Source organism: Terribacillus aidingensis (assembly GCF_040703035.1).
Lineage (GTDB): Bacteria > Bacillota > Bacilli > Bacillales > Amphibacillaceae > Terribacillus.
The window spans coordinates 917,856-1,033,198 of record NZ_CP159996.1; the positions used below are offsets into that span (position 1 = coordinate 917,856).

The window sequence follows — 115,343 nt, forward strand, 5'->3', positions numbered from 1 at the left end:
CCATGGGTTGTATTTGGATATATGAAAACAGAGGATGCGGTCAGTGCTGGTGTCACAGCTGGAGAAGTTCTTTTCTCCCTCATCACTTTCTCGGCCATGTACTTGATTCTGTTCGCGGTCATGATTACTTTGTTCGTCCGTGAAATCAAAAAAGGGCCGGAGCATGATGTAGAAGAAACAGAACCAATCGCAGACCCATTCACGAAGGAGGGTCAACATGCTTTCTCTTAATGAATTTTGGTTTATCCTTGTCGCTGTTTTGTTCGTTGGCTTCTTCTTCCTGGAAGGCTTCGACTTCGGCGTCGGGATTGCAAGTAAATTTGTAGCTAAAGATGATTTGGAAAAACGCGCTTTCATCAATTCGATCGGCCCATATTGGGATGCGAATGAAGTATGGCTTATCACAGCTATCGGAGCGATGTTCGCAGCTTTTCCGAACTGGTATGCCTCTATGCTAAGCGGTTTTTATCTTTGTTTCGCTTTCATTTTGTTCGGTCTGATCGGCCGCGGGGTGGCATTCGAGTTCCGAGGCAAAGCTGAGCACCCGACGTGGCGCAAGACATGGGATTGGGTGATTCTCTTCGGCAGTATCATTCCGCCGCTTGTTTTCGGTATCATGTTCACTGCGTTGATCCAAGGTGTACCGATTGACGAGAACATGCACATGCTTGCAGGTGTGTCCGATGTTATCAATGTCTATACAGTTCTTGGCGGTGTCACGTTGACAATGCTTTGCGTATGGCACGGTCTTATCTTCGGAACACTACGTTTAATGGATACGTTACGTGAACGCTGCCGCAGTGCAGCGAAAAAATTGCTGCCAATCAACGCAATTTTATTGGTTGCATTCCTTGGAATGACATTCTTTAAAACAGATATGTTCAGTGTACATGGAAATATTTTAGAGTATCTATTCATGGTCGGTATTCTTGTGTATATCGCATCTGGCTACTTCATCACAAGAAAACGTGATGGCTGGGCATTCCTGATGTCTGGTTTAATCATGATCCTGTTGATTGCTTCTGTGTTCATTGGTCTATTCCCGCGGGTAATGATCAGTTCTATCAGTGAAGCTTACAGCTTGACTGTACAGTCAGCATCATCAGGAGATTATTCATTGAAAGTCATGACCTATATCAGTTTGGCATTGCTGCCATTCGTGTTAGGCTATCAAATCTGGAGCTACTACGTTTTTCGTAAACGTGTAGATCATAAGGAGCATATGGAATACTAATGGGCAGAAATTTAATGGCTTATAAAGGAATAAAAACGGTGCTGCTAGGGCTATCCGCATTGACGCTGCTGCAAGCTGTGGCCATTATCTTTCAAGCGAAATGGCTGGCGGAGGCCATCACGCACCTATTCCATGGGGAAATCTTCACTTCCCAAATCCCACTTATAGGCTGCTTTATAGCAGCCTTTCTTGCTAGGCAGCTTTTGCAGCTGATCATCAAAAAAATATGTTTCCGCTTCGCAGAAGCAACTGTTGAAGATATGCGGAAAGCATTTTTGGAAAGTGTATTCAAGCTTGGACCACGCTACACGAAACAGGAAGGAACCGGGAATCTGGTTACCTTTTTGCTGGAGGGAGCAGGCAAGCTCCGCGACTATCTGGAGCTGTTTTTGCCAAAGCTCGTTTCCAATATGATTACACCATGGCTTGTACTAGTTTATATCTGGCTGCATGATGGTATTTCGGCTGTCATTTTATTGGTTACCATTCCTATCTTGGTAGCTTTTATGATTTTGCTTGGCTTAGCCGCACAGAAGAAAATGGACAGTCAGTGGAAAGCTTATCGAATGCTTTCCAATCACTTTGTGGATTCGTTAAGAGGATTGGAAACGTTGAAATTCCTTGGTCGCAGCAAGGAACACGGTGAGACGATCGAGAAAGTAAGCGGACAGTATCGCAAATCCACGTTAGGTACATTGCGGATTGCGTTTCTTTCCTCTTTTGCGCTGGATTTGTTTACGCAGCTTGCGATCGCTTTCGTCGCCGTGACACTTGGTCTGCGGTTGATTGATGGAACACTATTGCTGGAGCCAGCATTGATGATCCTCCTGCTTGCGCCAGAATACTTCCTTCCGATTCGTGAGGTTGGGAATGATTATCATGCTACGTTGGATGGTAAGGATGCAGGTGACCAGATGCTTGCTGTTATCAAGCTTGCCAAAGAGAAGCATAAAGGAAATCAAGCAGGTGTTTGGGGAGAAGACAGTGAGCTTGTTTTAAATGATGTGACTGTTATGTACGACAATGATCGTCCTGCTTTGTCAGACTTAAAGCTAAGCATCAAAGGGAATCAGAAGGTCGGTTTAATTGGGGCAAGTGGTGCCGGTAAGTCAACTTTCATTGATTTGCTGAGCGGGTTTATTGATCCCGTTTCCGGTCAAATGGAGCTGGATGGAAAGCCTGTGGACTTCTCATCAGAAGCTTGGCAGGAACAGACAGCTTACATTCCGCAGCACCCATTCATATTCCAAGGCAGCATCAAGGACAACGTAAGATTTTATGCGCCGGAAGCTTCGGATGAACGAGTGGAAGAAGCGATTGGTCATGCTGGTCTCAGGGAGGTTGTTGATAGGCTGCCTGAAGGATCCGACACCTTGATTGGGGAAGGAGCCCGCAACTTAAGCGGCGGTCAGGCACAGCGTGTTGTCTTGGCAAGGGCATTTTTGAGTGACCGTTCGATTGTCCTTTTGGATGAACCTACAGCGCAGCTTGATATTGAAACGGAATATGAATTAAAAGAAGTCATCGAGGAGCTTGCGGCAGACAAACTATTGTTCTTTGCATCGCATCGACTTCATTGGATGCAGGAAATGGATCTAATTGTTGTCATGGATAACGGAAGAATAGCGGAGTGTGGCACGCATGAACAATTAATGGCAAACCGTGGCTTATATGTCCGCTTGCTGAAAGCACAAATGGGGGATAATCATGAAGCATCGTGACTGGATTATGCCATATGTTAAACAATATAAATATCGCATGCTGACCATTCTGCTGCTGAGTATGCTGACAGTAGGTTCAGCTGCGGCATTGATGTTCACATCTGGCTTTTTGATTTCTAAATCAGCACTTCGGCCGGAAAATATCCTGCTCGTATACGTGCCGATTGTACTCGTTCGGGCATTTGGTCTTGGTCGCTCTGTATTTCGCTATTCCGAACGACTGGTGAGTCATGATTTCATTCTCCGCGTGCTGGCAAAGATGCGGACTAGGCTTTATCATCTGGTCGAGCCGAAGGCAGCTACGAGCAAGTCGATGAAAACGGGAGAAGTGCTCGGTATATTGGCCGAGGATATCGAAAGCTTGCAGGATTTGTATCTGCGTACGATTCTGCCGACTGCATCCGCGGTCCTTCTATATGTGATCAGTATTTGTGCACTCGGTTACTTTAGTATTGGATTCGCTTTACTTATGGCGATTTATTTCTTCGTGCTGGTTGTTGTGATGCCGATTTTCTCTCTTTTGCATATGCGTGCGGCCAATCAGGCATACAAAAAGGATAAGGACCAGCTGTATCAATATGTAACAGATGGTTTCCTTGGTATACATGACTGGCTTTTGAGCGGGCAAAAACAGCATTTCTTCAGCCGCTTCTTCAAACGTCAGGAAACACAGGACAAAGCTGATAAACGGTCGAAGAACTGGTCATATTATCGTGAATTCATCGGACAGATCGTTGTTGCTGCCATGCTGATCACGATGCTTGCTTTCGGTGCCAGTCTGTTTACGGATGGACGAATAGCAGATGTATTCATTGCTGCATTTGTACTTGTCATCATTCCGCTGTCCGAGGCGATTTTACCTGTTTCGAATGCTGTGGAAAAGTACCCTCGGTATGAGGAATCATTGAATCGTGTCACCAAGCTGGAATCAGATCAGGACACAACCGTTGAGGCTGTAGCCTATGAAGGTTCATTCGAAAATGTACAGCTGACTATGAATAGTGTGGATTTTGGATATGAAGAGCAGGGGAGTGTTATCAAAAACCTATCTCTCGAACTGACACAAGGTAAGAAGATTGCCATTATCGGTAAGAGTGGAGCGGGTAAATCAACATTGCTCAAGCTTTTTCAAGGGATGCTGGTACCAGATTCCGGAACTGTACAAATCAATGGATATGAAGCATCATCCATTCGTCCTGATATGATAAAACTTGTTTCTGTATTGAATCAAAATCCATATCTTTTCTATACAAGTGTGGCGAATAACTTGCTTTTGGCAAATGAAACAGCAACAGAAGCAGAAGTGAAGGCTGTTATGAAACAAGTCAAATTGCATGATTTAGTAGCCAGTCAGCCAGAAGGCTATCAGACATCCATGCAGGAAACCGGGCAGCGCTTTTCAGGCGGAGAACGTCAGCGTATTGCGCTGGCACGGGTACTGCTGCAGGATACACCGATTGTCATGCTGGATGAGCCGACTGTGGGACTTGATCCGATCACTGAACGAGACCTGCTTGATACGATTTTCAATAGCTTGACGGGTAAGTCCTTGCTGTGGGTAACACATCATCTGGTCGGAATGGAACAGATGGATGAGATCATATTTATGGAAGAAGGAAAAATCAAAATGCGCGGAACACATGCACAATTGCTGCAGGAATCAGCGCATTATCGCAAATTATACGAGCTGGACCGGCCGACGGCACTCCAGCATGTGTGATCCAAAGCTTTATAGCTTTGGATTTTTTTTATGCATAAATCGATAGAAAGCTCATCATACTACCGGTAAAGCAAAATCGAAATGGAGTGACGTGATGGATATCCTTCTTGCCGTCCTGCCTGCATTGTTCTGGGGCAGTATCGTGTTATTCAATGTCAAGCTTGGCGGGACCCCTTATCACCAAATCCTCGGTACGACTATCGGTGCATTGTTGCTCTCGATTGTACTGTATTTCTTCGTAAGGCCGGAATTGACCGGATTCATCTTCTTAATTGGGTTTTTATCTGGGGTGTTCTGGTCACTTGGTCAAACCTTCCAGTTAAAAAGCGTACATGCAATCGGTGTTTCTAGAACGATGCCGATTTCGACTGGTGCGCAGCTTGTTTCCACTTCCCTATTTGGAGTGATTGTTTTCGGTGAATGGAATACGGCAAGATCTGTCATTCTCGGAATTCTGGCATTATTGCTCATTATCATTGGTGCAATGCTCACTTCCAAACGTGCTAAAGGAGAACAGACGGACGAGGCAAGCCGGGGCGCGTTCCGAAAAGGTCTGATTTTCATCGCTATCTCAACAGTTGGCTACCTCGTATACGTTGTCATAGCCAGACTCTTCGGTGTCGATGGGTGGACAGCTTTATTCCCGCAGGCTGTCGGCATGGTAGCAGGCGGAATCATCCTGACGGTGAAATACAGACCGTATGATTTTTACACCATAAAGAACATCATTCCAGGTTTGATATGGGCGACAGGAAATATGTTTTTGTTTATTTCACAGCCGCGCGTAGGCGTAGCGACTAGCTTTTCTTTATCTCAAATGGGAATCGTCATATCCACGCTTGGCGGTATTTTTATATTAGGAGAGAAAAAAACGAGGGGCCAGCTGATCAGTATCAGCATCGGAATCATCCTGATCGTTATTGCCGGTTTCCTATTAGGCTATACAAAATCATAATGAAGGAGAGTTTCATATGTATCCAAGTTTGCAAGGGAAAGTAGTCGTCATCACAGGTTCATCTACTGGTCTCGGGAGAGCTATGGCTTTGCGCTTTGGCCAAGAAGGTGCCAAAGTAGTCGTGAATTATTACAATAATGGCGAGAAAGCTGATGAGGTAGTCCAAGAAATCAAAAACAGCGGCAGTGATGCAGTAGCCATACAAGGAAATGTAATGGTGGAAGAGGACGTTAAAAAACTTGTTCAGACAGCCATCGATTCATTTGGTAAATTGGATATCATGATTAATAATGCTGGTGTCGAAAACCCGGTTCCTTCCCATGAATTGCCGCTGAAGGATTGGGACCGAGTTATCGGAACGAATTTGACAGGTGCCTTCTTAGGTTCGCGTGAAGCATTGAAGTATTTTGTTGAAAATGATGTAAAAGGAAATATCATCAATATGTCCAGTGTACATGAAATGATTCCTTGGCCATTGTTTGCACATTATGCTGCTAGTAAAGGCGGGGTAAAGCTCTTGACCGAAACGTTGGCACTGGAATATGCTCCGAAACAAATTCGTGTTAACAATATCGGGCCAGGCGCAATCAATACGCCAATCAATGCTGAGAAATTCGCAGATCCAAAGCAAAAAGCAGATGTAGAGAGCATGATTCCGATGGGTTATATCGGAAGGCCAGAGGAAATTGCAGCTGTTGCAGTGTGGCTTGCTTCTGATGAATCCAGCTACGTGACAGGTATTACATTATTTGCAGATGGCGGTATGACCAAATATCCAAGCTTCCAGGCAGGAAGAGGCTGAACATTAAAAAGACAATGCCCTCGTGGGCATTGTCTTTTTAATGTTCATAAATCATTTTGCGTGTCATGCCGCCGTCTACAACAATATTTTCACCGTTGATGAAGTTATTTTCAGCTGATGTCAGGAATATGCATGCTCTGGCGATATCTGATGGTGTTCCGACACGTTTTGATGGGTGCTGATCATGATCGACAGGACGCAGACTATCATATTCCTTCGTTTCGATCCAGCCTGGGCTGATGCTGTTTATCGTAATGTAGTCATCCTGCAATGACATAGAAAGTGCATGCGTAAGAGCGACGATGCCGCCTTTAGTAGCAGCGTATGCTTCCGTATCAGGTTCCGACATGGTTGCGCGAGTCGATGCAATGTTCACGATCGAGCCGCCTTTTCCGCTTTGTTTCATATATCCTGCAGCTTCTCTGCTGGCTAGGAAAGTGCCGCGCAAATTTGTGTTGATGATGCTATCCCATTCTTCGACCTCTAGATCAAACATATTCTTGAACGCACTGATACCAGCGTTGTTAATCAAAATATCAATTTGCCCAAAATGGTCAAAGACTTGCTTCATAAAGTCAGTCACGTCCTGGTGATTCCGCATGTCGGCCTGAAGGGCGAGTCCTTCTCCTGCCATTTCCTGTACAGTTTGTTCAGCAGCTGCATGATCCAGATCAACTGCAGCTACTTTTGCTCCTTTAGCGGCATACTGAAGAGCAACCGCCTTTCCGATTCCATTTCCTGCTCCAGTAACGACAACTACTTTGCCTGTAAAATCCATTACATTCATCCTTTCTTATCTTTGTAAAAAATATGTTTTAAAGACCATGTGCCATCTTCTTGAACAATCAATTCGCCGAATGAGAATAGCTCCTGCCGCCGTTTATCTGTTGGTGAGCCGGGATTGAAAAGAACAAGATCCGCTTCTTCCTTATGAATGGGAATATGTGAGTGGCCGAAGATAAGCAGATCAATATGTTCGTCTTCAAATGCTGCCATCGCGCGCTGTTCAGTCGTTTTTCCTTTCCCGTGTCCGTGTATTACCCCAACCGTCACTCCATGAAAGGTAAGGAGCTGTTTTTTTGGTAATGTATCAATAAGCTCGGGACTGTCTATGTTTCCGGAAACAGCTGTAACTGGAGCGAAAGATGCAAGGGAATCAAGAACCCGGCTATCCTGAAGATCACCAGCATGGATGATATGGTCAGCCTGCTCCAGATGGGGGAGCAGTGCAGCTGGCCAAACCTTTGCCATACGCGGCATATGTGTGTCAGCTAAGATAGTGATTCGCATCAGCTTCCCTCCAATCAATCTCATAATACCCTAAAGCACGTTACAGCAATCATAAAAAAACCGCTCACCCCATCAAGGGGGGAGCGGTCGATGTTACATTTGAGTCTGATGCTCAGGCTGATGCAGCGTGATATCTGCACCAAGCTGTGTGAACAGCCCTACTATATCCTCATAACCACGCTGAATATGTTTGACATCCGTGATTTTGGTTACGCCATCAGCTGCTAGACCAGCCAAAATCAAGGAAGTACCAGCGCGAACGTCATGTGCTTTTACTGTTGCGCCCGTCAGCTTAGAAACACCATGAATCAAGATCTGATGATCAACCACTTCAATGTCAGCGCCAAGTTTCTTCAACTCCGCAACATGCCCATTACGGTTTGGATATACTTTGTCCAAAATCGTACTAGAGCCAGCTGCTAGAGTGAGCAGCGTAGTAAGCGGCTGCTGCAAATCAGTTGCGAGCTCCGGATACATGCCTGTCTGGATACGCGCACCTTGCAGGGCAGTTCCTGAAGCTGTCATCGAGTCATCGTCTTCTGTAATAGTCATACCTAGCTCGATCAGTTTGTTCGTACAGCTAGCCAAGTGCTCTGGAATGACATTTTTAACTGTAATCCGGCCATTCGTCACACCTGCAGCCATCAAAAATGCGCCAGCAATCAAACGATCCGGAATCACCGTGTGTTCAATTCCGCCATGAAGGGACTCAACGCCGTCAATCGTGATCTTCTCTGTGCCGGCTCCTTTGATTTTTGCTCCCATCAAGTTCAGGAGATTCGCTAAATCAACCACTTCCGGATCTTTTGCAGCGTTGTGCAGCGTAGTGCGTCCTTCTGCTTTAGCTGCTGCCAGCATAGCGTTGATGGTAGCACCTGATGTAATGACATCAAATGTAATCTCCGCACCGGTCAATTTCTCGCTAGTTACTTCATAATACTGCTGCTTGAAATCGAATGTCGCTCCAAGTGCAGAAAGAGCCTTCACATGCTGATCTATCGGGCGTGATCCAAAATCATCTCCGCCTGGATATCCGATTTGCACGGTCTTTACCTTGTGCAGCAAAGCTCCGACAAAATAATATGATGCACGGAAATCTGATGTTTTTGCTAAATCAAGTTTACCAGATGTTATATGTTTACCGGTAAGCTCATACGTGTTCTTCTCTTTTTCTTTCATATGCAAACCAATATCTTCGGCAAGCTCTTTTATCAATAAAATATCCCGGATAGCGGGAATATCATGAATTGTAATTGTCTCATCTGTCAAACAGCCTGCTACAACTAGTGCAAGCGCACTGTTTTTGGCACCCGGGATGGTAACTTCTCCGGTTAGCGGGCCGCTTTTTCTGACTTCAAACCATGCATTGTCCACTCTATTACGCTCCTTGTCTAATTACAGCTCTGAAAGTCAGAATCAAAGGAATAAAGAATAAAGGAATTACCCTAGCTTCTTTGTATTATCCAGTATTTCTGATAAGCCTTCAGCGCTTTTTATCTGCTCTCATATGCACATAAATTTCATTTTACCATTAATCAGCCAAGAAGTAGATAGGGAATAAGTATTCCTGTATGCAGTTTTTACCTTTATCTTCGAACCCCTAGGGTAAGAGCTTCATATACTAGCGGTAACAGACTTTTGTGCTACAATAAAAAGGACTGGACTATACCAAAGGAAAGGCAGGCTCATCATGAAAGGAAAAAAGGTTGTCAAGAGCACGGCTATCGCGCTGCTTGTACTTTTTCTGTTTTGGTTCGTCCGGGAACATATTAAACTGTCACCTGAGGATATCCAAGGGTGGATTGTCTCATTTGGGATCGTTTCTCCATTAATCTACATGGGAATCTATGCGGTCAAACCCGTCATTTTTTTCCCTTCCTCTGTATTATCGATTGCAGGCGGTTTAGCGTTCGGCTTTGTTAAGGGTACCATCTTCATTTTAATTGGTTCCGCGGGTGCTGCTATCGTCGCATATTTTCTAGCTCACTTTTTCTCCGCGCGGTTCGGGGATAAGGATTTAGGCGAAAGAGTGGAGAAAATCAAGCAGAAATTGCATGACGAAGGTTTCTTTTATGTATTGGTCATGCGGGTGCTGCCGGTTTTCAATTATGATTTGGTCAGTTATGTTGCCGGTCTGACACGTGTTAAATTCAAGCAATATATGGCCGCCAGTATATTAGGCGTGCTTCCGGGGACGATGACCTATGCACTTGTCGGGTCAAGTATCGTATCCTTAAACTATACGTATCTAGCTATTATTCTATTGATTATATTGATTTGTGCTCTCATAGGCTTCTGGAAAAGAGACAAGATAAAGGAAATACTGACATAAGACAGCTGAGGCTGTCTTTTTTATTTTAGGTGGAAAAAGTTTAGCTGTTATAGTTGAAAGAATATTCCGAATCGGGGCGGTGTGTGCAAGGAAGATCAAAAACAGTCACTACGACGCAGCATCCAGTACGTGAAGCAGGAAATTATATCGGCCATGATGATGGTGCAAAGCAGCAGATGGCAGCTGACTTTTGCACCACTTAACCCGAATTGGAACGCCAGTACAGCTTGTAGCTATTGAGCGCGATATCCGAGAGACAAAAACAGAGAAAGAGGCTGGGACAAATTTTAGCCATATAAAAAACCGAACTATATTGTAAATCTTCCTAAGAAAAATTTGCATAAGTTCGGTCATTTTGATTAGTTATCCATACTAGCGGAGTGTTCTGCCGAAGCGGCGCTCAAGAATAACATTCGGTTTTAAACAGTGGGAATTTAGTTATGTCCCAGTCTCTTTCTTCATGCAAATGCTGTAGCTTGGATTCCGCTTTCTTTTTCATAGGCACGCTGCAGAGCGCGCGTATTATCGCCCGGCGTCCCATCACCGATTTGTTTTCCCTCAATTTCAATAACAGGCATGATTTCACTTGTTGTACTGGTGATGAATACTTCATCTGCTTGAAGCAGCTGATCAGTTGTAAAGGCTGTTTCCTCCACCTGCAATCCTGTGTTCGGTGCAAGAGCCAATACTCTGCTCCGAACGCAGCCATGCAGGATGTTTTTCGCGGCTGGGTGCGTGAAAAGAATGTGATCCTTAATGATGAATACATTAGAAGATGAGCCCTCGGTAACTATGCCATCCTTGTGGAGAATAGCTTCAAAAGCTCCTTTATCCTTGGCAGTTTGCTTGGCTAATATATTCGGCAGTAGATTCAGGCTTTTGATATAGCATAGATCCCATCTGATATCGTCTGCCAAAATAGTGCGAACGCCTTTCTGAAGTAGAGAAACAGGTCTTTCACTAGGTTCGATATAAGCATAGAAATTACTTGGTACATCTGGGAAGCTATGCTCACGGGGGGCAGAACCGCGAGTGACTTGCAGATAAAGCTTTGCGTCCGTTTGAACGTCATTTTTCTCTGTCAGCTGGCCAAGAGAAGCAATCAAAGTATCTTTTGCAAATGGAACTTCCAGTCGAATCGCCTCTGCTGAACGATAAAGCCGTTCGATATGTTCCTCCAGCAAATCAAATGATCCTTGATATATACGGATGACCTCATAAACACCATCCCCGAATTGCAGTCCACGTTCTTCAAAAGGATACAAAAGTGATTCTTTCGTGATTATCCCATCTTGCGTCAACAAATAATCGTACAAGCTCATATCCATACCTCCCTCTTGTTAAAATCCAGTATAACAGAGGCGTAAACGGAAGCGAGAAAAAAATTTGTCGAATTATGTTTAGAATGTTGCGTGCGTGTAAAAACCTTGTTATACTACTTAACATACTATTTATAAACCGGGGTAATCATTTCGCTTTTCATGCACTTGTTAACTACCCCTGAGCCAACGCAGTGTCTCGTTTTAAACGTAACGAGGCATTGCGTTTTTACTATGTATATTAGGAAATAATGATAAAAAGAAAGGAGGCCGTATGATGGATACAGAACAGCTGAAGCAGGAGCTGATCGCCTACAGCAGGAAGATTGGTGTAGATAAAATCAGGTTTACGACAGCTGATGTCTTTCAGGAGCTGAAGGAAAGACTGAAACAGCAGCAGGAGAAAAATTATCAGTCAGGTTTTGAGAAGGGTACAATCGAGGAACGGACTGAACCGAAGAAGCTTATGCCTTCTGCTCAATCCATTATCGCAATTGCGCTCGCGTATCCTTCCAGACTGCCGAATGCACCAAAAAGTACGAAGGAAGAACCGCGCGGATTGTTCTGTAGGGCCTCCTGGGGAATGGATTACCATGAAGTGCTGCGCGACCGGATGAATAAGCTGACTGCGTTTCTTGCGGAAAGGGTGGAAGGATTCACCTATCGTTCAATGGTTGATACAGGAGAGTTATCCGACCGAGCTGTAGCGGAGCGGGCAGGTATCGGTTTCAGTGCCAAAAACAGCTTTGTCATTACACCTGAATTCGGATCGTATGTGTATCTTGGAGAAGTAATTACCAACATTCCATTTTTACCGGATGAAGCTGTAGAAGATAGCTGCGGAACATGCACAAAATGTATTGATTCCTGTCCAACAGGCGCGCTTGTCCAAGGCGGCCAGCTGAACGCACAGCGCTGTATCGCCTATCTTACTCAGACGAAAGATTTCCTGCCAGATGAGTTTCGTTCTAAAATTGGAAACCGTATCTATGGCTGTGATACATGCCAGCTTGTTTGTCCAAAGAACAAAGGCATGGATTTCCATCTTCACGAAGAGATGGAGCCAGATCCGGAAGTCGTGAAACCGCTGCTGAAACCCTTACTCAAGATGTCGAATAAAGAGTTTAAAGCGAAATTTGGTCTGATTTCTGGTTCTTGGCGCGGCAAGAAACCGATTCAGCGAAATGCAATACTGGCCATTGCGCATTATAAAACCACATCTGCTGTGCCGGATTTGATAGAGCTGATGGAACAAGATCCACGACCTGTCATTCGCGGAACAGCAGCTTGGGCAATTGGTAAGATTGGGTTGCCGGAAGGTTTTGATGCAGTTAGAAAAGCAATGGACAAGGAGCAGGACGAACAAGTACTTGAAGAAATGCGTAAAGGACTGCAGTTTGAAAAGGAATATGCAGAGGCACACTGAAAAAGGGGCATAAATATATGCTCCTTTTTTGTTTTCAAGGTTTAGCTATTTAAAAGACTGGGTATTTAATACCGAGATGGAATACAAGGATATTTTTTTGTGTTTTAAGTGGTATAAAATACCTAAAACTATTATCCTGATACTGTCAAATAAGTGTATAAGAAATGAAGGGATCAGAATGGAATTATTACATAGTTTAGTTGAGTCAGCAGAGGATCTGCAAAAAATGATCGGTACCGATACGATGATCGGAATTACAGATAGAGAAAAATTCTTAAGCTATCTGCCTACTGGAAAGGTGGATTTTGGAATACATGTAGGAAGTCCGATACCAGCCGGGGATAAAAACCTAGAAGCTGCATTAGCGGGTCGATATGGTTCGGTTTTATTACCTAAGGGAGTGTATGGTATTCCCCTGCATGCGAAGTCCTTTCCGATTCGGAGCGACAATAAAGAGGTTGTTGGCGCATTTGCAATTGCTATTCCACTGGATGCTCAAGAAAAAATGGAAGGTTACATTGGCAATCTGCGTCAAATAATTGATGGACTCCAGGATAAACTGCATACCGTTTCGGCTCATTCAGAAGAGCTAGCGGCCTCAAGCGAAGAGATTGCAGCACAATCTCAGGAATCCATGCTGCTGACAGAAACGACAGTTGGGTCAATAAGTGAGATTTCCCAAATCCAGCAGCAAACCAATATCCTGGGTTTGAATGCGTCGATTGAAGCAGCCCGAGCAGGGGAAGCTGGTGCAGGTTTTGCTGTAGTTGCAAGTGAAGTGAGGAAGCTGTCTTCCCAAACGACAGATGTTACGAAAAGTATGAGCATCTCACTGGAGAATATTAAAAATAATATTACAGCGCTATCAGGAAGTGTAGAGCAAATACGGAACGCATCTGGTGAGCAAGCAGATCTAGTCAACAACTTCAGCTTGCTTATCGACCAGCTCCATCACTTAGGTGAAGATATGGAGTCATTTTTTAAAACAATTACATCCTCATAAAATAAGGCCGCTGCAGCGGCCTTATTTTAATGCTTTGCCCAACCCTTCTGCGTAATGAAGTCCTTCATATATACACGTTTCGGGATACGAAGATTATCTGTCGTCTGCTCGGTCCAGGTTGTCTTCCGGCTATTTACAGTCCGATCCACATAATATGATTGAATAGTACGGTCATATTCCTCCAGCTGGGCATTCAGCATGCCTTTATCCACATTATATCTATTTTCATGATATACACTTCCGAACGGCAGCCGTGGTTTCTTTTCATTTACTTTCTCCGGATAACCGACGGCAATCCCGAACAGCGGCAATACATGTGCAGGTACGCCGAGGCTTGCAGAAACGCCTGCCAGATTATTTCGGAGCCCGCCTATGTAACAAATGCCCAATCCCATCGATTCTGCTGCAATGGCTAGATTTTGGGCGGCCAGTGAGGCGTCGATAGTACCGATCAGCAAAGCTTCCGTGCCTTGAATCGTTTCGGAAATATCGGCTCGCAAATTTTTAGCCATTTCCTTATGGCGGTAGAAATCAGCACAAAAAACAAAGAAGTGGCCATTATTAACGACGTACTCCTGGCTGCCAGCATATGTGCTAAGCTCCTTTTTCACTAAAGGATCGCTCACACCAATGATCGAATAGGCCTGGAGGAAGCTCGACGTGGATGCTGCTTGAGCAGCGGAGACAAGTTCCTTTATCTGTTCCTCTGTAAGGCGCTCGGTCGTAAATGATCTTACTGATTTGTGGCTAAGGATGGTTTGCAAAACATCAGACATCGTATTCTCCCCCTTTTTTATAAGGATACACAAATTTGTCACATTTGTAACTAAAAATGTTTGCGCTTTCATAAATAGAATCAGTCAAGCTGATGAAGCATATACTGTCATGATTCTACATACATACAAGTGAGGTGGGAGCATGGAGACATTCATGACTATTTTATCCGTATTCGTAGTAGGAGGCTTGCTCCTCCTGCGGGGATATGCCATGTCATATCGAAGGAAGAACAGGAGGGATAGAGATGGGGAAGAGTGAACAGCTGGCGGATTATTGGATGCAGGAAGTCGACGGGAAGAAAGCTGGGAATTGGCTCGTAAACCGAATTGCTTCCCATGAAAAGGATGGAGCGAAGGTTGCCCAGATTCGAGGAGAAGGAATAATCCTGAGCGAAGAGCATGATGGGGAAGAAGATATCATTACCTACCGCTTATGTGCAACTTTTCTCGTGCATAAGCAGCATGCTACGTATCATGAAGAAGAAGTGCATACACATATAGCACGTATGCGTGATGGGCAGATTATTCATGATGAGCGAGTAGAGGATGCTGTTCAGCCTCATGTCCAGGGACTTGTCGTCTATGAAAGCAATGATCAGGATTTTGACCGGCAATTCACCTACGACAGACGAGCGGCGGTTCAGTATGCCGAGCGATGGTGGAATGATTATAACCCTGCCTATAAGAAATTTGAAGTAGACTGTACAAATTACGTTTCCCAGTGCCTGCGGGCGGGCGGAGCACCAATGCGGGGAGAACCGGATCGGAATTCAGGATGGTGGTTTAATGGAGAAAATTGGAGCTATAGTTTTACAGTGGCGAATGCTTTGCGGTGGTATTTGAGCGGATCAAAACAAGGGTTACGAGGCAAGGAAGTAGCCGATGCAAGACTGCTGCGGCCTGGGGATGTGATTTGCTATGATTTTGAGGGTGATGGGAACTACAATCACAATACGATAGTGGTAGCCCGGAACGCGCAGGGTGAGCCATTGGTGAATGCTCATACTGCCAACAGCAGAATGCGTCATTGGGCTTACGTTGATTCCCCGGCATATACAAAGAACGTTGTATATAAATTTTTCCAGATTGGGCTATGATCTCTGCTATGCTATACTGGTAAGGTTGAAAGTAGAAAAGCAGAGGTGAAAGTATATGCCAAGACATATCGTACTATTCCAGCCAGAAATTCCAGCTAATACAGGGAACATTGCTCGTACCTGCCTTGCGACAGATACGGCTTTGCATCTGATTCGTCCGCTTGGTTTCTCGACGGATGACAAAATGCTGAGAAGATCAGGATTGGATTATTGGCATGACGTGGATATCCATTACTACGATAGTATAGAAGAGTTATATGAAAAATTTCCGGAAGGTGTCTTTTATTATATAGAAAACTTCGGTACCAAGCATTATTCAGATTATGATTTCAGTAACACAGATCAAGATCTGCTATTCGTTTTCGGACGGGAGTCGACTGGCATTCCAAAGGATTTGCTAGTAGGAAAAGAGGAGCAATGCCTTCGTATTCATATGACAGATAAAGTTCGATCTTTGAATCTGTCTAATACTGCTGCAATTATCATTTATGAAGCTCTTCGTCAGCAGGGCTTCGATGGGTTATCCTAAACTGCACCTTGTGTGCAGTTTATTTTTTATAGTTGTTTAGACATGGATGAAAGGGAGTAAATATAGTACTTTAACCTGTTTTATTTGGTAGCATTATACTAATGTCACTTATATCCGGTGGATTTACTGAGGTAACGAGGTATAATGGAGTGCATGAATAATATGAGAGATTACACGCTATTGCTTCGGGCATTTGGGGATAAGCTTCGATATCTGAGAAAAAAACAGATGCTGACACAGGAGGAATTGGCTGGCATGGCGGGTTTTAATCGATCGTACTACTCCGATATTGAAAACGGTAAGCGAAATATTTCTTTTGTGGGCATCAGTAAGTTGGCGATAGCACTGAATGTGGAAATGGTGGACCTTCTGCCAACAAAAGAGGACTATTATAAGCTGCTTGATTTGTCAGCAGAACACAACCAGGAAACAATTACATACATATACGGCAGCACTGTTGAAAGGCAGTTACGCAAAACTTGAGGGGCTAAGGAATGAGATTCTATGCCAGCCAGTTGCGAAAATGGATTCTCAGGCTGCCAGATGTGGCAGCTTTTTTTGAAAAAGGAGAATGAAATTGATCTTAAAACGTAAACGCATCCAAGATATACTACTAGGTGATTTTTTGGGCAGTGACATTGTTCTGGCAGACAAGACAAAACTGGATAAAGGAACAGTCATTACTGCAGCTTTACTGGAACGGCTGAAGCACAACAGAGTGCCGTCCGTCATCGTGGAAACGGCGGAAGAGGAAACTGCTGATCTATTCAGTAAGGCTGATCGTCTCCAGCAGATGATCCTGCAGCTGCAAGAGAAAGAAATGGATCATCAAGCAACATATAAGCGGAGTATGGAAAAGCATTTTTACACAAATCTATCTTATATCGCTTTTGAGTACCGCTATGGAAAACTGCTTTATGAGGAAGAAAGCATCCGTTTCTTGAAGGATTTGTATATCAAAAGCCTGAAGACGATGGGAAGAAGCAGTCTTTGGCATATGCTTGAGCAAAGAGATCCGTACGCTTTCATCCATTCCTTGGACGTTTTTGTGATCGGCACGATGCTCGCTTATCATATGAATGTCGTTCAGCTGGATCTTTGTGCAACAGGATATTTATTTCACGATATCGGCAAGCTTGATATACCTCGGGAAATTCTTGATAAAACAACGTCACTGACAAAAGAGGAATATGAGATTGTACAAACACATACGGTCAAAGGAGAGACACTCCTGCATCAGGCAGGTGAGCCTTTACTCGGCCGCTATGCGCGAAGTCATCACGAACGGCTGAATCGACAAGGCTATCCGGATGGTGCTTATTTGCCGGAACTAGGAGTGGATTTGCAAATATTAGCTGTCGTCGACACGTTTTCTGCTTTGACCCTTTCCCGCACTTATCGGGAAGTCCTTCCTGCAGCAGAAGCTATTCAGCTGATGCTGGAAATGTCGGAAGCATATCCAAAGAAAATAGTGAAGAAACTGGCACAGCTTATGCATATTTTCCCTAATGATAAGAAAACAATTCAGCTTGATGATGTCATGCTGGATAAATATACGAATGAATCGTATATGGAAATAGGATGGAAGCAGAAGCCGTAAGCGTCGTTTATGGATTTGCTGGCATGATAGCCAAACCCTGGGCATACATTAAGGTAATCGCCTTTTGTTTAACAATGCCTGGGAGGTTAATGAATGATGAATATATTGGATAAGGTACAGCAGTATCGCCAGGAACAAGAGAAGCTCCACTGGGAAGGAACGCTCGCTGATTATCTGCGTTTGTTGAAAGACCGGCCTTATCTTGCTCAATCTGCACATTCCCGTGTATATAATATGATCAAGCATAAAGGCATTGAAGAAGAAGATGGTGTGAAAAAATATAGCTTCTTCAAGGATGCATTATTCGGTTTGGAAGAACCGCTTGAAAAGCTGGTAGAAGAATACTTCCATCCGGCAGCTCGGAGACTGGATGTACGCAAACGGATTCTTCTGCTCATGGGACCGGTAAGCGGAGGGAAATCCACGCTCGTCAGCCTGCTCAAACGTGGGCTGGAGGAATATACACTGACAGATGAGGGTGCAGTTTATGCCATAAAAGGCTGCCCGATGCATGAGGATCCGCTCCATCTTATTCCTGCTCATCTTCGCAAGGAATTCGAGGACGAATATGGAATCCGGATTGAGGGGAATCTTTCCCCATTAAATCTAATGCGTCTGGAAGAAGAGTATGATGGAAGAATAGAAGATGTCATTGTTGAACGGATTTTCTTTTCCGAAGATAAACGATCAGGAATCGGTACATTTAGTCCTTCCGATCCAAAATCACAGGATATTGCCGACTTGACTGGTTCCATTGATTTCTCCACAATCGCGGAATATGGATCAGAATCGGATCCCAGGGCTTATCGCTTTGACGGAGAGCTCAACAAAGCCAATCGCGGCTTGATGGAATTTCAGGAAATGCTGAAATGCGACGAGAAGTTTCTTTGGCATTTGCTTTCATTGACGCAGGAAGGCAACTTCAAAGCCGGCCGCTTTGCGTTAATCAGTGCGGATGAATTAATCGTGGCGCACACGAACGAATCAGAGTATCGTTCATTTATTTCCAATAAGAAGAATGAAGCATTGCATTCCCGGATGATCGTCATGCCGGTTCCTTATAATCTTAAGGTGGATGAAGAAGAGAAAATCTATCAGAAGATGATCTCGGAAAGTGATATTAAGGATGTCCATATCGCACCGCACACACTGAAGATTGCTGCGATGTTCACAATTCTTACGAGATTGAAAGAATCGAACCAAGGCGGTATCAGCCTGCTGAAGAAAATGCATCTTTATAATGGGAAGCAGCTGGAAGGATTCAGCGACGCAGATATCCAGGAACTGAAAAAAGAACACAGCGATGAAGGGATGAGCGGCATTGATCCGCGCTATGTGATCAACCGAATTTCCAGTACGATCATTAAAAAGGAAATGCGTTCGATCAGTGCATTGGATGTACTTCGTTCCTTGAAGGATGGCCTTAGCAGTCATGCATCCATATCGAAAGAAGACCGCGAACGTTACTTGAACTACATCGCAGTAGCACGTAAGGAATATGATGAAATTGCGAAGAAAGAAGTACAGAAAGCATTCGTCTATTCTTATGAAGAATCAGCTAAAACATTGATGGATAACTATCTGGATAATGTAGAAGCTTATTGTAATAAGACAAAACTGCATGATCCGCTGACAGGGGAGGAAATGCCTTCTGATGAAAAGCTGATGCGTTCCATCGAGGAGCAAATTGGGATTTCGGAGAATGCGAAGAAAGCTTTCCGTGAAGAAATCCTTATCCGAATCTCGGCGTATGCACGTAAAGGGAAAAAGTTCGACTATCAATCCCATGAACGGCTTAGGGAAGCAATCCAGAAAAAGCTGTTTGCTGATCTGAAGGATGTAGTAAAGATCACAACGTCCACAAAAACGCCAGATGAGCAGCAGTTGAAGAAAATGAATGAAGTAGTCGCAACATTGATCGATGAATATGATTATAATTCCACATCGGCAAACGACCTGCTCCGCTATGTAGGAAGTTTGTTGAACAGATAATAGATAAGCCGCCGGGATCCCGGCGGCTTATTTATGTGATTTATGCAGATAATAGTAAGAAACCTGCAAATATCGGAAGCAATACCATCGCTGTCTTCAAGTAGACTGGACGAACACGTTTTGTGAATTTGGCTCCGACATAGGAACCGATCATCGTTCCTGCAACTACTTCCAATAGTAATTTGATATCAAGGAAACCGAGCTGTGCATAGCCGACTCCGCCAGCCAAGGCGATTGGAATAATGATCATCATCGTTGTGCCTGCTGATTGCTGCGCGGACAGTCCGAGCAGGATAAGCAGTCCAATTTGGATGAATGGAGCAGAACCTATACCGAACAATCCGGATAGTGCACCTGTAATAATACCGAGCAATGCAGCGGAAATGAAATAAACAAGTTTGTTCTGGTAGATGAATGCACTTACTGTATTTTCTTTGTTGGAAGGTTTGCCCATCAGCAAAAGACGAATACATAGAACTACACCCGATAATACGAGCATTCCGGCTGTAAGGTAATTCAGGATATCTTCCGGGATGATTCCGGAAAAATGAGAACTGATGAAGGCGCCAACTGCACCGAAAATACCAATGATCAAACCAGCCCGCAAAGTGACATTTCCTTCCCGGTAGTGACTGACTGCACCCGAGAATGATGAAAACAGCATTGATGTAAGAGCAGTGCCTAACGCTACGTGAATCGGGAAACCGAACAGCACTGTCAGGATGCTGATGATGAACCCAGATCCCCCGGCACCGACAAAGCCGACGATAAGACCCGCGGCAATCATGATAAGGATAATTTCAATAGCCATACTACTTCCCTCATTTCTTGTTGTACTTTTAGTTAACCATACTGAAATGGTATTGTATAATGCATAAATAACATATAAAACATGCAGGAAAGGTATGGTTTAGCTTATGGAATGGCAGCAGTTAGTTTATTTCAAGGAAGTAGCGGAGCGGGAGCACTATCTTCAGGCAGCAAAGGCTTTAGCCATCTCTCAGCCTGCCTTGAGCCGGTCGATTCAGAAGCTGGAGGAGCAACTGGGAGTCCAGCTTTTTGAGAAAAGGGGTCGAGGAATTGTTCGCAGCCTGTACGGGGAAGCTTTTTATATACATGCAGTCAAAATATTAGAAGAAATGGACAAGGCTGAAAAACACATACGGAAAATGAAGGATCCGCAGTATGGGGAAATTACGCTTGGATTTATGAGATCGCAGGGACTCCAGCATATCCCCCGACTGTTGAAGCAATATAAAGAGATATATCCTTCCGTCGAGTTCTCTCTGAACCAAGGCTCAACGGAAGAGCTGATCAACCAGTTAAGGGAAGGGAAGCTTGATTTATGTATCTGTAATATGGATCAAGGGGTAGAAGGGCTATCCTGGCGAAAGCTGTGGACAGATCAGCTTTATGTATATGTATCTGATACACACCCGCTCGCAAATGAAGAGCAGCTGGGATTAAAGCAGATAGAAGACGAGCCCTTTCTGCTTATTCGCCCAGGCTACAGTGCCCGGATGATGTTTGAACAGATAGTCGAAAAATATGGATTGGAACCGAAAGTGGCGTTCGAAAGTGAGGATATGATGACAATTCTGGGTTTTGTCGCGGCAGGACAGGGCATTGCCCTGCTTCCATCCTTGGAGGCACTTCATATGCATCATGTCAGAAGCATCCCGCTCATCGAACCGACAGAAAGGCAAATTGGTGTGGCTTGGCGCGAGGGAAGTGTACGATCTCCTGCAAGTGAGCATTTTATTGAACAGATTATCACGTACTCAACAAAATTTGGAGAATAAAGCGGCTTGATGTCGCTTTATTTTTTTCTGATTAACACTTTAGCATATTTTGTCGAAGTGTTATGACAACAATTTACAATCTCTTCATTGATCCTTAATACATAAACTCTAGAATGAATGCGGGGAGACAATCCCGATAAAAGATAGGGGGAGCTATATGAAGCGTTCATATCGAATGGCTGCTGGTCTCAGCGCATGTTTGCTGCTCATGCAGACAGTTGTACCCGCATCCATTCCAGCCGTAAATGCAGAGGAAAAGATTAGGGAAGAAAAGGTTTCTATCACAGAAGTCTACGGCAGCGAGAAACAAGGTGCTAATGGTTTATCTTTTATCGAAGTACATAATGGAACAAAAGAGGCGAAATCCTGGAAGGATCTTAACATCATATACACAACCGACCAGGAGCAAAAACTTACAGTTCAAGAACAAGAGGAGCAAATTCCGGCAGACGGCTATGCAGTACTTGCTCTGGACAAAGAGGCAACCGTCGAAGTTTTCAACAGTCATTTCGGTACGGAATTAACAGACGCAGCATTCACCACCGTGACAGACCCCTACATATTCACAGACGATGAACAGCAGCTTTCCATAACTGATACAACAACCGAGCAGACCTCCGTTTCTGTTTTCCATTTCCAAGACGTGGAGCAGGCAGAAAGTATCCACTTTGCTAATAATCAAGAGACACCCACCATCCTGGCAGCACCATCGCCAGGATCTGAAAAGATAGAGCAAGCTGAACAGGAAGAAACAGTGGAAGACTCGGAGCAGGAATCTCCTGAGGAAGATGTGAAGGAAGCACCTGCTGCAGAAGGACAAGAGTCTGTTCCAGCATCTGAGTCAGAGACGAAGGCCCAGGAACAAGAAGAACAAGCTGATGCTGAAGGTAAGGAACAGCCAGCTGAAGAGACCGAAGAGCAGACTGAAAAAGGTGAACAAGAGAAAGCAGCAGAAACGGATGAACCAGCCCAGGAGGAGCAACCTGAGCAGCCTGCACTCGTTCATGAAGCGATTACCAATGCCGATAGCAGCGAGGATCTTACTATCACTGCATCTATTGAAAACGGAAATGCAAATTCCGCAGTACTTACATATGTTACTGCTCCTGGAATGATCGAACGAAAGGTCGACATGACAGACAAAGGTGATGGCAATTGGGAAGCTGTCGTTCCGAAAGAGGTGCTATGGAGCCCGACGTTCCAATACAGCATTGATGTGGTTAGTGGAGATGCACCGCTCCGCTTTCCTGAAAGTGGATTTCAGAGCATACAAGTAGCAATTGCCGAGCCTGATCCGCAGACACAGCCGCCGGTCCTTATCACGGAAATCGTTCCAGACAGTGATAATATCAGCGGTGCTGATGCGTATGAATTCATCGAGGTTTATAACAACTCCGATCAATCGATGGATTTGAAGGATTATAAACTTTCCTATCAATATCCTGATGGAAGGCAGACAGATTGGGATATCGATCGATCTGTCACATTGGAGCCAAAGGGTAAGGTTGTCATCTGGATCAAGAATGGTGCGAACCAGTCACTTGGGCTAGCTGATTTTAACAGCCATTATCAGACTGATTTGACAGAAGACCAAATAATCGAAATTAACAATGATGGAATGGCAAATGGATCAGCTCGTACCATTGCATTCCAAACTGACAGCGGAGCACAGCTTGCAGCAGCAAGCTACAATGACTCAGAAGGAATCGATGATACGTTTCCAAATCAAGGAATCACGTACAAAGCTTCCGGTACCGCGCAAATGAAGAAGGTGGGATTGCAGCTGAACGCTTCACCTGGCGCTTTGATTGATGGACAAGTTCCAGCAGAAACCGTCAAGGTCGAAAAAGATGAAACAGCTCCGGAAATTAGTCATGAACCGGTGAAAACAGTTACCATTCCTGCACCGCTTCAAATTGAAGCTGCCATAAAGGAAGAGAATTTCATTCAGCATGTGACGCTTTATATCAAAAAAGAGGGAACGGATGAATTCGAGCAATATAGCATGCAGCACACAGGAGAACTATATAAAGCTGAAATTCCTACTGCTGAACTGGAAGCAGGAACGCTGGAATATTATATTGAAACATCCGATGGTTTCAACAGTTCCAAAACAGATACTTTTAAAGTGGAAGTGAAAAAGCCGGATACTGATTTTTCTGTGCTCCCTTCTTTATTAGTAACAGAATTGGTGCCCGATTCTTCTAATGTAAATGGAGCGGACGGATTTGAATTCATCGAAGTTTACAACAATACGACAGCTCCGGTCGATATGCAGGATTATGATTTGACGTATGTATATCCGGATACGAGAGTGACCGCTTGGAAGCCGGACGAAAGCCCAGTCATCCAGCCTGGGGAGACTGCTGTATTCTGGATTATCAACGGTTCCAATAATGATTTGACTGCTGATGATTTTAATAATAATTACAGCACGAATTTAACCCTCGGCGAAAACTTGTTCAAAGTACAGTCAGGCGGGATGGCAAATGGCGACCAGCGAGGAATCGGTGTAGCAACAAAGACTGGAAGTACAATTGCAATGGCAACGTATAACGAGGTGTCAGGCGTCAAAGACACTGTTGCCAATATGGGAATCAACTTCAAGTATCCGCTTGATGGCTCGACAAATATGTTGAAGCTGAATGCTGGTACCATACTGGGTACTCCTGGAACTGTCACTTCTGATCAAGTTCCCGGCGAACCTATTCAAGTGGAAGAAGATAGCGTAGCACCAGAAGTGAAGGATCTGACGGACAAAGATACCATCAATCAAACAGAAGATCTGCAGATCTTTGCTGAAGCTTCTGATGATAAAGCTGTCAAACGTGTATCCGTATTCTATCGTACTGATGACACCACAGATTATAAGAGAGTTGATTTAACCAAAAACGAACAGACAGGCTACTACCATCATACGGTTTACACACCAGAGCTGATTGCAAAGGACTATGTGGAATATTACGTGGCTGCAACAGATGGTTTCAATGAAACAAAAACAGAACCAAAGCGTGTCAGTATTGAACGCGATCAAAAAGAATCCAGCCCGCGTTTGAATGTGGAGGAAGGACAGCTCATTTCTGGAACATATAAGCTAAAAGCGACTTCTGATAACGCAGATCAAGAAACAGCATTGCTGATTGACGGAAAAGAAGTTGAGCAGACAAACAAAGCATTGGAAACAGAAGCTTATTTCGCATTTGATGTGAATGGAATCAATACGTATTTCCAAAATGCAGTTGTACAAGATGGGGAAGTGCTGCGTATATTCGATGACTGGATCGATACGTACACGACAATTACTGTTCCCGTTGACCCGGATACGCTGAAGGAAGGAAAGAATACAATCAGTATCCATGCCGGAAACAAAGCCTCTCCGTTCCAGCTTGAATCTCCGGAAAACCGGGATGACTTTGATGCGAAGAATGTCCGTCTTGTTTTAGGAGATGGAACTGTCTTGTATGATCCGGCGTTTGCAGATCCAAATCAAGTAATTGATATTGGAGATAACGGTAATTATCGTCCGGTTCAAGACTTTACTTTCACCATCCAGCCCGATAAATTCCAGGCAAATGCATATGAATGGGATACGACGAAAACAGAAGATGGTACACACACGATTGAAGCTAAGGATGGAGAAGCATCTGACAAAGTTTCCGTGACTGTTGACAATACTGTGCCAGTCATTGAAACAGCAATGGAAGATGGGAAATCGTACAAAGGACCATTCACGATTGATGCCAGTGCAGAAGATGCTTTGAGCGGTCTTGATAGGCTTACTGCAGAACTTGATGGAGAAGAAATTCAGCTTCCTTATGAGACTTCTTCTGCAGCCTTAGCTGCTGGCGATCATCAGCTTCTGCTGCGTGCAGTTGATAAAGCTGGAAATGAAGAGGTTCGTACAATTAATTTCTCTACTCCTGAAGAGCAGCCTGCAGCTCCAGAATTGATCAAACCGGAAGATGAAGCGGGTAATGTCGGGAAAAATCCGGAGCTTGAAGTCAAAGTGACAGATCCTACCGGAGATGATATGGACGTTACTTTCTATCAAGGACATAAATATAAAGTCAGCCAAGATAGTGAAATCAAAGCGTACAAGAATGCAGCCGATTACGAGCCGCCATCTGACTACGCGCCAGACGGGGAAGAAGCATTCAGCAGCGAGGATATCGATAAGGTTGCGGATGTAGATGACAAGTATTTAATTAACGACAGTGAGACGCAGTTCCCTTACCATCGATTTGAGGTTCCTGTTTCCAAGGATGTTGACGAAAAGAATGTCGTCGAAGTCAATTGGAGCGGTAATTCCCTGCCAGGACGCAAGGTTTCCATGTATGCGTGGAATCATCAGGAAGAAGATTGGCAGCTGATTGATTATAAAGTAGCAGGAGATGAGGACTTCGATTTGCAAGGATCCGTAAATGTCGATGCCTTTGTAAAAGACTACAAGATCAATGTCCTGATTCAAGATGAAATTGCAATTGAAGATGAAGATTATGATTATAGTTTCGTCTGGATGTCTGATACGCAGTATTATTCCGAGAGTTATCCGCATATTTACAACGAACAAGTGAATTGGATAGCGGAAAACAAAGACAAACTTAATATTGATTATGTAATGCATACTGGTGATTTGGTGAACTTCTCAGATCAGGAATATCAATGGGAAGTCGCAGATAAGGCGATGCAAGTATTGGATGACGCAGGGGTTCCTTACGGCGTCTTGGCCGGGAACCATGATGTGGAGCAGAAGAGTAATGACTATACAGATTACTACCGTTATTTCGGAGAGGATCGTTTCAAAGATAAACCTTGGTACGGCGGTTCTTATAAGAATAACAGAGGACATTATGATCTGATCTCCTCTAATGGCAATGACTATATTATGGTCTATCTTGGCTGGGGCATAGATGATGAAGGTATTGCATGGGCGGATGAGGTTCTTAAAGCACATCCGGATCGGAAGGCGATTCTGAACTTCCATGAATATTTGCTGTCATCTGGTAACCGTCATCCAGTGGGTGAAAAGCTCTATCAGGAGCTTGTTCTGGATAATGAAAATGTGTTCGCTGTCCTATGTGGCCACTATCATGCTGCAGACATGCTCGTGGATGAAATTGATGACGATGGCGATGGTGTAACCGATCGCAAAGTCTATCAAATGCTTGCCGATTACCAGGCAGGTCCTGAAGGCGGTCAAGGTTACATGCGCATCTTGCTCTTTGATGCAGAAACAGATCAAATCAAAGTAAAAACATACTCTCCATATATGGATGATTACAACTATTATGATGAGGATGAATTCCCGGGAACGGACGAGTTCTCTATCGGGCTTGAATTGGATGCTCAAAAGAAACGTGTAGCTACTAACTATGTAGAAGTGAATGTATTCGGCACGAAGGAAATAGGGAAAGCGGAAGATGTTAAAAGCGGAGAAACTGCTTCTGTTACATGGGATGGATTGACCTCTGACCATGAATATGCCTGGTATGCTGTCGCAGAGGATGCGCATGGCGGGAAGACGAAGTCCGATATTTGGACGTTCACTACTGGCGGGGGAGCGCCTGCCCCTGGAGACAATGGGAACGAACCGCCTGCAGAAAATCCACCAGGAGATGATGGAGACAGCGGGCAAGAAGATCCGATAATCGGCGGTGGAGAGAATCCACCTGAAGATACCGGAGAGAAACCTGATGGGAACAGTCAAAATGGAAATACGAATCTACCAGTGAATCAAACACAGCCTTCGGGTGACAATACAGCGAAGAATGTATCGCCTGTACCTGCAGATTCTAAAAAAGGGACACCATTCGGCGGGATTCTCCCTGATACTGCAAGTCAGCTGTTTAATTATTTGTTGGCTGGTGCTGCACTGCTTCTATTAGGCGGAACCTTGTATTGGTTTAATAAAAGAAGAACAGCAAATAAATAAAGCTGGAGGATAAATGGAAAATAACTATCCATTTATCCTTTTTTAATTTAAAAAAGCAATGTTTTTTTCTTGCTGAAACAAAAATGTAAAAACGCTTTCAAAATGATGATATTTATGAAAGGTATTTATATAAACCCTTATATATCAATGAAGAAAGCGTTTTAAAAAATTTCTTGTTTTAGTTGTAAGTTTCGTTTCGTTACGGTATATTGGGAGTGTGAAATCGCAACAAGCCACTTAAAAAAATTTCCAATTTCAAAGCCTTTGCTATTCTAAAAAAAGTTACTTCTATTGGGGGGAACAGTCGTGGGACAAAAGGAATCTAGCGAAAGATTCTGGGAGAACTTCCATGGACCGAATATGGGTTATGTGGAGGAGCAATACGACAATTACAGGCAAGATCCGGAATCAGTGGAAGCATCATTGAAGGAACTATTCGATACGTATGGAGAGCCGAGGGTGATGCGGCGTCAAGGGGAAGACGCGCCATCAACAGGAATGTCCGAAGCATCCATAAAGAAAATCACTGCGGCAATTCAGCTTGTAGAAGCAATTCGCCGCTATGGGCATCTGGAAGCAGATATCTACCCAGTAGGCGGAGAGCATACGGAAACTGCGGTACTGACCAAGATGGAGGATTTTCAGCTAACAGAATCTGATTTACGGGATATACCGGCAAGCTTTGTCTGGGAAGAGGCTCCGAATGATGTACATACGGCTTTGGAAGCCGTTCAGCTACTGAAGGAAAGGTATGCAGGCACTACTTCCTTCGAGTATGATCATGTCGGCAACCATGAAGAGCGCAAATGGCTTCAGGATCAGATTGAGACTGCATCCTATATTCCAGGGTGGAGTGAAGCCGATAAAAAAGAAATTTTGAAACGGCTTACAGACGTGGAAGGCTTCGAATCCTTCCTGGCGCGTACTTTCGTCGGTCAGAAACGTTTCTCCATCGAAGGTCTTGAAGCGATGGTTCCAATGCTGGATTCTATCATAAAAGAAGCGTGTCTCGCTGATACTGATGAAGTGATGCTTGGCATGGCGCATAGAGGAAGGCTATCTGTACTAGCACATGTATTAGGCAAGCCTTTCGATCTTATCTTCTCTGAATTCAATCACACAGGTGAGAAAGAGTTGCTTCCTTCAGAAGGTTCAAGAGGCCTGCATGGCGGCTGGACTGGTGATGTAAAATACCATTTCGGTGCTGTAGCGGAACACCATGAAGGTCAGGAAAAGCATACAACTATTACATTGGCTAACAACCCCTCCCACTTGGAATTTGTCAATCCGATCGTAGAAGGATTTACAAGAGCGGCCCAGGACAATACATCACAAGCAGGGTATCCGGATCAGGATCCGTCGAAAGCGCTTAGTATCCTTATCCATGGTGATGCTGCTTTCATTGGGGAAGGTGTTGTAGCTGAAACGCTTAACCTAGGGGATTTACCGGGATATACGACTGCTGGTTCGGTGCATATTATCGCAAACAACCAGGTTGGCTTCACAACAAATCGCCGCGATGGACGTTCTACCCGATACGCAAGTGATTTAGCGAAGGGTTTTGAAATTCCAATCGTTCATGTGAACGCTGACGACCCGCTTGCATGCGTGGCAGCAGCATCGCTTGCTTTCCGTTACCGCCAGCGTTTCCATAAGAGTATTCTGATTGATCTTGTAGGTTACCGTCGTTATGGTCATAACGAGATGGATGAGCCGCGTTCCACACAGCCGATCCTTTATCAGGATATCGATGCGCATGATACGGTGGCTAAAATCTTCTCTGCGAAACTGGAAGAAGAGAAAGTCATCACAGGAGAAGAAGGCTACGACTCTCTTAGTGCGCAAGTCGGTGAACATTTGAAGGATATCTTCCAGAATATGAAGGAAGAAGATGCGAAGGAAAAGCTGCCGAAACCAGAACCGGAAGCTTTGAAATGTGATCTGCCTGATATCCAAACTAGTGTCCCAGCAGATACTTTGTTCTCCCTTAATAGACAGCTACAGAAGAGACCGGAAGGATTCCAAGTCTTCAAGAAGTTGATAAAGATTATTTCTAAACGGCATCAGGCTTTCGAGGAAGAGGGGAAAGCAGACTGGGCTGTCGGTGAGATTCTGGCATATGCCAGCATTTTACAGGAAGGCACACCAATACGTCTGACTGGTCAGGATTCAGAACGGGGCACATTTGCCCACCGGCACGCGGTGCTGCACGATGTTGAAACAGATGCAACCTATTCTCCGCTGCATGGCTTGGATGAAGCAAAATCATTTGCCCTTCATAATAGTCCGCTGTCAGAGGCAGGCGTTATCGGCTTCGAATATGGCTATAGCGTACACAATCCGAATGCTTTTGTTCTTTGGGAAGCGCAATTCGGAGACTTTGCCAATACAGGACAGGTCCTATTCGATCAGTTTATCGCGGCTGGCCGTGCAAAATGGGGCGAAAAGTCCAATATGGCTATACTGCTGCCGCATGGATACGAAGGACAAGGACCGGAGCATTCCAGCGGCCGGGTAGAAAGATTCCTTCAGCTGGCAGCAGAGAATAATTTGATTATAGCGAATGTGACAAGTTCCGCTCAGCTGTTTCACCTGCTTCGCCGACAAGCGAAACTAGGGGGAAGAGAAGAGGCTCGACCTCTTGTGCTAATGACGCCGAAAAGCTTGATGCGAAGTGCTCGTCTGGCAAGTAAGCTGGAAGAATTCACTGAAGGAAGCTTTTCGTCGCTGCGTGTTCAGCCTAATAACGAGGCGACATCTGAAACAGCTAAAACACTTGTATTAGGAAGCGGAAAAGTGATGGTGGATCTGGAAGAAGCGATGGAAAAAGAAGCGGGTGCATTTGAAGAGCTTCATATCGTCCGTATAGAGCAGCTTTATCCATTCCCTTCCCAGAAAATCAAGCAAATTCTTGAAGACTACCCTTCTATCAAAGAAGTGAGATGGGTTCAGGAAGAACCGCGTAATATGGGAGCCTGGACATTCGTCCGCGAAAGAATTGAATCAATTCTTTCAGAAGGTCAAACACTTGAATATATCGGCCGTCCGGATCGTGCATCACCTGCAGTAGGAAAGCCTGCTGTACACAAAACAGAACAAAAGCAGATCATCAATCAAGCCTTAAAGCTGTCCAAGGGAGGAGTTAGCGTATGAAGGAACTGAAAGTACCAGAGCTGGCAGAATCAATTACAGAGGGAACGATTTCCGAGTGGTTAGTAAATCCAGGTGACCATGTTGAAAAAGGGGATCCGGTTCTCGAATTGGAAACAGATAAGGTAAATGTGGAAGTCAACGCGGAATATAGCGGTGTGGTAAAGGAACTGCTGAAGGAAGCAGGCGATGATGTAGAAGTAGGCGATATCATTGCTACAGTTGACGAGAATGGCGAAGCTGACGGTGAGGCAGACACATCTGCAGCAGAAGAGACGAAAGCAGAAGCGGCAGCTGTAGCAGAAGCTCCAGCTGAAGAGAAGAAGGAAGAGACAAAAGTCAAAGCAGCTGAACCCGCTGCATCCAATAAAAATACGCTGGCAACTCCGGCTGCTCGTAAACGTGCTCGTGAGTTAGGTATTAGCCTGGATGAGATTTCAGCACGTGATCCATTTGGCAGAGTTCGTCCGGAAGATGTCGAGGAAGCAGCGAAACCGAAAGAAAAACCTGCCAAGCAGGCAAAAGATGATAAACAAAAACAATCGGCAAAGACAGAATTCGAGAAACCTGTCGAGCGGATAAAAATGACTCGCCGTCGTCAAACGATTGCGAGCAGGCTGGTGGAAGCACAGCACACGTCGGCAATGCTGACTACTTTCAATGAAGTCGATATGACAGCAGTTATGCAGCTTCGCAGTGAACGTAAGGATAAATTCCTCGAAAAACATGATGTGAAGCTTGGGTTTATGTCCTTCTTTACGAAAGCAGTTGTCGGAGCATTGAAGGAATTCCCTTATATCAATGCAGAGATTCAGGGTAATGAAATCGTTCTGAAGAAATTCTACGATGTTGGTATCGCTGTATCTACTGACGATGGACTTGTCGTTCCAGTTGTGCGGGATGCAGATCGACTAGACTTTGCTGGCATTGAAAGCGAGATCTCCCGACTAGGTAAGAAAGCCCGTAACAAAGAGCTTAGCTTGGATGAACTGAACGGAGGTTCATTCACTATCACAAACGGTGGTATTTTCGGATCACTCGTTTCCACACCGATTTTGAACACACCGCAAGTAGGTATCCTGGGAATGCATACGATCCAAAAACGTCCAATCGCGATGCCGGATGATACAATCCAGATACGCCCGATGATGTACCTTGCATTATCTTACGATCATCGTATCGTCGATGGAAAAGATGCGGTACAGTTCCTTGTGCGTATCAAGCAATTGCTGGAAGATCCATACGATCTCCTTTTGGAAGGTTAAACTATAAAAACCGCCCTCGTTATGAGGGCGGTTTTTTGTGTGCTCTTTTTCTACATATCTTTCCTGCACCTGCACAAACTAACAAAAATGAAACTGGAAAGGTGCGTCGCCATGGGTTTTTTCAAACAGAAGAAGAACCAGCCAGTACAAGAAAAAGTCATACGTGAAGACAAGATGCCGCCGCATCAATCCACAGTATCACTAGAGAAGAACATCCGTTATATCCAGGAAGAAATGAAGAATTCGGCTGATCTAAAAGTCCGGCTGCTTCCAGGCAATAAACAAGCGATGGTTTACTTGGATGACATTACAGATCCGGATAAAATACAACGATATATATTCGTGCCGCTAATGGAAATGGATGGGAATATTCAAAGAGTTAAAGATCGGGAAGAAAGTGAAGATCTCAATAAAGCCGTTTCTGCACTTTTGGAAGGTAAAGCTGTTTATTTAGTAGAAGGGGATGCTACATGCTACTTCTTCAATGTTCAGCAAAATGTGACCCGGGCTATCATGGAGCCGATGAACGAAAAGGTTATCAAAGGGTCGCATGATGGTTTCAATGAAGATATCAAGCAGAATATCAACCTCATTCGCCGCCGCATTCAGCATCGGAATCTAACAATTAAGAAGCAGACGGTAGGCGATTATACAGAGTCTGAAATTGCTTTAGTTTATGTGGATGGCATAGTCAATCCTGGAGTAGTGAATGAACTAGAAACAAGGGTGAAAAATATCAGCAGTGATGCACTACTGAGTGCAGGGGCCTTCAGTGAATATATCGAAGATCGCACGTATAGTATCTTTCCGCAGTTTTTGAGTACTGAGCGGCCCGATAAAACTGTTGCACAATTGATGGAAGGCAGAATTGCGATTCTTTTTGCTAACAATCCTACATGCCTAATTGCTCCGGTTACTTTCTTTGCCTTTTATCAATCGCCGGATGATTATAATACACGCTGGCTCGTAGCAACTTATATTCGTTTAATTCGCTTGTTCAGTTTTATTCTGGCTATAACATTGCCTTCTTTCTATATAGCAGTAGTCGGCTTTCATTTTGAAGTGATTCCGGAAGCACTTATTTCCCCTGTACTGGGTGCTATTCGGGATATTGCTTATCCGCCAATTGTAGAAGCCGTTCTGATGGTAATCGTCATTGAACTGATACGGGAATCCGGTATTAGGCTCCCGTCACCGATTGGATCTACAATTGGTATTGTCGGCGGTCTTGTTATCGGTGATGCGATTGTTACAGCAGGATTGGTATCCAATTTGATGGTAATCGTCATTGCCCTCACTTCTCTGGCTTCCTTTGTTGTGCCGTCGAATGAAATGAGTGATTCGCTAAGGATCCTGACATTCCCGCTGATCATCCTGAGCTCTGTTCTCGGCTTTATCGGGATTGCTTTTGGTTTACTGATGGTTCTGATCCATCTTTGCCGGATGGAATCGTTGGGACTTAGCTATTTTACGCCTATCCAGTTCCGGGATTTAAAAGATACAGTAATCCGAGTACCGCAATTTTTAATGAAGCGCCGCCCAGAGCAATTAGGATCACCACGTCCATACAAGTCCAATGAACTGAGTGATGAAAATGGCAGTAAGTGACACGAAGCAGAAAATCACCTTATCCCAACTTGCTTATATCTTTATCCAAAGCCAGATTGGCGTCGATATTTTGAATCTGTCCACTGTGCTGCATAAAGCAGCCGGGGCGGATGGCTGGATTCCCTTACTTATCGGTGGTGTGATTTCCACTGTCTTCGTAGTAATGGTATTGCATATTAGCAAACGTTATCCTGGTGAAGGTTTGTTCGATATACTAAGAAGCAGCTTTGGGAAGCCGTTAGGCAATGTAGCCGGATTCGGCTATTATGTTTATTTTCTTGTTGTTGCGATATACCTTCTGACGTCTTACGGGGAACTGATCAACCAATGGCTGCTACCGGAAACGCCGATCCTGATACTTTACCTGCTCTTGCTCGTTAGTGCGCTTTATACTATTTCGGGTGGATTAACTGTCATTGCCAAGGTATTCACCTTTTTCACGGTTATTCTGTTTCTTATTTCCGTATTGTTTCTATTCGGTTTTGTGGATGCAAAGTTCATTTACATGCTGCCGATCGGCCAGGCCTCCTTTTCAGGTTATATGGAAGGGATACGTGTCACCATTTATTCGTTGAGCAGTTATATGCTGTTATTGCTGTTTGTACCTTATGCAAAAGGTGATTTTAAACAAAAAACGCGGACATTGATCGGTGCAAACTTAATTGTGCTCCTGTTCTACTTATATACAGTCATCATTTCCTTTGCACATTTTGGATCGGATCAGATTGAACATGTCTCACAGCCTGTTCTTTATATGCTGCGAACTGCTGATTCTGTCATTATTACAAGGATCGATATCTTTGTGCTTGCGATGTGGACGGTTTTCGCTATGACAGCTTTTGCTGCGTATCTGTATGGTGCAGAAAGGGCTTTCGCTAAAATACCGAAGCCGAAGAAGAAGATGCTGAATGTATATACAGCTTCCATCATCGTTCTTGCTGTTTCCTACTGGGGAGGACTAAATGAGAAGCATATCAGAAGTATCATTAATTTCCAAGATTTAATTACAGAATACTTCACCATATATATTCCGATTTTACTATTCCTTCTATCTTTCTTGCGCCGAAAGGATAAGAAAAAGGGGGTAGCACAATGAAAAAGCTGACTATGATACTGCTAAGCTGCATGCTTATATTGCCTGGCTGCTGGGATACTAGGGAATTCAAGGAAGTGAAGATGGGCATTTCTGCTGCCTATGATTTGACAGAGGATGGTGTTTATACGAATACCATACTCATACCGAATGTACAGAATAGCGCACAAGGACCGGGACAGGAATCAACCCAATTTCTAACGGCAACCGGAAATACTCCCTCGGAAGCAAGAACGAACATCGATAGACGGTTATCATCGACTTATAGTCCGACACAGCTTGATGTTCTTCTTTTTGGAGATAAGCTTGCCCGACAAGACATCTATCCATATGTTGATGCCTATTACCGCGATCCGAGGATGCATCTTGATGTGGTGCCAGTGGTAGTGAAGGGTAATGCAGAACAAGCGCTGAAAGTAGTTCCTAAATCCGAGACGCGTCCGAGTGAATATATAGAAGGAATAGTCGAATCGGAAGTAGAAACAACAAATACTCTTGAGACCAGTTTGCAAGCGATCGGTTCCGAACTTTATGAAGAGGGGGAAGACTTCAGCTTACCGCTCTTACAAGTCGGGGATGGGGGGAAAACAGTGTCTTATGAAGGGTTGGCGCTGTTCCATAAATCAAGTTATACCGGTAAGGATATTCCTTTCGAACATACGACGCTCTTTTTACTGATGAAGAAGGTGAAAGGTAAAGTTGCTCGTATTACTACTAAAATATTTGATGGGAGGAAGCCGGAACCAGATAACTATACGACCATTAATATTGAGGATTATTCCAGTAAAATCAAGTCAAAGCCAGATAAGCAGAACAAAGTAAGGACCGATATAACATTGAATCTGACTGTAATGATTCAAGAATATCCACAGGATCATCTTGCTTTGAAAGATTTACCTGAGGTCAAAAAAAATCTGGAACAGGCATTGACTGACCAAGCAAATGAAACGATTAAGATAATCCAAGATGCGAATAGCGATGTGTTCGGAATCGGCCGAAGCATGTATGGTCATTATCCATCACAATGGGAGAAGCTTGATTGGGAAAAGGATTTCAAAGAAATAAAAATTGTTCCTCATGTGACTGTAAACATCCGTTCACGCGGAATTTTCAGATAATTTAACACTTTTCTATAGTTTGTTTAATCAATGCCAGCACTCCCGCATAAGATAGACTAATTATCTTAAGGAGGCTGGCGAATGAGTGATTCCAATCATTTTGCAGTGTCAGAAGAAGACTGGTCCCTCCATCGAAAAGGATATGATGATCAAAAGCGGCATCAGGAGAAGGTCCAGGAAGTATTGAAGAACAAGCTGCCCGATTTGATCACAGAAGAAAATATTATCATGTCTAATGGGAAAGATCTGATCAAGATACCGATTAGATCATTGGATGAATACAAGATCCGCTATAGCCAAGACAAGAATAAACATGCCGGCCAAGGAAAAGGCGACAGTAAAGTAGGAGATGTACTGGGGCGTGCCGGCGGTCAGCAGAAGGCGCCAGGTAAAGGGCAAGGAGAAGCAGGGGATCAGCCTGGTCAGGACTATTATGAAGCAGAAGTTTCGTTTGAGGAATTGGAAGAGAATTTCTACAGTCAGCTGGAGCTGCCGAATTTGGAGCAAAAAGATGAACAGCAGATGATTGTGACGGATATTGCATTTCATGACATCCGCAAGACAGGGCTTGTCGGTAATATCGACAAGAAACGTACGATGCTGGAGGCGTTCAAACGCAATGCTTTAAGCGGTACTGCAGCATTCGCTCCGATTTTTCCGGAGGATGTACGCTACAAAACCTGGGACGCGATTGAAAAACCGGATTCGAAGGCAGTGGTACTTGCCATGCTTGATACGAGCGGCAGTATGGGAAATTGGGAAAAGTATGTGGCAAGAAGCTTCTTCTTTTGGATGACAAGATTCCTGCGGACGAAATATGAAACAGTGGAAATTGAATTCATTGCCCATCATACAGAGGCGAATGTTGTCGATGAAGAGTCCTTTTTCTCCAAAGGGGAGAGCGGCGGGACGATCTGTTCCTCGGCTTACAGAAAAGCCTTGCAGTTAATAGACGAGAAGTATCCACCATCAGCTTATAATATTTACCCATTCCATTTTTCAGATGGCGACAACCTTACATCTGATAACAGCCGCTGCGTTGGACTGATCAATCAGCTAATCGAGAAATCAAGTATGTTCGGCTACGGAGAAGTCAACCAGTATAATCGCCATTCCACGCTTATGCAGATTTTCCGTAAGATGGATCATCCGAAATTCCGGTATTATGTGCTGCGGAAGAAAACGGATGTTTTCTACGCCATGCAGCGCTTCTTCTCGAACGAAGAGACAGAAATTTCCGTTTGAACAGCAGGTTTTCACTGCTGTTTTTTTCTGTTTTCAGGAAAATATTAGATCGAAAAAGCATATATTGGTCATATGCCAAAAAGCCCTTTCTTTTTTCTAAAATATCCTTTAGGATAGAATAGGCGATTAAATGTTTCGTTTACATTACAAATAAATTACAGATATATTAAATAGAGAAGTGCTTTTAATGGGAAAGGGAAGGATTTACAACATGAAGGAAAAACGGATTCTATTTACGGGGGGCGGCACTGCCGGCCATGTAATCGTGAACGTGGCCTTGATTCCTGTATTCAGGCAAGAAGGGTGGAAGATCGATTACATTGGTTCAAAGAATGGAATAGAGCGTGACCTCATTGAACCGATGGAAGGTGTGACCTATCATAGTATCTCAACAGGAAAACTGAGAAGGTACATGTCTAAAGAGAATTTCAAAGATCCTTTTAAAGTGATGAAAGGAACAATGCAGGCGTATCGAATCATGGGGAAAGTGAAACCACATGTGATTTTCTCCAAAGGTGGATTCGTTTCCGTTCCTGTCTTGTTTGCATCTTGGCTGCGTCATATTCCGGCAGTCATTCATGAATCAGATATCACACCAGGTCTTGCGAATAAGCTGGCAATGCCATTCGCGAAGAAAATCGTAACGACATTTGCAGAAACAGTATCACATGTATCTGCCAAGAAAGCAGAATGGGTTGGAGCAGTTGTACGGGATGAGCTGATTCAGGGTAATCGCCGGGTTGGTTTAGAACAGCTTGGTTTTTCTCCTGATAAAGCAGTGCTGTTCATTATGGGAGGAAGCGGTGGTTCCCAAGTGATAAATGAAGCCGTTCGTTCCAGCTTGGATACGCTGCTAAAAGAATTCCAAATTGTACACATCTGCGGTAAGAATCAAATGGATGATACAATCAAGCGCGATGGATATGTACAATTTGAATATGTGAACGAAGGGCTGAATGATTTGTTCGCCGCTTCTGATTTTGTCTTGTCACGTGCTGGTTCAAATGCCATATTCGAATTCTTGGCACTGCGTAAGCCAATGCTTTTGGTACCTTTATCTCGTAAAGCGAGCCGAGGCGATCAGCTGCTTAATGCAAGCTCCTTTAAAAAACAAGGCTATGCAGATGTACTGGAAGAAGAAGATCTTACAAGTGCCTCTTTGATTCAGCATTTACAGGATCTCAAGGAACATAAAAATGAAATACTGCGAAATATGAGTCATTATGAAAGTCAAGAAGCGAAACAACGTGTAATTGAAATCATAAAAGAACATTCAAAAAAAACCAACTGACAAAATGTCAGTTGGTTTTTTCGTATCCGTTGCGGATGACAGTCAATTCTCCAGTTGCTGGATCGATTACAAGCGCATGTACTGGTACCTGTTTAGGAAGCAATGGATGATTTGCAATCAAGGATGCACTGCTTTCTACAGATTCCTCCACGCTGTTAAAACCATCGAACCATGTATTTGCAATATCTTCGCTTGATGATTGACGTAAGTATGTCTCAACATCTCCGCCCTGCTTTCCGATTTGTTCCAGCATATCAGAGCCATGCAAATGGTGCATACCGCAGTCTTTGTGGCCGATTACGAAGACTTCTTCGCCTTTTAAGGCATGGATTGCTACTAAGATACTTTTCATGGCACTGTCAGAAGTGTCAACGAGCATTGCGCCAGCATTCTGAATGATTTTTGCATCTCCGTTCTTCAAATTGACTGCCTTAGGCAGCAATTCCAGCAAGCGGGCATCCATACAAGTTAGAATGACAGCTTTTTTGGAAGGAAACTTGTCCGTTTCATACTGTGCATATGCTTTGTCTTCTACGAATTTTTGGTTATGAGCCAAGATGTCATCTAATAACATAGATCGTGACACTCCTTTTTTTAGTTATCTTCTTTAGTTTACCACATAAGGACAAATGTTTATCTATTGCTTATTGCTCAAATTGTTTGAAAATATCGTTGACCTTTTTAAACCGGTATGTATATACTTATTATGCATAAAATAACAATTGAAAGGAGGAGCCCAAAATGAATAACCGGAAAATAGTTTTTATCAGCCAATTTCATAATGGGCAGCTCCTCCTTTGTTCGGAATCTTTTCAGGGATAACTTTATCTGGATGGAGTCTGCCGCATATCGCTTGCTGCTTACTTCTGAGAACGTGTACGTCTGCGGGCGTGCGCGTTTTTTTTATGCGCAAATTCAACGAGTTGTTGATACAAGCTGGATTTCCTGTTCAGCTTTTTATCATAACAAGAAAACAAGGAGGAAAGCTTATGCTGAACGTTCAAACAAGACCATGGGAAGAAGATTGGAATGATGATGGCTAGCTGAACGACTGAGACAAATTCGTGAGAGAAGGTTGGGGAAAGTATGTTTGATGTATTGAAAAAGCTGGATTGGTTCTTCCTGAAATATTGGAAGCGATATACGATTGCAATTATCGCTCTTATTATTGCAAGTCTGATCGGGTTGATTCCGCCGATGCTGATCGGTCAGACCATCGATGAGATTAACTATAACTCTTTGACGACAGAAAGGCTTTGGCAAGTCATCGGTTTATTTCTCTTGCTGATCGTCTTACACTACGTCATTTCTTATGTATGGGATTACACGCTTTTCAGTGGTTCCGCAATTCTGGAGCGGTTGATGCGTTCCAAGCTGATGGGACATTTCTTCCGTATGACGCCTACATTTTTTGATAAGAAAAAAGTAGGTGATCTGATGGCTCAAGGTACAAATGATTTAAGAGCCATTTATCTGACGAGCGGTTTCGGGGTGCTAACCTTGGTCGACTCGAGCATCTTCATGCTGATGATCATTGGAATCATGGGATTTTCAATCAGCTGGGAGCTGACTTTAGTCGCTCTTATCCCGATGCCTATCATGGCTATCGTGATGCATAAATACGGGGAAGCAATCAATGAACGCTTCACAGAAGCTCAGGAAGCCTTCGGAAACCTGAATAATGAAGTGTTGGAATCGATCCGCGGCATTCGTGTCACCCGGGCGTTCGTTCAGGAAAAACAAGATGAGAAACGATTCCAGAATATGACAGAGGATGTCTATCAGAAGAATATCAAGGTAGCTAAAATCGATGCGTTGTTCGAGCCGACAATGAAAATCCTAGTTGGACTTTCCTATACAATCGGCATCGGCTATGGCGCTTTGCTCGTCTTCCGGAATGAAATCACGCTAGGTAATTTAGTGTCATTCAATATGTATCTAGGCATGCTGATTTGGCCGATGTTTGCGGTAGGGGAACTAATCAACGTCCTGCAGCGGGGCAATGCTTCCCTGGACCGTGTCAATACGACACTAGATTATCCTGCCGATGTAAAAGATCCTTCACAGCCTGCTGATAAGGAAAAGCCAGGAGATATCGTTTTCGATTCCTTGAGCTTCCGCTATCCAGGGAATGATACAGAACGCCTTCAAAATATCACCCTTGAAATCAAACAGGGAACAACTCTTGGTGTTGTCGGTAAGACTGGTGCGGGTAAGTCGACTCTGTTCAAGCAGCTGCTTCGGCAATATCCGCCAGGAGAAGGCAGATTGCTTCTGGGAGGTACGCCGATCGATCAGTTTACATTGGAAAAGACACGCAGCTGGATCGGTTATGTACCGCAGGAACAGATTCTCTTCTCTAAAACAATCAGAGAGAACATCCGATATGGAAAACATGATGCATCTGATGAAGAGATATTCCGCGTAATGGAACTTGCGCATTTTCTTACAGATATTCAGAGTCTGCCGGAAGGACTGGATACAAAAGTTGGCGAGAGCGGTGTAACGCTTTCTGGAGGCCAGAAGCAGCGCGTAGCCCTTGCACGTGCTTTTATAAAAAATCCTGAAGTGCTGATCCTCGATGATTCGATGAGTGCGGTCGATGGCAAGACTGAAGCAAATATTATTGAACATTTGAAAACAGAGCGCCAGGAAAAAACCACAATCATTGCAGCTCACCGTCTTTCAGCTGTTAAGCATGCAGAACAGATTATTGTGCTGGATGCGGGAAAAATCATAGAACAGGGCACGCATGAAGAACTTTTGGCTTTAAACGGCTGGTATGCTAGTCAGTATTACTTGCAGCAGCTAGAGGATAAGGAGGTTATCTCCTCATGAAGAAAAACACCACGGAACGTAGACTGTTCCGATACGCTTTAAGCAATAAAAAAACGATCAGTATCGGTCTTGTCTGTTTGCTGATTGCAGTGGTACTGGAGCTGGCGGGTCCTTTAATAGCCGCAAGAATCATTGATCACCATATCCTTGGTATTGAAGCTACTTGGTATGAGGTAGAAGATGAAACCGATAAAACTGTAAATTACGATGGAAAAACTTATGTCCGGTCTGATGAAATACAAACGAAAGAAGATGCAATCGGTGAAGCAACGATTCTACAGATTGGCAGGCATTTTTATTTCACGGATGCGGTTTTGACTTTGGATGGTTCCAGATCATATGAGAATGGAACAATCACGGTTGATAGTCCCGAGGGGATTGAAGAAGCAGAAGCTACGAGACTTTCAGCAGGTGAGCTGTATGAATTTTTCAGTCCGCAGTTCCAGCCGATTATCATACTTCTGATTGTCTATGCAGCACTTCTATTCATCGCAGCTATATTCCAGTTTTGGAAGACGTTCCTGCTCCAGCAGGCTTCCAATAAAATTGTCCGTACGATGCGGAATGATATATTTGCCCATACGCAGCGTGTTCCGATCAATTATTATGTGGATCGGCCAGCAGGTACAATCGTGGCTCGGATCACAAACGATACGGAGGCAATCCGTGATCTATATGAAAGGGTGCTGGCAACCTTCGTTACGAGTTTCGTGTACATGGCTGGGATTTTCGTTGCGATGTTCTTCCTGAATGCCCGGCTTGCTGCTATCTGTTTGCTAGTCATTCCGATTTTCTGGGCTTGGATGAAAGTTTATAAGTATTTTGGTACTAAGTATAATAAAGTCGTCCGAAAAACAGTAAGTGAGATTAACGGCAGTATCAATGAATCGATACAGGGGATGCCGATCATCCAGGCGTTCAACAGAGAAAAAGAGACGAAAGCAGAATTCGAAGTCCTTAATACCCGGAACTTCAATTATCAGCGTAAGCTGATGAAGCTTAGCGCCTTAACCTCGCATAACTTAGTGACAGTGCTTCGTAATTTAGCTTTTGTTGCATTCATCTGGTATTTCGGCGGTGCTGCCGCAACAGGCGGCTCAATTGTTACCGTTGGTGTACTGTATGCCTTTGTAGATTACTTGAACCGCTTGTTTAATCCGGTTACAGATGCAGTGAACCAGCTGCCGCTTCTTGAGCAGGCCCGTGTTGCTGCTTCCCGGGTATTCCAGCTGCTTGATCAGCCGGGTGAAGATGTGGATTTGGAGGCTAAACGGGAGAAAAACCGTGGAGAGATCGAATTCGATCATGTCAGCTTTGCATATAATGATAAAGATTATGTCTTAAAGAATCTTAGCTTCCAAGTGAAAAGCGGCCAGACAGCAGCCTTTGTTGGTCATACTGGTTCTGGGAAAAGTTCTATCATGAATTTACTATTCCGGTTTTATGATCACCAAAAGGGTAAAATAACGATCGATGGAATCGATACAAAAGAAATGTCACGCCAGCAGGTTCGCAGCAGTATGGGAATTGTACTGCAGGATCCATTCCTTTTTACCGGTACTATTTTGACGAATGTGACGATGAACAATCCGGATATTTCTCGGGAAATGGCAATCCAGGCATTGCAAGCAGTAGGAGCGGAGCAATTCATTTCCAAGCTTCCAAAACAGTATGATGAACCGGTCAAGGAAGGCGGCTCCACACTTTCTATGGGAGAGCGCCAGCTGGTTTCCTTTGCGAGGGCTTTGGCTTTCAATCCGTCTATCCTAATCCTTGATGAAGCAACAGCCAATATCGATACGGAAACAGAAGCGATTATCCAACGGGCTTTGGATGTACTCAAACAGGGCAGAACGACATTGGTTATTGCGCATCGGCTTTCGACCATTATGCATGCTGACCAGATTTTTGTCCTGGATCACGGGAAGATATTGGAACAAGGCAATCATATGTCCCTATTGGAGAAAAAGGGACAATATTATCAGATGTATTTAATGCAGCAGAGCGGCATCAAACGTTCTGCCGGTTAATAAAAAAGCCGTCCTGTTTATACAGGACGGCTTTTTTATGGGGGTTATTGTTGCAGAGATTTAATTTTTTTGTAATTATTTTGAGAAGCACTCCTCACTCTAGGTGTTGTATGATAGGCATATTGGTTAAGTATTGGAGTAAGCCATATGTCATATAAAAAAATTACGAATGAACTTATACGAAATTTACAAATGAAATTAGCATGTTACACCCGAAAATTACAATTATGTTACGAAAAATATAGAAGGCTGGAGGTGATAGGTCTTGTATCTACGCCAGTCTAATGATCCTAACCGCGGAAAATTAGAAGAACAGATCAAACAAGTGCAGGCCGGGAATACCGATATGCAAAATGAGCTGATTGAGAGTTATCAGCCTTTTATTGCAAAATCTGTTTCCGAGGTATGCCGCAGATTTATCGATCCTACCAAGGATGAAGAATTCAGCATTGGCCTTTCTGCTTTCAATGAAGCGATGCTTGCGTATGCAGATGACAAAGGAAGCTCGTTCCTTTCGTTTGCCAAGCTTGTGATTAAACGAAAGACGATCGACTATATCAGACATGAACGGATCCGCCTTCCGGCTGCTTCGCTCGATGAGCTGTATGAAGATGACAGCGAGAATCCGCGGGAAGCTGAAGCTGCCCAGACAGCTTATAATCAGGAAACGGAAGCATGGTATCGTCGTGCTGAAATCGAGGAGTATGATAGGAAACTGAAGGAATACAAGCTATCCTTTCAGGAGCTAATCCGTGTTGCACCAAAGCATCGTGATGCGAGGGAAACGGCCATCAAAGCAGCTAAGATTCTTCATCAAGATCATGAGTTGCGGGATTATGTGATAAGAAAAAAGAAAATCCCGATTAAGCAGCTTGTTGAAAAGGTAACAGTTAGTAAGAAGACATTGGAAAGGAACAGGAAGTATATTCTCGCTATTTTCGTTATACTGAGCGAGGATTATATCTACCTGAAGGACTACATGAAGGGGGTGAGTTAGTGAAGAGAGGAGTCGTCGTGAAGCAAAGCCGCCGGAGCACGATTGTGTTGACCAGTGAAGGCACATTCCTGGAAATCAACGCGCAAGGGCAGGCAGAGATCGGGCAAGAAGTCGAATTTAGTGCACAGGAACTGGTTCGGAGAACAAGAATTAGGCATTGGACACCTTCCATGAAAAATTTCATGCGGGTTGCCGTATTGGTGCTTGTATTTGTTCTGGCGTTATTCCCGGTTTATTCCTGGTACAACGGCAATAAAGCATACGCGTACGTCAGTTTGGATTTCAATCCGAGCATTGAATTGAAAGTGAATAATCGTATGGATGTCGTCTCTGTGGCAGCTTTGAACGAAGATGCGAAAACGGTCCTAGCAAATCTGGATGATTGGCAAGGTGAGGATGTTAAGACGGTCGCGGCCAGTATTTTGCGTATATCGAGTGACTTAGGTCTTTTAGCTGACTCGGAAAGTATTATTATTGGTGTGAATTATATTGATACCAAGCAAGAGGACAAGCAGCTGACCAATATTTTAGAAGGTTCGATCATTGGTTTCAATGATACATTACATATTGCTTCCTACCAAGTACCTGATAAGGTACGTGAAACAGCCCAGGACGAGCAAAAATCCATGAATGAAATTATGGCAGAGTCCATCCTGGATGAAGACTCATCTAAGTCTGTACCTGCTCTTACACAATCAGATTCAGCTATTATTAAAGATTTTTATAAAAATGATGTGGAAGAAGATGGAGCAGAAGCGGAAGAGACTTCCCTTCAGACAAGTGAGGACCCTGATTCACAGTCTGTACATGCTGTGGCAGAATCCGCTGAAGTGAGGGAGAAAGCGGATCAACAAGCAAATATAGTGAAAGCAAAGGCGGAACAGGCAGAAGCCAAACCGCTAAAAGCAGCAACTGAACAAAAAAAGAACGAAGAAGCTGTGCGTTCAAGAGAAGCAATGAAGGAAGATAAAGAAAAAGCAAAAGAAGCAGCTAAGCCATCCAAGGATGAAAAAAAGCGAGCCAAAGAAGCAGATAAGCAGTTGAGGGAAGCTCAGAAGGAATCCAAAGCGAAAGAAAAACAGATGGAAAAAGAAGAGTCGAATAGGCAAAAAGAAAATGAAAAAGATAATCATCGAAATAAATCCGAAGAATCTAAACAGTCCTCTGCGAGAGAGCAAGGAAATGAACGAGATTATGATGATAAAAGAGATTCACGTGATGATGAAAGACATGGAAATCATGACGACAACTAAACCTTTTTAGAGAGAAGCAAGGTAATCTGTGCCGGGAAGTATCGATTTTAGACAGGCTTTTAGCTCATAATAGGACTACATGTATATCAGGAAGGGTAAAAACAATAGTGAACTTTGCTGAATAGAGAGGATACCTACTATGTCTGAACTTGATTTGTCGCAGTTTGAGAAAAAGGTTGTTTTACGTAATATTACGGAAGCAGATATTGATCAAATCCTGGACATGCAGAAAGTGTGCTTCCCAGGCATGGAGCCGTGGAAAAAAAGCCATTTGAAAAGTCATATCGATATATTCCCAGAAGGCCAATTCTGTGTGGAAGTTGACGGTAAGATCATTGGCAGTTGTTCCAGTTTGATTGTCAATTTTGATGAATACGATGATCGACATACGTGGGATGACATCACGGATGAAGGATATATCACAAACCATAACCCGGATGGTTTCAATTTGTATGGCATTGAGGTCATGGTGCATCCGGATTATCGTGGCATGAAGATTGGGAAGCGCCTTTATGAAGCGAGGAGGGAACTGGCCGCAGAGATGAATCTGAAAAGCATCATCATCGGCGGAAGAATCCCAAATTATCATAAGTACAAGGATGAAATGACACCACGGGAGTATGTGGAAGAAGTGGAATCACAGAATATCTATGATCCCGTACTTACTTTCCAAATGATGAACGGATTTCGCGTGATGCGGATTAATCGTGACTATTTGCCTGATGACAAGCAATCCGCAACTTTCGCTACCTTAATGGAGTGGAATAACATTGAATATCATGCCAAAACGAAACGTCATTTCAAAACGTCTTATCCGGTGCGAATCACGGTTATTCAATATATGATGAAGCAAATCGAATCGTTTGAGGAGTTTGCAAGGCAAGTCGAATATTATGTTGACGTCGCCTATGATTTTGGATCTGACTTTGCTGTATTTCCCGAAATCTTCACAACCCAGCTCATGAGCTTCCTTGAAGAAAAAGTACCTTCTAAAGCAGTCCGTAAACTATCTGAATTTACGGAGCAGTATATCGAGCTATTCACTAGTCTGGCTGTCCGCTACAATGTCAATATTGTCGGAGGCTCGCACTTTGTGGAAGAGGACGAGCATATATATAATATTGCCTATCTTTTCCGCCGGGATGGCACAATTGAGAAGCAATATAAAATACATGTTACACCGAATGAGAGAAAATGGTGGGGCATCCAGCCTGGGGACACAGTAAAAGTATTTGATACAGATTGCGGCCGAATTGCAATCCAAATTTGCTATGATATCGAATTTCCAGAGCTTGCACGCTATGCAGTAGATCAAGGTGCGAATATCATTTTTGTACCATTCTGTACGGATGATCGGCAAGGCTACTTGCGAGTTCGCTATTGTGCACAGGCGCGTGCAGTCGAAAACCAAGTGTATACTGTCATCGCAGGAACGGTTGGCAACTTGACTCAAGTAGAAAATATGGATATTCAATATGCTCAGTCTGGAATTTTCACACCTTCTGATTTTGAATTTGCGCGTGATGGAATTGTTGGAGAGTGTCCGCCGAATATTGAGACAGTTGTTGTTGGTGATGTTGATTTGGAGATATTGCAGCGCCAGCGGAAGACTGGTACTGTACGTCATTTGCATGATCGCCGCAAGGATCTCTTCGAATTAAGGTTTAAGAATCTGGAGAGTGAAACGCCGGATGATCAGATTAAATAAAATAGACTCGAGCGCAATGCTCGAGTCTATTTTACATGTCCAAAGCATATAGGGTTGTATGACCTAACGCATGATCGATATATTGAATCAGCTCTTCATGAGATTTCACGACAGCGTGCTGTTCGGAGGGATAATGAAAGGCATGTAGAAAGATTTCAATCCGCTTGGAAAGCAGATCATCCTTTGTGCGTACCATGAGGACAAGGAGATCATCCCATTGACCCCAAATTGTAAATAGCAGTGCTTTTTCGTAATCCTGGACTTTCATTGCGCTATCCCCTTCCTGTCAGGGTATAGATAGTATCTCTCCAATCAGCAGGAACATTGCTGGCAGATATAAGCAGCAGGGTCACCTCCTTTGTATAGGGTGAAAAAAACCGTACATACTAAGCGCAGTATGGTAAATCAAAGGAGGAAACACCAATGAAAAAGTGGAAATTAATCAGCATGGCTGCCCTTGCTGCGATTACGCTTACAGCTTGTCAGAATGACGATAATAACAATGACACTGGCATGGGCAATGTAGAACCGACTAGATTCAATAATACGGACAATAATTTAGTCGACCGTAATACTGACAATACAAGAGATGGTGATGATCGCCAGAAAAATGGTGATGACCAACAGCCGCGTTACCAGGTTGCAGATGACGTAGCAAGAAAAGTGGAAGAAGTTGAAGGTGTAGATAGAGCGTATGTATTTACAACGGATAACAATGCTTATGTAGCTGTCGATATGAAGGACGATAACAATAACGGTAACAATGGTAATAACGGTATTAATGGTAACAATGGAAACAATGGAAACAATGGAAATAACGGAAATAACGGTAACACAGGCAACAACGGAATGGGCAACACAGCTACTGGTAATAACAACAATAATGAAGTAACAGACAAGATGAAAAAAGATGTGGAAAAAGCAGTTAAATCAGTCGATGAAGATATCGATAATGTATATGTATCCGCAGATCCAGACTTTTTGGGAATGGCAGAAGACTACAACAACAAAATTGATGAAGGTCAGCCAGTAAAAGGCTTCTTCTTAGAATTCGGCAATATGCTAAATCGTGTCTTCCCTAATAACGAAAGATAAAAAAGAGGCTCCCACACGGGAGCCTCTTTTTAATTTGGCTGTTTCGAAAGAGATGAAGCAACTGCCAAAGCTTTCTTTATCGCACCTTTACCAACGTCATAATGTGTGACAAAACGAACACTGTAAGGACCGAAAGCATTTGCCAATACTTGCTGTTCCTTGAGCAACTGCACATAAGCATCTGCTGTCATACCGGTACCTTGCACATCTGCAAGTACGATATTCGTTTCAACCTTATTCATGATTTCAATACCGTCAATTTCAGCTAGGCCATCTGCCAATAGCTTAGCATTCTCGTGGTCGTCTGCGAGACGTTCCACATTTTCACGCAGGGCAACAAGGCCAGGTGCTGCTAATATGCCGGCTTGGCGCATGCCGCCTCCAAGACGTTTTCTCCATTTTTTAGCTTTAGCAATGAACACTTCAGATCCTGCCAGAACAGAACCGACAGGCGCTCCTAAGCCCTTGGACAAACAAACCTGGACAGTATCGGTCAGCTGCGCATATTTTGCCACACTAATACCGGAAGCGACGGATGCATTGAACAAACGTGCGCCATCCAAGTGAATCGGAATTCGATGTTCACGAGCTATTTGGGCAATCACCATCATATTCTCGATCGGGATGACGGCTCCGCCTGCTTTATTATGCGTATTCTCCAGACAAATCAAGCCTGTTTCTGGAAAATGAATATCGTCCTTGCGGATAGCAGCAGCTAATCCCTCCGGACATATCGCCCCGCGTTCCCCTTTCAGTGTACGTGTCTGCACACCTGCAAAAATGGATGTAGCAGCTCCTTCATAGAGAAAAATATGGGATTCCTCTTCCAAGATGATTTCATTACCAGGGTTGCAATGAGAAAGTACTGCGATTTGATTCCCCTGAGTACCGCTTGGCACGAATAGTGCGGCTTCCTTTCCAAGTAAATCGGCAACCGTTTCCTCTAGCTCATTTACAGCTGGATCCTCTCCATAGACATCATCTCCGACTTCTGCTTCATAAGCAGCTTTCCGCATCGCTTCTGATGGCTTGGTGACCGTATCACTACGCAGATCGATCATGACGACCACTCCTCTCCATCTTATTATATAGTATGAATTTGTAACTTTTCCACTATTTTTATAGTTGTTGACTTTGTATTCCTAAAAAGTGGAATTTATGACTGGCATCGTATCTTTTCATTGAATAAACTGAGGTACTATGGTATTCTTCTGTCATAAACACAATAATCCTTATTAGTTTACTTGGATATTTGAGATATTACACTTGAGGTGATGAAATGGGCCGCGAATTTATCGATATGTTCGATGAATGGGCAGAGACGTATGATGATACGGTTACTGGCCAGGATCCACAATATAAAGAAGTGTTTGATAAATACAATGAAATCCTGCAAACTGTCGCTGATGCTGCAGAAGGAAACACACTGGAGTTTGGTGTCGGAACAGGAAACCTTTCTGAAAAGCTGTTAGCTAAAGGTTTGAATGTAACTGGAATTGAACCTTCCAAAGAGATGCGCGAGCATGCATCCCGGAAATTCCCGCAGCTTCAGATAGTAGACGGTGATTTTCTCTCCTTTCCGCAGCCTGATCACGAGGTTTCTGCCATCGTAAGTACGTGGGCATTCCATCATCTGACAGATGAGGAGAAGGAGCAGGCAATTACGAAATATGCACAGCTGCTTCCAGCAGGCGGAAAAGTAATATTTGCTGATACGGTATTCTCAAGTGAAGAAGGTCGTGATCAGCTAATTCAGGAAGAAAAGGATAAGGGATATGACAGACTTGTCCAGGATTTGACAACCGAATATTATACGACGATGCAAGTGCTTCGTAACATTTTCCAAACGCACGGATTTCATGTTACATTTAAGCAAATGAACCGCTTCGTCTATTTGATCACAGCAGAAAAAGCGTAAGGGGAGAGACAATCATGACAAAGAAAATGAACGTAGAAAGCTTCAACCTTGATCATACTAAAGTTGCTGCACCATATGTCCGCTTAGTCGGCACAACAGAGGGAGCACAAGACAAAGTATACAAATACGATATCCGCTTCAAGCAACCTAACAAAGAGTATATGGAAATGCCAGGTCTGCATTCCCTGGAGCATTTAATGGCTGAGAATATCCGCAATAATATCGACAATATCCTTGATATCGGTCCAATGGGCTGCCAAACAGGTTTCTATGTTTCCATTTTGAATAATGACAGCTATGACGACATCCTCGTCGCTTTGGAAAAAACACTGCAAGATGTGCTCGATGCAACAGAAGTGCCTGCTTGCAATGAAGTGCAATGTGGCTGGGCAGCTAACCACAGTCTTGAGGGTGCACAGGAGATTGCGAAAGAAATGCTTTCTAAAAAAGATGAATGGCGTCAAGTTTTCGCTGAATAGAGGGAGAAAATGGCTGTTTACAATTCAGTACATGAACTGATTGGGAATACACCGATTGTACAAATAACGAACTTTTCTCTTCCGGAGGGAGTTCGTTTATTTGCGAAACTGGAGTTTTATAACCCTGGTGGCAGTGTGAAGGATCGGCTTGGTGTCAATTTGATCGATGAGGCGTTTCGGACAGGGAAACTGAAGGAAAACGGTACGATCATTGAACCGACAGCGGGTAATACCGGTATTGGTATTGCACTGGCTGCCTTGAAACGCAGGGTTTCCGTAATCTTCTGCGTACCAGAGAAATTCAGCCAGGAAAAACAGGAGCTGATGCGGGCGCTTGGGGCAAAGGTAATCAATACACCGACATCCGAAGGGATGACAGGAGCAATTAAAAAGGCGAAAGAGCTGCTGGATGAAATCCCTGACAGCTATTGCCCGCAGCAATTTGCTAATCCTGCTAACCCGGAGACTTACTATAAGACGCTTGGTCCGGAAATATGGCGTGACCTTGAAGGTAAAGTGGATATCTTTGTAGCTGGTGGCGGCACAGGCGGAACGTTTATGGGTACAGCGCGTTACTTGAAGGATCAGAATCCTGAAGTGAAGACAGTCATTGTTGAGCCGGAGGGTTCGATCCTGAACGGGGGTGCTCCAGGATCCCACCGTACAGAAGGTATAGGCATGGAGTTTTTACCTGATTATATGGATACAGCATATTTTGATGCAATTCATACAATTTCAGATGATGATGCATTTTATTACGTAAAAGAGTTGGCTGCCAAAGAAGGGCTGCTTGTCGGCAGTTCTTCCGGATCTGCTTTCACTGCAGCACTTAAAGAAGCAGAGCATGCTAAGCCAGGGACGACGATTGTGACCATCTTCCCGGACAGCAGTGAGCGCTACCTCAGTCAGCAGATCTATCAAGGAGGATTACGATGAGACGGAAAACAAAAATGATTCACGGTGGAATTACATCGGACGAAAAAACGGGCGCAGTTAGTGTGCCTATATACCAGGTAAGTACGTACAAACAGCCAGGACCTGGTGAACATACAGGCTATGAATATTCCCGTACAGGTAATCCGACACGTCATGCATTGGAAGAAACAATTGCAGCTTTGGAAAACGGTAAAAGAGGCTTTGCATTCAGTTCCGGTATGGCGGCCATTACTTCTGTGATGATGCTTTTTGAAGCAGGCAGCCATGTTGTCATGACTGACGATGTGTATGGCGGAAGCTACCGTTTAGCGACAAAGGTACTAAATCGCTATCAGCTTGGGCACACATTTGTAGATACAAGTTCGCCGGAAGAGGTTGAGCAGGCAATCAAACCAGAAACAAAAGCCATTTATGTCGAGACACCGACCAATCCATTATTGAAAATTACAGATATCAAGAAGATGGCGGAAATCGCGAAGAAACATGACGTTCTGCTGATTGTCGATAATACTTTCGCAACACCTTATTGGCAGAATCCGCTTGATTTGGGAGCAGATATCGTACTTCACAGTGCAACGAAATATATTGGCGGTCATAGCGATGTCGTGTCAGGACTCGTTGTCGTAAATGATGACAAACTTGCTGATGAGCTGCACTTTATCCAGAACTCTGCTGGTGCTGTTCTTGGACCGCAAGACAGCTGGCTGCTTCTTCGCGGAATCAAGACACTTGGTATCCGCATGGAAGCTATAGAGAAAAATAGTGCCAAGCTAGTCGACTTCCTGAAAGCACATCCAGGAGTGAGTACGATTTATTATCCTGGTCTGCCTGAGCATAAAGGACACGATATTGCTGCAAGCCAAGCAGAGGGCTTTGGCGGTATGATATCCTTTGATGTCGGCAGTGGTGAAAAAGCAGATCAAGTACTGCGTAAAACGAAATATTTCGTCTTGGCAGAAAGCCTCGGAGCAGTCGAAAGCCTCATATCCCTTCCTGCTAAAATGACGCATGCATCCATTCCGCAGGAACGCAGAGCAGAATTAGGTATTACGGATGGTTTGATCCGAATCAGTGTTGGTATCGAGGATAGTGAAGATTTGATCGAAGACTTGAAGCAAGCAATGGAAGATTGATAAAAGCCAGCTCCGTTTATGGAGCTGGCTTTCTTCTTAAAATTTGTTCTTCCTCTGGAATTCGCAGTACAGCGCGGAAAGAACGAGGATTTTCTTCAAAATCTTTTTGTTCAATTCGCTTGATGACTGCTTTCGCTACATCTTTGACACTGGCTGGATTCTGCCCGGTGATCAGTCTGTCGTCTGCTTCTACATGTCCTTTGAAAGGCACTTTTGATTTGTGGTACGTAAGTGCACGTATTTTAAGCTGCTCTTCCAAGCTATAAGGAATTTCGTGTTTATTCAGGCTAGCAGTTTCTTCGCGGTCGGAATAACCAGTGACTGTCTTATCTTGCAATAAGTAAGTTCCGTCAGACAGCTTCACATTCAGCAATGCAGCAGGGCCGTGACAAACGGCGGCAACAATTCCTCCATTTTCATAGATATCCCTAGTCAACTGCTGCAGCTCTTTATTTTCAGGGAAATCCCACATTGTCCCGTGACCTCCAGTGAAATAAATAGCATCATAATCGGCAGCATTTACTTCCTTCGGAGATAGACTGTTCTCCAATAATTTCCTGAACCCTGGAGCACGGTAGTACTTCCGCAACTTATGGCTTGTGAACAGCCCTGTAAGACTGCGACGATCTATTGGTATATTTCCGCCCTTTGGACTGACAACCGTCATGACATGACGTGTCTTTAGTTTATCGTAAAAATTCGTCAGTTCACTGAACCAGAGTCCTGTTGTGTGGGGTGTCTGTTTCAGGCTGTCGTGATTCGTTGCGACAATCAATACATTACCCATTGTTCTCCTCCTGACGTAACTATGTATTTCTATTTAGTTTCCACCAGCGGGTACAAGCTAAACAAGAATCAGCCGATTTATGCTACACTAGTAAGAAAAGGAAAGGGTGGCGCAAATGACGAATCAAGTTGTCGCTTATTTACAGGAAAATCGGGAGAAATTGCTAGAGAAGCTTTATACATATCTTCGGATTCCCAGTATCAGCACAGATAGTGCATACAAGGAAGATGTTGCAAAGACAGCCGGCTTTACGGCTGACTATTTGAAAGAAATCGGCTTCGATAAAGTGACCATCCAAGAAACAGAGCGTCATCCAATCGTAACGGGTGAATGGCTTGGTGCAGGTCCGGATAAACCGACTGCACTTTTCTATGGACATTATGATGTGCAGCCGGCAGATCCGCTTCCGCTTTGGGACAGCGAGCCATTCGAGCCGACTGTACGAAACGGACGGATCTATGCACGAGGCGTGAGTGATGACAAAGGTCAGGTATTCATGCACCTGGCAGTATTCGAAGCATTCATGAAAACAGAAGGCGCGCTGCCGATCAATGTAAAAGTATGTATCGAAGGAGAAGAAGAAATCGGAAGTACAAATCTGCATGCTGTACTGCATGAGCACACAGAGCAATTCCAAGCCGATTTTGCTATCATCAGCGATTCCGGGATGGTCGAAGCAGGCCAGCCGACTATGCTTTATGGCTTGAAAGGTGCAGCTGCGCTTGAGTTCTCTGTTTATGGACCAGATCGCGATCTGCATTCCGGTATGTATGGTGGTGCTGTCCGTAATCCGCTTCAGGCATTGGCGCATATCCTAAGTTCCTTGAAGGATGAAGAAGAAGTCGTTCAAGTAGAAGGTTTCTATGATGGTGTAGAGGAATTGCCTGAAGAAGAGCGTAAACTGATGGCGCAAGCACCAGGTGAAGACTTTGTTCAGACAGTCGGCGTGCCGGAAGCAGTTTCCGAAAAAGGTTACACTGCCAAGGAACATACAATGGCTCGCCCAACACTGGAAATCAACGGTATGTATGGTGGTTACCAAGGAGAAGGTACGAAAACGATCATCCCGGCTGAGGCAACAGCGAAGATCACCAGCCGTCTCGTACCTGGACAGGATCCAGTGGATATCGTGGAGAAAATCACGGCACACATCGAAAAACATGCACCTGCTGGCGTTCGTGTGGAAGTGAGACCGGAACCTTTCAAAGCAAAAGCATACAAAGTCGATCCGAATCATCCGCTGATCCAAAAAGCAGCGGAAAGTCTGACACAGGCCTTCGGTAAGGAAACAGTCTTCGTTCGTATGGGAGGATCGATTCCGGTCGTCGAATGGATTGATACGGTTTATCAAATGCCAGTGGTTCTGCTTGGTTTCGGAACACCTGAGGACAGACTGCATTCCCCGAATGAAAGCTTCCCGCTGGAAAGCTTCGATAAAGGGATGGAGACACTGGTCTATTATTATCAAAAAGTGAGCGAATGAAAAAAGACACCCGAATGGGTGTCTTTTTTCTGTCTTATCAGCATATGTATGAGTACTATTACGTACAAAGGGGAGAAGGCCCGTGCTGCAATCCGACACACACGCATTGGAAAGGGCAATCGGGGAAATAACGGAAATCGCAAAGGGCTTCGGTCTTGATTTCTACCCGATGCGCTATGAAATTTGTCCTGCTGACATCATTTATACATTCGGTGCTTATGGTATGCCGACAAGATTCACACATTGGAGCTTCGGGAAGCAATTTCATAAAATGAAGCTGCAATATGACCTTGGTTTGAGTAAGATTTATGAACTTGTAATCAATAGCAATCCTTGTTATGCTTTTTTGTTAAATTCCAATAGTCTTGTTCAGAATAAATTGATTGTCGCCCATGTGCTTGCGCATTGTGATTTCTTTAAAAATAATGTTCGCTTCCAAAATACAAACCGTAACATGGTCGATAGTATGGCAGCTACAGCAGAACGGATAGCTGCATATGAAAAAGAATTCGGCAAGAAGGAAGTCGAGGATTTCCTCGATGCTGTGCTGGCAATTCAGGAGCATATCGATCCATCCTTGCTGCGGCCGAAGCTCGGCTGGGATATTGATGACGATGAGACAGATGAAAGTCCAGAAAAGGCGACGGAATATGATGATCTTTGGTTTGTTGATCGCGGAAAGTCAAAAGATAAGAAAGAAAGAAAACGAAAAGCATTCCCGCCTCGTCCGGAAAAAGATATTCTTCTATTTATAGAGGAATACAGCCGGACCTTAGAAGATTGGCAGCGTGATATACTGACAATGATGCGGGAGGAAATGCTGTATTTCTGGCCGCAGCTTGAGACAAAGATCATGAATGAAGGCTGGGCTTCGTACTGGCATGCTCGCATTCTCCGAGAAATGGATTTGACAAGTGATGAAGCAATCGAGTATGCAAAGCTCAACGCTGGTGTCGTGCAGCCGTCTCCATCACAAATTAATCCCTATTATCTTGGTATTAAGATTTTTGAAGATATCGAAGAACGGTTTGACAATCCGACCGAAGAGATGAAACGGTATGGTGTGAAGCCAGGCTCCGGAAGGGAGAAAATGTTCGAGGTCCGGGAAATAGAATCGGATATATCCTTCCTGCGAAATTACCTGACAAAAGACCTTGTGTACCGGGAAGATATGTACTTGTTCCAGAAGCAAGGAAATGAATATAAAATCACAGACAAAGACTGGGAAGCGGTCCGCGATCAGCTTATTACGATGCGGGTAAACGGAGGTTTCCCTTATTTAACCGTAACAGACGGCGATTATATGTCTAATGGTGAGCTGTATCTGAAGCATCATTATGAAGGTGTCGAATTGGATTTGACGTATCTTGAGCGGACATTGCCTTACTTTTATCAGCTATGGGGAAGATTCGTCCATATGGAAACGTATATTGAGGGGAAACATGTGTTATTCAGCTATGAAGGGAAACGAGTTCTAAAGAAATACCTATAAAAGAAGAAGGGGCAGCTGCCCCTTCTTTTTTAAATTGCTTTTAATTGTTTTGTGCCAAACCAGTCATGGCGGTTATCGGATACCCATTTATATAGGGATTCCAAATAGGGGTCAAGGAATGGAAGATGCAGGATCCATCCTAATACTGCGGTAACTGGCAGCAGTGTCAGTACCTTCCTGACAGTTTCATGTCCTTTGTAAATATCACCTTTGAAAGACATCATATGAATTCGGTCGTACACATCACCTTTGGCAAGGAAACGGAAACGCTCGTAATTCTCGATATTTTGTACCGGGATCCATTTCACGTTATCCAGCCAATCCAATTTTTGGATAACTTGCTTTGCAGTTGAACAAAGTGGGCAGCTTGCGTCAAAAAATACAATATGCTTCATCACACATTCTCCTCTCGTTTACTACATAGCCCGTCCAGCATGATGTTAAACAGAAGTTGACCTGCTAGACTATTTAGAACGAGTCTATCATATTTTCATGTAAATTTCACAGCGACTGGAAGTTTGCTATACTAATTGACAGATAGTTCTAAAAAAAGGAGGGTATATAATGGATCCCTTCACCGAGAATGTGATTGGTATCATCAAGTCGATACCAAAAGGAAAAGTAATGACCTACGGCCAAATCGGTGCAGCGGCAGGTAAAGCACGCGGAGCTAGGCAAGTATCACGAATATTACATAGCATGAGCAGGAAACATGATCTTCCCTGGCATCGCGTCATCAGTGCCGATGGCAAGCTAAAGATACAGGATGAAGAGACACGAAACGAACAGCTGGAGAGATTGTATGAAGAAGGGCTGGAGATCTTGAATGGGAGTATCGATTTGAAGGTGTATCGCTATGAGCCTAAATAAGATACACGCTGAGTTAACTAAGAAGGAATGCGTCTAATGCTTAAAACAGAAGAAGATATACTAAAAGCAATCAAACAAGACAAATGGATGATGGAAGTGCTCAGCGCAGCAGCGATGTTACACCTCCCTGATTTCTGTATAAGCGCCGGATTTGTCAGATCAAAGGTTTGGGATGTCCAACATGGATATACCCGAAGAACTCCGCTTCCGGATGTAGATGTTGTGTATTTTGATGCTTCCGATACAGATGAAGTGACAGAAAAGCAATATGAAAATAAGCTGCTGCAAATGTTACCAGATGTGCCGTGGTCAGTGAAAAACCAGGCCAGGATGCATGAAGTCAATAGGATGCCTGCTTTTCGAGATACGGAGCATGCTATTGCATGCTATCCGGAAACAGCTACCAGTATTGGTGTAACTTTTGAGGGAGAGAAGCTACGCTTGCTTGCGCCATATGGAGTGGATGATTTACTGGCTTGCCGTATTGCGCCGACTCCATTATACGTGAAGGCCGCAAGCTATCATCCTATCTATCTGAAAAGAGTAAAACAGAAAAACTGGCAGTGGCTGTGGCCGCATGTTCGAGTGGAGGAAATAGATGATGACTAATATGAAAATCAGACCGGCAAGAGAAGAAGACGGTCCGATTCTTTGGGAGTTGAAATATGGAGAAAAAGAGCCAGAGTGGAAAAAATGGGACGCACCTTATTTCCCTTTGGTTCACGTGCCAAAGGAAAAGTTTTTGGCTACCTATCGCTTTGGAGAAAAGGCCCCGGATCAATGGGTGATTGAAACAGATGGAACTATCATTGGAACAGTAAGTTATTACTGGGAACATGAACCTTCCAGATGGCTGGAGATGGGCATTACGATCTTTGAACCTGCCTATTGGAATGGAGGTTACGGGACAGAGGCCCTCCGGCAATGGATATCACATTTATTCAAGGCAATGCCGATTGTTAGGGTAGGTTATACAACTTGGTCAGGAAATAAACGAATGGTGCGGCTCGGAGAAAAGCTTGGTATGACGATGGAAGCCCGTATGAGAAAATGCAGATATTATAATGGCGAATATTATGATTCCATTCGTATGGGACTGCTGCGAGAAGAGTGGGAATAAGTGAAGAAATGCACAAATTATAATAAGTATTTCTTTACAATCTTTTTTAGAAATAACCCTTTCATCCTTGTCCAAACATGTTACACTATGCATAGTAAATTCTTTGTAAAATAATTTACCGAAAGTATATATAACTCTATGCTGGGGGAAATGGCGCTATGAGTATGATGTTACAAACATATTGGAATAGTCGTTTTGAAGCAGGGGACATTTGGGGAACGGAAGCAACACCATCAGCTGTCATGGCTTATCCATATTTTGCTGCGGATCAGGCGAAGCAGTTATTCGTACCAGGATGCGGATATGGAAGGAATAGCAACTTCTTTGGGGAATATGCATTTGAAGTGACAGCGTGTGACATATCAGAAGTGGCAATCGAGCGTGCCAGCAGCCATGCTAAGGCAGTCGGATTAGCCAATGTAAATCATTTCGTAGGAGACTATTTAAATTTGCCGTTTCCTTCGACAGAGAGATTTGACGGCATTTATCTATCGAGTATCCTTCATATGTACACAGAAGAAGAACGTGAACAACTGCTTGACCATTTCACATCATTGCTGCGCAAGGATGGATTATTGATTTTCTCTTGCCTGTCAGCAAGAGATGAGAAGCTATATGGTTCTGGAGTGGAAATGGAAAAGGATACATTCCTCGTGCATGACCGGATTGCGCATTTCTTCCAGGAAGAAGAATTGTATGCGCTGCTTGAGGATGACTATCAAGTTGTCGAGATGACACTTCATAAACAGCGAGTAGATTTTAAAGCAGGTGCAGAACAGGATGCCCAGCTTTGGTTCGTCGTAGCACGGAAAAAATGAAAATCCAGCCTCAAGTGAGGCTGGATTTCTTATATTTTCGTGTTCTTTTTTTTAGCGCGCTGCTCCAGCTGGCTTTTCGGTTCCTGATTTGCTGCGTCTTCTGATAGTCCTTGTCTGTTTACACTGGTAGCTGCTTTTTCATACTGGCTTTTTTTTCTGCTCATTTCCAATCACCTCCTGGTTAGTATGGCATTTGTCCTTATTTTTATTAAAAGATTGATGTATATTGTCATAGTAAGCTGGGCTACTTTATAATTAGTATCATGCCTTTCAACTAGCTATTCAACAGGAGAGAAAAAATGAAAAATAAATATGTTATCATCTTAGTGAGTTTGGCAGCCCTGGCTCTTATATTTGCTATTTTGACTTACCAGAACCGTTCGGATGAAATACGGGCGGAATCAGATACTGCAACGAGGAAAACAGAGATTGCGCACAAAGAAGATGTGCCACAGTTATCAGCGGTTGAGGACGGGCCCTTGGATGTCCCGCTTCTTAACCAAATGGACGCACCACGGCTATATAATGGCTGTGAGGTAACGAGTTTAGCGATGGTCCTGCAGTATGCAGGTTATGATGTAACAAAGAATGACTTGGCCGATCAAATTGCAAACGTACCGCTGAATTATGACAACGGTCTGCATGGCGATCCAAATGAGGGATTCGTCGGAGACATGCCGAATGGGCCAGGACTTGGTGTTTATCATGGACCAGTCATGGATGTAGCGAAACAAGTAGCAGGTGATAAGGCAGTTGACATGACTGGTAAATCAGTCGAAGAGGCTATTTATCAACCTTTGGATAATGGCAATCCGGTTTGGATCATCACAACTGCGACTCTTGCTCCGGTTAATGATATACAAACATGGGACACACCAAATGGAGCAGTTGACGTAACTTACAGTGTCCATAGCGTCGCAGTTACAGGTTATACAGAAGACACTGTGTTCATCAATAACCCATATGGCCAGAAAGACCAGCAAGTTGATCGCGAGAATTTCGAGAAGGCTTGGGAGCAGCTTGGCAGTCAGGCGATATATATCAATAACTAAGGGAAAGCACAGTCAAACTGTGCTTTTTTTGCGTCTTGAGGTCCCTAAAGCTACAATGGAGGAAGAGCGGAGGTGCTGAAATGGAACTTGAACCAATACCGGATCACATTAAAAAAGGACTGCGGCTTTTGTTCATCGGCTTCAATCCAAGTGTACGCTCAAGCGAAACCGGTCATCACTATGCAAATCGCAATAACCGATTCTGGAATATTTTATATCAAGCTGGCATTACAGAGAGAAAATGTGAACCCTTTGAAGATCAGGATCTGCTGGATAAGGGAATAGGTTTTACGAATATAGTAGCCAGACCAACCAAGGCTGCAGCAGATATAACCAAGGAAGAATACATAGAAGGAGCGAAGATGCTCCGGGAAAAACTAGCTTATTACCGACCGCAGGTGGCATGTTTTGTCGGCAAAGGCGTTTACCAGCAATACAGTAAGGTAAAACAGACTGGCTGGGGTATTCAGGAAGCTTCGGTGACGCAAGATGTTATAGAATTTGTGGCTCCGTCATCGAGCGGATTGGTGCGAATGCCGATAAAAGAAATCGTCAGTATCTATGCAGAAATCCCAGCTATATTACGGGAATTGGAGGAGAAAAAATGAAAACAGCAGTAGTAACAGGGGCTTCCCGCGGATTGGGGGAAGCAATTGCCAAGCAACTAATGGATAAAGGCATTCAAGTAATAGGAGTTGCAAGAAAGAATAGTGATAATCTTCCTTCCTTTGAAGGAAAGGATAATGCTGGTTATACGTACTGCTATGGTGATTTACAGGATACAGCGGCGTCTGCGAACGTTTTCGAGGAATTAGCAGAAGACATTTTCACAAAAGCCGACGATACTGTTTATTTAGTCAACAATGCAGGAGTGGTCGGTCCGATTGCAACTGCTGATGCCTACAGTCTGCAGGAGTGGGAAGCGCATATGGCAATTAATTTGACTGCACCAATGCTGGCTTGCTCGATTTTCCTCAAATATGCTAAAAAGCATAATATCCCGCTTATCATCGTGAATGTCACCTCTGGTGCAGCGGAACGTTCTGTGCATGGCTGGAGCGCCTATAGCACATCAAAAGCTGGTTTGAACCGCTACACGGAAACTGTCGCTCTTGAAGAGGCCGAAGCTGATACTGGTAATATCGCTATTGCTTACAATCCCGGTATCATGGATACGGATATGCAGGCAGATATACGTTCGAGCGAACCAGAACAATTCCAGGATGTACAGAAATTCAAAGATTATGTGACGAACAAGTCGCTTAGGGATCCAATGTTTGTTGCAGGTGTATTGGCCGAAATTCTGACCGGAAATGAAATTGAAAATGGGAAACGTTATGCAGTGAAGGATTATGTGTAAGACGGAATAGGTATGCGCCCGCTCCTTTCTGGGTTCTGCACATACAATGCAGTATCCTGTAGGAAAAGGAGGAAGTAAAATGTCTAAAGGTAATGAGGGAGGCTTCGGCTTCGCATTTTTGGTTGTGTTATTCATCCTTTTGATTATTGTCGGTTCATCCTATGTAGGTGGCAACGATTACGGTTATGGCTACGGCTATTAATTCATAAATAAAGAAGCTTTGCACAAATTCGTGCAAAGCTTCTTTTTATCTGGAGAGGCTCGTTCGGTCGGCAGTCTTCAGCAGTCTGCTGACAATATAAAGTAGGAGAACGATAACCGCACTGATGTACAGTACTGTGACAATAAATGCAACGACCATCGACATTCTCAGGATGAGCAGCAAAGCAAACAGGAAAACGAATGCTCCTGCTGATATTACAATGGACACTAAAGTTGCCAGCCTGTTTTGAAATAGCTCTGTCTCTTCTGTCCACCCGAGCTTCGGATAAAGTAAATCGCTGACCATTCCGACTACTGTTACCGCTGTGTTAACAAACAATGCGATGACCACCCATATCATGGCTTCCCATAGATTCATCTGTATCACAGGTATAGCGATTACAAATAAAACAGTAAGGGGGAGCAAATTGATCAAGAACGCGGCTTGCAGCTTGGCAAGGACGATTTGACGCATGGTTAATGGCAGAAACAGATGCGCTTCCCAGCTTTGCCCATCTTTTGAGAAACTGACGATGCTAATCGGATTTAGTCCGACTGAAAAGACGTTCGCAAAAAGGATAACCACAAATAACATGCTGCCGCTTATTCCTTCAATCATCGTTGTAGCAGAAGCAAAATCCCCCATGAAGAAGATGACGACCAATAGTGCAGGCATAACGAAAGCGCCAGCGACACATTGTAAGAAAAATGTCGGTGTCCGAAAGATGGTCTGTATTTCTTTGGCACGATATGCGCTGATTATCGACTTTGGTTTACGACCTAAACCTTTGCCGCTGAATACTTTGCCTGAACCAGTATTAAGACCTAATGCGCCCTTTAGATAGAACTTCTGCGCAGCTGCAAAGAAGAGCAGCCCCGCGGCAATTGCAAGCAGTAATACGATGACAAAGTAAAGCACGCTTTGCCAGGATCCTGCAGTTGTAAGTATATGTGACATTAGCGATGCAGGCGGGTAATACAATGTTGCCAGCTGCAGCAATCCGCCTTTTTCGGCATTGTTAGCTATCACTTGTGCGATTTGCTCTGGATCCTGCTGTAAGCGTAAGGCGACATTCAGCAAGATGAGTAGAACAAATCCGATAATACCGCCGATGACCTTACTTCTATCCTTGTTCTTTCCTTTATTGACGAACTGCATGGCGAACATAACGACAGCAGCTGCTAATGCATACGGAATGGTTGGAATCAGGAAGAAAAGAAGCAGGACAAAGACATAATACATAATGCCGGCACCGCTTAATGTGCCATAGAAAATACTAACAGGTAAATACATGGCAGCTGTAAGCAAATAGACATAAATAAGCGGATTCAGCGACTTAGCGATAAGCAGCTGATAAGAGTGGACCGGCAAATGAAGGAATGACGTAATATCCTCCGTAAAATAGAACGTATTCATGATTAACATTAATGATAAGATGAAAATGAGGAAGAAATTCATCAAGAATAAGGTACCTAAAATTGCATCGGTATTACCGGACGGTTCCAGTAAGCTATACATGACATCAATGATCTGTAACATATATCCGCCGAACATCATAGCAAGAAAAAGGAGACCAATTATCCCGAATACCAATCCTATAATTACACTCGGTTTCTGGAATACGTTGGCATACTGCATCTTGAGCTGAATACGGATGAGGGAGCGGATCGGTTTAAACATCCTGAGTCAGCTCCAGGAAGATATGCTCCAAGCTATCATCTGATTGGAACCTCTCTCGCATTTCCGTTAAAGTGCCTTGGAAAAGAAGCTCACCCTTCCGGATAATGGCCACTTCATCACAAAGCTGTTCCACTACCTCCAACACGTGAGAGGAGAAAAAGACCGTATTGCCGTTTGCTGCATGATTTCGCATTAGTTCCTTCAGTTGATAAGAAGATTTCGGATCTAATCCAGTCATTGGCTCATCCAGAATCCAGACAGATGGCTGCTGTACAAGCATTCCGGTGATAAACAGCTTCTGCCGCATTCCATGTGAATACGTTTTAATCTGATCTCCTAATGCTTCGTAGATACTGAACATCTTGCTGTATTCCTCAATCCTTGCTTCTCTCACATCCGCGGCAATCCCATAAATATCACTTAGAAAATGAAGATAATCTAAACCCTTCAGCCTCAAGAATAAATCTGGACTATCTGGCACGTAGCCGAATTCCTGCTTTGCAGCGATTGTGTCCGAAGTAATGTCTTTCCCATTAACGGTGATAGTTCCAGAATCAACTGGAAGGATACCCGTCACCATTTTAATCGTAGTAGATTTACCGGCGCCATTTGGCCCCAGAAAACCAAATATCTTTCCAGAAGGGACTGTCAGACTGACGTCGCTCACAGCTTTCTTATTTCCATATTGCTTATGTACATGGTCGATTTGTATCACTGTATGACCTCCTTGTCTATTACTTCCATTCTGAGCTTTCCTTACCAAATATTCAAGGTTATCTGCCATAAAAAAAGGCTATATCCCTCCGCATATCATGTCGCTCTTACTAGTATATTTAAGACAAGCATAGGAGGTAGTAAAATGCGGAATCTGCAAAAGAAAACGGCATTTATTGCCGTATTTCTTCAAACAGTATTGAATATTACCTTGACCATCCTAGCAATGATACTTGTCGTCTTCCTTCTGAAGAAAACAGTATTCATCTTCGATGTACTGCTAATACGCAATGAAGAGGTAAGCTACTTTTATCTGGCGGAAGGAATCATCGTTTATTTCCTTTATTTTGAGTTCATCAGTTTGATCATCAAGTACTTCACGCATGACTACCATTTTCCGCTTCGCTATTTTATCTACATAGGGATCACAGCAATCATACGGCTGATTATCATTGACCATGAAAATCCTCTTACAATCCTTCTGTATGCGTTTGCGATAGTCCTGCTTGTATTCGCTTTGCTGATTGCCAGTCATTCCAATATGAAGGACAATTAACGGTTGGATTGAATGAAATCAGCGTAACGATTTAAACGTTTTGGCATAATATGATACACTCTATAGTGGAAAAGCAAGCTTTGTCGTCAGAAAGGAAGAGAAATATATGATTAATCGCAAAAGTGAGCGTGAAATAGAAATGATGCGAGCGGCTGGACAGCTGCTTGCTGATATTCATAAAGAAATCCGTAACATGATCAAGCCGGGCATTACAACAATGGAAATCGATCAATTCGTGGAGAAGTATTTGGCCAAGCATGGCGCAACAGCCGAGCAGAAGGGCTACAATGGCTACGCATATGCAACTTGTGCTTCTATAAATGATGAAATTTGCCACGGATTCCCAAGAAACGAGCCATTGAAAAATGGAGATATCGTAACAATCGACATGGTTGTTAATTTAAATGGTGGTTTAGCGGATTCTGCCTGGACCTATGGAGTCGGTGAAATCAGTGAAGCGGCACAGCGATTACTTGAAGTAACAAAAGAATCCTTGTACAAAGGAATTGAAAAAGCGCAGCCTGGCGCGAGAATCGGTGATATCGGCCATGCAATCCAGGAATACGCAGAAGCAGAAGGCTTTTCAGTCGTGCGTGACTTCACAGGACATGGAATCGGTCCTACTATCCACGAAGATCCGCATATCCCGCACTTTGGGTTGCCGAATAAAGGACCACGCTTGAAAGAAGGTATGGTCATCACAATTGAACCGATGCTTAATATCGGTGAATGGGGCAGCCAAATGGATGATAATAACTGGACGGCTCGTACAGTCGACGGTTCTTTATCCGCTCAATATGAACATACAGTCGTCATCACAAAAGATGGTCCAGTCATCCTGACAAATCAGGATGAGGAATAAAGTAAAGCCTATACCATGCTTGGTATAGGCTTTTTTTCTATGGTTCGATATGAATGAAAGTATGGAATATATCATGCTTCTTGATAAGGAGCCTTTCCAATCTTTCCGTAATGGCATGGCTTTCTTTTACATTGAGAGATGCGTCGACTCGGATAATGACATCAACGAGGGATTGATTACCGTGCAGTCTTGCTTTGATTTCGACAACCTCCAAAACATCTTTATCCTCGAGGATGCTATGACGGATCTTCAATAACCTGTCCACATCATATCCATCCGTAAGGGAATAGGTTGCATCATAAAAGATATCCCATGCTGTCTTACAGATCAGTATTCCTACGATGAAGCCTGCCAGAGGATCCAGCCAATAATAGCCGAACTGAGCTCCGAAGATTCCTACGAAAGCACCTATACTGACCAACCCGTCTGATCGATTGTCTTGTGCAGCAGCCATAAGTGCGGGGCTTTTGATTCGTTTAGCCAAGGTGGAATTGTAACGGTATACAAGCATCATAACGATTGCTGCGCCTAAAGCAGTCCAGCCTGTCAGCATATCAGGCTGGACATAATCCGGCTCCATTAAACGCTCCAGTGTATCAAACAAGACATGAAGACCAACGGTGATCATGATGAAGGCAGCAACTAAAGATGCGATTGTCTCCGCCCGGAAATGACCGTATCTATGGTCAGTGTCAGGCGGTTTGCGGGAGATGCGCAGTCCGATTAATACGGCAACAGAGGCTACGACATCTGTTGTATTGTTCAGCCCGTCGGCAAGCAAGGCATCTGAATCACCGACATAGGCGACAAGCAATTTGATAAAGGATAACAGCAAATATGCAGCTATGCTGAGCAAAGCTCCTTTCTCACCAGCTTTCAGATTATCATACTGGCCCATATGTAAAATTTCCTCCGATCTGATTCTGGAGCAGGAACGGTTAATGCATGTCCAGAATGGGTACAAGATAGTACATTATATTCTTCTGATTCATCATTATACAAAGGGGTTGAAAAAAATGAGCCAGGAAAAGATCATTATAGAAGGCAGCTTGGAAGGGGTACGGTTTTACAAGGACCTGGATATCGTGATCGGTCCCGAGGAAGAGACACCAGAGCGAGCGATCATCCGTTTCTACGGTAGCGAGGCAGAGAACTTCGAGGAGCTGGCTCGAGAACAAGGCTGGCGCAATTGTTACTGGACTTATGCAGATCAAGAAGCCCTGCTGCAGCAGGCAAATTAATCCCAGATTCGTCTGGGATTTTTTCATTGGATAAAAAACTCCTGTCTTGCAGAAAATGAAAGTAGTTTGTGAAAGGCAGGAGACGACATATGGGTGAAAAAAATGCTTCAACAAGTAAATCAGGAAAATCACCAAAAGATATGCGCTGGGCAATTGTAGCATTGGCATCCATTCCCTTGATCATGACACTTGGGAACAGCATGCTGCTGCCCGTGCTTCCGCTGATGGAAAAGGAATTGGATATAACCAAACTGCAATCAAGTTTTATCATTACATTCTATTCCATTGTAGCTATCATATTCATCCCGGTTGCTGGCTTCTTATCCGATCGTTTCGGACGCAAAGCAGTTATTTTGCCTTCGTTGGTTATAGCTGGAGCTGGCGGACTGATAGCTGGGATATTTGCTGTTGGCAGTGATAATCCGTATATATGGATCCTGATAGGAAGGATACTGCAGGGGATAGGTGTTGCAGGTGCAGCACCAGTTGTACTCCCGCTAGTCGGAGATATGTTTGAAAAAGAAGAGGACGTCAGTGCCACACTAGGTATTGTTGAAACTGCTAATACTTTTGGGAAGGTATTGAGCCCAGTGCTTGGAGCACTGCTGGCGGGGTTCCTTTGGTATTTGCCATTTTATGCGATCCCTGTGTTTTGTGCAATTTCCTTCTTATTGGTGCTCTTTCTTATTAAAAAGCCGAAAGATGATAAAAAAGGCAATGATTTTAAGACATTCTTGAAAAACACGAAGGCGACATTTCATGAACATGGCGGCTGGCTTACAGCTACCTTCCTGATTGGGGCCATTCTTATGTTTCTTCTTTTCGGTATCCTATTCTATTTGAGCACGGTATTGGAAGAGAAGTACGGCATGCACGGCATACTGAAGGGTGCAGTTTTGGCTATACCACTGGCAGCATTATGTCTGGCATCCTACCTGACAGGTAAATGGATCAAAAATAACGGGAAGCTGATGAAGTGGATTATATTCACAGGTGTGCTTGTTGCGGGTATCGTAACAATTGCTCTCTATTTCTCAAAGGGAATTTTCTTCATGATGGCGGTATTCCTTGTTGCGGGCGTAGGAATCGGAGCAGGTCTGCCTTGTTTGGATTCTTTGGTTACAAGCAATATGGAAAAGGATGTTCGCGGGACAATCACATCATTGTTAAGTGCAATGCGCTACGTAGGTGTTGCTGCTGGTCCGCCTGCTGTAGCCATTTTGTTGAAAGTGGATTTTATTTGGTTAATCGTTACATTTGCTGGAGCAGCTTTTGTTGCAGCATTACTGACATTGAAATTTGTCAAACCGCCTGATCCGAATGAACAAAAACATCACCCCGTTCCGCATTTACATTAATTTAACGGATAAATCAGAAAATTGTTGCAAAATTAATGTGAATCCAGCATAATGGAAAAAAGGAACCAGGGGGAATCGTTCCATGAAAAAGCATAAAGTTGTCTATCGTCTGCAAAGAACGAAGAGGAAGCGTGCTTATGTTACTGCTAAACGGGAAATTTCGTTTGAAGTGAAGCTGGCCACAAGACTTATGCTGGATGAATTTTACTTTACCTGGAACAAGAATAAACTGGAAGCACAGATTAATGAGTGCATCGACCAAAAAGACGCGGAACGATTCAAGGAATTAAGTGCAGCTTACCGCCCCTATACTTTGGAATAACATAAAATTTTTATAGGACCTGTTTTGTCATCGGACAAGGCAGGTCTTTTTACGTGCGAAAATAATTAGCACCTATGCTATAATATTTTCAAAACTAGATGTACGAAGAGGAGATTTTAGAAATGAAGCGTTTGATGCTGTTTGCTGCACTTAGCGCTGTGTTAGTTGCAGCTGGATGTCAAAGCCAGCAAACAAGCCAGAATCAAGACACAAATGAAAATAAAACTGCCCAGAAGCAGACCGACAATCAGCAGGCAGAACAAGCACAGGAAGAAGATACTGCTGCTGAGGAAACCGCTGAGGCAAAGCCTGACCAGCATCAGGAAGAAGCAGAAGATGTGGTAGGCACAATCGAGAAACCAGTGACGGTGGATAATCCGGATAGTATCGAAGTTGTCGTGAACAAAACAAGAAAGTTTCCGGATGGCTGGGAACCGAAGGACTTAGTTGAGCCGGACGTACCGTTTTACTTCAGTGAGCATCTGGAGAAGCGGAAAATGCGTAAAGAAGCAGCGGAAGCATTGGAAGAGCTGTTCGACGCATCCCAGAAGGACGGGATGGAACTTGTGGCTGCAAGCGGGTACCGATCGGAAGCAAGGCAAAAGGAAATTTATGAGAATAACGTAGCGACCCAAGGACAGGAAGAGACGGATAAAGTATCTTCCAGACCGGGCAGAAGTGAGCACCAAACAGGGCTCGCTATCGATTTGACATCTGCAGAGATGGCATTAGCGCTGGAAGAGACTTTCATCGATACAGATGAAGGGAAATGGCTGGCAGAACATGCACATGAATATGGTTACATCATTCGCTACCCAGAAGGGAAGTCCGATATAACTGGCTACAGCTATGAGCCATGGCACATCCGATATGTCGGAAAAGATCTGGCGAAGCAAATATATGAGGAAGGAACGACATTGGAGGAGCATTTCCAAATGGAGTCCGATCTTAAGAGCTGAAAAAGAGCCACTGTCCTAATGGGCAGTGGCTCCAATTTATGTGATGGGAGGTCACATACAGATTTAGCGGCATAGAAGGTATGCCTAAAACTTACTTGTCCAAATGTGCTTTATAAATGCTGCACGAAATAAAATTGATTGATTATTAACTCAACTCGATTCTAACATATTGTAAACCGGAAAGGTAGCGAAATTATTAAATTTTTTCAAAAATGAAAAGATGGCCAACCTTCCGAAGATGATAGCCGCAAAATTAGAGATTATTTGTTACAATAAAGATGCCTTATCAAATGAAGACTTTGGAGAGGGGAAGTAAAATGGAATTTCGTGTGGAAAAAGATACTATCGGTGAAATTCAGGTACCTGCAGATAAGTTTTGGGGAGCGCAAACACAGCGGAGCAGGGAGAATTTCCCGATTGGTTCAGAAAGAATGCCGAAAGAAATTGTATACGCTTTCGCTTTGCTTAAGAAAAGCGCCGCAAAGGCCAATCATGATTTAGGTTTATTGGAAAAAGATAAAAGTGATGCAATCGGCTATGCTGCGGATCAAATTACAAGCGGTGAGCTGGATGATCATTTTCCGCTAGTTGTCTGGCAGACAGGCAGCGGGACACAATCGAATATGAACGTCAATGAAGTTATTGCTTATGTCGGAAACAAGTGGCTTGAAGAACAAGGAAAAGAAGTGCGTTTGCATCCTAATGATGATGTCAACAAGTCTCAAAGCTCCAATGATACTTACCCGACAGCTCTACATATAGCTGCTGTGACACAGCTGGAAGATGTGGTATTGCCTGCTTTGAACCAGCTAAAAACAACGCTAAAAGAAAAATCAGATGCTTTTCAGAATATCGTGAAAATAGGCCGTACGCATCTGCAAGATGCAACACCGCTAACACTCGGACAGGAAATCAGCGGCTGGCATCGTATGCTGGAAAAATCGGAACAGATGATCAGGACAAGCCTGCCGTTTGTGCAGGAGCTTGCAATTGGCGGAACTGCAGTAGGTACAGGCTTGAACGCCCATCCTGATTTCTCTGAGAAGGTTTGCCGTGAACTATCTGAGGCTACTGGAAAAGAATTCATTTCAGCTGTGAATAAGTTCCATGCTCTGACAAGTCATGATGAGCTCGTGTATGCACATGGGGCGCTGAAGGGTCTTGCGGCAGATATGATGAAAATCGCTAATGATGTACGCTGGCTGGCAAGCGGGCCGCGCTGCGGAATCGGTGAAATTGAAATTCCGGCAAATGAACCTGGAAGCTCCATTATGCCTGGTAAGGTGAATCCTACCCAGAGTGAAGCTGTGACGATGGTAGCTGTGCAAGTGATGGGCAATGATGCTGCAATTGGATTTGCAGCCAGCCAAGGAAATTTTGAGCTGAACGTATTCAAACCCGTTATTGCTTATAACTTTATTCAATCTGCGCAGCTTCTGGCCGACAGTATGCTTTCCTTCAATGATCGCTGTGCAGTCGGAATTGAACCAAACCGGGAAAAAATCGCAAAAAATCTTCAAGAGTCCTTAATGCTTGTGACAGCTTTGAACCCACATATCGGCTATGAAAATGCTGCCAAGATTGCTAAGACAGCTTTTGCTGAAAATAAAACATTGAAGGAAGCAGCTGTAGAAAGCGGCTTACTGACAGAAGAACAATTCGATTCCTATATAAAACCAGAAGAAATGACTTATCCGAAGTAACTGCCATGTTTGACCAGGAGTTCCAATAAGTAAGCCTGATAAAAAGCGCCTTCTTGCCCAAACTATAGGCATAGGAGGTGAACAAACATGGCGAACAACAACAGCTCAAACCAATTGCTAGTACCTGGCGTACAACAAGCACTTGATCAAATGAAATTCGAAATCGCACAAGAATTCGGTGTAGGTCTTGATGGCAACGAAACTTCTCGTGCTAACGGATCTGTCGGTGGAGAGATCACTAAACGTCTTGTAGCTTCTGCACAGTCTCAGCTTAGCGGCGGTCAATTCTAATTGAATATTGATGGCAAGAGAGGCACCGTTTCGGTGCCTCTTTCTTTATGGAAGGTTATGCAGCGCCAAGTATAGGGCAAACGCATCCTGGAATTTCCGTATATCGAGACCAGTTTTCTCTGTTAGTTTGTCTAAACGATAATTCAAGCTATTGCGGTGTATGTACAGCTTTTTCGCTGTAAGAGTAAGATTTTGATTGCAAGTGAAATACATATTCACTGTCCGAAGCAGTTCGTCGTCTTCTTGCAATCCTTGCAGGATGTGATGCATGATATATTTTCGGTCATTTTCCGGCACCAGCATACTGATCAATTGCGGTAACGCATCATGGAAATGAAGCACGTGGTTGGCTGAATGGAATGGAATCTGTTTGTACACTGTCAGCAGCCACTCATATTGTTCAGAAGCGTGTTTTACTGAATGCAGCCAAGGACTTACGAATAGTCGGAGCGGGACAGATAAATCATACATAAGCATGTCGATGACTTTTTCATAAAGAATAGGTTCTGTTTGACGGCTCTCGATCAGTAAGCCTGTTTGCTTCGTAAACCACAGGCATGCAAGCGGATGATCAGTCAGACTATCCATTGCTTCCCTGAACACCTCGGGTTTAACACGCCCCTCTACAGTAAAGAAAATGAAGCGGCAGCCAGACGAATATAGAGCATTCTCGGTTAGTTCATCCGCTGTTTTTCCGCCGTGCAGCAGTTGATACCAGGCTGTATCTGTACTGCTGCCAGTTGGTATTGTAACAGGTGAACCAAAGTGATGAAGTAAGGCAAGTTCGCGTTCGTTCAGCTGATTGGCTGGCAAACCGATAATCTCCCCATTCTCCAATCGAAACCAATGGTATGTATTCGTATCAAGTCCATTAAGGCTGTCTGCCGTTATGATACCCGAAAATAGTCTTTCCAGTTCCTCCTTCATACGCACTTCTCCTATCCATACAATCTGTTTCTTTGTAATTGGTGTTATTTGTATTATACTAAAACCGAAGTAAACAGAAAGGTCGATACAACATGAATAGTGGAGATATTTGGTTGATTTTATCCATGGCGCTTATTGGTGCCTTGATTGGCGGTATCACGAATTACTTAGCGATAAAGATGCTGTTTAAGCCTCATCGCGCTATATATATAGGGAAGTGGCGAGTTCCATTTACTCCGGGATTAATACCAAAACGCAGAAGTGACTTGGCCCGTTCGCTTGGAAAAACGGTCGTTGACCATCTTCTTACGCCGAAGGGCATGCAAGCAAGGCTGGTTGATGAAGGCTTCCAATTGAAGGTCAACAGTTGGGCAAAACGTGAAGTGTTCCGTTTTTTGCGTTCAGAACGAACATTGCGTCAGCTGCTGTTAGATTTTAATGTAGATGTGGATACGGATATTTTGCACAAAAAGACTGCTGAATTACTAAAAACACAGCTGGAAAAACAAGCAGAAAGAGAACTAGGCAGCTTGTTGCCAGAAGAATTGAAAGAAAAGACAGAGGCTGCTGCTGACAGAGCAGCAATGCATATTCAGCAGATGCTCGCAGCTTATATGGATAGCTACGATGGCCGTCGCAAAATACAGGAGCTTGTCCAAAGCTTTCTGCAAGGCAGGGGTTTTCTTGGCAGTATGCTGTCCTCTTTTATGGATCCTAGCAGTGCAGTCGATAAAATTCAGCCTGTTATCATCGAATCTGTCGGGTCAGAAGGCACCCGCCGCTGGCTGCAGCAGCTGCTTACTAGTGAGCTGAATAAGCTGATGAGCAAGACAGTAGGCGATGTAACGGAAACAATTGGTCTAGAAACAGTGGAAGAGGCTATTCAGCAAGTGGTTAGGAAATCGATCCCATTTGATGAGCTGCTAGACACACCAATCCAAGTGTATACGAAAGATATTCAAGACCATGTAATAGAAGAAAAGCTGACCATACTTGTCGGACGAGTTCTCCAGCGTCTATCTGAGCAGGTGCCGGTCATCATGGAACAATTGGAGCTTTCCAAGATGGTCGAGAAAGAAGTATCCGGTTTTCCTCTGGAACGAGTGGAAGAGCTTGTCCTGGCTATCTCTAATAAAGAATTCAAGCTGATCACATACCTCGGATTCCTGTTGGGTGGTATCATCGGGATCGTTCAGGGAGTTATCGCGCTTTTTATCTGATGGCTCGAACTATACAGCGCTCTATCGGTTTGTTATAGTGGAACTTGAGTAAAAATGAGGAGGTACGTACCCATGGCTAATATGTACGATCATGCGTATGACTTAGAAAAAGCAATCCGTGAAAGTGATGAATTCAAAGGCTTGAAAGCCGCTTATGATACGGTAATGAACGATCCATCTTCCAAGCAGATGTTCGAAAACTTCCGTAACATCCAACTTGAATTGCAGCAAAAACAAATGCAAGGACAGGAAATTACAGAAGAAGAAGTTCAAAAAGCACAAAGCGTAGTTCAAGTAGTGCAGCAGGACGAACAAATTGCAAAATTGATGGAACAAGAACAGCGTCTGAACATCGCAATCAATGATATCAGCAGAATCATCACGAAACCTTTGGAAGAGCTTTACGGACAGCCAGAGGCGTAAGCAAAAACCTCCTTGCCATTTGGCATGGGGGTTTTCTTTTGTTTTGAAACCGAACGTGCATTCGCAAGAGGTGCATGCTACTATAGAAGCAAACGACGACTAAAGAAAGGAACCTTCTATGCTGCCTAAACTAACATTCATTCATGCTGCCGATCTTCATCTGGATAGCCAAATGGAAGGATTGACTGCTGCGCATCCTGCTATGAAAAGCCGGCTGCAGGAAAGCACTTTCCAAGCCTTGAAACAGCTTGTACAATGTGCAATATCGGAAAAAGTGGATTTTATCTTACTGGCTGGAGATATCTTTGATGCCAACAGACAATCTCTAAAAGCACTTGTAGCCTTGCGCGAAGCCTGTAAAGAGTTGCAAGAGCACTGTATTGATGTGTACATGCAGTATGGAAATCATGATTTTACAGGAAAACAGCCAATGATGAGTTACCCGGACAATGTACATATTTTTCAATCCGAAAAAGTGGAAACATTCTTCCATGAGAAGAATGGTGAGCCAGCAGCGGCGATCCACGGGTTCAGTTATACGACAAGACATATTAAATCTCGAAAGGCACTGGAGTACGAAGCCAAAGGAGAAGGGATTTACCAGATAGGCATGCTCCATGGCAGTCTGGGGACAGGCGGAGATGCGGATGTCTATGCTCCCTTCAGCGTAGATGAGCTGAAACATACCGGCTTTGATTATTGGGCGCTTGGGCATATACATAAACGCGAGGTATTGTCAGAGCAGCCGCCTATTGTATACCCGGGGAATATTCAGGGCAGACATCGCAAAGAGTCTGGGGAGAAAGGCTGCTATTTGGTGGAGTTGAAGGGCCAATCCTGTGTTATGTCATTTCTTCCCTTGCAGGATATCCGATTTGAAACAGTGGACGTGGATGTCAAAGAAGGATCAGCATTATATGATGTGGAACAGATTTTGCTGGAAAGCTGTCTCCGATGGGAGGAAGCATTTGGGGATGCTGTACTTCACGTGATATTCCATGGTCCTGCTCATCTATTGATGCGATGGAGCCAGGAGGAGCACTTGGAGGAGCTGCTTGAAATTATCAATGAGCAGCAGCAGAATCTGGGCAGCCAGCTTGTACTTGCGGGTTTCACTGTACAGGCAACCCTTGACATGAAGGAAGACCTGCTTCTGGAACGTAACGACTTCACTGCAGCGCTGTACACCACTTCCTATTCAGCGGATGAAATGACACGCAGTTTGGAGGAGTTGATGGGAAATCGTCAATACCGTAAGATCCAGCAGTTTTATTCTGAGGAAGAATTACAGGAGTTGCTTGGGGAAGCGAAACAACTGCTGCTCCAAACTTTATTGGAGGTAGAATAACGGTGCAAATCAGCAGCGGACATATTTATGATTTCGGTAAATGGCATGATTATACTTTCGATTTCCAAGAGAGCTCTCTTGTGATCATCCAGGGGGAGAATGAGGCTGGTAAGTCCACATTAAAAGCTTTTCTTATCTACATATTATTTGGGATGCGTACGCGGGAACTGGATTCTTATAAACCAAGGACAGGGGGTACTCCAGGCGGAAGACTCACTCTCCGTTTACCTGGTGGACAAGCAGTTGTCGAAAGGATCCTGGATCGGCATAATGGTGAAGCTGTCTGCTATATAGGTTCTGAACAAAAAGATCAGCAGTGGCTGGAGGACCAGCTTGGCGGTATGGATGCTTCCGTATTCCGCCAGGTTTTCACATTGGATACGGAAGCACTTGTTTCTTTGCAGCTGACAGACAAAGAACATCTGGGACAAGTCCTATTGGATGCAGGTCAGACAGGATCAGCAGATGTTCATAAGCTGGAGAAAAAGCTGCAGCAGGAATTGCAGCAGCTATTCCGTCCTCAAGGAAGGAAGCCGAGAATCAATGCTATGCTGCATACCGTCTCAGAACAGGAACGCCTTGTACAAGAGCTAACAGACAAGGAAGCGGCTTATCAGCCGGATAAAGAGAAACTGCGCGCAACACTTGAAAAAACAAATGAACTGCAAAATCACAAGGCAGAGCTTCGCGCTAAGATCCGTGTCCAGAAACAAGTACTGCAAGCTATTCCATGGCAAAAGAAGGCCGCTTTCGCGAAGGAACAGCTGAAGCAGCTCGAACATGTGGAAGGTTTTCCTTCTGAAGGATTCGAACAGATGCAGAAGATCCAGTATCAGCTTCAGACTTTGGAAGCTCAATATCATGTCCACAAGAAGGAATCTGCTTTAATACAAAAGGATTTGGTGTCGACAAAAGAGCAGTTGTTGAAAGATGACTTGTACAAGGAATTGTATGAACTGGGTGCCAGGACAGACTGGACAGCTGTGAAGAAACGTATCGAGCTATTGGAGGAAGAGCGTGATAAACTTCGAAATCAGTTAGCTCGTGTGCATCTCAGCTATCCGTATCCAGAATATTTTGCCTGGAATTCACATATGGCGGAAGCCTCCGAGGAATGGCGTCCGCTTCAGGAAAAAATGATGATTTTGCAGGCAGAGAGTAAGCGAATTCACCAGTCTATCGCTGAGAAGAGACAGGAAATAGATAAAATGGATCATCTGCAAAATAGGATCCATCAGAGTTTGCTTTCAGAAAAGGAATATAGGGAACTTCACAACAAGAATGACAGAAAACATAGAGGAAATGATTTACGTAAGAGAACAATTTCACCTATTATCCTTTTGGTTGTTTTTGCAGGGCTATTAAGTGGTATTGGTATTTTGACTGCAAATTGGCTCTTAGCTGGAAGTGGTATTTTTCTGCTGGTTGGTGCTGGTTTGAATTGGCGTCTTGGACTTCAGCCCGGAGGTCATTCTGAGAGCTCTTCCTATATATCCGAAAAACTCACAGAACAGAAAGAGTTGCGAGTCCGCTGGCGTCAATTGGAGGAGCAGCGTCACCCGTTGGAAGTACAGCTTATGGAGTTACAGCAAGAACAGTCTGAGCAAGTAATAAGGAGAGAGTATCTGGAGCAACAGATAGCTATTCAGATAGAGAAATTTCCTTTCTTAACGGACGTGCCACTAGTGTATTGGGAGAAAGCGGTTCACGAGTGGAAAGCAAAAGAGCAGCTGGCAGATACGCAGAACAGGGTAAAGCGAGAGCTTGAAGAGGAGCAGCAGCGCTATACGGATTCTATTGACCGGCTGGGTGACATAATGGGTGTAACAATTGGTGTACGGCCAGAGGAAATAATAGAGCAAGCAGAATATGTAATCGAGTCACAGCAAAAGCTAAGACACGCAAAAGAACAGCTTTTTGAACGACAGCAGGAGATACAGCGGTATTTACAAGAGCTGGATAAGAAGCTCAAGCCGTTACAGGAACAAAAAGCTATTTTGCTTGAAGAAGGCGGAGCTAATGACTACCATCATTTCCTGCACGCAGCAGAGCAATATCGGAAAAGAAAGCAGCTTCTCGAAGAATTGGAGCATTTTCATGTGCAGGTAAGAGCCATTCTGCCAGACGGAAAGTACAGCTCAGTAGAAGTGGAATATGAGCAGGATAGAGTGGAGCAAGTGATTGCCAAACTTGAAACGGAACAAGAGGCTGTGGAGGAGGAGCTAGATAAATGTCGACAGCACGCCGCCACGCTGCAAGTTAAGCTTGCTGACCTTGAATCGGACACAACAGCATCAGCAGCTTATCATGAGCTGCAGCGGCAGAAGCAAGTGCTGACAGCGGCTGGACGAAAGTGGGCTGTACGGAAACTTGCTTACGATATGCTTTCACAAACAAAAAGAACGTTTCAGGAAGAACGATTTCCGAAAGTCCTTAGAGAAGCGAGCAGTTTGTTTTCTCAGGTAGCAGATCAGTATGGCGGGCTGGCACTGACAGAAGCGGGTAGTTTGGTTGTGAAAGATCGATACAGCAGGGACATTGCCTTGGGACAGCTTTCAAGAGGCACGATTGAGCAGCTTTATCTTTGCATGCGGCTTGCACTCTCCCGACATCTTGGTATGCAGCAGAGCTTTCCGTTATTGATTGACGACGCATTCAGCCATACAGATATTGAAAGAAGAGGGCGCTTTCTTCCTATACTTCAGGCTGCTGCGGATGTGCAGCAGATTATTTTATTCACGTGGGAAGAACCGGCACCTGAATGGACTCAACAGTCTAAATTGCTTCAGCTTGAAAAAACGCAGAAAACTGGTTCGTTGTAGCGTTTTAGCATTCGCAAAAAGGTGACAATAATGGTAAACTGGTTAAGATAAAAATTGGATTATTGTAAGCTGGAGGGTCGGGCAGTGCCGAGTAACGAAGAAAATTGGGCTAAATACGAGGAATCTATCGAAAAATTCATACAGGTCATTGCCAAGAATATGAATTTATATGGAATCACCTCATCTGTTGGCCGGCTATATGGTGCGCTTTATTTTGCGGATCGACCAATGACATTGGATGATATGAGAGATGCTTTGGAGATGAGTAAAACAAGCATGTCAACAGGAGTCAGGGCATTAGCTGAGATGAAAATGGTAGAGCCTGCATATAAAAAAGGTATGCGGAAGGATCTATATAAATCGGAGGAAGACTGGTACAAATCTTTTACGTCACTCTTCGGAAATAAGTGGGAGAAAAGTACGCAATCGAATCTGGAGGAAGCTGAGGAGACGATTGAGGAACTGAAGCATTTGAAGGAAGATGTTGAGGATCCAGAATTAATTGAGAGAATCGACAAAGATATTGACCGTCTTCAATATGCTCGCGATTATTACACGTGGCTCCTGCAGTTCATCAATGTGGTCGAATCAGGAGAAATATTCAAATACGTTCCAAAGCCGCCAAAGAGATAAAGGGCATTGGAGCATGATGCCCTTGCTGAATAGTAAGGGCTGTATTTATGAGGGAGGAGAATAGCGTTGAAAAAAGGTATTGGGTATTTTCAGGTAGGCGATAAATTCGATAGCTTTCTGCTGATTAAACAAGCAGACAAAGCTATTGCAAGTAATGGTAAAGCTTTTATGACACTGATATTAGGTGATGATACCGGGGATATCGAGGCGAAGCTATGGGATGCATCACCTGCGGATGAACAGCGCTATCAGGCTGGCCATGTAATTAAAGTCCAAGGTGAGGTAAACGCATTCCGCGGTCGTCTGCAGCTTAAAATACAGGCTATTCGGGTGGCAGAACCGAATGATGGAGTCCATGCGCATGACTTTGTCAAGCGGGCGCCGCTTTCGAAGGAACAGCTGCTGGAAGAATTGACATCATTCATATTTGATATGGAGAATCCGAATTTACAGCGAATTACGAGGTATTTTCTATCCAATTATCAAGAGCAGCTGCTTGCTTATCCGGCGGCAGTACGTAATCATCACGAATTTGTTTCCGGGCTGGCTTTCCATGTTGTATCGATGCTACGGATTGCTCGCGAATTGAAAAATCTGTATCCGGAGATCAATAAGGATTTGCTTTATGCAGGAATCATTCTTCATGATATCGGTAAATTACGGGAACTCTCAGGTGCAACGAATCCGACTTATACGGTAGAAGGTAAGCTGCTTGGTCACATTTCGATCATGTCAGATGAAATCGCCCAGGCCGCCAGAGAATTGCAAATCGAGGCAGAAGAAGTGATGATTTTACAGCATATGATCTTAAGCCACCATGGCAAAGGGGAATGGGGCAGTCCGAAGCCGCCGCTCGTGCGTGAAGCTGAGCTTCTGCATATGATCGACCTGATTGATGCGAAAATGAATACACTGCAGCGCGTCATGGATAAAGTAGCGCCGGGAGACTTTTCGGAGCGCGTCTTCTCTTTGGAGAACCGCAGCTTTTATAAACCTGCTTTCGAGCGCGAGTGAAAGTAATAGAGAGAAAAATAGAATAGAGGGAATTATATGAGATGGAAGGATTGGGATCGCAATTTAAAGATCCGCTTGCTTGGGGAAGCAATGATGAATTTTCTATTCTGGGCCTACTTCCCGTTCATGACGATCTTTTTCCAAGATGCTTTCGGGAAGGACAGAGCTGGATGGCTGCTCATGTTATCTCAAGCGCTTTCCGTACTTGCAAGCTTAGTAGGGGGATATTGTGCTGACCGCTTTGGCCGAAGAAGGATGATGAGTATTGCGGTTGCCGGTCAATCCGTCACCTTCCTCGTGTTTGCATACGCCAATTCACCGTGGCTGACATCATCAGCCTTGACTTTCCTTGCATTTAGCTTCCTTGGTATTTGGAGTGCGTTGTATTGGCCAGCATCACATGCGATGGTAGCCGATGTGGTTAAGGAGAAAGATCGAACTGCCGTTTTCGCGGTCTTCTATACAAGCCTCAATATAGCTGTAGTGGTAGGGCCGTTGATTGGGACCGTTTTATTTTATTCGTACCGTTTTCAAATGCTGCTGGCTGGTTTCCTGCTTACTGCCATTTTATTTGTCATTATGCAAGTCTTCATTCGTGAAACAGTGCCGGAGAAGAAACAAGAGAAAGCAGATCATGCAGCATGGTATAAAGCTGTCTGGAAAGAACTCCAGACATATCGCATCATTGCTAAAGACCGAACTTTCCTCCTTTTCATCGTGGCGGGTGTGCTGGTTGCGCAGACGTTCATGCAGCTGGATATCCTGATAGCTGTTTATACCAGCGAAGTCATTACCAATCAAACCGTTTTTGCACTTGGTGATTTCCGCATAGAGGTGGATGGAAAACAAGCATTTTCACTTATCCTGGCTTTAAATGGTTTGTTAGTAGCTATATTCACAGTATTTACATCCAAGTTTGTCACCAAATTCCGGATTGCCCGAGTGTTTGTCGCATCAAGCATTGCCTATGCTGCAGGTATATGGCTTTACGGGATGACGGAGAGCTTCTGGATTTTTGTGGTAGCAATCATTCTCTTTACAATCGGGGAGCTTATGGTAGTTGGCTTGCAGGAAAGTTTTGTCGCCTCGCTGGCCACAGAGGAAAGCAGGGGGCAATACTTTTCCGCAGCAAGTCTTCGCTTCACACTTGGGAAGCTGCTTGCGCCGCTTAGCCTTGTGCTCGTCAGCTATATGAGCTATCAGCTCACATTCACGATTCTTGCTTTGCTAGCTCTAGTGAGTGCCTTCGTCTATAACGCGATGTTCAAACGCTACCAGAAGGAACAGCGGGCAGCGTCCTGATCTTTGTCATGAATCCTTGTCCACATGCATAGATATTACACAACAAGGACAAGGGGGTATTACAATGCCGGATATTCCATTGTGGGTCATGCTCATTTTTCTTTGCATGATCGGCAGCGGCTTCATGGCATTCCGGACGCAACGGCATGATTATCAAACAGAGAAGCAGTTCATCGAGCGGGAAGGAAATGTTTATATGGAGCGTATCGAGGAAGAAAAAGCGAGACGTGCAGTTAAAAAGTAATGAAAAAAGACCGAAACGAATTCGTTTCGGTCTTTTTTATTATCAGCCGGAAGTTGTAGATGTAGAAGTCATATCATCAATTAGATCTTTATATTCGTCGATCTTGATATCAAAGTCTGCATCTTTTAGAATTTTATTGATTTTCTCTTGCTGTTCAGCTGAATCTACTTTCTGGATAGCTAGTTCTGTCTTGATTTTATCACGTTCTTCATCAAGGGAACCAACTTCCTGTTCTGTATCACGAGTGTCATCCAAACGGATGATGTGCCAGCCAAAGCTGGATTCTACTGGTTCACTGATATCACCTTTTTTCAGTTTGTAAGCTGCATCTTCAAAGGCAGCATCCATTGTACCAGCAGTGAACCAATCCAGAGAGCCTTTATTTTCCACAGTTCCAGTATCAGTGGAATATTCTTCAACAAGCTTATCCCATTCTTCTCCATCATCCAGCTTTTGTTTTACTTCTTTCGCTGTATCTTCATCGGCAACAAGAATGTGGCTTGCATTTAGATCTGTTTTCATATGATCATAGCGAGTTTGGATTTCTTCATCAGAAACGTCCACGCCATCCGCAATTGCCTGCTGTTGAAGAAGGCTTGTTTTCACGGATTCGCGGAAGGCATCTTCATCTGCATAGCCGGCTTGCTGCAAGACAGATTCGAAAGTATCTCCATACTGATCCTTTAATTTGTCAACCTGTTCGTCAATTTGTTCTTTGTCCACATCATATTTATCGTCAAGGGCCTTCTCGAGAACCATTGTCTGTAATACTTGAGAACCGTATTTGTCACTTAGTTCCTGATAGTAATCCTCTTTGGAGATATCCCCAGCTTTTGATTCTACCACTGTCTCACCGGAACCACATGCTGATAGTGCGACAACGCTTGTCGCGAATACTGCAGCGATAGCCAATTTCTTCATGAAAACAAACACTCCTAATCCACTTATATTTGATTGGCGGCTTGTCCGCCGTTTCCCCATAAGACAATATATCACATATTCAAGGATAAAAGGGAACCTGTGGCGGCAATTCCACAGTTTTTCCATATGTAAAAACGCTCCAGGGGGAGCGTCATTTGACCAAAATATCATAGCTTTTATCCGTCCCGGCAATGACACACTTGCGCGGGGCCTGCAATAAATTGCAAAGGTAGAAGCCATCTGAGAAGGTCATGCCTGCATTCACACTGACAAGAAGGATATAATAGATAGGCATCGTATCCATGAGAATCGCTCCAATCAGCAAAGGCAGGGTAATTAGTATAGTCGGCATAATTAAGGAAAGAAACGGAATAATCCGGCTTGTCTTGGTTCTAACCTTGAAATGCAGGGTCGGAATGAATTGTCTGCTCCATTGCAGTTTATATTCACAGCGCTTCCCTGTTATCCAAAAAGGAATCAAATGTGTGATACCGTGGATGAGCGGAAGCATATATAGAGAAATTATTGATAGTAATAGACCAGTTTCTTCTAATTTCATTTTTGGGTGGATGAGCGTCAGCATCGGATAAAGAATGATGAATGTCAATATACCTATCATTGTGGAAATAAGGAATATCCGATTGGTACCGAGATCTTTCTGTGCATCGACACTTCTCCAGCAATTCATGTCCAGTGGCTCCCTTCAGTTGACTTAAAATTAGGGTCAGCTTTCTTCACTTAAGAGATATTAGTACGTTTGGGCGGGAAAATCAATAGCTTTCCTGGAAATTTTACTTTAAAATATAAGAACAAGATCCGTTTGTATGAAACGGTCAGTTTGAAAGGCAAAGGAAGCGTTTTTATGGAGGAAGAAAAAAAGAGTACGCTGTCTTTTCATCTGCATTTAATTGCAGAGACTGGAGTGTTGGATAAATACCCTTTCCGTAAGCTCCTCATAGAACGGAATATAAATGAGGAGGAGTATGCTGCTGTCCTAAAAATGCTCCAGCGGCTTAATAGCTTATATAAGGAGCAAAAGGAAGAGGGCTTGCTTGATTACACGTCGTTGCTTCTGGAATTCGTCGGGATGCTGCCAGAGAAGCTGTATTATTGGGATGTACTGCTGGCACTTCGTGAAGAAAAACAGGACGATACATATAAGGGTCTGGTTGATGAACTGATTTTACTGGATATGAAAAACCGCTATTAGCATGAGCTGATAGCGGTTTTTTCTCTGCAATCTGGTTATGAACTTATGGTTCGGGTTAGCTATGTGATCAGAGGTTTATACCTCTTAATCAAAATTACCCTCTGCTTCAGAGTGATTGACGTTTTTCTACATATAATATAGCCAGCAGCACGCCAGCTCTATGTTAAGTTCCTATAATGAAGTGCTATCATTTTTTTGTCTATATTTAATTATTTTCTCGAGCCTAGAGGAACCTGTAAAGAATGAATGTACTCCATATCAAAGTATTTAAGAGTATTTTGGCGGAAATAGAAGGAAAACAAGCTTATGTTTTGTACAGTATATACTGTACGTACTATATGTTCAGATATAACGATTCATTTCGTTTGATTTGTTTGTTTTTTATGTTTAGTATTAATAGGGTCGAACAAAGGGATAGGAAAATAATCCTGATTATTACAGATAAGTTACAGAAGACTAGTGAAAAAGAGGTGAATACTGTGCCGATTATTAAAGTAGAAAATCTCTCTAAGGTGTTTGGGAAAAACACGAAGGCTGCTCTGCAATTAGCAGAAGCGGGTAAGTCAAAAGAAGAGATTCTAAAAGAAACAGGGAGCACAGTTGGTGTAAATCGTGCTTCATTTGAAGTAGAAGCCGGTGAAATTTTTGTTATCATGGGTCTGTCAGGAAGTGGTAAATCCACTTTGGTAAGACTGATTAATCGTCTGATAGAGCCAACGACAGGTAACATTTATATTGATGGAGAAAATCTGGCAAAGATGGACAAAAAGGAACTTCGTCGTGTGCGCCGGGAAAAGCTGAGCATGGTATTCCAGCGATTCGGGTTATTCCCAAACCGCACGATCTTGCAGAATACAGAATACGGATTGGAAGTTCAAGGAATCAGTAAACAAGAAAGAACAAAAAAAGCGAAAGAATCCTTGGAGCTTGTTGGGTTGGGAAGCTATCTTAACCAATATCCTGACCAATTATCCGGCGGGATGCAGCAGCGTGTAGGTTTGGCACGTGCACTGGCAAATGATCCAGAAGTGATGCTGATGGATGAAGCTTTCTCTGCTCTGGATCCGCTTATCCGGAAAGATATGCAGGATGAACTATTGGATTTGCAGGAAACAATGAAGAAGACGATTCTGTTCATCACGCATGATTTAGATGAAGCACTCCGCATCGGTGATCGCATCGCCTTGATGAAAGACGGTCATATCGTCCAGATTGGCACGCCTGAGGAAATACTTATAAATCCGGCCAATAAATTTGTTGAAAAGTTTGTTGAAGACGTCGATCGGGCAAAAGTACTTACTGCTCACCAAATCATGAAACGACCAGAAACTGTAAATATAGACAAGCACGGCCCTCGTGTTGCACTTGAGCGTATGCGGGAAGCTGGTCTATCCAGTATCTTTGTTGTGGATAGTAAACGCATGCTGCATGGAATCATTACTGCTGATGCGGCGAATGAAGCCAGAAAGAATGAAGTTAAAAACCTATCAGAAATCATTCAGCGTGATGTGCCGACAGTGGAAAAGGATACTTCATTGCATGATTTGTTTGCAGTCATCCATGATTCTCCTATTCCGTTAGCAGTAACGGAGAACGGAAAGTTATTGGGAATTATCGTCAGAGGTGCGGTTATCGGTGCGCTTGCTGGTGAGGGTGAGGTGAATGGCCATGCTTAATTTCATGGAAAATTTAAACACAATACCGGTTGGAGATTGGATGACTACTTTCGTCGACTGGATGACTAATACATTTGCTTTCTTGTTCGATCCGATCAAGGAAGGTTTGGGAAGCTTTATGGGCCTCATTACTGATGGCTTGTCTGCCATTCCTCCAGTCATTTTCATACTGTTAGTTGCTGTATTGGCCTTTTTCATGACTGGGAAAAAATTCGGTTTAGCGATATTCAGCGTTATCGGTTTATTATTTATCTGGAACCAAGATCTTTGGAATCAGCTGATTGAAACGTTCACACTTGTGCTGACCGCCAGTATCCTTTGTATCATCATTGGTATTCCGATTGGTATCCTGATGGCAAAAAGTAAAGTTGCAGAAACAATCATCACACCTATTTTGGACTTTATGCAAACAATGCCTGCTTTCGTTTACTTGATTCCAGCTGTTGCTTTCTTCAGCATTGGGGTTGTTCCGGGTATTTTTGCTTCCCTTGTCTTTGCGACACCGCCAACAGTCCGTTTTACGAATCTTGGTATTCGCCAGGTATCCGATGAGCTAGTCGAAGCAGCGGATGCTTTCGGATCGACTGGACCGCAGAAGTTATTCAAAGTAGAGCTGCCAATGGCAAAATACACTATCATGGCAGGTGTCAATCAAACGGTTATGCTTGCTCTATCCATGGTCGTTATCGCATCCATGATCGGTGCACCTGGTCTTGGTCGCGAAGTATTGGCATCGTTGCAGCGTGCGCAGGTTGGTCCTGGTTTCGTAGCTGGACTTTGTATTTTTGTGCTGGCCATCATCATTGACCGTTTTACACAAAATATTTATAAGAATAAATCTAAATAACTGATAAAGCCTGTAACAGGCTTTCCGTTACGTGGAAAAGGAGAGTTCGGTTACATGAAGAAGTGGAAAACACTAGGTGTGGCTGCTGGTCTGGCAATGACACTGGTAGCAGCAGGCTGCGGCAGTGAGAGCTCCAGCTCAGACAGCATCAGCGAGCAAGTGGATTACACGGTAACAGGCATCGAAGCGGGTGCCGGCGTCATGAAAGCAACGGAGAAGGCGTTTGATGACTATCAGCTTGATGGCTGGGAGATCATGCCATCTTCAAGTGGTGTCATGACAATTGCGCTGGATGATGCGATCGAGGACAAAAAGCCTATTATTATCACAGGCTGGACTCCACACTGGATGTTCGCAAAATATGATCTGAAGTATCTCGAAGATCCGAAAGGCTCCTATGGCGGAGCAGAAGCCCTTCATACACTCACACGCCAAGGTTTTGCAGATGATGTACCTGGTGCCAATAAGGTCCTCGATCAGTTTAACTGGGGTGTAGAGGATATGGAAGAAGTGATGCTCGAGATTAATAAAGGAGCAGAACCGGCAGAAGCAGCTCGGAAATGGGTAGATGCGCATGCTGATAAGGTGGCTGATTGGACAAAAGAGGCTGAGGAAGGTAATAGACAGGAAGTAAGTCTTGTTTATGTAGAATGGGATTCCGAGGTGGCATCTACAAATGTCTTGAAAGTCGTCTTGGATGATTTAGGCTATAAAACAGAGATTACACCGCTTGATAATGCCATCATGTGGCAGGCAGTCGCGCAGGGCGAAGCAGATGCAACAGCATCAGCATGGCTGCCTACGACACATGGTGATCTTTATGAGCAATATAAGGACCAAGTTGTCGATCTAGGTGCCAGCCTCGAAGGTGCAAGAACAGGTTTGGTCGTTCCTAGTTATGTAGATGCAGATTCTATCGAAGATTTGGAGCCTGTAAATTAATTAAGGAAACCTCTTCCTCTGGGAAGGGGTTTTTCTTATGTATGAATACAAGGAATGCTATCCTATCGGAGGAAATGAAATTTCGTTTCAAATTGAACCGCTATCAGCTCGAGCTGGTAGCGGTTATTTTTTCGAGTATAGCAGCAGCTTCTTGATGGAATTGAAGACTGCTGGATAGTTTCTCCTGCATATGCTTCCAATACGGATCATTTTCTGGAAGGGTCCTTTTTAATTGCTCCATAGCCTCGAACTGACGGTTTGTCTGCGTATGCCATTGTTTGACTTGGAGTGTCATCAGCTTTTTATATAAGGGTTCGACATTCGTATAGAAATCCTTCCTTGAGCCTTTAACCCATACACGATCAACGAGTTCCAAGTGAGATAGATTACGGATAGCTATATTTACAGCTGTTTTACTTTTTCCGATTAACTTTGCCATTTGATCCAAGGTAAGTGAACGGTTCTCAATATATAACACTGCGAGCAGCCGAGCTTCGGTTGCGGACAAATGAAACATTTCCCCCGTCCTCGTCAATTCCATTATAAGTGTCTCGTATGAAGAAATCTTTTCATTCACTATAGTTGTTACCTCCCCTTACCTATACAGTTGTATCAAGCTTACACGATATAAAAGGTTAAAGGAATTGCTTCTTTGCATAGTATTTTGGAGCATAAAGGAGGAAATAGAAGGAAAAGTGCTATTAAAGTTTGTTCAGTATATTCTGTACAAACTTTATGGACTGAAATGACAATTTATAGAGTTTGTGTTGTACAAACTTTTTCTATAACATAAATTTAGTCGAGTCATTGTTACAGGGAGTTATCTTAATGATGACAATCATGTTACAGAAAAAAGAGGTGAATGCTGTGCCGATTATTAAAGTAGAAAATCTCTCTAAGGTATTCGGGAAAAACACGAAGGCTGCATTGCAATTAGCAGAAGCCGGTAAGACGAAAGAAGAGATTTTAAAAGAGACAGGAAGCACAGTTGGAGTCAATCGTGCATCATTTGAAGTAGAAGCTGGTGAAATCTTCGTCATTATGGGGCTTTCAGGTAGTGGTAAATCTACATTGGTCCGTCTGATCAACCGCTTGATCGAACCTACAACAGGCGATGTTTATATTGATGGAGAAAACTTGGCGAAGATGGATAAGAAGGAGCTTCGCCGGGTACGCCGACAAAAGCTGAGTATGGTATTCCAGCGGTTCGGATTATTTCCGAACAGAACGATTTTGCAGAACGCAGAATATGGTCTGGAAGTGCAAGGAATGAGCAAACAAGAAAGAAGCGAGAAAGCGAAGACATCCTTGGAGCTTGTGGGTCTGGGAAGCTATCTTGATCAATATCCAGGTCAATTGTCCGGAGGGATGCAGCAGCGTGTGGGGCTGGCACGAGCGTTAGCAAACGATCCAGAAGTGATGCTGATGGACGAAGCTTTTTCAGCCCTGGATCCGCTTATTCGGAAAGATATGCAGGATGAACTATTGGATCTGCAAGAAACAATGAAAAAAACGATACTGTTCATCACGCATGACTTGGACGAGGCGCTTCGTATCGGAGACCGTATTGCATTGATGAAAGATGGAAACATCGTCCAGATCGGAACTCCTGAAGAAATCCTCATGAATCCGGCCAATAGCTATGTCGAGAAGTTCGTCGAAGATGTGGATCGTGCGAAAGTACTTACTGCTCAACAGATCATGAAACGACCAGAAACTGTAAACATAGAAAAACATGGGCCTCGAGTGGCGTTGGAACGTATGCGGGAAGCAGGTCTGTCCAGCATCCTGGTTGTGGATAGCAAACGTGTACTGCAAGGTATCATTACTGCCGATGCAGCGAATGAAGCCAGAAAGAATGACGTGAAAAACCTATCAGAAATTATTCAGCGGGATGTGCCGACAGTAGAGAAGGATACGCCGCTGCATGATCTGTTCGCAGTCATCCATGACTCTCCAGTTCCGTTAGCAGTTACGGAAAAAGAAAAGCTATTAGGAATTATCGTCAGAGGTGCGGTTATCGGTGCACTTGCTGGGGAGGGGGAGGTGAATGTGAATGCTTAATTTCATGGAAAACGTAGAGGCTTTGCCGGTTGCAGATTGGACAACTAATTTTGTTAGCTGGCTCACTGATACATTCGCTTTCTTGTTCGATCCAATTAAGGATGGACTAGGCGATTTGATGGATCTGATTACATCAGGTCTCGATGCTATCCCTCCTGTCATCTTCATTTTGCTAGTTGCAATATTAGCCTTTTTCATGACAGGTAAGAAATTCGGATTAGCAGTATTCAGTATTGCCGGTTTGTTGTTCATTTGGAATCAAGGATTATGGGATCAGCTAATCGAAACGTTCACACTTGTACTGACCTCCAGTATTTTGTGTATTATCATCGGAATCCCGATTGGTATCTTGATGTCCAAAAGTAAAATCGCACAAACAATCATTACGCCAATTCTTGACTTCATGCAAACAATGCCTGCCTTCGTCTACTTAATTCCGGCAGTTGCCTTCTTTAGTATCGGGGTTGTACCAGGTATTTTTGCATCCCTGATCTTTGCAACACCGCCAACTGTCCGTTTCACGAACCTTGGTATCCGACAAGTTTCTGAGGAGCTGGTAGAAGCGGCAGATGCCTTCGGTTCAACTGGACCGCAGAAGTTATTTAAAGTGGAATTGCCGATGGCGAAATACACTATCATGGCAGGTATCAACCAAACAGTCATGCTGGCACTTTCCATGGTCGTAATCGCATCCATGATCGGTGCACCAGGTCTTGGGCGTGAAGTGCTATCTTCGTTGCAGCGAGCACAGGTTGGTCCTGGTTTTGTAGCAGGACTAAGCATTGTTGTACTGGCAATCATCATTGACCGTTTTACGCAGAACATCTACAAAGATAAACCCAAATAAGTGTTTCGCCTTGAATAGGCTTTTACTAATTAAAGAAAAAGGGGAGTTCGATTACATGAAAAAGTGGAAAACATTAGGTGCAGCAGCAGGACTTGCATTGACATTAGTAGCAGCAGGATGCGGTAATGACAGCTCAAGCTCAGATAGCTTCAGCGAGCAAGTAGATTATACAATTACTGGTATCGAAGCCGGAGCCGGTGTCATGAGTGCAACAGAAAGAGCAATTGAAGATTATGACCAGCTGAATGGCTGGACATTGCAGCCATCCTCCAGTGGTGCAATGGCTACAACTTTAGGTGAGGCTATCAAGGATGAAGAGCCAATCATCATCACTGGCTGGACACCGCATTGGATGTTCAGTAAATATGATCTAAAGTACCTGGAAGATCCGAAGGGTTCATTTGGAAGTGAAGAAACAATCAACACCATGACTCGCCAAGGATTTGCTGACGATGTACCGGGTGCTAACACAGTGCTTGATCAATTCAACTGGTCAACGGAAGATATGGGAGAAGTCATGCTGGAAGTAAGTGAAGGTACAGAACCAGCAGAAGCTGCTCGAAATTGGGTTGATGGACATGCTGATCAAGTAGCTGAGTGGACCGAAGGAGCCGAGGAAGGTAATGGACAAGAAGTCAGCCTTACGTATGTAGAGTGGGATTCTGAAGTTGCTTCTACCAATGTCATGAAAGTTGTACTGGATGATCTAGGATACAATGCAAAAATCACTCCTCTCGATAACGCGGTTATGTGGCAGTCCGTTGCTAATGGAGAAGCTGATGCCATGGTAGCAGCTTGGCTGCCGACGACACACGGTGATTTGTATGAGCAATACAAAGATCAAGTTGTTGATCTTGGACCTAACCTGGAAGGTGCGAAAACTGGCTTAGTTGTACCTAGCTATGTAGATGCGGATTCTATTGAGGATCTTGAAGCGAAATAATGGAACTTTGAAAAACCTCTCCTTCAAGGAAGAGGTTTTTCAAAATAAAAAATGCTCTCCATAACGGAGAGCATTTTTTATTCGTTGCCGTTTTTCTGATTCGCTTTGTCTTCCAGTTCTTTTAAGCTCTTTTCAATCTGAGCCAAGCTTTTCTGGATGTTTTTCTGATGTGGTTCAACTGTACGTTTCCAGCTGTCTATGGAAGTCTTCACTTCAGCTGATAATTCTTTGAACATAGCAGCGCCTTCTTTGGACGTTCTGGTGATCTGTTCTTTCAGCTGTGTACCTTCATTCTTCAAATTATTGAATGTAACCTTCCATTCGTCACTGCGCTGTTTAGCGTCTGCGCGCAGTTCACTGCCGGAGGATGGTGCTGTCAGCAATGTAATTGCAGCGCTGACGGTACTGCCTACAAGTATACCTAAAGCGATTGATTTGCCACTTGCCATCGTCTCCACTCCTTCCTACTTCATTATACTATTTTCTCTTCCTATGTAGCAGTGAAACCTGTTAGGACAATCTTATTGGATTTTACTGCTGATTGCTTCCGCCAATTCACCAAGTTGTTCACTGGCAGTATTGTCATGCTGTTCGAATGTAGCGTGGAAGCCGTCGTCTTTGCCGTATCTCGGGATTAGATGCACATGCAGATGAAAAACAGTCTGACCTGCTGCCGCTTCCGTGTTGCTCAATACGTTCAAACCAGCGGGCTGGAATGCTTCTTTAATTGCATTTGCGATCCGCGGTACACGTGAAAAAACTTCCTGTGCCACTTCGGGCGGTGTTTCGTATATATTCTTCGTATGTGTTTTCGGGATGATGAGGGTGTGTCCCTTTGTCACCTGGCCGATGTCCATAAAAGCAAGTACGTGGTCATCTTCATAAACTTTCGCAGATGGCAGTTCGCCAGCAGCAATTTTACAGAAGATACAATCCTTTTCGTGCATACGATCACTCCTTTAACGTGTATACATATTGTATAAAGGAATGGACATGCTTGTAAAGTAAGTCGAATAAAATAGGCAGACATCCCGTAACGGCCGGAATGTTGGAATTCTTCGCGTTTTGGGAGTGTCTGCCTTTGAAGCAAGGTTGCCAAGAGTAAAACCATTTCGAACTGTACAGCGGCTTACGAGGTTTGCGCCAGTACACTTTCAGCTTGCTTACAAATGTAAATCAGCTTACTTTTCGGACGTAGCGGTCTGTATCTCCTACCAACACCTCATTATATTAAGAATGGGTCCTGCTTTGGAAACCCCTTGGCAACATCTTTGCTTCGTAATTAGTATGTGCAGGTTGTCAGAGGTTATAACCGTTTTATTTTGGCAAATACGGCGTGCTTTGGTAAACTTTTAGCAGAAGCGTGCTTTAGAAAGGGGAAAGGGTAATGCAGCCTTTATTACATATTAATTCACTGACAGGTGGGTATACACATAAAAATGTCCTGCACGATATATCGTTCCAAGTTGATGCAGGGGAAATTGTCGGGCTGATCGGCCTAAATGGTGCAGGAAAAAGTACGACGATCAAGCATATCATTGGTCTTATGCAGCCAAAGGGTGGCAGTATCCAGATCAATGGAAGCACGTTTGCTGAATCACCGGAAACTTATCGAAGCAATTTTTCCTATATACCGGAAATGCCGGTACTGTATGATGAATTGACGTTATACGACCATCTTCGTCTTACTGCGCAAGCATATGATCTGTCAAAGGAGGAATTCGATAAGCGGCTTCCGCCTTTATTGAAGGAATTCCGGCTGGAAAAGAAACTGAAGATGTTCCCGGTCCATTTTTCGAAGGGGATGCGTCAGAAAGTGATGATCATGTGTTCTTTCCTTGTCGAACCGGACCTTTACATCGTGGACGAGCCATTCGTCGGACTGGATCCGCTCGGTATTCAGTCCTATCTGCAGCTGATGAATCAAGCGAAGGAAAATGGAGCGGGCGTCCTCATGTCCACGCATATTTTGGCGACAGCCGAACGCTATTGTGATCGCATTGTCATTTTGCATGATGGAAAGCTGCGGGCAGCTGGTACGATGGAAGAGCTGCGAAATGAATTCGATATGCGAAATGCCACACTGGATGATTTGTATGTACAGCTGACGAAAGAAGAAGACAGCCATGTTTAATGCAGAAACATTTTTCAAACAGCGGCTTACCGAGCACATGAAGGAAATGAATCGCTATTTGCGGTACATATTCAACCAGCATCTTATGATAGCGATGCTGTTCCTGATCTCGGGGCTCGCTTATTATTATCAGCAGTGGCTAGAGGGATTAACTCCGGACTTTCCTGCGGCGCTTTTGATCGGTACTGTATTCGGTCTCCTGGCCAGCTACAGCCCTGTGCGGACTTTATTGAAAGAAGCAGATATGATATTCATGCTTCCGCTTGAGCCAAAGCTGCACCGCTATTTCAAATTAACCATAGGGTATAGCTTCTTTACGCAGCTTTACTTATTAATATTGGCTGCAGCAGCACTGGCGCCATTGTTCTTCGCGGCAGATCTAGGAGAGGGTTTTGCATCCTATCTGCTTGTATTTGTTGTTCTGCTCGTTTTCAAGCTTTGGAACCTTCATATGAATTGGTGGATGCTGAAGATACGGAATGTCAACATCAGAAGAATAGAACAGACACTGCGGCTGGTGCTGAACGTCGGAAGCTTTTGGCTGTTTTTACGAGGCAATCTTATTGCGGCGGCAGTTTTGACGGTTCTATTCGTCGTACTTCTTTTTGTGGACTATACGATCACCCGGAAGCAGGGTGGTCTGGCTTGGGACTTGCTGATCGAAAAAGACCAAGCACGAATGCAGGCGTTCTACCGCATTGCTAACCAATTTGCTGATGTACCGCACTTGAAGACAAAAGTCCATAAGCGGCAATCCCTCGTCAACCTCTTCACTAGTCGAGTTCCGTTCGAACAGAAGCATACTTATGATTATCTGTTCCGGATCACTTTTGTCAGAGGAGGGGACTATTTCGGTCTCTTTCTGCGGCTGACGATTCTTGCTGGCGTCATCATTTACTTCATTCCGAATCTTTGGGTGCAGATGGCGTTCGCTTTATTGTTCCTTTATTTGACCGGTTTCCAGCTTATTGGAATGTGGAAGCATCACCGGACAATCGCTTGGATGGATCTTTATCCGGTAGCGGGTGATACGCGTAAGCGTGCATTGTTATCCCTTCTCCAGCAGCTGGCCATTATACAAGCAGTGCTGCTTAGTTTTGTATTCCTTCTCCGTATCGATGTGGTCGGTTTTGCTTTGGCACTTGTTGCCGGACTTGCCTTCGGTATCGGGTTTGTCCGTATGTATGTACCGAAACGGTTGAAATAGGAGGGTTTCGGATGGTGAATGACTATTATAAAGAAAGAAAACTGAAGGAAGCGATGTTTTATTATCATTCCCTGCAGAGGCGCGGCGGCAGGTTTCAACGGCTTTCCAAAGGAACGCAGGATACTATTACAGATAAAATTCCGGCAGCTGTTCATACTGCAATTACGACAGCTATCCGCCAAATGATAGAACTCAGCCTGACGTCTTCCAACTACATCTATCCAATCAAGGTCGAACAGAAATGGAGTTTCGAGCAACGTGAGAAAGAGGTTCGGAAGGTCATCAATCGTTATAAAACAACGGCGAGATTGGAAGGTGCCGGTACTGGCGCTGGAGGTATCCTCTTAGGAATGGCCGATTTTCCGCTTCTCCTTAGCATCAAAATGAAATGCCTATTTGATATTGGCAGAATCTATGGTTTTGATGTGACAGCTTTCAGTGAACGTGTTTTCTTGCTGCAGATTTTCAGTGCCACTTTCTCAAGCAGTGAAACGAGGATTAAGCTATGGGAAGAAATCCGTGATTGGAACAAAGTTACCGGTGCTATCGAGGATGTGAATTGGAGGGTACTGCAGCAAGAATACCGTGACCATATTGATTTGATCAAAATGGTACAGATGCTGCCAGGTGTCGGAGCTTTCGTCGGTGCCATTATTAATGGGAAGTTTCTTGAACAGTTAGGTACAGCTGCGATGCATGCATACCGCATCCGGATGTTAACATAAAAAAGAACAGCGTGAAAAATCACGCTGTTCTTTTTTTTCATTGGTAAGCAATACATGTGCTGAGTAATGTCTTGGCAGCAATGCTCATTGCTCTTTCATCAAAGTCAAATTTCGGATGGTGATGCGGATAATAATGATCTTCTTTCTTAGCACCGGTAAAGAAGAAAGCTCCTGGTTTGTTGTGCAGATAATAAGAGAAATCCTCACCAGTCATCGTAGGCAGTACCTTGTTAGCTTCCTTGACTTCTTCGACTTGTTTCGAAGCATCCAGTACCAATTGAGCTTCGGCTGGATGGTTGATTACTGGCGGGTATCCTTCGATATAGTCATATTTATAGCTTGCGTCGTTAGCGGTTGTAATACCTTTCAGTACATTCTCGATTTCCACTTTGATCTGTTCCTGCACCGAAGTGTCAAATGTACGGACTGTTCCAGTAAGCTTGGCTGTTCCGGCAACTACATTGAAAGCTGCGCCAGCCTCGAAAGTACCGACGGTGAGAACCGCTGTTGACAATGGATCCAAGCGGCGGCTGATAATTTGCTGAAGCGCTGTTACGACTTGAGATCCGATAAGTACGGCATCCTTTGTCTGGTGCGGCTGAGCACCATGACCGCCTTTACCGATGATTTCAATTTCAAATCGATCTGCTCCTGCCATGAATTCTTTATCTGCTGTTTCAATTGTACCAAGCGGCGTGTTCGACCAGAGGTGGGTTCCGAACACGGCATCCACGTCATCTAGGATACCAGTTTCAATAATCGGCTTTGCTCCGCCTGGTGCATATTCTTCTGCATGCTGGTGGACGAAAACAAGCGTTCCTGGTAACTCGTCCTGCAATGCTTTGGCTGCTTTGGCGATGCCAAGCAGAGTAGCTGTATGTCCATCATGACCGCATGCATGCATAACATTCGGTACTGTAGATTTGTAAGGTACATCATTTTCTTCTTGGATTGGCAATGCATCAAAATCTGCACGCAAGGCAATCTTCTTACCGGGCTTTCCGCCTTTGAGAGTGGCAACTACACCATTACCTCCAACGTTCTTTTCGTAGGGAATACCAAGTTCCTCGTATGTATTTGCAATATATGCAGCTGTCTTTTCTTCTTTAAAGGACAGTTCTGGATGCTGATGAAGGTATCTTCTTGTGGCAACCATATCTTCATACAGTTCATCGATTTTGGTAAAAAATTTCGCTAGCATGCTGCACCAGCCTCCTTATTCATATGAAATAAGACCAGTATAGCACATTTCCTATTAATAATTATTGATTTATTCAGAAAAATGCATAGGAAAACCCATAACCGAATGGTTATGGGTTTGATACTTTAGGATAGGCGGGAGTCGCTCAAAAGACGGTTGAGCTCGTCACGGTGGTTTGTTTCATCAGCAATCATATCTTCCAGCTTGGTGGCAAGCTCTGTCAAGTTAAGCTCTTCAGCCTGTTTTCTGCGTTTTTCATAACGGTCGATTGTATCCTGTTCTGCATCTCGTGCTTCTGTTAGCATTTTCTTTACATCGGTGTGATATGGTACTTCAGCTGGAACAGTGGATGGTACGCCGCCGAGTGTTACAATCTTATCTGCTAAATATTTTGCATGTCCGATTTCGTCCGTGATTTCATCCTCGAAAAATGGTTTCAAAAACGCACGATATAGGCCTGAAACTGCAGAGCTGTATGTTGTATACATGATGGAAGCGGCATATTCATTTGCCAAGTCTACGTTCAAGCCATCAATAAGTTCCTGTAGTTGAGAGTCGTCCTTGATTTTTCTAACATTGTCTGCCATGTTTATCATCCTTTCTGATTGGCTATCTAGTAAGGTATATTCCCCTGGTATTTGTTTTCTAAACAAGTGCCATAGTACAATCAATCAGAGGTGACAAGATGGAACTCACGAATAGAAAAAGATACATACTGCTATTTACAATTGCGATTATCGCAGCAACTATATTCACGATCGATGTAAGACTCCATACAGATCCGCTGCTGGATCAATGGACAGCTCCATTTGCGGAATCATTGCAGGGAACATTTTGGTATGAAGTATTCCGTTGGATTACAGAGCTTGGTTCGAGCATTGTACTGAGCGTGCTTGCATTTTTATTTGGTTTATTCTTAGCTATTGGTAAACGAGATCTTATTGGAGCAGGTATTGTATTTACGGCTACCGCTCTAGGTTATCAATTCAATTTCCTTATTAAACAATTGGTAGAGAGGGAGCGCCCGACGATTCTGGCGTTAGTGGATGGTGAGGGATTCAGTTTTCCATCGGGCCATTCCATGGTGTCCTTTATTACATATGGCATCATCCTGTATTTCCTTTGGCATTACCTTAAAAGCAGCCAGCGGTATATCGCTGGCTGCATAGCAGCTGTTATCGTCCTGCTGGTTGGCTTTAGCCGGTATGTTCTCCGCGTCCACTATTTGACTGATGTACTGGCCGGATTCGCGTACGGAATGATCTTTCTGGTCATCTGGATTTTGTTATATAAATGGCTGCAGCACAAGCTTGGAAAAAGAGAAAAAGTGCGCTCTTATTGATATAGCAGAAAAAAAGGCCTGTCCGTGTAATCGGACAGGCCTTTTTTTATTCGTTGTCGATCTGGTAAGTGGTGACATATGCTGGTCCGCCACTGAATGGCGGCTTTTTCGGCTGGTCGGCATCTTTTTTATGAGCATGCTGAAAAGCTTCTGATTTCTTCCAATCCTCGAAGTGCTGTTTGGATTCCCATGCTGTCAGCACTAGATACGTGTTTCCCTCTTGAGGACGAAGCACCCGGAGCGCTTTGAACCCGGGAGTTTGATCGATTTTGCCGGCTCTGCGTTTGAATACATCTTCAAAAATCGGCCGGCCTTCGTCTGTGACCGGAATATTGTTGATGGCGATATAACCTTCATCTGGAAGGCTGCCTGTGCCCGTTACCTGTTCATAGGTTCGCGGCGCCGTGAATTTAGCTGCATTTGGTTCTTCTGTATAAGCGAGGGCTCCCTCTGCTCCTTCGAACACCCAGATTTTTGCTTTATCTTTCGCCTTTAGCTGGCGAAGAAATTCAGTAGTACCACTGGTGAAGTGTACGATCATTTGTATTCAACCTCCTGGCAGTATGTTAAAGTCAGTGTAGCAATTACGTATTGTGTAATGCAAGCTAGGACTCCATTCGATAGAAAGATGGGTAAATGGCATTTTTTGTCGTATAATATAGGTTATAGAATGAACATGGGGATACGTTAGAGGTGAAAGAAACGTTATGAAACGATCAGAACATAAGCAGCACATACGGATGCGGCGGAAGACTCTATATCTTCTCGTGGCGGGTATCATATTGGCGGGAATGACCGCTGCCTATATCCTGTTATTTTTCGGAGGAAGACTCGTTATCGATAAAGATGACCTGACATTGAAAGCTGCTTCGACAGTTGAGAACCAGGATGGGGAAGTCATAGCGGAATTCTATGAAGAAAACCGGGAGCCTGTCAAATTCGATGAGATTTCCGAACATGTGAAAAACGCTTTTGTTTCCATAGAAGACGCCCGGTTCTACAGTCATCATGGCATTGATCTTCGAGCAACTGCGCGAGCTTTGTACCGTGACATTCTGGCGATGAGCAAAGTGGAGGGCGGAAGTACGATTACACAGCAAACCGCCAAAAATCTCTTTTTCAAAAATGATAAGACCTTTACCCGGAAAGCGAAGGAAGCGATGGCTGCTATATACTTGGAGAGGCATTACACGAAGAAGCAGATACTCGAATATTATCTGAATGAAATTTATTTTGCTCATGGTCTTTATGGAATAGAGTCAGCTGCGAATTATTACTTCAATAAAAGCGCAAGCGATCTGACACTTTCGGAAAGTGCGATGCTTGCAGCTCTGTCAAAAGCACCAAATACGTACTCGCCGAATAATAACCCTGATCTGGCGAAGGAAAGACGTAATCTCGTGCTGGACGAGATGGAAGAACAGGGCTACATTACAGCCGAAGAGAAGGAAGCTGCGCAGGCGGAAGAACTTGGTGTGACTGAGCCTGAAGAAGAGCAAGAGCGTCCTTGGATCGAAAGCTATATTGATTTGGTAGCAGAAGAAGCGCAGGAGAAATATGATTTATCTCTGGAAAATCTGCGTACTGGCGGTTACCGGATCGTAGTGAATGTGGATGAAGATATCCAACGCACAGCTTATAATACAATGCAGGATGATACGTATTTCGATGGCTCGACCGATAGCATTGAAGGGGCCTTTGTCATGCTTGATCAAAATTCCGGTAAAATCGTCGCAGCTGTGGGGGCGCGTGAGTTCCAATACGGCGACATAAACCGTGTGACAGTCCAGAGACAGCCAGGCTCTGTGATGAAGCCGCTTGCGGTGTATGGACCAGCATTGGATACAGGAGATTACAATGCGTATAGTGAGCTGCCGGATGAGAAGAAGACTTACGATGATGACTACACGGTATCTAACCATAACGATCAGTATGAAGGAGATATCACGATGTATGAAGCCGTGCAGGAATCGAAGAATACAACAGCTGTTTGGCTGCTTGATCAAATCGGTATCAAAACAAGCAAATCGTATTTGGAGAAGATGCACATCGACCTGCCGGAGGATAAAGGTCTATCGATTGCCCTTGGCGGCTTGAAGAAAGGACTGACGCCGCTGCAAGTCGCGGAGGGATTCCGCACGTTCGCCCATGAGGGCCAATGGATCGAATCACAGTCCATCAACGCGATTTATGACCGCAACGGGGAAGCGGCCTTCAAGGCTGAACCTCAAACAGAAGATGTATTCTCGGAACAGACTGCCTGGGATATGACACGTATGCTGCAAGGAGTCATCACCGGCGGTACCGGAACGGCTGGTACTTATTATGGTGCCTTGGCTGGAAAGACGGGAACGACGCAGCATCCGACTGTGGATGATGCAGATAAGGATGCTTGGTTTGCCGGATACACACCGGAATATGTCGCGGTAAGCTGGATGGGGTATGACAAAACAAACGATGAAAACTATCTGGAGAGCGGCAGTTCGATGCCTACTGCTCTGACGAAATCGATTTTGCGCCAAGTTTCCCAATATCGGACAATGTCCACGAGCTTCGAAAAGCCGGAAAATGCAGAGGATATCGGTGGTCCGGTTGAATTGCCGACCATAACGGATGCTTCGATTTCATATGGTTTCGGCGGCCTGCGGATCGTCAATGCTGATTTGACTTGGACAGCGAGCGAAGACAAGCGAATCATCTATCATATTTACAAAGAAACAGACAATGGAGCAGAGAAAATCGGTGAAGTACAAGGAAAGGGATCCTTTACAGTGGATAAAGTCAATCCGCTGAAAGATACTTCCTATTATGTAGTTCCATTCAACCCGCTGACAGATGAAAGCGGTGCTGAATCCAACCATACAGTCCTATCCGGTTTCGGATTCTGACGATTTTCACGACTCTGACACAATTCATCAAAAAATGGGGTTTTTATGAGTCAAATGCTATACAAATGCTCATGAAATTTCGTATAGTGGGAACGGATAATGAGGAGACGAAGGAGAACGATTATGCCTAACATCAAAAACGATACAATACTGCGTGCATTTCGTGGAGAAGCAACGGATTATACGCCAGTATGGTATATGCGCCAAGCGGGGAGATCGCAAAAAGAATATCGCGAGCTTAAAGAGAAATATTCCCTGTTTGAAATCACGCATCAGCCTGAGCTTGCAGCTTATGTGACGCGACTGCCAGTCGAACAGTATGATGTCGATGCAGCTATTTTATATAAAGATATCATGACACCACTGCCAGGCATTGGCGTGGATGTCGATATCAAGTCAGGAATCGGTCCGGTGATCGCCAACCCTATCAGCAGCATTCATGATGTGGAGAAGCTTGGAACCCTGGATCCAAAGCGTGACGTCCCATACATTCTGGATACGATCAAGCTCCTGACAGAGGAACAGCTGGAAGTACCGTTGATTGGTTTTTCTGGTGCGCCGTTCACATTGGCTAGCTACATGATTGAAGGCGGACCATCCAGAAACTATCATAAGACAAAATCGCTTATGTACAGTGACCCTGCTGCATGGTTCGCACTGATGGATAAGCTTGCGGAAGTATCTATCACTTATGCAAAAGCACAAGTGGCAGCCGGAGCATCTGCCATCCAGATTTTTGACTCATGGGTAGGGGCATTGAATGCTGCAGATTACCGTACGTACATCAAGCCGACAATGGAACGTATATTCAACGAACTGCGTGATACAAAAGTTCCACTCATCCTATTCGGTGTAGGAGCTAGTCATCTGATCTTGGAATGGAATGATCTGCCGGTAGATGTCATCGGACTTGACTGGAGACTATCTATTAAGGAAGCAAGAGAAAAAGGCATCACGAAAACGCTTCAAGGCAATCTCGACCCAGCATTCCTGACTAGTGACTGGAAGGTGCTGGAAGAACGGGCTAAATCGATTTTGGATCAGGGCCGGGAAGCTGGACCGCATGTGTTTAACCTTGGCCACGGCGTGACGCCGGAAATAAGCCCTAGTGTGCTGAAGAAGCTGACTTCCTTCATCCATTCGTATTCCGCTAAACAAAACTCAATTTTATGACCCGAGGTGTAAGACATGACAAAGAAAAAAGTTGGTTTACTAGTTATGGCGTACGGCACGCCTTATAAAGAAGAAGACATCGAACGTTATTATACAGATATCCGGCATGGACGTAAGCCTACACCGGAAATGCTGGAGGATTTGACTAGCCGTTATAAAGCAATCGGCGGAATTTCCCCGCTTGCGCGTATTACACAGGAACAAGCTGATGCTATCGAAACAGCTTTGAACAACTCTCAGGATGCTATCGAATTCAAGGCTTATCTTGGTTTGAAGCATATTGAGCCTTCCATTGAAGATGGTGTTGCCGAAATGGCAAAAGACGGTATTACAGAAGCTATTTCACTCGTATTGGCACCACATTACAGCACATTCAGTGTAAAATCCTACAACGAGCGTGCTCATAAAGCTGCTGCAGAAGCTGGTAATCTTCAAATTACGTCTGTAGAAAGCTGGTACGACGAACCAGGCTTTATCAAATACTGGTCAGATAATATTTCAGAGATCTTTGCTGGCATGGACAAAGAAGAGCGTGATAAAGCAGCGCTGATCGTATCTGCGCACAGTCTTCCGGAGAAAATCCTTCAAAATGGTGATCCATACCCGGATCAGCTGAAACGTACAGCTGATTTGATTCAGGAACAGACTGGTATCAAGAATGTTGAGCTTGGCTGGCAGAGTGAAGGTAATACTCCAGATCCATGGCTTGGACCGGATGTACAGGATCTTACTCGCGAGCTTTACGAGAAAAAGGGCTATCGTTCCTTCGTATATGCACCAGTAGGCTTCATCGCGGACCATTTGGAAGTATTGTATGATAATGACTATGAATGTAAGGTCGTTTGTGACGAATTAGGCGCAAAATACTACCGTCCGGCAATGCCGAACACGGACCAGCAGTTCATCGATACATTGGCGAAGGTGGTATTGGAGCAGCAGGTACGAGTTGAGCGCCATGGCTGAGAAAAAACAGATCGCGATCGTTGGGGGCGGTATTGCCGGCCTGGCAACCGCTTATTACCTTCAGAAGCAGATCCGTGCATACCGTCTGGATTATGAAGTGAAGCTGTTTGAAGCCTCCAGCCATCTTGGCGGAAAAATCGACACGCTTAAAAAAGATGGATTCGTGATTGAACGCGGTCCTGATTCCTTCTTAGCACGCAAGGAGTCCGCATCCCGTCTGATTCATGACATTGGCATGGAAAAGGATCTCGTACGAAACAATACAGGACAATCCTACATTTTAGCTGGCAAGAAGCTACATAAAATGCCGAAACGTGCCTTTATGGGTGTACCGACAGAATTAAAGCCATTTTATCAGTCACGTCTTCTTTCCACTAAGGCGAAAGCGCGGATCAGTGTTGAACCGATGCTGCCGAAAGGAAAAGAAGCTCAAGACCAATCCATGGGATTATTCTTCCGCCGGCGCTTCGGTGATGAATTGGTAGAGAATGTGCTCGAGCCGCTTTTATCCGGTGTCTATGCAGGTGAAATTGATGAATTAAGTTTGATGGCCACATATCCAAAGTTCTATGAAGTAGAACAGCAGTATGGAAGTGTGATCAAAGGATTGCAGGCGACGATGCCGAAGCCGCCGAAACAAAAGAAAGATGTGAAGCCTCCAGGCGCATTTCTTTCCTTGAAGAACGGGCTGCAATCATTGGTGGAAGGTTTGGAAGCAAAGCTTGATCCAGGCACTGTCCATTTAGAAACAAGTGTGGATCATATCGAACGCAAAGAAGATCATTATCATCTGCTGCTAGGCAACGGAGAGGTATTCCGAGCGGACGCCGCAGTACTTGCCTCGCCTTTCTTTGCAGTTCAGCGTATGCTGAGTCAATATGATTTTATGGAGCAGCTGAAAGAGATGAAGGCGACATCTGTGGCAACGGTAGCGATGACATTCGATGCTTCTGCCATCAAGAAAGATATCGATGGTACAGGCTTTGTTATCTCCCGCAACAGTAAGTACCGGATTACAGCATGCACATGGACGCATAAAAAGTGGGAAGGCACCACTCCAGAAGGCAAAGTCATGCTCCGCTGCTACGTCGGCAGACCAGATGACAGCGGCATAGTGGATTTGTCTGATGAGGAAATCGTCCGGATCGCCTTAAAAGACTTGAATAAAATCATGAAAATAAAAAGCAAGCCGCTCTTTTCCGTGGTCAGCCGCTGGAAAAAAGCAATGCCGCAATACGTAGTCGGCCATCTGCAGCGTGTTGCTGATGTACGCGCCAATATGGCGATTCACCTTCCTGGTGTATTCCTTGCGGGTGGTTCCTATGATGGAATCGGTATTCCGGATTGTATCGATAGCGGCGAACAAGCCGTACAAAACGTACTTGCTTACTTGCGTGAAAAAAGCTTCTCCTAAGGGAGAAGCTTTTTTATGCTATGTTAATTATAAAAGCAGTTATCACTCTTAGGGCAATCAGGTACTATGGGAATAAGGTTTGCTTTTCTTCTTGTTCCACGCTTCGACAGCTTGGCTGCGTGTCTTTCCTTTGTTTTTAGGATTGGAGAAAAATTCACGAATAAATCGATTATATTCAAACTGAGGGGCAATATCTTTCCTGTAAGCAGGATCTTGCTTGCGATATTCTTCTTTATGCCACGCATTAATAGCATCTTCGTATGTTTTACCAATGTTTGCACGAAAATAGTCTTGTATGTAAGTAGAGAAATGAAAATGCTCTCCAATTTCCTTTTTGAAAAATGCTCGTACTTCCTGGCTGCAGCGATGATCTTCTGTAATAATGGTAGAACGGCTGAGCGGTTCATTGGATTTCTTTCTCCTGCGTGATTGTTTCTGTTTTGGTTTTTCAATGAGACCATCCCGTAGGAAGCTTTCAATTCTTGCTGTAATCTCCATTTTTGATCCAGAAACAGGCAATTCACTCTCACGGCAGAATTGGACAAGTTCTTCTTTCAGCCAATAATAATCTAGAAAATCATCTGCATTCGTCTTACGAGTCAATTCTGGTCTCACGTTATATCCCCCCACATGCGTTTTTCTCTCTTTTTGTTATATTATGTCATATATGCATAAAGGAGACCAGCCCCTCACTGTAGCACTCCTTAAAGATTAGGTGGTTTACATGCATGGAATTCGGTAAAGGTAAACAATAGAAGGAGAGGTGTTAGAAAGTATGAAATTGACAGTTATAGGATTTTGGGGAGCTTATCCGGGCAGGGAAAGTGCCAGCTCTTGTTATTTAGTGGAGAAGGACGGCTATGCTCTGCTGCTGGATTGCGGAAGCGGTGCGTTATCGCGGATGCCAGCTTTCATTGATCCGAAGGAATTGAATGCGGTTGTCGTAAGTCATTATCATCCTGATCACATAGCGGACATTGGTGCTCTGCAGCATGTTTGGCAAGTACAAAACAGCTTGAAAGGAACAGATGATGTGCTGCCGATTTATGGCCATGAAGAGGACGATGCAGGCTTCCAGAGCTTAAAACATAAATTCACCGAAGGGATTGCCTATAAGCTGGATGAGATTCTTAGCATAGGTCCTTTCGTGATTACTTTCATGAAAACGAAGCATCCAGTGCCGTGCTATGGTATGCGGATTTCAGATGGTTTTTCCGACATTGTTTATACAGCTGATTCCAGTTACTTAGAGGAATGGGCGGAGTTCAGCAAGGATGCAGATCTGCTTATCACCGATTGCAATTTCTATCAGCATCAGGATGGGGAATCTGCCGGTCATATGAACAGTCTGCAGGTAGGCGGCATTGCGGAGCGAGCTGGTGTGAAAAATCTCTTCCTCAGTCATCTGCCGCATTTTGGAGAACACAGGCAGCTGTTGGAGGAAGCAAGCAGCGTATACAGCGGAAAAGTAAAGCTCGCATATGAGGGGCTGACTTGGGAAGGGTAATACCTTCCCATCTGTCTGAATTGCTATCATGCTGAGGATTCGGTAGAATATTACTAGGATAAACAATTTCTGACACTGGGGGTCTTTATTTTGCGTTTTATCGATAATGAAGGTATTACAGATCCGAGGATTAACCTTGCGATCGAGGAGTATGTCCTGAAAAATTTCGGCAAAGACGATACATATTTGCTTTTCTATATCAATGAACCATCCATCATCATCGGCCGGAATCAGAACACGATTGAAGAAATCAATACAAAGTACGTAGACGATAATGGCATCAAGGTCGTACGCCGCTTATCCGGAGGCGGAGCTGTATACCATGACATGGGTAATTTGAATTTCAGCTTTATCACACAGGACGACGGTAACAGCTTCCAGGATTTCGCCAAATTCACTAAGCCGGTTACGGATGCATTGAACAAGCTTGGTGTACCAGCAGAATTGAAGGGGCGGAATGACTTGCTTGTAGGTGAACGCAAAATTTCCGGGAATGCGCAATTCTCCACACGCGGTTTGATGTTCAGTCATGGTACATTGATGTATGATTCGGAAATCGAACATGTTGTATCAGCTTTGAAGGTGAAGAAGGAGAAAATCGAATCCAAGGGAATTAAATCTATTCGCAGCCGTGTAGCGAATATTTCGGAGTTCATGGAAAATAAAATTCCTATGGAAGAATTCAAGGATATCTTGCTTCGTTATATCTTCGATGTGGAGGATACGAAGGATGTACCCCGTTACAAGCTGACAGAAGAGGATTGGAAAGCAATCCACAAAATCAGCGAAGAACGGTATCAGAAGTGGGAATGGAACTACGGTAAATCACCTAGCTTCAATATTCAGCAAACACATAAATTCCCATCAGGCAATGTGGATATCCGCCTGGATGTAAAGAACGGAATCATCGAGCAGATCCGTGTCTTCGGTGACTACTTCGGTGTCGGCGAAGTCGGTGAACTCGAAGAAAAACTGAAAGGTGTCCGTTATGAGCGCGAGTCGATTCAGCAAGCGCTGGCGGATGTGAATGTGAGCCATTACTTAGGTAAGATCGAGAAAGATGACTTTATTGATCTTATGTACTGATTATCTATGAGACGACCTTCGGGCCGTCTCTTTTTTACAGGAGGAGGAATCGGATGAAACGGGTACTTCTTGCTTATATTATCTATCTTTTAGCTGTCTGGATTTTCTTTCCATTCATCTATACAGAATGGAATGCGGATGTAAGCACATATGCAAGTATCGGTCATGCAGTCTATTTTTCCAGGCTGCCGTTATTACCGCTATTCCTTTATGCAGTTTGGACGAATGATAACTTGCAGAAAACCACTGCTGCCATGGAACAGCGACTGCCTAAACTAGTCGCAACAGCTGGATATATGCTCATGCTGACTGTCTTCTACGGGATCGTTCAGCTGCCATTCCGATTGACGGGTTATTGGAATGCGCGCCAAGCACAGATCAGTGTCCAGAACTTCGGAGACTGGGCAGGAGAATACGTGCTGAGCTTAGTTCTCTTTTATTTAGCTGTCACCGCAGTTGTTTTTGTATCACAGATTCTAATGAAAAGATTCCGTAAAAGCTGGTGGATACTTCTATGGATTCTGCTTGTACCAAGTGCGATTTTCATCGTTTATGTCCAGCCGATGTGGATTGATCCGCTTTATGAAGATTTCTATCACCTTCCTGATGGGGAGCTGCGTACGGAGATCGAGCAGCTGACTAGTGAAGCAGGAATTCCAGATGCGACACTTCTGGAAGTTGATCAAAGCGCAAAAACGGTTACGTATAATGCATATGTAACGGGATTGTTCGGCAGTGCTCGTGTGGTGCTGTATGATACGACAGTGGATGGCTTGGCTCAAGACGAAGTGCTTTTCATCGTCGCCCATGAAATCGGCCATTATGTGCTGCATCATGTATATTGGGGAACGGCGGGTTTTCTTGTTCTTGGTTTTGTCCTCCTATGGGTGACCAAAAGATTGTCAGATAAGTTTTTGGCTAAAAGACAGATACGAGCTCATCAGCTGCGTGCGGTGCCGCTCTTACTGCTTATTATCAGCTCGCTGCAATTTGCGAGCGAGCCTGTGTCACTTTATGTGTCGCGGGAAATGGAGCGGCAGGCAGATGCTTATGCACTTGAGCATGCACCTAATACTGAAGCAGGCATTCGAATGTTTCAGAATATGCAGCAGGTTTCCAAAGGTGATCCGAATCCATGGCCGCTGTTCGAATGGCTGCGTTCCACACATCCATCCAATCAGGAGCGTATCGAAACTATAGAATCTTATCAGGAAAACAGGTAGGGACAGTCGCTCTCTACCTGTTTTGTAAGGATTCTATTAAGAATATGAAATTCTCCTGTTTTTGCGCCTGAGATTTTGCTATTGTAGAACCAATCCTTCTTTTCCTGCATCAGAAAGGATGTTCCAGATGCAGCAGATAGAACAAAATCCAACCATGGCAGAACTCACGCCGCTTACGATGGCTGTACTGCCGAAACTCCTCGAAAACGGTCAGCCAGGCTGTGAGGTTATCGAGTCAGAAGATAGTTTTACCTTTCGCACCTCTCCGAGCAGATTCATCGATTTGGCCTGCAAGTTTTATGGAAGCAGCTTGAAAGGTAGACAGGCAGGTGTGAAGGATATCTGCGGAATCACGCATAAGGCCCCGATATCGATAGACCCTGTCAGCGGCATGTATTTCTTTCCCACCTCTTCACCGCTCTCCCATGCATGCTCCTGGATCTCTCATTCCCACATCAAGCGGATCGAAGCCGCTCCGCATCAGCGAACAACCCTCATCTTTAAGAATGGCCGTACACTAATCCTTGATGTTTCGTATGGATCCATGATGAACCAGGTCCAGCGTACTGCGCAATACCGATTTCTTCTGGATAAGCGGATCAGGCATTTGTGGAAGTATGGCGGGGATCAGATTGCGGAGCCTTTTGTGTAAGCTCCATCAGAATGGCCTCGACTTTCTTCCGTATTGCCGGATTGAAATAATTCCGCTTTTCCTCACATTCCTTCGTTATGAAAAGGAATGTGGTGAAGGCGTCGTTTTTCTCTGCTGTCACAATCTGCATATTATGCTGACGAAGCTGGATGCGCAGCTGGCGCCGCTCCTCCAATGCAGTCTTCTCCATCGATTGTAATGTATGTAACAGATGCGCTTTTATCTTATGCTTTCCTTCTTCTACAATCCGGATATCCTGCTGCAGGACAACAATGGCCATTGATAGAAACAGAAAGCGGGATCCCAGCTTATATTCCGACTCACTAAGACAACGCATATGCCTTTCCTCCTAATGCGAACATGTGTTCTAGTATACCCTATTGTATGCGAAGTGAAAACAGGATACTACAGAAATGACTAACCAAATGCAGGAAAAGAAGGGAACTTCCTGTCAGACTTTGCATGCTCGGGCTTTTCGTTTAAAATAGATAAAAGATGTTTTTTTGCTGGGAATAGGAGAATGGTTAGATGGTCTTAGGCTTTGGTTGGAACGACTTAATGGAAATGTTCCGCAATGGAACTTGGGACGAATATGTGAAGTCCCTGCTTGATCGATATGAGAATCTGGGTCCTATACCCGGCATTTTGCTCCCCTTTCTGGAAGCATTCCTGCCGTTTTTGCCGCTTGTTGTCTTCGTGCTGACGAACACCGTGGCGTACGGCCTGCTATGGGGCTTCCTATATTCGTGGATCGGTACGTCACTTGGTGCAATCACTGTTTTCTGGCTGATACGTCGGTATCGGCATGCACGGGTAATCAATTGGCTGCGGCATAACAAACAAGTAAATCGAATAACCGAATGGCTGGATCGACATGGTTTTGGTCCGTTATTCTTACTTTTATGCTTTCCATTTTCGCCCTCGGCTATCATCAATGTAGTAGCCGGATTATCGAGAATCAGTGTGCAGCAATTCGCTTTGGCGGTATTTCTCGGTAAAGCGCTGATGATTTTCTCAATTGCTTATGTCGGTGACAGTCTGACCTCCTTTGCGGAGAACCCGATCAAGACTGTAGTCGTAGCTGTTGCAATCATCCTGTTCTGGATGGTGGGTAAATACGTGGAAGGAAGATTGAAGAAGAAGAACGAGAAGCAGGAACAGTCACATAAGGATTAAAGCAATTCGAGCCGGGGTAAAGTGTTGCAAAACACTTACACCGGAGGAAAGCACATGAAAAAGAATAAACGTTGGAAGTTTTTCTTCCTGTTTGCCGGCATCGTGCTTTTGATTTTCTTTTCCAGGGAATTAATCTTTGCGGATTATCGAGTGGAAGGGGAGTCAATGGAGCCGACCTTGCAGGACGGTAACTTCCTGATGGTGAACAAGTTCATGAACGACGCAGATAGTATCCAGCGTTTCGATGTCATCGTCTTTCACGCAACAGAGGATGAGGATTATGTGAAACGGGTCATTGGAATGCCCGGGGATGCAGTGGAAGTAAGAAATGACAGACTGTTCGTAAACGGTGAATACAGACCGGAGCATTATTTGGAAACGTATAAAGATGATGTCGAGGGACAGCTGACATATGATTTTACATTGGAAGACGTTACCGGACGGACGACAGTGCCCGAAGGAATGCTGTTCGTAATGGGTGATAATCGAAGAGACAGCCTTGATAGCCGCTCATTTGGATTCATCCCGATTGAACAAGTTGTCGGGAAGGTGGATGCCCACTTTTGGCCGGTGTCCGCATCTGGACTTGGAGTTTAGCTCCTTATCTTTTGATAAGGAGCTTTTCCAGTATATGCAAGCGAACAAATGTGCGCATCTATTTTCCCTTAAACCGCTGGACGTGATAGAATAAGATTACTATTTTGGAAGACAGGAGTGGAGCTAAGAATGGGTGTACGTTTTATCATCGGCCGGTCCGGAGCAGGGAAAAGCCGTGCATGTCTCGATGAGATTGCAGCTAAATTAAAAAGTGATCCGATGGGATCGAATATATTTTATCTGGTTCCGGACCAGATGACCTTTCAGCAGGAGCAGGCGCTGATCAGGCAAACCGGTGTAGAAGGAAGCATCCGTGCACAGGTATACAGTCTATCGCGGCTGGCTTGGTATGTCCTGCAGGAGACAGGCGGCGCAACCAAGCAGTTCATTACCTCGACAGGCATTCAGATGATGCTTCGGAAGATTACCGAGGAACGTAAATCTGACTGGAATGTTTTCCAGAAAGCGATCGAGAAGAACGGCTTTATGGGGCAGCTGGAAAGCATGATCACAGAGCTGAAGCGCTATCGTGTTACGCCGGAGCTTCTGCATGCCCAAATTCGGGAGATGGAGCAGTTCCAACAGCAGCACTCCCCTGAAGTTACACTTCGGGATAAGCTGGAGGATATCAGCTACATTTACGATCGTCTGACCGCGCTGTTACGGGACAAGTATATTGACAGTGAGGACCAGCTGCATTTGCTGGCATCAAAAATACCATTGTCGCGTTCTGTCAAAGGGTCAGAGATTTACCTGGATGGGTTCCACCAATTCACGCCGCAGGAGCTGGAGGTAATCGGTGCATTAATGACAGAAGCGGAGCAAGTGACAGTGACACTCACATTGGACGGGGCAAACCGCCAGGATGTGGACGAGCTGGATTTGTTTGCACGCACGCATGAAACATTCCTTCAAATTAAACAGACAGCGCAGGAAAGAAATGTACCAGTCACTTCTATCGAGCAGCTCAACCCTGCCGATGGTCGTTTCGGACATAACCCTGCCTTTCTGCATTTAGAGAAGCATTTAGAGACGCGTCCAGCACCATCATTGAAGCAGGAAGTACCAATCACTTTGGCACAGGCAGTCCATCCAAGAGCAGAAGTCGAAGGTGCGGCACAGGAGATTGTCAAGCTCGTACGGGAGAAAGGCTACCGTTATCAGGATATTGCTTTGCTTCTCAGACAGGCAGATGTATATCATGAGCTGATTGAAACAGTATTTGCGGATTATCATATCCCTGTTTTTATTGACCAAAAGAAGCCTATGATTCATCACCCGCTGCTGGAACTGATTCGATCAGGGATGGAAGTCGTTGACGGGAATTGGCGTTATGAGGCTGTATTCCGTGTTTTAAAGACCGGATTCATACCATCGACTGATGAGGTTTATCCACTGACTGAGGAAGCAATTGATGAATTGGAGAATTATTGTCTTGAATATGGTATTCGCTCCAGAGATCGCTGGCTGCAGAAAGAAGACTGGATTTTTCAGCGGTTCCGCGGGTTTGATACGACACGGCAAACCGATAAGGAACTGGAAACGCAGAAACGGATCAATCACTATCGCCGTCAAGTAGCGGATGCGATGAAGAAATTTGATCGGAAGCTGCGGGAAGGCAAGACATTCCGTGAGCGCTCGATTGCGGTTTACAATTGGCTGGAACAGCTAAAGGTACCGCAGCGCCTGGAGGAAATGCAAGTCATTTTCGACGATCGCGGGGAGCTGGAAAGAGCAAGGGAACAGGATCAAGTATGGGATAGCGTACTTCAGCTGTTGGATGAAGCGGTGGAGATTGTCGGGGATGAGCGTGTTTCCCTGCAAGTTTTCCGCCACACGATGGAGACTGGTTTTGAATCGCTTGAATTCGCCCATATCCCGCCTAGTTTGGATCAGGTTATTGTCGGTACGATCGACCATAGTAAAGTAAGCGGATTGAAATGTGCTTTCCTGCTGGGAGTCAACGAAGGTGTGTGGCCGATGAAGCCGAAGCCTGATGGACTCATCAGTGAGGAGGACAGGGAAGTACTGGCTGTATACGGCTTACAGCTTGCGGCTGGAAGCAAGCGTCAGCTGCTGGATGAGAGCTTTTACATGTATCTTGCATTCACGGCAGCGAGTGAGCGGCTTTGGGTAAGCTATCCGATCAGTGACCAGGAAGGAAAAGCAAAAATGGCTTCCTCGCTCGTACAGCGCATGAAGGACTTATTCGACTGGTGCTGTGACGAGCGCATGCTTCAGGATCCGGAGGACAGCCTGGATACGGCCCGTTTTGTTGCTACCATCGATCAGAGCCGGTCTGCGCTTACGACTCAGCTTGCGCGTAAAATGCGGGGATATCCAGTTCATCCTGTTTGGGATAGCGTACTGAACTGGTTCATCAGCCATGAGGGCGCAGAGGAGCTGACAGGAAGAATACTCCAAAGCCTCTTCTACCGGAACGAAACAGAGGATTTGGCGGAAGAGACGAAGGAGCAGCTTTTCCCGAAAAAAGTAAAAGCAAGTGTATCGCGTTTGGAAACCTACTATCGCTGTTCCTATCAGCATTTTGCTAAGTACAGCCTTGGATTGGAAAACAGACGGACATACAAGCTGGATGCCCCTGATATCGGACAGCTTTTCCATGAAGCATTAAAGCAAATCACGGATTGGGTACAGCTGGAAGGACGGAATTATGCGCAGCTGAATAAGGAAGATGCAACAGGATATGCAAAACGGGCGATGGGCAACCTGGCACCTGTATTGCAAAACCAGATTCTCCATAGCTCCAACCGGTTCAAGTATATCCAGCAAAAGCTTCAGGAAATCATCGCACGTGCTGCCTACACGCTGAGTGAACAGGCGCGGCAAAGCAAGTTCTCCCCAGTCGGGCTTGAGCTTGACTTTGGGGAAAATCAGACATTGCCACCAATTGAGATCACGCTGCCAAATGGCTATGATGTACAGCTGAGAGGACGAATTGACCGCGTCGACAAAGCGATCGATCAGGAGGATCTGTTTCTTCGCATCATCGATTACAAATCAAGCAGCAAAGCGCTGAATCTTACAGAAGTCTACTATGGTCTCGCACTCCAGATGCTCGCTTATCTGGATGTAGTGCTGTCTCATTCAGAACAGTGGCTCGGTCTTAAAGCTACCCCGGCAGGTGTATTGTATTTCCATGTGCATAATCCGCTGATTTCGCAATCGAGCAGATCACATGTGGATATCGAGGACGAGATATTCAAGAAATTCAAGATGCAAGGTATACTGCTGGAGAACGAATCTGTTGCCCGTATGATGGATACATCACTGGAATCAGGAATGAGTAAGATCATTCCCGCTGGTCTGAAAAAAGATGGTGCATTCCGTGCTGGTTCGCAGACAGCTGACCAAGACACTTTCCATGCTTTGCAGCAGCATACTAGATTTCTAATGGAGCAAGCTGGACTGGATATCACGAATGGCGGTGTGCATTTGAATCCATACCGCCATCACGATAGAAGTGCTTGTACATTTTGTGATTTCAAGGCAGTATGCCAATTTGACGCATCACTTGCCGGGAATAAATATCGTGCAATAAAAGATATGAAGGATGAAGATGTATTGAATAGTATCAAAAAGGAGGTGGAACGACATGGTAAAGTGGACTGATGAACAGCAGCTGGCTATTGACGCCAAAGGACATGATATCTTAGTCGCAGCCGCAGCTGGTTCAGGGAAGACGGCTGTTCTCGTTGAACGGATTATCCAAAAGCTTGTGAATCAAACTGACCCGGTCGATATCGATCAGCTGCTAGTCGTGACTTTCACAAATGCAGCTGCACAAGAGATGCGCAGTCGGATCGGAACGGCGCTCGAAAAGGCTTTGGAGGCGAATCCTTCTTCGCAGCATCTTCGCAAGCAGCTGTCATTACTTCAGAATGCTTCCATTTCCACGCTCCACTCATTCTGCCTGGACGTTGTACGTAAATATGCGTATTTGCTGGATCTGGATCCAGGTTTCCGTATTGCAGATGACTTGGAAGCAGATTTGATCCGTCAGGAAGTAATCGGGGAGCTGCTGGAGGAATGGTACGGTAAGGAAGGCGAAGAGCAAGCAGCTTTCTTTGGCGTTGTTGATCGTTTCAGTAATGACCGCAATGACCTGGAAGTGGAAGATCTTATTCTGAAATTATATGATTTCGCTACCCAGAATCCATACCCAGAGGCTTGGCTCGATCAGATGGCAGAATTGTATAATGTGTCTGCTATACAGGATGAGAATGAGCTGCCTTGGCTGCAAGTGCTGAAGCGTGAAGCAAACGATCAGCTGCAGGCGATGCTGCAGGAAGCAGACCAGGGGCTCGCGCTCACACGCGAACCGGATGGGCCGTATCATTACGCAGAAACATTCGAGGCTGAAAGAAAGTTCATCGCCGAAGCGAAGCTCCTTGTGGAAGGCAGCTGGAATGACGCTGTAAATTTCATCAAAGAGCAATCATTCGGCAGACTTTCCGGTAAAAAGATTGAATGTGATGACATGAAAAAATCGCAGGCAAAAGCGCTGAGAGATTCTTATAAGAAGAGATGGGGCAAGCTTGCTGGCGATTGGTTTGCTAGGAAGCTCGAAGTCTATTTAACGGATATGCTCGAGCTTTATCCGTCAATCCAGCAGCTCGCATTGCTCGTCAAGCAATTCCGCAGCCGTTATCAGTTGGAGAAACGGGAGCGGGCTTTAGTCGATTTCTCAGATCTGGAGCATTTTTGCCTTGAGGTGCTGATTGATGAGAACAGCACACCGGAACAGATCATTCCCTCAAGCATTGCGGAAAGCTATCAGAACCGGTTCAAGGAACTATTATTGGATGAATACCAGGATACAAACCTTGTACAGGAAACACTTGTTACATTGATTTCTGACCGTTCAGGAAGCGGTAATATGTTCATGGTTGGAGATGTCAAACAAAGTATCTACCGTTTCCGTCATGCGGAACCAACATTATTCCTGAATAAATACAAGGCTTTTTCTGACCCGGAACATCCTGCTATGCGCATTGATTTGGCAAGTAACTTCCGCAGCCGGCAGCAAGTACTGGACGGAGCGAATTATATTTTCAGGCAGCTTTTCTCAGAAGACGTTGGGGAAATGGAGTA

107 protein-coding genes, 1 pseudogene and 1 riboswitch (2 of these 109 cut by a window edge) are annotated in these 115,343 nt (G+C 44.3%); of the genes and pseudogenes, 82 read left to right on the forward strand and 26 right to left on the reverse strand.

All coding sequences use genetic code 11. From position 1 onward, the window contains the following. From ABXS78_RS05040 to gdh, 6 genes are all read left to right on the forward strand, one after another. Positions 1-231, forward strand: partial view of a cytochrome ubiquinol oxidase subunit I gene (locus tag ABXS78_RS05040; RefSeq protein WP_366249186.1) — the 3' end only. 1,170 nt of this gene lie to the left of the window's left edge; only the last 231 of its 1,401 coding nucleotides appear in the window; its start codon lies off the left edge, out of view; the stop codon is at positions 229-231. Next, a complete protein-coding gene (cydB, locus tag ABXS78_RS05045; protein WP_366249187.1) occupies positions 218-1,234 on the forward strand; it encodes a cytochrome d ubiquinol oxidase subunit II in 1,017 nt (338 codons plus the stop codon). Before ABXS78_RS05040 ends, cydB begins: the two co-directional genes overlap by 14 nt. Further along, positions 1,234-2,955, forward strand: coding sequence for a thiol reductant ABC exporter subunit CydD (gene cydD, locus ABXS78_RS05050; RefSeq protein ID WP_366249188.1), 1,722 nt, complete (start codon positions 1,234-1,236; stop codon positions 2,953-2,955). Before cydB ends, cydD begins: the two co-directional genes overlap by 1 nt. Next, positions 2,942-4,675, forward strand: a complete 1,734-nt coding sequence (cydC, locus tag ABXS78_RS05055) for a thiol reductant ABC exporter subunit CydC (RefSeq protein ID WP_366249189.1) — start codon at positions 2,942-2,944, stop codon at positions 4,673-4,675. Before cydD ends, cydC begins: the two co-directional genes overlap by 14 nt. Before the next feature lie 94 nt (positions 4,676-4,769). Further along, entirely contained in the window at positions 4,770-5,630 is an 861-nt protein-coding gene (locus ABXS78_RS05060) for a GRP family sugar transporter (protein WP_366249190.1), read from the forward strand. A 16-nt stretch (positions 5,631-5,646) separates the two neighbouring features. Then, positions 5,647-6,432: a glucose 1-dehydrogenase gene (gene gdh / locus ABXS78_RS05065; protein WP_366249191.1), complete on the forward strand. Its 786-nt coding sequence runs from the start codon at positions 5,647-5,649 to the stop codon at positions 6,430-6,432. Positions 6,433-6,469: 37 nt separating this feature from the next. Here the strand turns inward: gdh and ABXS78_RS05070 are convergent, their stop codons facing one another. The 3 genes from ABXS78_RS05070 to murA form a co-directional block, all read right to left on the reverse strand. Beyond that, positions 6,470-7,210 carry a glucose 1-dehydrogenase gene (locus tag ABXS78_RS05070; protein WP_366249192.1) on the reverse strand — a complete coding sequence of 247 codons (741 nt, stop codon included), beginning with the start codon at positions 7,208-7,210 and terminating at the stop codon, positions 6,470-6,472. Positions 7,211-7,215: 5 nt separating this feature from the next. Next, positions 7,216-7,722 carry a YfcE family phosphodiesterase gene (locus ABXS78_RS05075; protein ID WP_366249193.1) on the reverse strand — a complete coding sequence of 169 codons (507 nt, stop codon included), beginning with the start codon at positions 7,720-7,722 and terminating at the stop codon, positions 7,216-7,218. A 93-nt stretch (positions 7,723-7,815) separates the two neighbouring features. Then, on the reverse strand, positions 7,816-9,096 hold the full coding sequence (murA, locus tag ABXS78_RS05080; protein WP_095223684.1) for a UDP-N-acetylglucosamine 1-carboxyvinyltransferase: 1,281 nt from the start codon (positions 9,094-9,096) through the stop codon (positions 7,816-7,818). A 316-nt stretch (positions 9,097-9,412) separates the two neighbouring features. Between murA and ABXS78_RS05085 the strand changes: the two genes are divergently transcribed. Beyond that, the gene (locus ABXS78_RS05085) at positions 9,413-10,054 is read left to right on the forward strand and encodes a TVP38/TMEM64 family protein (RefSeq protein WP_366249194.1); all 642 of its coding nucleotides are present in this window, start codon (positions 9,413-9,415) and stop codon (positions 10,052-10,054) included. Positions 10,055-10,512: 458 nt separating this feature from the next. On the opposite strand, the gene dat is transcribed toward ABXS78_RS05085, so the two are convergent. Next, positions 10,513-11,376 (reverse strand): D-amino-acid transaminase, encoded by an 864-nt coding sequence (dat, locus tag ABXS78_RS05090; RefSeq protein WP_366249195.1) that lies wholly within the window; start codon positions 11,374-11,376, stop codon positions 10,513-10,515. Positions 11,377-11,650: 274 nt separating this feature from the next. Between dat and queG the strand changes: the two genes are divergently transcribed. Then, the gene (queG, locus tag ABXS78_RS05095; RefSeq protein ID WP_366249876.1) at positions 11,651-12,799 is read left to right on the forward strand and encodes a tRNA epoxyqueuosine(34) reductase QueG; all 1,149 of its coding nucleotides are present in this window, start codon (positions 11,651-11,653) and stop codon (positions 12,797-12,799) included. A 178-nt stretch (positions 12,800-12,977) separates the two neighbouring features. Beyond that, positions 12,978-13,802: a methyl-accepting chemotaxis protein gene (locus ABXS78_RS05100; protein WP_366249196.1), complete on the forward strand. Its 825-nt coding sequence runs from the start codon at positions 12,978-12,980 to the stop codon at positions 13,800-13,802. Positions 13,803-13,828: 26 nt separating this feature from the next. Here the strand turns inward: ABXS78_RS05100 and nfsA are convergent, their stop codons facing one another. Then, positions 13,829-14,578 carry an oxygen-insensitive NADPH nitroreductase gene (gene nfsA / locus ABXS78_RS05105; RefSeq protein ID WP_366249197.1) on the reverse strand — a complete coding sequence of 250 codons (750 nt, stop codon included), beginning with the start codon at positions 14,576-14,578 and terminating at the stop codon, positions 13,829-13,831. Between the two features lie 245 nt (positions 14,579-14,823). Here nfsA and ABXS78_RS05110 point away from each other — a divergent pair, with 245 nt between their 5' ends. The 5 genes and pseudogenes from ABXS78_RS05110 to ABXS78_RS05130 all read left to right on the forward strand — a co-directional run bounded on the left by ABXS78_RS05110 (position 14,824) and on the right by ABXS78_RS05130 (position 19,796). Next, complete coding sequence (locus ABXS78_RS05110) at positions 14,824-15,675, forward strand: amidase domain-containing protein (protein WP_366249198.1); 852 nt, start codon at positions 14,824-14,826, stop codon at positions 15,673-15,675. 55 nt (positions 15,676-15,730) lie between these two features. After that, positions 15,731-16,204: a tRNA (uridine(34)/cytosine(34)/5-carboxymethylaminomethyluridine(34)-2'-O)-methyltransferase TrmL gene (trmL, locus tag ABXS78_RS05115; RefSeq protein ID WP_095223691.1), complete on the forward strand. Its 474-nt coding sequence runs from the start codon at positions 15,731-15,733 to the stop codon at positions 16,202-16,204. Positions 16,205-16,366: 162 nt separating this feature from the next. Continuing rightward, positions 16,367-16,570 (forward strand): annotated as a pseudogene (locus tag ABXS78_RS05120) (helix-turn-helix transcriptional regulator); the annotation flags it as partial. A 71-nt stretch (positions 16,571-16,641) separates the two neighbouring features. Next, positions 16,642-16,727: riboswitch (cyclic di-GMP riboswitch) on the forward strand. A gap of 54 nt (positions 16,728-16,781) precedes the next feature. Then, positions 16,782-17,804: an HD domain-containing phosphohydrolase gene (locus tag ABXS78_RS05125; protein WP_366249199.1), complete on the forward strand. Its 1,023-nt coding sequence runs from the start codon at positions 16,782-16,784 to the stop codon at positions 17,802-17,804. Positions 17,805-17,900: 96 nt separating this feature from the next. Next, positions 17,901-19,796, forward strand: a complete 1,896-nt coding sequence (locus ABXS78_RS05130) for a PrkA family serine protein kinase (protein ID WP_366249877.1) — start codon at positions 17,901-17,903, stop codon at positions 19,794-19,796. 40 nt (positions 19,797-19,836) lie between these two features. Here ABXS78_RS05130 and ABXS78_RS05135 read toward each other — a convergent pair whose 3' ends face one another. Next, the gene (locus tag ABXS78_RS05135; RefSeq protein ID WP_366249200.1) at positions 19,837-20,607 is read right to left on the reverse strand and encodes a sulfite exporter TauE/SafE family protein; all 771 of its coding nucleotides are present in this window, start codon (positions 20,605-20,607) and stop codon (positions 19,837-19,839) included. Between the two features lie 106 nt (positions 20,608-20,713). On the opposite strand from ABXS78_RS05135, the gene ABXS78_RS05140 reads away from it, so the two are divergent. The 9 genes from ABXS78_RS05140 (at position 20,714) to ABXS78_RS05180 (ending at position 38,300) form a co-directional block, all read left to right on the forward strand. Next, the gene (locus tag ABXS78_RS05140; protein WP_366249201.1) at positions 20,714-21,598 is read left to right on the forward strand and encodes a LysR family transcriptional regulator; all 885 of its coding nucleotides are present in this window, start codon (positions 20,714-20,716) and stop codon (positions 21,596-21,598) included. A 157-nt stretch (positions 21,599-21,755) separates the two neighbouring features. Continuing rightward, positions 21,756-27,530: a lamin tail domain-containing protein gene (locus ABXS78_RS05145; RefSeq protein WP_366249202.1), complete on the forward strand. Its 5,775-nt coding sequence runs from the start codon at positions 21,756-21,758 to the stop codon at positions 27,528-27,530. A 306-nt stretch (positions 27,531-27,836) separates the two neighbouring features. Continuing rightward, on the forward strand, positions 27,837-30,683 hold the full coding sequence (locus ABXS78_RS05150; RefSeq protein ID WP_366249203.1) for a 2-oxoglutarate dehydrogenase E1 component: 2,847 nt from the start codon (positions 27,837-27,839) through the stop codon (positions 30,681-30,683). Continuing rightward, positions 30,680-31,945 (forward strand): 2-oxoglutarate dehydrogenase complex dihydrolipoyllysine-residue succinyltransferase, encoded by a 1,266-nt coding sequence (gene odhB / locus ABXS78_RS05155; protein ID WP_366249204.1) that lies wholly within the window; start codon positions 30,680-30,682, stop codon positions 31,943-31,945. The genes ABXS78_RS05150 and odhB overlap by 4 nt, the downstream gene beginning before the upstream one ends. Positions 31,946-32,056: 111 nt before the next feature. Next, the gene (locus ABXS78_RS05160; protein ID WP_366249205.1) at positions 32,057-33,553 is read left to right on the forward strand and encodes a spore germination protein; all 1,497 of its coding nucleotides are present in this window, start codon (positions 32,057-32,059) and stop codon (positions 33,551-33,553) included. Continuing rightward, entirely contained in the window at positions 33,540-34,649 is a 1,110-nt protein-coding gene (locus ABXS78_RS05165; RefSeq protein ID WP_366249206.1) for a GerAB/ArcD/ProY family transporter, read from the forward strand. Before ABXS78_RS05160 ends, ABXS78_RS05165 begins: the two co-directional genes overlap by 14 nt. Continuing rightward, complete coding sequence (locus ABXS78_RS05170) at positions 34,646-35,764, forward strand: Ger(x)C family spore germination protein (RefSeq protein WP_366249207.1); 1,119 nt, start codon at positions 34,646-34,648, stop codon at positions 35,762-35,764. The genes ABXS78_RS05165 and ABXS78_RS05170 overlap by 4 nt, the downstream gene beginning before the upstream one ends. Before the next feature lie 81 nt (positions 35,765-35,845). After that, positions 35,846-37,009 carry a sporulation protein YhbH gene (yhbH, locus tag ABXS78_RS05175; protein ID WP_366249208.1) on the forward strand — a complete coding sequence of 388 codons (1,164 nt, stop codon included), beginning with the start codon at positions 35,846-35,848 and terminating at the stop codon, positions 37,007-37,009. A gap of 211 nt (positions 37,010-37,220) precedes the next feature. After that, positions 37,221-38,300: an undecaprenyldiphospho-muramoylpentapeptide beta-N-acetylglucosaminyltransferase gene (locus ABXS78_RS05180; protein ID WP_095223845.1), complete on the forward strand. Its 1,080-nt coding sequence runs from the start codon at positions 37,221-37,223 to the stop codon at positions 38,298-38,300. A 7-nt stretch (positions 38,301-38,307) separates the two neighbouring features. On the opposite strand, the gene ABXS78_RS05185 is transcribed toward ABXS78_RS05180, so the two are convergent. Beyond that, positions 38,308-38,874, reverse strand: coding sequence for a carbonic anhydrase (locus ABXS78_RS05185; RefSeq protein ID WP_095223707.1), 567 nt, complete (start codon positions 38,872-38,874; stop codon positions 38,308-38,310). Positions 38,875-39,386: 512 nt separating this feature from the next. On the opposite strand from ABXS78_RS05185, the gene ABXS78_RS05190 reads away from it, so the two are divergent. The 5 genes from ABXS78_RS05190 to ABXS78_RS05210 all read left to right on the forward strand — a co-directional run bounded on the left by ABXS78_RS05190 (position 39,387) and on the right by ABXS78_RS05210 (position 47,126). Beyond that, positions 39,387-41,138, forward strand: coding sequence for an ABC transporter ATP-binding protein (locus ABXS78_RS05190; RefSeq protein ID WP_366249209.1), 1,752 nt, complete (start codon positions 39,387-39,389; stop codon positions 41,136-41,138). Beyond that, complete coding sequence (locus tag ABXS78_RS05195; protein WP_366249210.1) at positions 41,135-43,168, forward strand: ABC transporter ATP-binding protein; 2,034 nt, start codon at positions 41,135-41,137, stop codon at positions 43,166-43,168. Before ABXS78_RS05190 ends, ABXS78_RS05195 begins: the two co-directional genes overlap by 4 nt. 265 nt (positions 43,169-43,433) lie before the next feature. Further along, positions 43,434-44,165: an RNA polymerase sigma-I factor gene (gene sigI / locus ABXS78_RS05200; RefSeq protein WP_366249211.1), complete on the forward strand. Its 732-nt coding sequence runs from the start codon at positions 43,434-43,436 to the stop codon at positions 44,163-44,165. After that, positions 44,165-45,418: an anti-sigma factor domain-containing protein gene (locus ABXS78_RS05205; RefSeq protein ID WP_366249212.1), complete on the forward strand. Its 1,254-nt coding sequence runs from the start codon at positions 44,165-44,167 to the stop codon at positions 45,416-45,418. Before sigI ends, ABXS78_RS05205 begins: the two co-directional genes overlap by 1 nt. A 139-nt stretch (positions 45,419-45,557) precedes the next feature. Next, positions 45,558-47,126: a bifunctional GNAT family N-acetyltransferase/carbon-nitrogen hydrolase family protein gene (locus tag ABXS78_RS05210; RefSeq protein WP_366249213.1), complete on the forward strand. Its 1,569-nt coding sequence runs from the start codon at positions 45,558-45,560 to the stop codon at positions 47,124-47,126. A gap of 31 nt (positions 47,127-47,157) precedes the next feature. On the opposite strand, the gene ABXS78_RS05215 is transcribed toward ABXS78_RS05210, so the two are convergent. Continuing rightward, positions 47,158-47,394: a YhdB family protein gene (locus tag ABXS78_RS05215; RefSeq protein ID WP_095223712.1), complete on the reverse strand. Its 237-nt coding sequence runs from the start codon at positions 47,392-47,394 to the stop codon at positions 47,158-47,160. A gap of 155 nt (positions 47,395-47,549) precedes the next feature. Here ABXS78_RS05215 and ABXS78_RS05220 point away from each other — a divergent pair, with 155 nt between their 5' ends. Then, a complete protein-coding gene (locus tag ABXS78_RS05220; RefSeq protein ID WP_366249214.1) occupies positions 47,550-48,221 on the forward strand; it encodes a YhcN/YlaJ family sporulation lipoprotein in 672 nt (223 codons plus the stop codon). Between the two features lie 29 nt (positions 48,222-48,250). Here the strand turns inward: ABXS78_RS05220 and ltaE are convergent, their stop codons facing one another. Continuing rightward, positions 48,251-49,282, reverse strand: coding sequence for a low-specificity L-threonine aldolase (ltaE, locus tag ABXS78_RS05225; protein ID WP_366249216.1), 1,032 nt, complete (start codon positions 49,280-49,282; stop codon positions 48,251-48,253). A 218-nt stretch (positions 49,283-49,500) separates the two neighbouring features. On the opposite strand from ltaE, the gene ABXS78_RS05230 reads away from it, so the two are divergent. From ABXS78_RS05230 to ABXS78_RS05245, 4 genes are read left to right on the forward strand one after another with little or no spacing between them, the layout of a single operon-like run. Beyond that, positions 49,501-50,139 (forward strand): class I SAM-dependent methyltransferase, encoded by a 639-nt coding sequence (locus tag ABXS78_RS05230; protein WP_366249217.1) that lies wholly within the window; start codon positions 49,501-49,503, stop codon positions 50,137-50,139. A 14-nt stretch (positions 50,140-50,153) separates the two neighbouring features. Beyond that, a complete protein-coding gene (locus tag ABXS78_RS05235) occupies positions 50,154-50,618 on the forward strand; it encodes an S-ribosylhomocysteine lyase (RefSeq protein WP_095223716.1) in 465 nt (154 codons plus the stop codon). A 9-nt stretch (positions 50,619-50,627) separates the two neighbouring features. Continuing rightward, positions 50,628-51,554, forward strand: a complete 927-nt coding sequence (locus ABXS78_RS05240) for a cysteine synthase family protein (RefSeq protein WP_095223717.1) — start codon at positions 50,628-50,630, stop codon at positions 51,552-51,554. Beyond that, on the forward strand, positions 51,551-52,687 hold the full coding sequence (locus ABXS78_RS05245; protein WP_366249218.1) for a bifunctional cystathionine gamma-lyase/homocysteine desulfhydrase: 1,137 nt from the start codon (positions 51,551-51,553) through the stop codon (positions 52,685-52,687). Before ABXS78_RS05240 ends, ABXS78_RS05245 begins: the two co-directional genes overlap by 4 nt. Positions 52,688-52,703: 16 nt before the next feature. On the opposite strand, the gene ABXS78_RS05250 is transcribed toward ABXS78_RS05245, so the two are convergent. After that, positions 52,704-53,474: a type 1 glutamine amidotransferase domain-containing protein gene (locus ABXS78_RS05250; RefSeq protein ID WP_366249219.1), complete on the reverse strand. Its 771-nt coding sequence runs from the start codon at positions 53,472-53,474 to the stop codon at positions 52,704-52,706. Between the two features lie 115 nt (positions 53,475-53,589). On the opposite strand from ABXS78_RS05250, the gene ABXS78_RS05255 reads away from it, so the two are divergent. Together ABXS78_RS05255 and ABXS78_RS05260 are read left to right on the forward strand one after the other, a co-directional pair. Further along, positions 53,590-54,957, forward strand: coding sequence for a dipeptidase (locus tag ABXS78_RS05255; protein WP_366249220.1), 1,368 nt, complete (start codon positions 53,590-53,592; stop codon positions 54,955-54,957). A gap of 82 nt (positions 54,958-55,039) precedes the next feature. Beyond that, positions 55,040-56,449 (forward strand): SpoVR family protein, encoded by a 1,410-nt coding sequence (locus ABXS78_RS05260; protein WP_366249221.1) that lies wholly within the window; start codon positions 55,040-55,042, stop codon positions 56,447-56,449. Positions 56,450-56,478: 29 nt separating this feature from the next. On the opposite strand, the gene ABXS78_RS05265 is transcribed toward ABXS78_RS05260, so the two are convergent. Next, positions 56,479-56,844, reverse strand: a complete 366-nt coding sequence (locus ABXS78_RS05265) for a DUF393 domain-containing protein (RefSeq protein WP_366249223.1) — start codon at positions 56,842-56,844, stop codon at positions 56,479-56,481. Between the two features lie 169 nt (positions 56,845-57,013). Here ABXS78_RS05265 and ABXS78_RS05270 point away from each other — a divergent pair, with 169 nt between their 5' ends. The 4 genes from ABXS78_RS05270 (at position 57,014) to ABXS78_RS05285 (ending at position 59,257) form a co-directional block, all read left to right on the forward strand. Then, complete coding sequence (locus ABXS78_RS05270; protein ID WP_366249224.1) at positions 57,014-57,319, forward strand: MGMT family protein; 306 nt, start codon at positions 57,014-57,016, stop codon at positions 57,317-57,319. 36 nt (positions 57,320-57,355) lie between these two features. Beyond that, positions 57,356-57,928 (forward strand): nucleotidyltransferase family protein, encoded by a 573-nt coding sequence (locus ABXS78_RS05275; RefSeq protein WP_366249225.1) that lies wholly within the window; start codon positions 57,356-57,358, stop codon positions 57,926-57,928. Further along, complete coding sequence (locus ABXS78_RS05280; protein WP_366249226.1) at positions 57,918-58,439, forward strand: GNAT family protein; 522 nt, start codon at positions 57,918-57,920, stop codon at positions 58,437-58,439. The genes ABXS78_RS05275 and ABXS78_RS05280 overlap by 11 nt, the downstream gene beginning before the upstream one ends. 158 nt (positions 58,440-58,597) lie before the next feature. Beyond that, positions 58,598-59,257, forward strand: a complete 660-nt coding sequence (locus tag ABXS78_RS05285; RefSeq protein WP_366249227.1) for a class I SAM-dependent methyltransferase — start codon at positions 58,598-58,600, stop codon at positions 59,255-59,257. Positions 59,258-59,286: 29 nt separating this feature from the next. Here the strand turns inward: ABXS78_RS05285 and ABXS78_RS05290 are convergent, their stop codons facing one another. After that, positions 59,287-59,421: a small, acid-soluble spore protein L gene (locus ABXS78_RS05290; protein ID WP_141234158.1), complete on the reverse strand. Its 135-nt coding sequence runs from the start codon at positions 59,419-59,421 to the stop codon at positions 59,287-59,289. A gap of 135 nt (positions 59,422-59,556) precedes the next feature. Between ABXS78_RS05290 and ABXS78_RS05295 the strand changes: the two genes are divergently transcribed. From ABXS78_RS05295 to ABXS78_RS05310, 4 genes are all read left to right on the forward strand, one after another. Beyond that, positions 59,557-60,309, forward strand: a complete 753-nt coding sequence (locus ABXS78_RS05295) for a C39 family peptidase (protein ID WP_366249228.1) — start codon at positions 59,557-59,559, stop codon at positions 60,307-60,309. An 80-nt stretch (positions 60,310-60,389) separates the two neighbouring features. Next, the gene (locus tag ABXS78_RS05300) at positions 60,390-60,917 is read left to right on the forward strand and encodes a mismatch-specific DNA-glycosylase (RefSeq protein WP_366249229.1); all 528 of its coding nucleotides are present in this window, start codon (positions 60,390-60,392) and stop codon (positions 60,915-60,917) included. Next, positions 60,914-61,669 carry a (S)-benzoin forming benzil reductase gene (locus ABXS78_RS05305; protein ID WP_366249230.1) on the forward strand — a complete coding sequence of 252 codons (756 nt, stop codon included), beginning with the start codon at positions 60,914-60,916 and terminating at the stop codon, positions 61,667-61,669. Before ABXS78_RS05300 ends, ABXS78_RS05305 begins: the two co-directional genes overlap by 4 nt. Before the next feature lie 79 nt (positions 61,670-61,748). Next, positions 61,749-61,871 carry a YjcZ family sporulation protein gene (locus ABXS78_RS05310; protein WP_084160650.1) on the forward strand — a complete coding sequence of 41 codons (123 nt, stop codon included), beginning with the start codon at positions 61,749-61,751 and terminating at the stop codon, positions 61,869-61,871. Positions 61,872-61,916: 45 nt separating this feature from the next. Here the strand turns inward: ABXS78_RS05310 and ABXS78_RS05315 are convergent, their stop codons facing one another. Together ABXS78_RS05315 and ABXS78_RS05320 are read right to left on the reverse strand one after the other, a co-directional pair. Continuing rightward, a complete protein-coding gene (locus ABXS78_RS05315; RefSeq protein ID WP_366249231.1) occupies positions 61,917-63,551 on the reverse strand; it encodes a hypothetical protein in 1,635 nt (544 codons plus the stop codon). Then, positions 63,544-64,266: an ABC transporter ATP-binding protein gene (locus tag ABXS78_RS05320; protein ID WP_366249232.1), complete on the reverse strand. Its 723-nt coding sequence runs from the start codon at positions 64,264-64,266 to the stop codon at positions 63,544-63,546. The genes ABXS78_RS05315 and ABXS78_RS05320 overlap by 8 nt, the downstream gene beginning before the upstream one ends. Positions 64,267-64,410: 144 nt before the next feature. Here ABXS78_RS05320 and psiE point away from each other — a divergent pair, with 144 nt between their 5' ends. Together psiE and map are read left to right on the forward strand one after the other, a co-directional pair. Continuing rightward, positions 64,411-64,821: a phosphate-starvation-inducible protein PsiE gene (gene psiE, locus ABXS78_RS05325; RefSeq protein WP_366249233.1), complete on the forward strand. Its 411-nt coding sequence runs from the start codon at positions 64,411-64,413 to the stop codon at positions 64,819-64,821. A 106-nt stretch (positions 64,822-64,927) separates the two neighbouring features. Then, on the forward strand, positions 64,928-65,683 hold the full coding sequence (gene map, locus ABXS78_RS05330; RefSeq protein ID WP_366249234.1) for a type I methionyl aminopeptidase: 756 nt from the start codon (positions 64,928-64,930) through the stop codon (positions 65,681-65,683). 37 nt (positions 65,684-65,720) lie between these two features. Here map and ABXS78_RS05335 read toward each other — a convergent pair whose 3' ends face one another. Further along, complete coding sequence (locus ABXS78_RS05335; protein ID WP_366249235.1) at positions 65,721-66,581, reverse strand: cation diffusion facilitator family transporter; 861 nt, start codon at positions 66,579-66,581, stop codon at positions 65,721-65,723. 118 nt (positions 66,582-66,699) lie between these two features. On the opposite strand from ABXS78_RS05335, the gene ABXS78_RS05340 reads away from it, so the two are divergent. The 6 genes from ABXS78_RS05340 to ABXS78_RS05365 all read left to right on the forward strand — a co-directional run bounded on the left by ABXS78_RS05340 (position 66,700) and on the right by ABXS78_RS05365 (position 71,557). Continuing rightward, positions 66,700-66,924, forward strand: coding sequence for a hypothetical protein (locus ABXS78_RS05340; protein ID WP_366249236.1), 225 nt, complete (start codon positions 66,700-66,702; stop codon positions 66,922-66,924). A gap of 89 nt (positions 66,925-67,013) precedes the next feature. Further along, positions 67,014-68,282, forward strand: coding sequence for an MFS transporter (locus tag ABXS78_RS05345; RefSeq protein ID WP_366249237.1), 1,269 nt, complete (start codon positions 67,014-67,016; stop codon positions 68,280-68,282). Between the two features lie 82 nt (positions 68,283-68,364). Then, positions 68,365-68,604, forward strand: a complete 240-nt coding sequence (locus ABXS78_RS05350; RefSeq protein WP_366249238.1) for an IDEAL domain-containing protein — start codon at positions 68,365-68,367, stop codon at positions 68,602-68,604. A 122-nt stretch (positions 68,605-68,726) separates the two neighbouring features. Then, the gene (locus tag ABXS78_RS05355) at positions 68,727-69,563 is read left to right on the forward strand and encodes a M15 family metallopeptidase (RefSeq protein ID WP_366249239.1); all 837 of its coding nucleotides are present in this window, start codon (positions 68,727-68,729) and stop codon (positions 69,561-69,563) included. Positions 69,564-69,880: 317 nt separating this feature from the next. Further along, the gene (gene fumC, locus ABXS78_RS05360) at positions 69,881-71,266 is read left to right on the forward strand and encodes a class II fumarate hydratase (RefSeq protein WP_366249240.1); all 1,386 of its coding nucleotides are present in this window, start codon (positions 69,881-69,883) and stop codon (positions 71,264-71,266) included. A gap of 87 nt (positions 71,267-71,353) precedes the next feature. Further along, positions 71,354-71,557, forward strand: coding sequence for an alpha/beta-type small acid-soluble spore protein (locus ABXS78_RS05365; RefSeq protein ID WP_095223740.1), 204 nt, complete (start codon positions 71,354-71,356; stop codon positions 71,555-71,557). A gap of 45 nt (positions 71,558-71,602) precedes the next feature. Here the strand turns inward: ABXS78_RS05365 and ABXS78_RS05370 are convergent, their stop codons facing one another. Continuing rightward, complete coding sequence (locus ABXS78_RS05370) at positions 71,603-72,484, reverse strand: helix-turn-helix domain-containing protein (protein ID WP_366249241.1); 882 nt, start codon at positions 72,482-72,484, stop codon at positions 71,603-71,605. 92 nt (positions 72,485-72,576) lie between these two features. Here ABXS78_RS05370 and ABXS78_RS05375 point away from each other — a divergent pair, with 92 nt between their 5' ends. The 8 genes from ABXS78_RS05375 to ABXS78_RS05410 all read left to right on the forward strand — a co-directional run bounded on the left by ABXS78_RS05375 (position 72,577) and on the right by ABXS78_RS05410 (position 81,490). Continuing rightward, positions 72,577-73,704 (forward strand): DUF445 family protein, encoded by a 1,128-nt coding sequence (locus tag ABXS78_RS05375; RefSeq protein WP_366249242.1) that lies wholly within the window; start codon positions 72,577-72,579, stop codon positions 73,702-73,704. Between the two features lie 72 nt (positions 73,705-73,776). Then, positions 73,777-74,127 (forward strand): YlbF family regulator, encoded by a 351-nt coding sequence (locus ABXS78_RS05380; protein ID WP_095223743.1) that lies wholly within the window; start codon positions 73,777-73,779, stop codon positions 74,125-74,127. Between the two features lie 118 nt (positions 74,128-74,245). Next, positions 74,246-75,475, forward strand: coding sequence for a DNA repair exonuclease (locus tag ABXS78_RS05385; protein WP_366249243.1), 1,230 nt, complete (start codon positions 74,246-74,248; stop codon positions 75,473-75,475). Between the two features lie 2 nt (positions 75,476-75,477). Continuing rightward, the gene (locus tag ABXS78_RS05390) at positions 75,478-78,297 is read left to right on the forward strand and encodes an AAA family ATPase (protein ID WP_366249244.1); all 2,820 of its coding nucleotides are present in this window, start codon (positions 75,478-75,480) and stop codon (positions 78,295-78,297) included. Positions 78,298-78,381: 84 nt separating this feature from the next. Beyond that, on the forward strand, positions 78,382-78,930 hold the full coding sequence (locus ABXS78_RS05395) for a GbsR/MarR family transcriptional regulator (protein WP_095223746.1): 549 nt from the start codon (positions 78,382-78,384) through the stop codon (positions 78,928-78,930). Positions 78,931-78,996: 66 nt separating this feature from the next. Continuing rightward, positions 78,997-79,944 (forward strand): 3'-5' exoribonuclease YhaM, encoded by a 948-nt coding sequence (gene yhaM, locus ABXS78_RS05400; RefSeq protein WP_095223747.1) that lies wholly within the window; start codon positions 78,997-78,999, stop codon positions 79,942-79,944. A 36-nt stretch (positions 79,945-79,980) separates the two neighbouring features. Next, entirely contained in the window at positions 79,981-81,246 is a 1,266-nt protein-coding gene (locus tag ABXS78_RS05405; protein ID WP_095223748.1) for an MFS transporter, read from the forward strand. A gap of 64 nt (positions 81,247-81,310) precedes the next feature. Beyond that, on the forward strand, positions 81,311-81,490 hold the full coding sequence (locus ABXS78_RS05410) for a sporulation YhaL family protein (protein ID WP_095223749.1): 180 nt from the start codon (positions 81,311-81,313) through the stop codon (positions 81,488-81,490). 42 nt (positions 81,491-81,532) lie between these two features. On the opposite strand, the gene ABXS78_RS05415 is transcribed toward ABXS78_RS05410, so the two are convergent. Both ABXS78_RS05415 and ABXS78_RS05420 read right to left on the reverse strand, forming a co-directional pair. Next, positions 81,533-82,411 carry a peptidylprolyl isomerase gene (locus ABXS78_RS05415; protein WP_366249245.1) on the reverse strand — a complete coding sequence of 293 codons (879 nt, stop codon included), beginning with the start codon at positions 82,409-82,411 and terminating at the stop codon, positions 81,533-81,535. A 151-nt stretch (positions 82,412-82,562) separates the two neighbouring features. Next, positions 82,563-83,099 (reverse strand): DUF3267 domain-containing protein, encoded by a 537-nt coding sequence (locus ABXS78_RS05420; protein ID WP_366249246.1) that lies wholly within the window; start codon positions 83,097-83,099, stop codon positions 82,563-82,565. Between the two features lie 174 nt (positions 83,100-83,273). Here ABXS78_RS05420 and ABXS78_RS05425 point away from each other — a divergent pair, with 174 nt between their 5' ends. The 4 genes from ABXS78_RS05425 to ABXS78_RS05440 all read left to right on the forward strand — a co-directional run bounded on the left by ABXS78_RS05425 (position 83,274) and on the right by ABXS78_RS05440 (position 87,086). Beyond that, positions 83,274-83,621 (forward strand): DUF1878 family protein, encoded by a 348-nt coding sequence (locus tag ABXS78_RS05425; protein ID WP_141234160.1) that lies wholly within the window; start codon positions 83,274-83,276, stop codon positions 83,619-83,621. A gap of 479 nt (positions 83,622-84,100) precedes the next feature. Continuing rightward, positions 84,101-85,297 carry a glycine betaine/L-proline ABC transporter ATP-binding protein gene (locus ABXS78_RS05430; protein WP_366249247.1) on the forward strand — a complete coding sequence of 399 codons (1,197 nt, stop codon included), beginning with the start codon at positions 84,101-84,103 and terminating at the stop codon, positions 85,295-85,297. Further along, entirely contained in the window at positions 85,290-86,144 is an 855-nt protein-coding gene (locus ABXS78_RS05435; protein ID WP_095223848.1) for a proline/glycine betaine ABC transporter permease, read from the forward strand. The genes ABXS78_RS05430 and ABXS78_RS05435 overlap by 8 nt, the downstream gene beginning before the upstream one ends. 54 nt (positions 86,145-86,198) lie before the next feature. After that, positions 86,199-87,086 (forward strand): glycine betaine ABC transporter substrate-binding protein, encoded by an 888-nt coding sequence (locus ABXS78_RS05440; RefSeq protein WP_366249248.1) that lies wholly within the window; start codon positions 86,199-86,201, stop codon positions 87,084-87,086. Between the two features lie 103 nt (positions 87,087-87,189). On the opposite strand, the gene ABXS78_RS05445 is transcribed toward ABXS78_RS05440, so the two are convergent. Further along, positions 87,190-87,663, reverse strand: a complete 474-nt coding sequence (locus ABXS78_RS05445) for a transcriptional regulator (RefSeq protein WP_366249249.1) — start codon at positions 87,661-87,663, stop codon at positions 87,190-87,192. 290 nt (positions 87,664-87,953) lie between these two features. Between ABXS78_RS05445 and ABXS78_RS05450 the strand changes: the two genes are divergently transcribed. From ABXS78_RS05450 to ABXS78_RS05460, 3 genes are read left to right on the forward strand one after another with little or no spacing between them, the layout of a single operon-like run. Beyond that, a complete protein-coding gene (locus tag ABXS78_RS05450; protein WP_366249878.1) occupies positions 87,954-89,150 on the forward strand; it encodes a glycine betaine/L-proline ABC transporter ATP-binding protein in 1,197 nt (398 codons plus the stop codon). Further along, on the forward strand, positions 89,143-89,997 hold the full coding sequence (locus ABXS78_RS05455; RefSeq protein ID WP_366249250.1) for a proline/glycine betaine ABC transporter permease: 855 nt from the start codon (positions 89,143-89,145) through the stop codon (positions 89,995-89,997). Before ABXS78_RS05450 ends, ABXS78_RS05455 begins: the two co-directional genes overlap by 8 nt. A 55-nt stretch (positions 89,998-90,052) precedes the next feature. Continuing rightward, on the forward strand, positions 90,053-90,940 hold the full coding sequence (locus tag ABXS78_RS05460; RefSeq protein ID WP_366249251.1) for a glycine betaine ABC transporter substrate-binding protein: 888 nt from the start codon (positions 90,053-90,055) through the stop codon (positions 90,938-90,940). Positions 90,941-91,017: 77 nt separating this feature from the next. Here ABXS78_RS05460 and ABXS78_RS05465 read toward each other — a convergent pair whose 3' ends face one another. Together ABXS78_RS05465 and ABXS78_RS05470 are read right to left on the reverse strand one after the other, a co-directional pair. Continuing rightward, a complete protein-coding gene (locus tag ABXS78_RS05465) occupies positions 91,018-91,389 on the reverse strand; it encodes a YtxH domain-containing protein (RefSeq protein ID WP_366249252.1) in 372 nt (123 codons plus the stop codon). A 72-nt stretch (positions 91,390-91,461) separates the two neighbouring features. Continuing rightward, positions 91,462-91,887, reverse strand: a complete 426-nt coding sequence (locus ABXS78_RS05470; RefSeq protein ID WP_366249253.1) for an HIT family protein — start codon at positions 91,885-91,887, stop codon at positions 91,462-91,464. A gap of 440 nt (positions 91,888-92,327) precedes the next feature. Here ABXS78_RS05470 and ABXS78_RS05475 point away from each other — a divergent pair, with 440 nt between their 5' ends. From ABXS78_RS05475 to ABXS78_RS05485, 3 genes are read left to right on the forward strand one after another with little or no spacing between them, the layout of a single operon-like run. Next, positions 92,328-93,074, forward strand: a complete 747-nt coding sequence (locus ABXS78_RS05475) for an ABC transporter ATP-binding protein (protein ID WP_095223760.1) — start codon at positions 92,328-92,330, stop codon at positions 93,072-93,074. Then, positions 93,067-94,281, forward strand: coding sequence for an ABC transporter permease (locus ABXS78_RS05480; RefSeq protein ID WP_366249254.1), 1,215 nt, complete (start codon positions 93,067-93,069; stop codon positions 94,279-94,281). The genes ABXS78_RS05475 and ABXS78_RS05480 overlap by 8 nt, the downstream gene beginning before the upstream one ends. A gap of 11 nt (positions 94,282-94,292) precedes the next feature. Continuing rightward, positions 94,293-95,006 (forward strand): EcsC family protein, encoded by a 714-nt coding sequence (locus ABXS78_RS05485; RefSeq protein WP_366249255.1) that lies wholly within the window; start codon positions 94,293-94,295, stop codon positions 95,004-95,006. A gap of 37 nt (positions 95,007-95,043) precedes the next feature. On the opposite strand, the gene ABXS78_RS05490 is transcribed toward ABXS78_RS05485, so the two are convergent. After that, positions 95,044-96,207: a M20 family metallopeptidase gene (locus ABXS78_RS05490; RefSeq protein WP_366249256.1), complete on the reverse strand. Its 1,164-nt coding sequence runs from the start codon at positions 96,205-96,207 to the stop codon at positions 95,044-95,046. A 125-nt stretch (positions 96,208-96,332) separates the two neighbouring features. Continuing rightward, entirely contained in the window at positions 96,333-96,794 is a 462-nt protein-coding gene (locus tag ABXS78_RS05495) for a ferritin-like domain-containing protein (protein WP_095223764.1), read from the reverse strand. A gap of 98 nt (positions 96,795-96,892) precedes the next feature. Between ABXS78_RS05495 and ABXS78_RS05500 the strand changes: the two genes are divergently transcribed. After that, the gene (locus ABXS78_RS05500; RefSeq protein ID WP_366249257.1) at positions 96,893-97,549 is read left to right on the forward strand and encodes a phosphatase PAP2 family protein; all 657 of its coding nucleotides are present in this window, start codon (positions 96,893-96,895) and stop codon (positions 97,547-97,549) included. A 46-nt stretch (positions 97,550-97,595) separates the two neighbouring features. Here ABXS78_RS05500 and ABXS78_RS05505 read toward each other — a convergent pair whose 3' ends face one another. Continuing rightward, positions 97,596-98,090 carry an antibiotic biosynthesis monooxygenase gene (locus ABXS78_RS05505; RefSeq protein ID WP_366249258.1) on the reverse strand — a complete coding sequence of 165 codons (495 nt, stop codon included), beginning with the start codon at positions 98,088-98,090 and terminating at the stop codon, positions 97,596-97,598. 166 nt (positions 98,091-98,256) lie between these two features. Here ABXS78_RS05505 and ABXS78_RS05510 point away from each other — a divergent pair, with 166 nt between their 5' ends. From ABXS78_RS05510 to hemY, 4 genes are all read left to right on the forward strand, one after another. Next, complete coding sequence (locus tag ABXS78_RS05510) at positions 98,257-100,437, forward strand: PBP1A family penicillin-binding protein (protein ID WP_095223767.1); 2,181 nt, start codon at positions 98,257-98,259, stop codon at positions 100,435-100,437. Between the two features lie 123 nt (positions 100,438-100,560). Next, the gene (hemE, locus tag ABXS78_RS05515; RefSeq protein ID WP_366249259.1) at positions 100,561-101,610 is read left to right on the forward strand and encodes a uroporphyrinogen decarboxylase; all 1,050 of its coding nucleotides are present in this window, start codon (positions 100,561-100,563) and stop codon (positions 101,608-101,610) included. Between the two features lie 15 nt (positions 101,611-101,625). Continuing rightward, entirely contained in the window at positions 101,626-102,573 is a 948-nt protein-coding gene (gene hemH / locus ABXS78_RS05520; RefSeq protein ID WP_366249260.1) for a ferrochelatase, read from the forward strand. Further along, on the forward strand, positions 102,566-103,987 hold the full coding sequence (gene hemY / locus ABXS78_RS05525) for a protoporphyrinogen oxidase (protein WP_366249261.1): 1,422 nt from the start codon (positions 102,566-102,568) through the stop codon (positions 103,985-103,987). Before hemH ends, hemY begins: the two co-directional genes overlap by 8 nt. Positions 103,988-104,044: 57 nt before the next feature. On the opposite strand, the gene ABXS78_RS05530 is transcribed toward hemY, so the two are convergent. After that, on the reverse strand, positions 104,045-104,602 hold the full coding sequence (locus tag ABXS78_RS05530) for a DUF6434 domain-containing protein (RefSeq protein WP_366249262.1): 558 nt from the start codon (positions 104,600-104,602) through the stop codon (positions 104,045-104,047). Positions 104,603-104,762: 160 nt separating this feature from the next. Here ABXS78_RS05530 and ABXS78_RS05535 point away from each other — a divergent pair, with 160 nt between their 5' ends. The 4 genes from ABXS78_RS05535 (at position 104,763) to ABXS78_RS05550 (ending at position 108,455) form a co-directional block, all read left to right on the forward strand. Beyond that, positions 104,763-105,494 (forward strand): MBL fold metallo-hydrolase, encoded by a 732-nt coding sequence (locus ABXS78_RS05535; RefSeq protein ID WP_366249263.1) that lies wholly within the window; start codon positions 104,763-104,765, stop codon positions 105,492-105,494. Positions 105,495-105,584: 90 nt separating this feature from the next. Further along, entirely contained in the window at positions 105,585-106,580 is a 996-nt protein-coding gene (locus ABXS78_RS05540; protein ID WP_366249264.1) for a lipoate--protein ligase, read from the forward strand. Positions 106,581-106,633: 53 nt separating this feature from the next. Next, positions 106,634-107,803 carry a M48 family metalloprotease gene (locus tag ABXS78_RS05545; RefSeq protein ID WP_366249265.1) on the forward strand — a complete coding sequence of 390 codons (1,170 nt, stop codon included), beginning with the start codon at positions 106,634-106,636 and terminating at the stop codon, positions 107,801-107,803. Between the two features lie 127 nt (positions 107,804-107,930). Continuing rightward, positions 107,931-108,455 (forward strand): competence protein ComK, encoded by a 525-nt coding sequence (locus tag ABXS78_RS05550; RefSeq protein WP_366249266.1) that lies wholly within the window; start codon positions 107,931-107,933, stop codon positions 108,453-108,455. Here the strand turns inward: ABXS78_RS05550 and ABXS78_RS05555 are convergent. Then, positions 108,403-108,792: a hypothetical protein gene (locus ABXS78_RS05555; RefSeq protein ID WP_366249267.1), complete on the reverse strand. Its 390-nt coding sequence runs from the start codon at positions 108,790-108,792 to the stop codon at positions 108,403-108,405. The genes ABXS78_RS05550 and ABXS78_RS05555 overlap by 53 nt on opposite strands. Before the next feature lie 191 nt (positions 108,793-108,983). On the opposite strand from ABXS78_RS05555, the gene ABXS78_RS05560 reads away from it, so the two are divergent. From ABXS78_RS05560 to addA, 4 genes are all read left to right on the forward strand, one after another. After that, entirely contained in the window at positions 108,984-109,631 is a 648-nt protein-coding gene (locus ABXS78_RS05560; protein WP_366249268.1) for a TVP38/TMEM64 family protein, read from the forward strand. A gap of 54 nt (positions 109,632-109,685) precedes the next feature. Further along, entirely contained in the window at positions 109,686-110,228 is a 543-nt protein-coding gene (gene lepB, locus ABXS78_RS05565; protein WP_366249269.1) for a signal peptidase I, read from the forward strand. A 129-nt stretch (positions 110,229-110,357) separates the two neighbouring features. After that, a complete protein-coding gene (addB, locus tag ABXS78_RS05570; RefSeq protein WP_366249270.1) occupies positions 110,358-113,861 on the forward strand; it encodes a helicase-exonuclease AddAB subunit AddB in 3,504 nt (1,167 codons plus the stop codon). Beyond that, positions 113,845-115,343, forward strand: the start of a protein-coding gene (gene addA / locus ABXS78_RS05575) for a helicase-exonuclease AddAB subunit AddA (protein ID WP_366249271.1). Its footprint extends 2,227 nt past the window's final position; the window shows 1,499 of its 3,726 coding nt (coding positions 1-1,499); it begins with the start codon at positions 113,845-113,847; the stop codon falls past the right edge of the window. The genes addB and addA overlap by 17 nt, the downstream gene beginning before the upstream one ends.

What these genes read in the sequence shown, in the direction of transcription:
- ABXS78_RS05370 (WP_366249241.1), bottom strand. Translation starts at nt 72,484, where the DNA reads ATGAAGGAGGAACTGGAAAGACTATTTTCGGGTATCATAACGGCAGAC.
- cydB (WP_366249187.1), top strand. Translation starts at nt 218, where the DNA reads ATGCTTTCTCTTAATGAATTTTGGTTTATCCTTGTCGCTGTTTTGTTC.
- ABXS78_RS05075 (WP_366249193.1), bottom strand. Translation starts at nt 7,722, where the DNA reads ATGCGAATCACTATCTTAGCTGACACACATATGCCGCGTATGGCAAAG.
- ABXS78_RS05275 (WP_366249225.1), top strand. Translation starts at nt 57,356, where the DNA reads ATGCTTAAAACAGAAGAAGATATACTAAAAGCAATCAAACAAGACAAA.
- ABXS78_RS05280 (WP_366249226.1), top strand. Translation starts at nt 57,918, where the DNA reads ATGATGACTAATATGAAAATCAGACCGGCAAGAGAAGAAGACGGTCCG.
- ABXS78_RS05405 (WP_095223748.1), top strand. Translation starts at nt 79,981, where the DNA reads ATGAGATGGAAGGATTGGGATCGCAATTTAAAGATCCGCTTGCTTGGG.
- gdh (WP_366249191.1), top strand. Translation starts at nt 5,647, where the DNA reads ATGTATCCAAGTTTGCAAGGGAAAGTAGTCGTCATCACAGGTTCATCT.
- ABXS78_RS05265 (WP_366249223.1), bottom strand. Translation starts at nt 56,844, where the DNA reads ATGAAGCATATTGTATTTTTTGACGCAAGCTGCCCACTTTGTTCAACT.
- ABXS78_RS05305 (WP_366249230.1), top strand. Translation starts at nt 60,914, where the DNA reads ATGAAAACAGCAGTAGTAACAGGGGCTTCCCGCGGATTGGGGGAAGCA.
- ABXS78_RS05550 (WP_366249266.1), top strand. Translation starts at nt 107,931, where the DNA reads ATGCAGCAGATAGAACAAAATCCAACCATGGCAGAACTCACGCCGCTT.
- ABXS78_RS05420 (WP_366249246.1), bottom strand. Translation starts at nt 83,099, where the DNA reads ATGAATTGCTGGAGAAGTGTCGATGCACAGAAAGATCTCGGTACCAAT.
- ABXS78_RS05385 (WP_366249243.1), top strand. Translation starts at nt 74,246, where the DNA reads ATGCTGCCTAAACTAACATTCATTCATGCTGCCGATCTTCATCTGGAT.
- ABXS78_RS05545 (WP_366249265.1), top strand. Translation starts at nt 106,634, where the DNA reads ATGAAACGGGTACTTCTTGCTTATATTATCTATCTTTTAGCTGTCTGG.
- ABXS78_RS05240 (WP_095223717.1), top strand. Translation starts at nt 50,628, where the DNA reads ATGGCTGTTTACAATTCAGTACATGAACTGATTGGGAATACACCGATT.
- ABXS78_RS05380 (WP_095223743.1), top strand. Translation starts at nt 73,777, where the DNA reads ATGGCTAATATGTACGATCATGCGTATGACTTAGAAAAAGCAATCCGT.
- hemH (WP_366249260.1), top strand. Translation starts at nt 101,626, where the DNA reads ATGACAAAGAAAAAAGTTGGTTTACTAGTTATGGCGTACGGCACGCCT.
- hemY (WP_366249261.1), top strand. Translation starts at nt 102,566, where the DNA reads ATGGCTGAGAAAAAACAGATCGCGATCGTTGGGGGCGGTATTGCCGGC.
- ABXS78_RS05110 (WP_366249198.1), top strand. Translation starts at nt 14,824, where the DNA reads ATGGGGAAGAGTGAACAGCTGGCGGATTATTGGATGCAGGAAGTCGAC.
- addB (WP_366249270.1), top strand. Translation starts at nt 110,358, where the DNA reads ATGGGTGTACGTTTTATCATCGGCCGGTCCGGAGCAGGGAAAAGCCGT.
- ABXS78_RS05185 (WP_095223707.1), bottom strand. Translation starts at nt 38,874, where the DNA reads ATGTTATTAGATGACATCTTGGCTCATAACCAAAAATTCGTAGAAGAC.
- ABXS78_RS05165 (WP_366249206.1), top strand. Translation starts at nt 33,540, where the DNA reads ATGGCAGTAAGTGACACGAAGCAGAAAATCACCTTATCCCAACTTGCT.
- ABXS78_RS05215 (WP_095223712.1), bottom strand. Translation starts at nt 47,394, where the DNA reads ATGAAAGTCCAGGATTACGAAAAAGCACTGCTATTTACAATTTGGGGT.
- ABXS78_RS05135 (WP_366249200.1), bottom strand. Translation starts at nt 20,607, where the DNA reads ATGGCTATTGAAATTATCCTTATCATGATTGCCGCGGGTCTTATCGTC.
- ABXS78_RS05180 (WP_095223845.1), top strand. Translation starts at nt 37,221, where the DNA reads ATGAAGGAAAAACGGATTCTATTTACGGGGGGCGGCACTGCCGGCCAT.
- ABXS78_RS05145 (WP_366249202.1), top strand. Translation starts at nt 21,756, where the DNA reads ATGAAGCGTTCATATCGAATGGCTGCTGGTCTCAGCGCATGTTTGCTG.
- ABXS78_RS05270 (WP_366249224.1), top strand. Translation starts at nt 57,014, where the DNA reads ATGGATCCCTTCACCGAGAATGTGATTGGTATCATCAAGTCGATACCA.
- nfsA (WP_366249197.1), bottom strand. Translation starts at nt 14,578, where the DNA reads ATGTCTGATGTTTTGCAAACCATCCTTAGCCACAAATCAGTAAGATCA.
- ABXS78_RS05440 (WP_366249248.1), top strand. Translation starts at nt 86,199, where the DNA reads ATGAAGAAGTGGAAAACACTAGGTGTGGCTGCTGGTCTGGCAATGACA.
- ABXS78_RS05335 (WP_366249235.1), bottom strand. Translation starts at nt 66,581, where the DNA reads ATGGGCCAGTATGATAATCTGAAAGCTGGTGAGAAAGGAGCTTTGCTC.
- ABXS78_RS05235 (WP_095223716.1), top strand. Translation starts at nt 50,154, where the DNA reads ATGACAAAGAAAATGAACGTAGAAAGCTTCAACCTTGATCATACTAAA.
- ABXS78_RS05410 (WP_095223749.1), top strand. Translation starts at nt 81,311, where the DNA reads ATGCCGGATATTCCATTGTGGGTCATGCTCATTTTTCTTTGCATGATC.
- ABXS78_RS05555 (WP_366249267.1), bottom strand. Translation starts at nt 108,792, where the DNA reads ATGCGTTGTCTTAGTGAGTCGGAATATAAGCTGGGATCCCGCTTTCTG.
- ABXS78_RS05510 (WP_095223767.1), top strand. Translation starts at nt 98,257, where the DNA reads ATGAAACGATCAGAACATAAGCAGCACATACGGATGCGGCGGAAGACT.
- ABXS78_RS05560 (WP_366249268.1), top strand. Translation starts at nt 108,984, where the DNA reads ATGGTCTTAGGCTTTGGTTGGAACGACTTAATGGAAATGTTCCGCAAT.
- ABXS78_RS05455 (WP_366249250.1), top strand. Translation starts at nt 89,143, where the DNA reads ATGCTTAATTTCATGGAAAACGTAGAGGCTTTGCCGGTTGCAGATTGG.
- ABXS78_RS05300 (WP_366249229.1), top strand. Translation starts at nt 60,390, where the DNA reads ATGGAACTTGAACCAATACCGGATCACATTAAAAAAGGACTGCGGCTT.
- lepB (WP_366249269.1), top strand. Translation starts at nt 109,686, where the DNA reads ATGAAAAAGAATAAACGTTGGAAGTTTTTCTTCCTGTTTGCCGGCATC.
- yhbH (WP_366249208.1), top strand. Translation starts at nt 35,846, where the DNA reads ATGAGTGATTCCAATCATTTTGCAGTGTCAGAAGAAGACTGGTCCCTC.
- ABXS78_RS05480 (WP_366249254.1), top strand. Translation starts at nt 93,067, where the DNA reads ATGTTTAATGCAGAAACATTTTTCAAACAGCGGCTTACCGAGCACATG.
- cydD (WP_366249188.1), top strand. Translation starts at nt 1,234, where the DNA reads ATGGGCAGAAATTTAATGGCTTATAAAGGAATAAAAACGGTGCTGCTA.
- ABXS78_RS05130 (WP_366249877.1), top strand. Translation starts at nt 17,901, where the DNA reads ATGAATATATTGGATAAGGTACAGCAGTATCGCCAGGAACAAGAGAAG.
- ABXS78_RS05190 (WP_366249209.1), top strand. Translation starts at nt 39,387, where the DNA reads ATGTTTGATGTATTGAAAAAGCTGGATTGGTTCTTCCTGAAATATTGG.
- ABXS78_RS05435 (WP_095223848.1), top strand. Translation starts at nt 85,290, where the DNA reads ATGCTTAATTTCATGGAAAATTTAAACACAATACCGGTTGGAGATTGG.
- ABXS78_RS05425 (WP_141234160.1), top strand. Translation starts at nt 83,274, where the DNA reads ATGGAGGAAGAAAAAAAGAGTACGCTGTCTTTTCATCTGCATTTAATT.
- dat (WP_366249195.1), bottom strand. Translation starts at nt 11,376, where the DNA reads ATGAGCTTGTACGATTATTTGTTGACGCAAGATGGGATAATCACGAAA.
- ABXS78_RS05170 (WP_366249207.1), top strand. Translation starts at nt 34,646, where the DNA reads ATGAAAAAGCTGACTATGATACTGCTAAGCTGCATGCTTATATTGCCT.
- ABXS78_RS05285 (WP_366249227.1), top strand. Translation starts at nt 58,598, where the DNA reads ATGAGTATGATGTTACAAACATATTGGAATAGTCGTTTTGAAGCAGGG.
- ABXS78_RS05315 (WP_366249231.1), bottom strand. Translation starts at nt 63,551, where the DNA reads ATGTTTAAACCGATCCGCTCCCTCATCCGTATTCAGCTCAAGATGCAG.
- ABXS78_RS05465 (WP_366249252.1), bottom strand. Translation starts at nt 91,389, where the DNA reads ATGGCAAGTGGCAAATCAATCGCTTTAGGTATACTTGTAGGCAGTACC.
- trmL (WP_095223691.1), top strand. Translation starts at nt 15,731, where the DNA reads ATGCCAAGACATATCGTACTATTCCAGCCAGAAATTCCAGCTAATACA.
- ABXS78_RS05255 (WP_366249220.1), top strand. Translation starts at nt 53,590, where the DNA reads ATGACGAATCAAGTTGTCGCTTATTTACAGGAAAATCGGGAGAAATTG.
- ABXS78_RS05100 (WP_366249196.1), top strand. Translation starts at nt 12,978, where the DNA reads ATGGAATTATTACATAGTTTAGTTGAGTCAGCAGAGGATCTGCAAAAA.
- ABXS78_RS05220 (WP_366249214.1), top strand. Translation starts at nt 47,550, where the DNA reads ATGAAAAAGTGGAAATTAATCAGCATGGCTGCCCTTGCTGCGATTACG.
- ABXS78_RS05160 (WP_366249205.1), top strand. Translation starts at nt 32,057, where the DNA reads ATGGGTTTTTTCAAACAGAAGAAGAACCAGCCAGTACAAGAAAAAGTC.
- ABXS78_RS05085 (WP_366249194.1), top strand. Translation starts at nt 9,413, where the DNA reads ATGAAAGGAAAAAAGGTTGTCAAGAGCACGGCTATCGCGCTGCTTGTA.
- cydC (WP_366249189.1), top strand. Translation starts at nt 2,942, where the DNA reads ATGAAGCATCGTGACTGGATTATGCCATATGTTAAACAATATAAATAT.
- ABXS78_RS05495 (WP_095223764.1), bottom strand. Translation starts at nt 96,794, where the DNA reads ATGGCAGACAATGTTAGAAAAATCAAGGACGACTCTCAACTACAGGAA.
- ABXS78_RS05340 (WP_366249236.1), top strand. Translation starts at nt 66,700, where the DNA reads ATGAGCCAGGAAAAGATCATTATAGAAGGCAGCTTGGAAGGGGTACGG.
- ABXS78_RS05195 (WP_366249210.1), top strand. Translation starts at nt 41,135, where the DNA reads ATGAAGAAAAACACCACGGAACGTAGACTGTTCCGATACGCTTTAAGC.
- odhB (WP_366249204.1), top strand. Translation starts at nt 30,680, where the DNA reads ATGAAGGAACTGAAAGTACCAGAGCTGGCAGAATCAATTACAGAGGGA.
- hemE (WP_366249259.1), top strand. Translation starts at nt 100,561, where the DNA reads ATGCCTAACATCAAAAACGATACAATACTGCGTGCATTTCGTGGAGAA.
- ABXS78_RS05470 (WP_366249253.1), bottom strand. Translation starts at nt 91,887, where the DNA reads ATGCACGAAAAGGATTGTATCTTCTGTAAAATTGCTGCTGGCGAACTG.
- queG (WP_366249876.1), top strand. Translation starts at nt 11,651, where the DNA reads ATGGATACAGAACAGCTGAAGCAGGAGCTGATCGCCTACAGCAGGAAG.
- ABXS78_RS05210 (WP_366249213.1), top strand. Translation starts at nt 45,558, where the DNA reads ATGTCTGAACTTGATTTGTCGCAGTTTGAGAAAAAGGTTGTTTTACGT.
- ABXS78_RS05350 (WP_366249238.1), top strand. Translation starts at nt 68,365, where the DNA reads ATGAAAAAGCATAAAGTTGTCTATCGTCTGCAAAGAACGAAGAGGAAG.
- ABXS78_RS05140 (WP_366249201.1), top strand. Translation starts at nt 20,714, where the DNA reads ATGGAATGGCAGCAGTTAGTTTATTTCAAGGAAGTAGCGGAGCGGGAG.
- ABXS78_RS05535 (WP_366249263.1), top strand. Translation starts at nt 104,763, where the DNA reads ATGAAATTGACAGTTATAGGATTTTGGGGAGCTTATCCGGGCAGGGAA.
- fumC (WP_366249240.1), top strand. Translation starts at nt 69,881, where the DNA reads ATGGAATTTCGTGTGGAAAAAGATACTATCGGTGAAATTCAGGTACCT.
- ABXS78_RS05345 (WP_366249237.1), top strand. Translation starts at nt 67,014, where the DNA reads ATGGGTGAAAAAAATGCTTCAACAAGTAAATCAGGAAAATCACCAAAA.
- ABXS78_RS05310 (WP_084160650.1), top strand. Translation starts at nt 61,749, where the DNA reads ATGTCTAAAGGTAATGAGGGAGGCTTCGGCTTCGCATTTTTGGTTGTG.
- ABXS78_RS05415 (WP_366249245.1), bottom strand. Translation starts at nt 82,411, where the DNA reads ATGAAGAAATTGGCTATCGCTGCAGTATTCGCGACAAGCGTTGTCGCA.
- ABXS78_RS05500 (WP_366249257.1), top strand. Translation starts at nt 96,893, where the DNA reads ATGGAACTCACGAATAGAAAAAGATACATACTGCTATTTACAATTGCG.
- ABXS78_RS05365 (WP_095223740.1), top strand. Translation starts at nt 71,354, where the DNA reads ATGGCGAACAACAACAGCTCAAACCAATTGCTAGTACCTGGCGTACAA.
- ABXS78_RS05505 (WP_366249258.1), bottom strand. Translation starts at nt 98,090, where the DNA reads ATGATCGTACACTTCACCAGTGGTACTACTGAATTTCTTCGCCAGCTA.
- ABXS78_RS05295 (WP_366249228.1), top strand. Translation starts at nt 59,557, where the DNA reads ATGAAAAATAAATATGTTATCATCTTAGTGAGTTTGGCAGCCCTGGCT.
- ABXS78_RS05355 (WP_366249239.1), top strand. Translation starts at nt 68,727, where the DNA reads ATGAAGCGTTTGATGCTGTTTGCTGCACTTAGCGCTGTGTTAGTTGCA.
- ABXS78_RS05070 (WP_366249192.1), bottom strand. Translation starts at nt 7,210, where the DNA reads ATGGATTTTACAGGCAAAGTAGTTGTCGTTACTGGAGCAGGAAATGGA.
- psiE (WP_366249233.1), top strand. Translation starts at nt 64,411, where the DNA reads ATGCGGAATCTGCAAAAGAAAACGGCATTTATTGCCGTATTTCTTCAA.
- ABXS78_RS05230 (WP_366249217.1), top strand. Translation starts at nt 49,501, where the DNA reads ATGGGCCGCGAATTTATCGATATGTTCGATGAATGGGCAGAGACGTAT.
- ABXS78_RS05490 (WP_366249256.1), bottom strand. Translation starts at nt 96,207, where the DNA reads ATGCTAGCGAAATTTTTTACCAAAATCGATGAACTGTATGAAGATATG.
- ABXS78_RS05245 (WP_366249218.1), top strand. Translation starts at nt 51,551, where the DNA reads ATGAGACGGAAAACAAAAATGATTCACGGTGGAATTACATCGGACGAA.
- ABXS78_RS05485 (WP_366249255.1), top strand. Translation starts at nt 94,293, where the DNA reads ATGGTGAATGACTATTATAAAGAAAGAAAACTGAAGGAAGCGATGTTT.
- ltaE (WP_366249216.1), bottom strand. Translation starts at nt 49,282, where the DNA reads ATGATCGATCTGCGTAGTGATACGGTCACCAAGCCATCAGAAGCGATG.
- ABXS78_RS05475 (WP_095223760.1), top strand. Translation starts at nt 92,328, where the DNA reads ATGCAGCCTTTATTACATATTAATTCACTGACAGGTGGGTATACACAT.
- ABXS78_RS05060 (WP_366249190.1), top strand. Translation starts at nt 4,770, where the DNA reads ATGGATATCCTTCTTGCCGTCCTGCCTGCATTGTTCTGGGGCAGTATC.
- ABXS78_RS05290 (WP_141234158.1), bottom strand. Translation starts at nt 59,421, where the DNA reads ATGAGCAGAAAAAAAAGCCAGTATGAAAAAGCAGCTACCAGTGTAAAC.
- ABXS78_RS05375 (WP_366249242.1), top strand. Translation starts at nt 72,577, where the DNA reads ATGAATAGTGGAGATATTTGGTTGATTTTATCCATGGCGCTTATTGGT.
- map (WP_366249234.1), top strand. Translation starts at nt 64,928, where the DNA reads ATGATTAATCGCAAAAGTGAGCGTGAAATAGAAATGATGCGAGCGGCT.
- ABXS78_RS05250 (WP_366249219.1), bottom strand. Translation starts at nt 53,474, where the DNA reads ATGGGTAATGTATTGATTGTCGCAACGAATCACGACAGCCTGAAACAG.
- ABXS78_RS05460 (WP_366249251.1), top strand. Translation starts at nt 90,053, where the DNA reads ATGAAAAAGTGGAAAACATTAGGTGCAGCAGCAGGACTTGCATTGACA.